The sequence below is a fragment of the Sphingomonas tagetis genome, from assembly GCF_024211275.1.
Classification (GTDB): Bacteria; Pseudomonadota; Alphaproteobacteria; order Sphingomonadales; family Sphingomonadaceae; genus Sphingomonas; species Sphingomonas tagetis.
Window position 1 is genome coordinate 224,140 of the sequence record NZ_JAMLDX010000004.1, and the last position, 104,647, is coordinate 328,786.

96 protein-coding genes and 1 pseudogene are annotated in these 104,647 nt (G+C 63.6%); 48 read left to right on the forward strand and 49 right to left on the reverse strand.

What is annotated here, in order from left to right:
• The first annotated feature begins 215 nt into the window (after positions 1 to 215).
• Complete coding sequence (locus M9978_RS07525) at positions 216 to 1,910, forward strand: FAD-dependent oxidoreductase (RefSeq protein WP_254292387.1); 1,695 nt, start codon at positions 216 to 218, stop codon at positions 1,908 to 1,910.
• A gap of 214 nt (positions 1,911 to 2,124) precedes the next feature.
• On the opposite strand, the gene M9978_RS07530 is transcribed toward M9978_RS07525, so the two are convergent.
• Positions 2,125 to 2,889, reverse strand: a complete 765-nt coding sequence (locus tag M9978_RS07530; RefSeq protein ID WP_254292388.1) for an SDR family NAD(P)-dependent oxidoreductase — start codon at positions 2,887 to 2,889, stop codon at positions 2,125 to 2,127.
• A gap of 90 nt (positions 2,890 to 2,979) precedes the next feature.
• The gene (locus M9978_RS07535; protein ID WP_254292389.1) at positions 2,980 to 3,570 is read right to left on the reverse strand and encodes a VOC family protein; all 591 of its coding nucleotides are present in this window, start codon (positions 3,568 to 3,570) and stop codon (positions 2,980 to 2,982) included.
• Between the two features lie 273 nt (positions 3,571 to 3,843).
• Here M9978_RS07535 and M9978_RS07540 point away from each other — a divergent pair, with 273 nt between their 5' ends.
• A complete protein-coding gene (locus tag M9978_RS07540) occupies positions 3,844 to 4,704 on the forward strand; it encodes an NmrA family NAD(P)-binding protein (protein ID WP_254292390.1) in 861 nt (286 codons plus the stop codon).
• A 60-nt stretch (positions 4,705 to 4,764) separates the two neighbouring features.
• Here the strand turns inward: M9978_RS07540 and M9978_RS07545 are convergent, their stop codons facing one another.
• Positions 4,765 to 5,439 (reverse strand): TetR/AcrR family transcriptional regulator, encoded by a 675-nt coding sequence (locus M9978_RS07545; protein ID WP_254292391.1) that lies wholly within the window; start codon positions 5,437 to 5,439, stop codon positions 4,765 to 4,767.
• 247 nt (positions 5,440 to 5,686) lie between these two features.
• On the opposite strand from M9978_RS07545, the gene M9978_RS07550 reads away from it, so the two are divergent.
• The gene (locus M9978_RS07550; protein WP_254292392.1) at positions 5,687 to 6,211 is read left to right on the forward strand and encodes a VOC family protein; all 525 of its coding nucleotides are present in this window, start codon (positions 5,687 to 5,689) and stop codon (positions 6,209 to 6,211) included.
• 234 nt (positions 6,212 to 6,445) lie between these two features.
• Here the strand turns inward: M9978_RS07550 and M9978_RS07555 are convergent, their stop codons facing one another.
• The 3 genes from M9978_RS07555 to M9978_RS07565 form a co-directional block, all read right to left on the reverse strand.
• Positions 6,446 to 8,833, reverse strand: a complete 2,388-nt coding sequence (locus tag M9978_RS07555; protein ID WP_254292393.1) for a TonB-dependent receptor — start codon at positions 8,831 to 8,833, stop codon at positions 6,446 to 6,448.
• Positions 8,834 to 9,048: 215 nt separating this feature from the next.
• A complete protein-coding gene (locus M9978_RS07560) occupies positions 9,049 to 9,993 on the reverse strand; it encodes an alpha/beta fold hydrolase (RefSeq protein ID WP_254292394.1) in 945 nt (314 codons plus the stop codon).
• A 457-nt stretch (positions 9,994 to 10,450) separates the two neighbouring features.
• Positions 10,451 to 11,053 carry a TetR/AcrR family transcriptional regulator gene (locus M9978_RS07565; RefSeq protein WP_254292395.1) on the reverse strand — a complete coding sequence of 201 codons (603 nt, stop codon included), beginning with the start codon at positions 11,051 to 11,053 and terminating at the stop codon, positions 10,451 to 10,453.
• 180 nt (positions 11,054 to 11,233) lie between these two features.
• On the opposite strand from M9978_RS07565, the gene M9978_RS07570 reads away from it, so the two are divergent.
• From M9978_RS07570 to lpdA, 8 genes are all read left to right on the forward strand, one after another.
• Complete coding sequence (locus M9978_RS07570; protein WP_254292397.1) at positions 11,234 to 12,436, forward strand: acetyl-CoA C-acetyltransferase; 1,203 nt, start codon at positions 11,234 to 11,236, stop codon at positions 12,434 to 12,436.
• Between the two features lie 4 nt (positions 12,437 to 12,440).
• The gene (locus M9978_RS07575) at positions 12,441 to 14,573 is read left to right on the forward strand and encodes a 3-hydroxyacyl-CoA dehydrogenase NAD-binding domain-containing protein (RefSeq protein WP_254292399.1); all 2,133 of its coding nucleotides are present in this window, start codon (positions 12,441 to 12,443) and stop codon (positions 14,571 to 14,573) included.
• Between the two features lie 28 nt (positions 14,574 to 14,601).
• On the forward strand, positions 14,602 to 15,432 hold the full coding sequence (locus M9978_RS07580; RefSeq protein ID WP_254292401.1) for an SDR family NAD(P)-dependent oxidoreductase: 831 nt from the start codon (positions 14,602 to 14,604) through the stop codon (positions 15,430 to 15,432).
• A gap of 28 nt (positions 15,433 to 15,460) precedes the next feature.
• Positions 15,461 to 16,237 (forward strand): SDR family oxidoreductase, encoded by a 777-nt coding sequence (locus M9978_RS07585; protein WP_254292402.1) that lies wholly within the window; start codon positions 15,461 to 15,463, stop codon positions 16,235 to 16,237.
• A gap of 250 nt (positions 16,238 to 16,487) precedes the next feature.
• On the forward strand, positions 16,488 to 17,648 hold the full coding sequence (locus M9978_RS07590) for a thiamine pyrophosphate-dependent dehydrogenase E1 component subunit alpha (RefSeq protein ID WP_254292403.1): 1,161 nt from the start codon (positions 16,488 to 16,490) through the stop codon (positions 17,646 to 17,648).
• Positions 17,641 to 18,618, forward strand: a complete 978-nt coding sequence (locus tag M9978_RS07595; protein ID WP_254292404.1) for an alpha-ketoacid dehydrogenase subunit beta — start codon at positions 17,641 to 17,643, stop codon at positions 18,616 to 18,618. Before M9978_RS07590 ends, M9978_RS07595 begins: the two co-directional genes overlap by 8 nt.
• A 33-nt stretch (positions 18,619 to 18,651) precedes the next feature.
• Complete coding sequence (locus M9978_RS07600) at positions 18,652 to 19,905, forward strand: dihydrolipoamide acetyltransferase family protein (protein WP_254292405.1); 1,254 nt, start codon at positions 18,652 to 18,654, stop codon at positions 19,903 to 19,905.
• A 28-nt stretch (positions 19,906 to 19,933) separates the two neighbouring features.
• A complete protein-coding gene (lpdA, locus tag M9978_RS07605; protein WP_254292406.1) occupies positions 19,934 to 21,409 on the forward strand; it encodes a dihydrolipoyl dehydrogenase in 1,476 nt (491 codons plus the stop codon).
• Between the two features lie 798 nt (positions 21,410 to 22,207).
• Here the strand turns inward: lpdA and M9978_RS07610 are convergent.
• Positions 22,208 to 23,377 carry an alpha/beta hydrolase gene (locus tag M9978_RS07610; RefSeq protein ID WP_254292408.1) on the reverse strand — a complete coding sequence of 390 codons (1,170 nt, stop codon included), beginning with the start codon at positions 23,375 to 23,377 and terminating at the stop codon, positions 22,208 to 22,210.
• The gene (locus M9978_RS07615) at positions 23,367 to 23,510 is read right to left on the reverse strand and encodes a hypothetical protein (protein ID WP_254292409.1); all 144 of its coding nucleotides are present in this window, start codon (positions 23,508 to 23,510) and stop codon (positions 23,367 to 23,369) included. The genes M9978_RS07610 and M9978_RS07615 overlap by 11 nt, the downstream gene beginning before the upstream one ends.
• 149 nt (positions 23,511 to 23,659) lie before the next feature.
• On the opposite strand from M9978_RS07615, the gene M9978_RS07620 reads away from it, so the two are divergent.
• A complete protein-coding gene (locus M9978_RS07620; protein ID WP_254292410.1) occupies positions 23,660 to 24,277 on the forward strand; it encodes a VOC family protein in 618 nt (205 codons plus the stop codon).
• 42 nt (positions 24,278 to 24,319) lie between these two features.
• On the opposite strand, the gene M9978_RS07625 is transcribed toward M9978_RS07620, so the two are convergent.
• From M9978_RS07625 to M9978_RS07720, 20 genes are all read right to left on the reverse strand, one after another.
• A complete protein-coding gene (locus M9978_RS07625) occupies positions 24,320 to 25,126 on the reverse strand; it encodes a helix-turn-helix transcriptional regulator (protein WP_254292411.1) in 807 nt (268 codons plus the stop codon).
• Positions 25,127 to 25,253: 127 nt separating this feature from the next.
• A complete protein-coding gene (locus M9978_RS07630) occupies positions 25,254 to 25,895 on the reverse strand; it encodes a TetR/AcrR family transcriptional regulator (RefSeq protein ID WP_254292412.1) in 642 nt (213 codons plus the stop codon).
• A gap of 109 nt (positions 25,896 to 26,004) precedes the next feature.
• Positions 26,005 to 26,637, reverse strand: a complete 633-nt coding sequence (gene maiA, locus M9978_RS07635) for a maleylacetoacetate isomerase (protein WP_254292413.1) — start codon at positions 26,635 to 26,637, stop codon at positions 26,005 to 26,007.
• Positions 26,638 to 26,655: 18 nt separating this feature from the next.
• Positions 26,656 to 27,639: a fumarylacetoacetate hydrolase family protein gene (locus M9978_RS07640; protein ID WP_254292414.1), complete on the reverse strand. Its 984-nt coding sequence runs from the start codon at positions 27,637 to 27,639 to the stop codon at positions 26,656 to 26,658.
• Between the two features lie 62 nt (positions 27,640 to 27,701).
• Complete coding sequence (locus M9978_RS07645) at positions 27,702 to 28,934, reverse strand: MFS transporter (protein ID WP_254292415.1); 1,233 nt, start codon at positions 28,932 to 28,934, stop codon at positions 27,702 to 27,704.
• A 1-nt stretch (position 28,935) separates the two neighbouring features.
• The gene (locus tag M9978_RS07650) at positions 28,936 to 29,931 is read right to left on the reverse strand and encodes an alpha/beta hydrolase (RefSeq protein WP_254292416.1); all 996 of its coding nucleotides are present in this window, start codon (positions 29,929 to 29,931) and stop codon (positions 28,936 to 28,938) included.
• A gap of 48 nt (positions 29,932 to 29,979) precedes the next feature.
• Entirely contained in the window at positions 29,980 to 31,740 is a 1,761-nt protein-coding gene (locus M9978_RS07655) for a flavin-containing monooxygenase (protein WP_254292418.1), read from the reverse strand.
• Between the two features lie 72 nt (positions 31,741 to 31,812).
• Positions 31,813 to 33,339 (reverse strand): acyl-CoA synthetase, encoded by a 1,527-nt coding sequence (locus M9978_RS07660; RefSeq protein ID WP_254292419.1) that lies wholly within the window; start codon positions 33,337 to 33,339, stop codon positions 31,813 to 31,815.
• Between the two features lie 62 nt (positions 33,340 to 33,401).
• Positions 33,402 to 34,544, reverse strand: a complete 1,143-nt coding sequence (locus M9978_RS07665) for a thiolase C-terminal domain-containing protein (protein ID WP_254292420.1) — start codon at positions 34,542 to 34,544, stop codon at positions 33,402 to 33,404.
• Positions 34,541 to 34,975 (reverse strand): Zn-ribbon domain-containing OB-fold protein, encoded by a 435-nt coding sequence (locus M9978_RS07670; RefSeq protein WP_254292422.1) that lies wholly within the window; start codon positions 34,973 to 34,975, stop codon positions 34,541 to 34,543. Before M9978_RS07670 ends, M9978_RS07665 begins: the two co-directional genes overlap by 4 nt.
• A 50-nt stretch (positions 34,976 to 35,025) precedes the next feature.
• A complete protein-coding gene (locus M9978_RS07675) occupies positions 35,026 to 36,189 on the reverse strand; it encodes an NADH:flavin oxidoreductase/NADH oxidase (protein ID WP_302053849.1) in 1,164 nt (387 codons plus the stop codon).
• Between the two features lie 169 nt (positions 36,190 to 36,358).
• Positions 36,359 to 38,608, reverse strand: a complete 2,250-nt coding sequence (locus tag M9978_RS07680; RefSeq protein WP_254292423.1) for a TonB-dependent receptor — start codon at positions 38,606 to 38,608, stop codon at positions 36,359 to 36,361.
• A gap of 80 nt (positions 38,609 to 38,688) precedes the next feature.
• Positions 38,689 to 39,627: a MaoC/PaaZ C-terminal domain-containing protein gene (locus tag M9978_RS07685; protein ID WP_254292424.1), complete on the reverse strand. Its 939-nt coding sequence runs from the start codon at positions 39,625 to 39,627 to the stop codon at positions 38,689 to 38,691.
• Between the two features lie 200 nt (positions 39,628 to 39,827).
• A complete protein-coding gene (locus M9978_RS07690) occupies positions 39,828 to 41,006 on the reverse strand; it encodes an MFS transporter (RefSeq protein ID WP_254292425.1) in 1,179 nt (392 codons plus the stop codon).
• Positions 41,007 to 41,091: 85 nt separating this feature from the next.
• Positions 41,092 to 41,961, reverse strand: a complete 870-nt coding sequence (locus tag M9978_RS07695) for a MaoC/PaaZ C-terminal domain-containing protein (protein WP_254292426.1) — start codon at positions 41,959 to 41,961, stop codon at positions 41,092 to 41,094.
• A 124-nt stretch (positions 41,962 to 42,085) separates the two neighbouring features.
• Positions 42,086 to 43,318: an acyl-CoA dehydrogenase family protein gene (locus M9978_RS07700; RefSeq protein WP_254292427.1), complete on the reverse strand. Its 1,233-nt coding sequence runs from the start codon at positions 43,316 to 43,318 to the stop codon at positions 42,086 to 42,088.
• Positions 43,308 to 44,441, reverse strand: coding sequence for an acyl-CoA dehydrogenase family protein (locus tag M9978_RS23295; RefSeq protein WP_254292428.1), 1,134 nt, complete (start codon positions 44,439 to 44,441; stop codon positions 43,308 to 43,310). The genes M9978_RS07700 and M9978_RS23295 overlap by 11 nt, the downstream gene beginning before the upstream one ends.
• A 19-nt stretch (positions 44,442 to 44,460) precedes the next feature.
• Positions 44,461 to 45,609, reverse strand: coding sequence for a CaiB/BaiF CoA transferase family protein (locus M9978_RS07710; RefSeq protein ID WP_254292429.1), 1,149 nt, complete (start codon positions 45,607 to 45,609; stop codon positions 44,461 to 44,463).
• 88 nt (positions 45,610 to 45,697) lie between these two features.
• Positions 45,698 to 47,923, reverse strand: a complete 2,226-nt coding sequence (locus tag M9978_RS07715; protein ID WP_254292430.1) for a TonB-dependent receptor — start codon at positions 47,921 to 47,923, stop codon at positions 45,698 to 45,700.
• Between the two features lie 131 nt (positions 47,924 to 48,054).
• Complete coding sequence (locus tag M9978_RS07720; protein WP_254292431.1) at positions 48,055 to 48,915, reverse strand: SDR family NAD(P)-dependent oxidoreductase; 861 nt, start codon at positions 48,913 to 48,915, stop codon at positions 48,055 to 48,057.
• A gap of 203 nt (positions 48,916 to 49,118) precedes the next feature.
• Here M9978_RS07720 and M9978_RS07725 point away from each other — a divergent pair, with 203 nt between their 5' ends.
• Both M9978_RS07725 and M9978_RS07730 read left to right on the forward strand, forming a co-directional pair.
• The gene (locus tag M9978_RS07725; RefSeq protein ID WP_254292432.1) at positions 49,119 to 49,919 is read left to right on the forward strand and encodes an enoyl-CoA hydratase-related protein; all 801 of its coding nucleotides are present in this window, start codon (positions 49,119 to 49,121) and stop codon (positions 49,917 to 49,919) included.
• Position 49,920: 1 nt separating this feature from the next.
• The gene (locus tag M9978_RS07730) at positions 49,921 to 50,631 is read left to right on the forward strand and encodes a nitroreductase (protein ID WP_254292433.1); all 711 of its coding nucleotides are present in this window, start codon (positions 49,921 to 49,923) and stop codon (positions 50,629 to 50,631) included.
• Positions 50,632 to 50,662: 31 nt separating this feature from the next.
• Here M9978_RS07730 and M9978_RS07735 read toward each other — a convergent pair whose 3' ends face one another.
• Positions 50,663 to 51,346 (reverse strand): SDR family NAD(P)-dependent oxidoreductase, encoded by a 684-nt coding sequence (locus M9978_RS07735; protein ID WP_254292434.1) that lies wholly within the window; start codon positions 51,344 to 51,346, stop codon positions 50,663 to 50,665.
• A 117-nt stretch (positions 51,347 to 51,463) separates the two neighbouring features.
• Positions 51,464 to 52,810: an aldehyde dehydrogenase family protein gene (locus M9978_RS07740; protein WP_254292435.1), complete on the reverse strand. Its 1,347-nt coding sequence runs from the start codon at positions 52,808 to 52,810 to the stop codon at positions 51,464 to 51,466.
• 313 nt (positions 52,811 to 53,123) lie between these two features.
• Between M9978_RS07740 and M9978_RS07745 the strand changes: the two genes are divergently transcribed.
• Both M9978_RS07745 and M9978_RS07750 read left to right on the forward strand, forming a co-directional pair.
• Complete coding sequence (locus tag M9978_RS07745) at positions 53,124 to 53,762, forward strand: NAD(P)H-dependent oxidoreductase (protein ID WP_254292436.1); 639 nt, start codon at positions 53,124 to 53,126, stop codon at positions 53,760 to 53,762.
• A 116-nt stretch (positions 53,763 to 53,878) separates the two neighbouring features.
• Positions 53,879 to 54,286, forward strand: coding sequence for a winged helix-turn-helix transcriptional regulator (locus tag M9978_RS07750; protein ID WP_254292437.1), 408 nt, complete (start codon positions 53,879 to 53,881; stop codon positions 54,284 to 54,286).
• 95 nt (positions 54,287 to 54,381) lie between these two features.
• Here the strand turns inward: M9978_RS07750 and M9978_RS07755 are convergent, their stop codons facing one another.
• Positions 54,382 to 54,837: a MarR family winged helix-turn-helix transcriptional regulator gene (locus tag M9978_RS07755; protein ID WP_254292438.1), complete on the reverse strand. Its 456-nt coding sequence runs from the start codon at positions 54,835 to 54,837 to the stop codon at positions 54,382 to 54,384.
• Positions 54,838 to 54,923: 86 nt separating this feature from the next.
• On the opposite strand from M9978_RS07755, the gene hmgA reads away from it, so the two are divergent.
• The 4 genes from hmgA to M9978_RS07775 all read left to right on the forward strand — a co-directional run bounded on the left by hmgA (position 54,924) and on the right by M9978_RS07775 (position 60,974).
• Positions 54,924 to 56,246: a homogentisate 1,2-dioxygenase gene (gene hmgA, locus M9978_RS07760; RefSeq protein WP_254292439.1), complete on the forward strand. Its 1,323-nt coding sequence runs from the start codon at positions 54,924 to 54,926 to the stop codon at positions 56,244 to 56,246.
• A gap of 159 nt (positions 56,247 to 56,405) precedes the next feature.
• Positions 56,406 to 56,915, forward strand: a complete 510-nt coding sequence (locus M9978_RS07765) for an SRPBCC family protein (RefSeq protein WP_254292440.1) — start codon at positions 56,406 to 56,408, stop codon at positions 56,913 to 56,915.
• A gap of 1,204 nt (positions 56,916 to 58,119) precedes the next feature.
• A complete protein-coding gene (locus M9978_RS07770) occupies positions 58,120 to 58,455 on the forward strand; it encodes a hypothetical protein (protein WP_254292441.1) in 336 nt (111 codons plus the stop codon).
• 320 nt (positions 58,456 to 58,775) lie between these two features.
• Positions 58,776 to 60,974 (forward strand): TonB-dependent receptor, encoded by a 2,199-nt coding sequence (locus M9978_RS07775; RefSeq protein ID WP_254292442.1) that lies wholly within the window; start codon positions 58,776 to 58,778, stop codon positions 60,972 to 60,974.
• Between the two features lie 170 nt (positions 60,975 to 61,144).
• On the opposite strand, the gene M9978_RS07780 is transcribed toward M9978_RS07775, so the two are convergent.
• On the reverse strand, positions 61,145 to 61,477 hold the full coding sequence (locus M9978_RS07780; protein ID WP_254292443.1) for a hypothetical protein: 333 nt from the start codon (positions 61,475 to 61,477) through the stop codon (positions 61,145 to 61,147).
• Positions 61,478 to 61,706: 229 nt separating this feature from the next.
• On the opposite strand from M9978_RS07780, the gene M9978_RS07785 reads away from it, so the two are divergent.
• Positions 61,707 to 63,365: an MFS transporter gene (locus M9978_RS07785; RefSeq protein WP_254292444.1), complete on the forward strand. Its 1,659-nt coding sequence runs from the start codon at positions 61,707 to 61,709 to the stop codon at positions 63,363 to 63,365.
• A gap of 480 nt (positions 63,366 to 63,845) precedes the next feature.
• Here the strand turns inward: M9978_RS07785 and M9978_RS07790 are convergent, their stop codons facing one another.
• Complete coding sequence (locus M9978_RS07790) at positions 63,846 to 65,111, reverse strand: aromatic ring-hydroxylating oxygenase subunit alpha (RefSeq protein ID WP_254292445.1); 1,266 nt, start codon at positions 65,109 to 65,111, stop codon at positions 63,846 to 63,848.
• A 184-nt stretch (positions 65,112 to 65,295) separates the two neighbouring features.
• On the opposite strand from M9978_RS07790, the gene M9978_RS07795 reads away from it, so the two are divergent.
• The 5 genes from M9978_RS07795 to M9978_RS07815 all read left to right on the forward strand — a co-directional run bounded on the left by M9978_RS07795 (position 65,296) and on the right by M9978_RS07815 (position 70,692).
• Positions 65,296 to 66,525, forward strand: a complete 1,230-nt coding sequence (locus tag M9978_RS07795) for a CaiB/BaiF CoA transferase family protein (RefSeq protein WP_254292446.1) — start codon at positions 65,296 to 65,298, stop codon at positions 66,523 to 66,525.
• Positions 66,522 to 67,442: a hydroxymethylglutaryl-CoA lyase gene (locus M9978_RS07800; RefSeq protein ID WP_254292447.1), complete on the forward strand. Its 921-nt coding sequence runs from the start codon at positions 66,522 to 66,524 to the stop codon at positions 67,440 to 67,442. The genes M9978_RS07795 and M9978_RS07800 overlap by 4 nt, the downstream gene beginning before the upstream one ends.
• Positions 67,439 to 68,851, forward strand: coding sequence for a 3-isopropylmalate dehydratase large subunit (leuC, locus tag M9978_RS07805; protein ID WP_254292448.1), 1,413 nt, complete (start codon positions 67,439 to 67,441; stop codon positions 68,849 to 68,851). The genes M9978_RS07800 and leuC overlap by 4 nt, the downstream gene beginning before the upstream one ends.
• On the forward strand, positions 68,851 to 69,480 hold the full coding sequence (leuD, locus tag M9978_RS07810; protein WP_254292449.1) for a 3-isopropylmalate dehydratase small subunit: 630 nt from the start codon (positions 68,851 to 68,853) through the stop codon (positions 69,478 to 69,480). The genes leuC and leuD overlap by 1 nt, the downstream gene beginning before the upstream one ends.
• 84 nt (positions 69,481 to 69,564) lie before the next feature.
• On the forward strand, positions 69,565 to 70,692 hold the full coding sequence (locus M9978_RS07815; RefSeq protein ID WP_254292450.1) for a Gfo/Idh/MocA family protein: 1,128 nt from the start codon (positions 69,565 to 69,567) through the stop codon (positions 70,690 to 70,692).
• A 33-nt stretch (positions 70,693 to 70,725) separates the two neighbouring features.
• On the opposite strand, the gene M9978_RS07820 is transcribed toward M9978_RS07815, so the two are convergent.
• Positions 70,726 to 71,565: an SDR family NAD(P)-dependent oxidoreductase gene (locus tag M9978_RS07820; protein WP_254292451.1), complete on the reverse strand. Its 840-nt coding sequence runs from the start codon at positions 71,563 to 71,565 to the stop codon at positions 70,726 to 70,728.
• Between the two features lie 165 nt (positions 71,566 to 71,730).
• Here M9978_RS07820 and M9978_RS07825 point away from each other — a divergent pair, with 165 nt between their 5' ends.
• Together M9978_RS07825 and M9978_RS07830 are read left to right on the forward strand one after the other, a co-directional pair.
• Entirely contained in the window at positions 71,731 to 72,387 is a 657-nt protein-coding gene (locus M9978_RS07825; RefSeq protein ID WP_254292452.1) for a VOC family protein, read from the forward strand.
• A 49-nt stretch (positions 72,388 to 72,436) separates the two neighbouring features.
• Positions 72,437 to 73,141: an NIPSNAP family protein gene (locus M9978_RS07830; protein WP_254292453.1), complete on the forward strand. Its 705-nt coding sequence runs from the start codon at positions 72,437 to 72,439 to the stop codon at positions 73,139 to 73,141.
• 10 nt (positions 73,142 to 73,151) lie between these two features.
• On the opposite strand, the gene M9978_RS07835 is transcribed toward M9978_RS07830, so the two are convergent.
• A complete protein-coding gene (locus M9978_RS07835) occupies positions 73,152 to 74,039 on the reverse strand; it encodes a helix-turn-helix transcriptional regulator (protein ID WP_254292454.1) in 888 nt (295 codons plus the stop codon).
• A gap of 152 nt (positions 74,040 to 74,191) precedes the next feature.
• Between M9978_RS07835 and M9978_RS07840 the strand changes: the two genes are divergently transcribed.
• Both M9978_RS07840 and M9978_RS07845 read left to right on the forward strand, forming a co-directional pair.
• Positions 74,192 to 75,370: an alpha/beta hydrolase gene (locus M9978_RS07840; protein WP_254292455.1), complete on the forward strand. Its 1,179-nt coding sequence runs from the start codon at positions 74,192 to 74,194 to the stop codon at positions 75,368 to 75,370.
• On the forward strand, positions 75,367 to 76,884 hold the full coding sequence (locus M9978_RS07845; RefSeq protein WP_254292456.1) for an AMP-binding protein: 1,518 nt from the start codon (positions 75,367 to 75,369) through the stop codon (positions 76,882 to 76,884). The genes M9978_RS07840 and M9978_RS07845 overlap by 4 nt, the downstream gene beginning before the upstream one ends.
• Before the next feature lie 60 nt (positions 76,885 to 76,944).
• Here the strand turns inward: M9978_RS07845 and M9978_RS07850 are convergent, their stop codons facing one another.
• The 4 genes from M9978_RS07850 to M9978_RS07865 all read right to left on the reverse strand — a co-directional run bounded on the left by M9978_RS07850 (position 76,945) and on the right by M9978_RS07865 (position 78,544).
• Complete coding sequence (locus M9978_RS07850) at positions 76,945 to 77,196, reverse strand: CoA transferase (protein ID WP_302053876.1); 252 nt, start codon at positions 77,194 to 77,196, stop codon at positions 76,945 to 76,947.
• 85 nt (positions 77,197 to 77,281) lie between these two features.
• Positions 77,282 to 77,458: a CoA transferase gene (locus M9978_RS07855; protein ID WP_254292458.1), complete on the reverse strand. Its 177-nt coding sequence runs from the start codon at positions 77,456 to 77,458 to the stop codon at positions 77,282 to 77,284.
• Positions 77,459 to 77,478: 20 nt separating this feature from the next.
• The gene (locus M9978_RS07860) at positions 77,479 to 78,150 is read right to left on the reverse strand and encodes a CoA transferase (protein ID WP_254292459.1); all 672 of its coding nucleotides are present in this window, start codon (positions 78,148 to 78,150) and stop codon (positions 77,479 to 77,481) included.
• Positions 78,050 to 78,544, reverse strand: a complete 495-nt coding sequence (locus M9978_RS07865; RefSeq protein ID WP_254292460.1) for a CoA transferase — start codon at positions 78,542 to 78,544, stop codon at positions 78,050 to 78,052. The genes M9978_RS07860 and M9978_RS07865 overlap by 101 nt, the downstream gene beginning before the upstream one ends.
• A 154-nt stretch (positions 78,545 to 78,698) precedes the next feature.
• Between M9978_RS07865 and M9978_RS07870 the strand changes: the two genes are divergently transcribed.
• Together M9978_RS07870 and M9978_RS07875 are read left to right on the forward strand one after the other, a co-directional pair.
• The gene (locus M9978_RS07870; RefSeq protein WP_254292461.1) at positions 78,699 to 79,325 is read left to right on the forward strand and encodes an SOS response-associated peptidase family protein; all 627 of its coding nucleotides are present in this window, start codon (positions 78,699 to 78,701) and stop codon (positions 79,323 to 79,325) included.
• Positions 79,325 to 79,765: a DUF1810 domain-containing protein gene (locus M9978_RS07875; protein WP_254292462.1), complete on the forward strand. Its 441-nt coding sequence runs from the start codon at positions 79,325 to 79,327 to the stop codon at positions 79,763 to 79,765. The genes M9978_RS07870 and M9978_RS07875 overlap by 1 nt, the downstream gene beginning before the upstream one ends.
• Here M9978_RS07875 and M9978_RS07880 read toward each other — a convergent pair.
• Positions 79,762 to 80,400, reverse strand: coding sequence for a YbhB/YbcL family Raf kinase inhibitor-like protein (locus M9978_RS07880; RefSeq protein ID WP_254292463.1), 639 nt, complete (start codon positions 80,398 to 80,400; stop codon positions 79,762 to 79,764). The genes M9978_RS07875 and M9978_RS07880 overlap by 4 nt on opposite strands.
• 153 nt (positions 80,401 to 80,553) lie before the next feature.
• Between M9978_RS07880 and M9978_RS07885 the strand changes: the two genes are divergently transcribed.
• The 3 genes from M9978_RS07885 (at position 80,554) to M9978_RS07895 (ending at position 86,327) form a co-directional block, all read left to right on the forward strand.
• A complete protein-coding gene (locus M9978_RS07885) occupies positions 80,554 to 81,336 on the forward strand; it encodes an ImuA family protein (RefSeq protein ID WP_254292464.1) in 783 nt (260 codons plus the stop codon).
• Positions 81,337 to 81,507: 171 nt separating this feature from the next.
• Positions 81,508 to 83,058, forward strand: a complete 1,551-nt coding sequence (locus M9978_RS07890; protein WP_254292503.1) for a DUF6504 family protein — start codon at positions 81,508 to 81,510, stop codon at positions 83,056 to 83,058.
• Entirely contained in the window at positions 83,058 to 86,327 is a 3,270-nt protein-coding gene (locus M9978_RS07895; RefSeq protein ID WP_254292465.1) for an error-prone DNA polymerase, read from the forward strand. Before M9978_RS07890 ends, M9978_RS07895 begins: the two co-directional genes overlap by 1 nt.
• A gap of 36 nt (positions 86,328 to 86,363) precedes the next feature.
• Here the strand turns inward: M9978_RS07895 and trxC are convergent, their stop codons facing one another.
• Positions 86,364 to 86,804 (reverse strand): thioredoxin TrxC, encoded by a 441-nt coding sequence (gene trxC / locus M9978_RS07900; protein WP_254292466.1) that lies wholly within the window; start codon positions 86,802 to 86,804, stop codon positions 86,364 to 86,366.
• A 218-nt stretch (positions 86,805 to 87,022) separates the two neighbouring features.
• Here trxC and M9978_RS07905 point away from each other — a divergent pair, with 218 nt between their 5' ends.
• The 4 genes from M9978_RS07905 to M9978_RS07920 all read left to right on the forward strand — a co-directional run bounded on the left by M9978_RS07905 (position 87,023) and on the right by M9978_RS07920 (position 91,383).
• Positions 87,023 to 87,211 carry a hypothetical protein gene (locus tag M9978_RS07905; RefSeq protein ID WP_254292467.1) on the forward strand — a complete coding sequence of 63 codons (189 nt, stop codon included), beginning with the start codon at positions 87,023 to 87,025 and terminating at the stop codon, positions 87,209 to 87,211.
• 171 nt (positions 87,212 to 87,382) lie between these two features.
• On the forward strand, positions 87,383 to 87,769 hold the full coding sequence (locus tag M9978_RS07910) for a DUF4440 domain-containing protein (protein WP_254292468.1): 387 nt from the start codon (positions 87,383 to 87,385) through the stop codon (positions 87,767 to 87,769).
• Positions 87,770 to 87,876: 107 nt separating this feature from the next.
• Entirely contained in the window at positions 87,877 to 88,077 is a 201-nt protein-coding gene (locus tag M9978_RS07915; protein ID WP_254292469.1) for a hypothetical protein, read from the forward strand.
• A gap of 315 nt (positions 88,078 to 88,392) precedes the next feature.
• Positions 88,393 to 91,383, forward strand: coding sequence for a response regulator (locus M9978_RS07920; protein WP_254292470.1), 2,991 nt, complete (start codon positions 88,393 to 88,395; stop codon positions 91,381 to 91,383).
• A 60-nt stretch (positions 91,384 to 91,443) separates the two neighbouring features.
• On the opposite strand, the gene M9978_RS07925 is transcribed toward M9978_RS07920, so the two are convergent.
• The 6 genes from M9978_RS07925 to M9978_RS07950 all read right to left on the reverse strand — a co-directional run bounded on the left by M9978_RS07925 (position 91,444) and on the right by M9978_RS07950 (position 98,437).
• A complete protein-coding gene (locus M9978_RS07925; protein WP_254292471.1) occupies positions 91,444 to 91,620 on the reverse strand; it encodes a DUF3606 domain-containing protein in 177 nt (58 codons plus the stop codon).
• Positions 91,621 to 91,853: 233 nt separating this feature from the next.
• Positions 91,854 to 92,156 (reverse strand): hypothetical protein, encoded by a 303-nt coding sequence (locus M9978_RS07930; protein WP_254292472.1) that lies wholly within the window; start codon positions 92,154 to 92,156, stop codon positions 91,854 to 91,856.
• A 19-nt stretch (positions 92,157 to 92,175) separates the two neighbouring features.
• A complete protein-coding gene (locus tag M9978_RS07935) occupies positions 92,176 to 92,433 on the reverse strand; it encodes a CsbD family protein (protein WP_254292473.1) in 258 nt (85 codons plus the stop codon).
• Positions 92,434 to 92,965: 532 nt separating this feature from the next.
• Positions 92,966 to 94,201, reverse strand: coding sequence for an META domain-containing protein (locus M9978_RS07940; RefSeq protein WP_254292474.1), 1,236 nt, complete (start codon positions 94,199 to 94,201; stop codon positions 92,966 to 92,968).
• Positions 94,202 to 94,730: 529 nt separating this feature from the next.
• Positions 94,731 to 95,822, reverse strand: coding sequence for a pyridoxal phosphate-dependent aminotransferase (locus tag M9978_RS07945; protein ID WP_254292475.1), 1,092 nt, complete (start codon positions 95,820 to 95,822; stop codon positions 94,731 to 94,733).
• Complete coding sequence (locus tag M9978_RS07950; RefSeq protein WP_254292476.1) at positions 95,822 to 98,437, reverse strand: TonB-dependent receptor plug domain-containing protein; 2,616 nt, start codon at positions 98,435 to 98,437, stop codon at positions 95,822 to 95,824. Before M9978_RS07950 ends, M9978_RS07945 begins: the two co-directional genes overlap by 1 nt.
• A 377-nt stretch (positions 98,438 to 98,814) precedes the next feature.
• On the opposite strand from M9978_RS07950, the gene M9978_RS07955 reads away from it, so the two are divergent.
• The 6 genes from M9978_RS07955 to M9978_RS07980 all read left to right on the forward strand — a co-directional run bounded on the left by M9978_RS07955 (position 98,815) and on the right by M9978_RS07980 (position 102,056).
• A complete protein-coding gene (locus M9978_RS07955; protein ID WP_254292477.1) occupies positions 98,815 to 99,297 on the forward strand; it encodes a hypothetical protein in 483 nt (160 codons plus the stop codon).
• A gap of 441 nt (positions 99,298 to 99,738) precedes the next feature.
• Entirely contained in the window at positions 99,739 to 100,299 is a 561-nt protein-coding gene (locus M9978_RS07960; protein WP_254292478.1) for a LuxR C-terminal-related transcriptional regulator, read from the forward strand.
• Between the two features lie 57 nt (positions 100,300 to 100,356).
• Complete coding sequence (locus M9978_RS07965) at positions 100,357 to 100,713, forward strand: hypothetical protein (protein WP_254292479.1); 357 nt, start codon at positions 100,357 to 100,359, stop codon at positions 100,711 to 100,713.
• 41 nt (positions 100,714 to 100,754) lie between these two features.
• Complete coding sequence (locus M9978_RS07970; RefSeq protein ID WP_254292480.1) at positions 100,755 to 101,219, forward strand: hypothetical protein; 465 nt, start codon at positions 100,755 to 100,757, stop codon at positions 101,217 to 101,219.
• Positions 101,174 to 101,773 (forward strand): JAB domain-containing protein, encoded by a 600-nt coding sequence (locus M9978_RS07975; RefSeq protein WP_254292481.1) that lies wholly within the window; start codon positions 101,174 to 101,176, stop codon positions 101,771 to 101,773. The genes M9978_RS07970 and M9978_RS07975 overlap by 46 nt, the downstream gene beginning before the upstream one ends.
• 34 nt (positions 101,774 to 101,807) lie before the next feature.
• On the forward strand, positions 101,808 to 102,056 hold the full coding sequence (locus tag M9978_RS07980) for a hypothetical protein (RefSeq protein ID WP_254292482.1): 249 nt from the start codon (positions 101,808 to 101,810) through the stop codon (positions 102,054 to 102,056).
• 7 nt (positions 102,057 to 102,063) lie between these two features.
• On the opposite strand, the gene M9978_RS07985 is transcribed toward M9978_RS07980, so the two are convergent.
• Entirely contained in the window at positions 102,064 to 102,915 is an 852-nt protein-coding gene (locus M9978_RS07985; RefSeq protein WP_254292483.1) for a hypothetical protein, read from the reverse strand.
• A 185-nt stretch (positions 102,916 to 103,100) separates the two neighbouring features.
• Between M9978_RS07985 and M9978_RS23060 the strand changes: the two genes are divergently transcribed.
• The 3 genes from M9978_RS23060 (at position 103,101) to M9978_RS07995 (ending at position 104,563) form a co-directional block, all read left to right on the forward strand.
• The gene (locus M9978_RS23060) at positions 103,101 to 103,229 is read left to right on the forward strand and encodes a hypothetical protein (protein WP_302053853.1); all 129 of its coding nucleotides are present in this window, start codon (positions 103,101 to 103,103) and stop codon (positions 103,227 to 103,229) included.
• Positions 103,230 to 103,306: 77 nt separating this feature from the next.
• Positions 103,307 to 103,504, forward strand: coding sequence for a hypothetical protein (locus tag M9978_RS07990; RefSeq protein ID WP_254292484.1), 198 nt, complete (start codon positions 103,307 to 103,309; stop codon positions 103,502 to 103,504).
• Between the two features lie 33 nt (positions 103,505 to 103,537).
• Entirely contained in the window at positions 103,538 to 104,563 is a 1,026-nt protein-coding gene (locus tag M9978_RS07995) for a class I SAM-dependent methyltransferase (RefSeq protein WP_254292485.1), read from the forward strand.
• On the opposite strand, the pseudogene M9978_RS08000 reads toward M9978_RS07995, so the two are convergent.
• Positions 104,560 to 104,647: pseudogene (locus M9978_RS08000) on the reverse strand (integrase catalytic subunit); the annotation flags it as partial. The gene M9978_RS07995 and the pseudogene M9978_RS08000 overlap by 4 nt on opposite strands.

A 104,647-nucleotide genomic window follows, 5' to 3' on the forward strand; every position in this document is an offset into this window, starting at 1 on the left:
TCGGCATTTCGTGCCGAGCGGCGAGGCGTGTCCGATGGACGCCCATCATTGCCGCCAATCGATCACCTTCTTGCTTGCGTTCCGAAATGGTATAATCCAATATAAGATTCAGTACGTCCCCTGACGCGACCGCGAATAACTACGGCGGTCAGGTGGCGCGGCGAATGGCGAGTATTACATCGCGCGAGAGCCAAAAGGCCGCTGGGAGAGGAATGATGGAATACGACGTGGTAGTTGTAGGCTCGGGTGCTGGCGGGCTAACGACGGCGTTCACCGCTGCCAAGAGTGGCCTGAGCGTTTTGGTGCTCGAGGCGTCGGACCTTTACGGCGGAACATCGGCTTATTCTGGCGGCGGCGTGTGGATTCCGGGCAGCAAGCATCAGAAGGCACTCGGCATCTCCGACAGCAAGGAAAAAGCGCGCAAGTATATTCAGGCTTTGCTGGGCAACTATTACCAGAGCGAGCGAATCGAAGCCTATCTCGATAACGTCAATCCGATGCTGGAGTTTGTGGAAGGCGAAGGCTGGGTTCGCCTGGTCGGCGTGCCCATGCCCGATTATGAACCCGAACTGGAGGGGGCTGGGATCGGACGGACGCACATGACGGCCGATTTCGACGGCAATCTGCTCGGCGCGGATTTCGACAGCATCCGTCCACCTATCCAGGAGGCGGGTCTGTTCCACAGCATGCAGATCGCGCCTTACGACGCGGTGCGTATGGGCGCATGGAGCCGCTCGCTTGCCAATGCGATGTTCGCCATCGGCCGTGTATCCGAATATGCCTGGGATCGACTTCGCGGCCGCCGGGGCCGGCGGATGGTGAACGGCAATGCGCTGGTCGGTCAGTTGTTCAAATCGGCGCGCGATGCCGGTGCCGAATTCTGGAACCGGTCTCGGGCAAAGGAGCTCGTGCGTGAGAACGGCCGCATCGCCCAGGTGCTGGTCGAGCGTAACGGCAAGATCGTCCCGGTTCGCGCGCGCGTCGGCGTCATGCTCGCGTCGGGCGGATACAGCGCGAACGACGATATGCGGCGCAATTTGTTACCACAGGCATCGCAAGGGTGGTCGCTGCAGCCGGAAACCAATGTCGGCGACGGTATCGCGATGGGCGTTCAGGCGGGCGGCAAGCATCAGACCGACAATGCAAGCAATGGGATCTGGGTGCCGTCCTCATCGTTCCCGCGCAACGACGGCACGATTGCCAGATTCCCGTCGCTGTTTTTCGACCGGCACTGTCCCGGGTCGCTCATGGTGGACGCTCGCAGCGGCAAGCGGTTCGTCGACGAGGCGATCAACTATCAGTCATTTGGCGAGATAGCGCACAGCAAGGGCGTCGGAAAGGTCTGGATGATTTCCGAAGCGCCGGCGGTCGCAAAGTATGGGATCGGCATGGTTAAGCCGAAGCCCTTCTCGCCCCGGCCCTGGGTCAAGCGGGGCTATATCTTCGAGGCACCTACGATCACCGCGCTGGCGGAGAAGATCGGATTGGATCCAGCCGTGCTGACTCGCACCGTCGAGGACTTCAATGAACATGCCGCCCGGGGCGAGTGCCCTGAGTTCAAGCGCGGCTACAGTTCGATCTCGGCCTTCATGGGCGATCCCGCACACGGGCCCAATCCGACGCTGGGGCCGGTCCGGACCGGCCCGTTCTACGCGCTGGAGGTGCGGGTCAGCACACTGAGTTCGCTGAGCGGGCTGGAGGTCAACGCGTCTGCACAGGTGCTCGACGAAGACTGTGCGCCGATCCCCGGCCTCTATGCCACGGGGGTCGACAGCAACCACGTATTCCGCGGCCGTTATCCCGGTGGCGGCGTCAGCCTGGGCCCGGCGATGACGTTCGGGTATATCGCGGCAAGAGAAATGGCGCGGCAGGCACAGACCCTGCCGGCGGCGCAAGCTGCGGTTGGCTGATCAGTTCCAGTGACCTGCCGACCGGGAGGGTGCCATCCGCGCTGCCTTCCTGCCGCAGGCCGGATCGCAACCCCGCAGGCCGGCACGCCTGCAACGTCGCCGGCGCGTCAAGCGGGAAGGCATGCAGCGTTACATGCCTTCCTGACTGGATCACGATCACATCGGCGTTCACCGCGACCGGCTTTCCATATCAGCCAGCCCCGCTGCAGCGCCGCTACCAGGCAGTCATCCCGCCATCGACCGGAAGATTGACACCGGTGATGTAAGAACTCTCGTCGGAGGCAAGAAAGAGCGCCGTTGCGATGATTTCTTCCGGCTGCGCCACGCGGCCAAGCATTATTTTTGCGAGAAGCGGTTCCGCCAGACGCTGCTCAGCCAGCAAAGGCACGGTCTGGTGCGTTTGCGTCAGGCCGGGCGAGATACTGTTTACGCGGATACCCTGGTGACGGCCCTCTGCCGCCATCTGCCGGGTCATGGCGATCACGCCGCCCTTGGCGGCGGCATGCGCCACTGAGGGTAATGTCGCATAGCCGAGCATGCCACAGGTCGACCCGACATTGACGATGCAGCCGCCCCGTTCACTCAGGTGCGGCCAAGCCGCCCGGGTGAGCAGGAACGCCAGATTCAACTCCTGATCGATAGTCTTCGACCAAGAGTCGATGCCGATCGACTCCATCGGCTCGAAATAGGCCATCGCCGCGTTGTTATAGAGCACGTCGATCCGCCCATAGGATGCGATGGCAAGTTCGACCAGCGCCGCGCAATCATCCTCCCGGGTCAGATCGCAGGGCGCGATTGACGTCATCTCGCCTCCCGCCGCCCTGACCAGCGCGGTTGTCTCCGCGTCCTGCTCCACATTGATGTCACAGCCGACGATCTTGCCGCCCTGCTTCGCGAACTGCAACGCGGCGACACGCCCCATGCTGCCCCCGGTCCCCGTAATGACGCAGACCTTCCCTGCCAATCGTTCCTCCGACATTTGAAGCTCCTTGCATGTGTTTCGGGGCGCGGCGCGCCCGCCGCGGCGACATTGTGCGGGCGCCGATCGGGATGTCGGCACCCGAACCGGTCAGCGCAGGTTGAGGTTAGAGACGCCGCGGTTTCCGATGTTGCCGCGGTCCGTCAGATCGACTTCACCCTTGCGCGCGCGCTCGAGCAACTCGTCTGGATCGAACTCGACGCCGATCGGATTGGCGGCGAATTCCTTGCTGGCGAAATAGGCATAGGACGACTCCAGGTCCGGGAAGTTCTCGACCTGCAATTCCACCCGGTTGTCGTCGGGATCGAGATAATACATCGATGTCGTTGGACCATGGTTGATGCACCACACCGGCTCGATCCCTTGCTTCTTGAGGCGGTCATAGTTCGACATCAAATCTGGCAACGCGTCGTAGGTAAACGAAATGTGGTGTATCCCACTAGCGGTGTCGGAGGACGGCGTCAGATCCGGGTTGCGCACGATCGCGATGCGATGATGCTCGTCATCATAGGTGAGGAAGCTGATCTCGCTGTTCTCGAATGCGGCCTTTGCGCCCAGCACGGTCTTGTACCACGAGACCGTTTCGCGAAACCGGGCCGTGCGCAACGCGACGTGCGCGAATTTGGCGGGGGGCGTGATTGCCTGTGAGCCGACACGCGCATCACTGTGTTCGTGAATCATTTGGTCCTCTCCTTGGATCGCGGTCGGCCATCTTCGTCAAAGCGATCATGGCTCCTGCGTTTCTTCCAAAAGATTATTACCAGTTCCAAGATTGTCAACCGAATTGCACGGGATTGGGGATGTAGTATCAGGCGCCTCAGCGCTACTCCTCGCGCTCTCGCCAAGGCCCACTGGCGCGGCGAACGCTGCAAATTGGCAATTGACGCAGCGTCGAATGGGACTAACGGATATTCAAATCCAATATAAGTTTTGGCAACCTGCAGGAGAGACGCCATGACGCGTAACGTAACCGTGTTTGGAGCAACGGGCACGACCGGCTCGGAAGCGACAAAGGCATTGCTCGCGTCAGGCTGGACGGTCAAAGGCGCGACTCGCGATGACGCTTCGCAAGGAGCGCAGGCACTCCGCGACGCCGGCGCGCAGACGGTGGTCATCGACATGAACGATCGAGCTAGCGTGCGCGCGGCGGCGGACGGTGCCGACGCGATCTACTTCGTCGGCAAGTCGCTGATGGACGCGTTCGATACGGGCCAAGCGATCCAGGGCATGATTGCCGCCGAAGTGGCCGCCGAACTGGGTACCAAGCTCTTCATCTACCAATCCGCGCTGGCCGGTAACGGCCACGGTGTGTTGAGCGTCGGATCGAAGCGTGCGATCGAGGAGCGGATCGCCGAACTGGGCATTCCGGCGGTGATCGCACGTCCCGCGTCGTTTATGGACAATGCCAAGACGTTCTTCCCGCTGAGCGAACAGGATGGCGTGCTGGTGTTGGCGATGCCTTTACCGGTCGATGTGCCGCAGGAACTTGTCTCTGCATTCGACATCGGACGTGCGGCGGCGGCGATTGCGGATCGTGGCACCGAATTGGCCGGCAGCGACGTCAATCTGATCGCCGAAACCTTGACCTTGTCGCAAATGGCCGACACGCTGACCGACGTGCTTGGACGGACCGTCGTGCCCTTTTCGATACCGCTTGAAGGGCTGGCGGCTAACTGGCCTCAGGGGGTGCCGCTGTACACCTGGCTGTCAAAGCCGGAAACCGCGTCCAACCAGAGTGGGCTGGCCGCGCTCGTACCTCAGCCACTCAGCTTCCGTGATTGGGCGATCAAGGACCTGGCGCCCGCATACGCCTGAACAGGCGCGGTCCGGCGGCTCGTCCCCCGGACCGCCGCCGGCCGCGGGAAGGCGGCGATGCTATTGGGCCGCCGCTTCGCTTCGCCGGGCGAGTGGCGGCAGCTGCGCGCGCGTTTCGCGGATTGACTTAAGCAATCGGTTCTGAACGCGCTTGTTCGCCAGAAAGACGAGCTGGATCGCTACGCTGTGGTGCACCTGCGCCTGGAACTGGGCATTGTCCAACTCGTTCTGGACCCACAGATCGAGCGCGCCGGCGAACAGGATGTGGCAGTTCAGCGCGATGTCCGCTGCCTCAACAGGTTCGGAGGTCTTTAGCGCCGTCGCCAGCTCCTCGACGGCATCCGCCCAGTAATTGAACGCCATCTGCATGAATTGCGGCCGATGAACCGGATCCGGCACGCCAAGCAGGAACATCATCATCGGCTTGTAGAAATTTGGATCGGCCGTGAAAAACCGCGCCGCGACGTCTGCTGCCATCAGAATGTGTTCGATTGGATCGTTGCCGCGATATGCCAAGCGGCTCTGCTCGAACAGCCGTGACAGCGACTGGTTCAGCAGCGTGTAGAGCACCGTCGCTTTGGAACCGATCAGATTATAGGTTGTGGCCGTGCTCAAGCCCGCCCTCTTGCCGAGATCGATCATCGAGAAGTCGACGCTGTGAGTCTCTCGGACCAGTGTCTCGGCTGAATGCAGGATAGCCCTTCTGCGCACTTCCTTCTGTTGTTCGCGCCGCATGGTGTGCTGCTTTCCCCCCAAACCTGTCACGTCAACTACTAAACGAAAGCTCGACAATAAGGCAGCGCCCTAGAGTAGGCCAGACATGCTGTATAGCTATCATTTGTTCTAAACTTCATTGCGCCTGTGGCGCAATATGCCTAGCGTCCCAGGGCCAGGACGTAGACGGGTTGGACATGATCCGGACCCCAGGCTGCGAGGCGGTTGGCCGCGCACAACGATAGTGACAGCTAGGCGAGGTGGTGAAGTGGTAAAAACTCCAGATCAGATCGCGTATTTCGTTCCAGATATTCGCGAGGCGGCGGCGCAGCATGCGGCGACCTTCGGATCGGGCCCGTTCTACGTTGCCGAACACATTCGATTTTCCAGCTGTCTTTACCGCGGGCAGCCGAGCGACTGGGATCACTCATCATCGTTCGGTCAATGGGGCGACGTGATGATTGAGTTCATGCAGCAGAACAAGCCTGGGCCGTCGTCACTGCACGATGTGTTCCCCGAAGGAAGCAATCGTTATGGCGTGCACCACATGGCGTATATCATCGATGACGCGCCCTCGCATGCCGCCGAACTCGCGGGCAAAGGGATCGAGACAATCCTGCACGGTGTTCTGACCAACGGCATCGAAGTCATCCATGTCGATACGCGGGCGCGGTACGGGCATCTGATCGAATTGTGTACGCGATCGAAGGCGCTGAGCGAGGTTTATGATTTCATCCGCGAGCAGTCGGTCGGATGGGGCGGCAGCGACCCGGTACGCACCATCGAGCTTTGAGGCCCTGACGAGACGTGCCGTCGCGCGCGCCGCCGCATTGTCGGACTCTATCGGCCCGGGAGCTCCGCTTCCGGGCCGCTTTGCATTCGGCGCTCGCCGCATTCTGCGACGTTGTGAAAGCGGCGCGTCGGGTTCAATCCAGCCGCCGTCCGCAACCCTGTGACGATGCATATGGCAAAAAAATGGCGCCGATGGAAACCAGCGCCAGGTAGAGAGAAGGATGTGGAGGATCGCTTACATCCTGAAGCGCAGTTCGACGCCATAGGTCGCGGGCTGGCCGGTGTAGCGGATGACCGAGTCCTGAGCAGCCGATACGTTGTTCCAATAGAACTCGTTCAAGACGTTCTTGCCGAACACAGAGATTTGCCACCGGCCATCATCCACCTTCACGCCGGCGCGCAAATCGACCAGCGCATAGTCGTCGATTTTGTAGATCGGTCCGCTGCCCGACTGCTCCAGGCCGGGAGGATTGACATCGCCGCCGATTACCGCCGACGTGTCGGAGCGGTAATTGATGCCGGCACCGAAGAAGCCTTCAAGCGACCCACCGAGCGGGACTGAGTAGTCCGCATTCACCCCGACTTGATATTTGGGCGTGAACGGGATCGGCGTACCGGAGAAATCACCCTGAAGCCCGGCGCCGTTGATGCCGATAAATTCGTCGATCGAGGAGTCGATATAAGTGAAAGCAGCGCTTACCGTGAGCTGCCGGCTCGGCCGCGCCGTCATTTCGAGTTCGAAACCCTTGATCGTCGATTTCGGGACGTTCTGTAGGATCTCCAGCCGGCCGAAGACGGGATCGATGATCCGCGCGCGAAGCTGCTTATCGCTATAATCATAGTAGAAGCCCGCTGCATTGAGCTGCAGCGTGCGGTCCAACAGGGTCGCCTTGATACCACCCTCATATGCCAGGACCGATTCCTGCCGGTAAGGCAAATATTGCGTGAAGGTGGAAGCCGAAACCGCCGGGTAGCCGCCGCCCTTATAGCCCCTGCCTACGTTCACGTAGAGGAGGACATCGGGCGTTACTTTGTAATCAAGGCCGACGCGCCACGATATGTTATCTTCCTTCAAGGTGCCGGTATATGCGCCCGGCGCGCCCGGCGCGACGCCGCCGACCGCAACTGGTTGATCGTTAATCGGATAGCACAGCCCGGGACGATAGGCGCCGAACGCTCCTCCAAGCAGGATGTCGAAGAAAAACGCCCCGGTACCGTTTGTCGGACTGTCCGTAGCCACACTGCAAGCGTCTACAGAGGTTTTTGCACTGGTGTAGCGACCACCAACCTTCAATGTCAGTTGTTCGGTGAAGTCATATTCGACGTTGGCGAAGCCGGCATAGTTACGCATCTTCTGATTACTATTGTAATCCAATTCTGTGATTGGGTACCCGAAAGCAACACCCAACGTGCGGCTAATCGATGAGTCCGGGTAATATAGCGTCAATAGTTGATCGACACTGCTGTGCTCCAGATTGCCACCAATTACCCAGCGGAACGGACCATCGGCACCGTTACTCAGCCGCAATTCCTGCGTGAAGCTCTTAATCTGCCCAATATCTGACGGAATGTCGTACGCCGCGAGAGGAAGACCTTCGCCCTCGTTCCCCTGTCGCTGCTTGTAATCAACGTAGCCCGTCAGCGAGGTCAGCGTTATGTCGCTGGACAGGTCGATGTCTGCCCGCAGCACCGCCTGCAACATCCTGTTGTCGCTGAACGGTGTTCCCGGAGTCCAGTCAGCGATGCGCGCATTGTCGGGCGAGAATCGAGCGTTCAGAAATTCCGGTGCAAGCACAGGATTCTGCGGCGAACGCCCGATAAATTGGGGTGCTTGGGTATCGCTCTCGTCCTTCCATCCATTGACGTTCAGATTGAAGCGAATGGCGTCGGAAGGCTCGAAATCGACGATCACCCGGGCCATGTAGTTCTGCGTCTTGCCGTTGCGGTCATTCGGGCGTGAATTGCTGATTTGCCAGTCATCAGCGCGCTCGATCCGTCCAACGATGCGCGCCTTCAACGTATCGCTCAGTGGCCCGCTGACGTAGGCTTCGCCAATGACCTGATTAAAGCGGCCATAGCTGATGCTGCCCCCGGCGGTGAGCGTGTCGGTCGGTTGCGCGGCGACGTAGTTGATCGCGCCGCCGGTCGAGTTCTGACCGAAAAGGGTTCCTTGCGGGCCTTTGAGAACTTCGACGCGCTCGAGATCGTAGGCTGAGTGACGCGTAAGCACACCAAAGACCAACGGAGCCTGGTCGAGATACACGCTGACGGTTGGATAGGAAGCGAGCGAGGATTCGTTGAAGCCGACGCCACGGAGCGTATAAACTGGCGTACCATTCGCCGTGTTGGTGTATGTCAGGCCCGGAACCGACTGCGCCAGATCCTGAAGATTGACGATCTGGCGATCCTTGAGATCGTCACCCGATACCACGGCGACAGTGATGCCCACATCGTTGAGGCGCTGCTCGCGCTTGTTCGCGGTAACGATGATCTCACCCGTGTCGCCTGCCGCGCCGGACGTGCCGGCGGTCTCGGTCTGTGCTGCCGGCGCTGCGGTGTCATCTGCCGCTGTATGGGCGTGTGCGGTCCCCGCCGCAAGGCTGCCGAGCGCGACTCCGATCAAGAACTTACTTCTAGTCATTGCTGAATCCTCCCTAATTATCGATCTTCCAATGTTGCGTTGACCCATCGGCGAAGGCGCGCAGTGCCATCACCTTGGACACGTTCGAAGACTGTTCTTGCGCTGCGATTGAATTGACGCTGCAGCGCTTGCGCCTCTGGCGATCCTAGATTTCACTCATTGGCATTTGAAACGAAGCGAGATTCGATACTTGAAGGTCATTGCGGCAATAGATCGCGGCAAAAGCTGCGTACCGCGCTGTTGAGGACATCGGCGGCTTCCCACTGAAGGAAATGGCCGCAGCGCACGAGGAACGGCCCAACAATGTCGGTGCAGCCCACCTCCATCCATGACGGGTAGAGTTCGCCAACGATCTCGTCCTCCATGCCCCACAGCACCAGCGTTTCGACATCGATCGGACGATCGATCAGGAACTCGCCGGCATCGGGCGCGGGCTTCATCACGCCTTCGTAGAAATTGAGCGCAGCGCGGAACGAGGTCTCGCTCTTAATCTGTTCGGCAAGGAACTCGGCCTCGGAATCATCGATGCGGTTGGGTCCGGCGAGGTGGCGCATCGGGCCGCCTTCCTTCCAGACATGACCCTGGAAGTAGCGTTTGACATAGGCAAGCCGCGCCTCGTCGCTGTCGAACCCGGCGGCCAGCTTGTCAGCTTCGAGCGCGTGCAGTGCGAAGTGATCGGAGATTTCCGCCATCACTTCGAACTGGCTGCTCGGAAGGCCGGCGGCGGCATAAGCCTCCGGGATCATCGGGACGAATCCATTGTACGTGACGAAGCGCTTGACCAGCCCGGGATGGCTTTGCAGCAACTGGATCGACACGCCCGACCCCATGTCGCCGCCGACAAGCACGCAGCTGTCGTGTCCCAGCGACTCGAGCAGCGCGCGAATATCGCGCGCGCTCTCCTGGACCGACAGCGGCCCGCCCGGCACCGGCGGCGTTTCGCCAAAACCGCGCTGATCCGGCACGATGACCTCGAAGCCAGCCGCGACGAGCGGGCCGATGTTGCGCCAGAACAGTCGCTTGCCGCCAGGCCAGCCATGCAGCATGACCAGCGGGACGCCGCCGCCGCCTTCATGATTATAGGCAAGGCGGACATTGTCGCGGATGGTGATGAAGTGCGTTTCGAAATGGGGAAACGACATTTGGACTCCGCTCCTAGTTCATCCCGCTGCGATCGGTGGGCCATTATGGGTGCTGGTTGAATTTCCCTGCCGGCCGGTTGGCGGCATGCCGGTGGCTCAGGCCGGGCGTGAGGCGTTCTCGCGGGCGATCGAGCGCTGTCGACGAGTCCCGCTGCCGACAGCGCCGATGCGGTCGCTGCGCGAACTCGATGGATGCGAAAGCTCAATTTGCCTCATCGGTCCTCTCCATCGGACGATTGCGCGCGGCCGTTGGATGGGCGGGCGCGCATCGTTTGTTGCCGGGCGGTTCGCGATCGACCGCCTCGTTGTTCAGCGAATGTTTAGCATGCATGCGAAAAAGTCAACATGCGTTTATGGGCAGAATTGCGCCTAAATGCAGCTTGGAGCGCACCGGTGGTGCCGGTTTATGGAATCCGCGCGTGGAAAATGCGCAGTTATTTTATAACTGATTTGGTAGTCAGCGGGTCTTCTTGTGCGCCTGCGCGGACGATTTGCGCGATCGGGCGCCAGGTCCGCTAGCCACCGCCACCGCCATCTCGCCGAATGCGGTGCCGACGGTCTCCGGCGTATCGGGACCGCCTGGGTTGAACCAGACATTGGCTGCGGCGACCGCGCCATTGATGAAGTTCGCCATCAGCCGCACATTGCCGGGTGCGATCGAGCCGGACTTCACACAGGCGTCCAACGTATCACGCAGGAAGCGGCTGTAGCGCTGGCGCCGCTCGACCTGGCTCGCCAGCGCCGCGCCAGTCAACTCGCCCCAGTCGCGGAATGCGACCTTGGCGATCGTCGGGTGGCGCAAATACCAGGTGACGTGCGCCGCGACCACCGCCCCGATAAGCTGCAAGGGCGCAAGATCGCGACGTTTCTCTTCGTCAAGGATCGCGGTGATCTCGCGATCGGCATGGTCGAGGATGTCGGCGAGCATCGCCTCTTTTGACCGGTAGTAATAATAGATCGCCGCCTTGGTGAAACCGACTGCGTCGGCCACCTCCTGCACCGACGCGCCGTGATAGCCGCGATCGGCAAAGATCCGCGCCGCCGCGTCGCGCACCAGCATGCGTCGGTCGGTTGCCGGCGGTTTCAAGTCGCTTGTCGTCACCATTCGATCGATCAGTCCTGCTCGTGGCTTCCGGCTGTAGGTCGCTTGCCCAGCCCGTCTTGACAGCAGCCGACTCGAAGATCAATAAGAACTGACTAACCGGTCAGTCAGTGTGACCTGGATCAGGAGAGTGATGGAATGGCCGAAGCCTTCATCTACGATCATGTGCGCACGCCGCGGGGCCGCGGGCGCGCCGACGGATCGCTTCACGAAATCACCGCAGTGGAAATCGCTGCCACGCCGTTGCGCGCGCTGGCCGAGCGCAATGGCCTCGACACGGCGCTGGTCGACGATGTCGTCTATGGCTGCGCGCAGCCGGTCGGCGAGCAGGGCGGCAATATTGCCCGCGCTGCCGTGCTGACGGCCAGATGGGACGAGAGCGTCGCTGGTCAGCAGGTCCATCGGTTCTGCGCGTCGGCGCTGGAAGCCGTGAACAACGCTGCGGCGCAGGTCATGACCGGCGCCGCCGACGCGACGGTCGGGGGCGGCGTCGAGTGCATGTCACGCACCTATATCGGTGCCGACACGGGCGCGTGGGTCGCCGATCCGTGGTGCAGCTATCACAACCATTTCGCGCCGCAGGGTATCGGCGCGGACCTGATCGCGACGATCGACGGCTTCACGCGCGAGGATGTCGATGCCTATGCCGTCGAGAGCCAGCGCCGCGCCGCGCACGCGCAACAAGAGGGCTGGTTCGACAAGGCGCTTGCCCCGGTCAAGGACGCGATCGGCCAGGTCGTGCTCGACCGCGACGAGTATCTGCGCCCCAACACGACGATGGATTCGCTCGCCGGCTTGAAGCCTGCATTCACCGGCCTCGGGCAGGTCTTCGATCCGATCGCGCTGCAGCGCTATCCGCAGGTCGAAGCGATCGAGCATGTGCATACCGGGGGCAATTCCTCCGGCATCGTCGACGGCGCGGCCGCAATCCTGATTGGCAGCAAGAAATTCGGCGAGTCGGCTTCGTTGAAGCCCCGCGCGAAAATCCGCGCCTTCACCAATATCGGTTCCGAGCCGACGATCATGCTTACCGCGCCGGCCGATGTCAGCCGCAAGCTGCTCGATCGCGCCGGCATGACCACCGCCGATATCGACCTGTTCGAGATAAACGAGGCTTTCGCGAGCGTGGTCCTGCGCTTCATCAAATATCTCGAGCTCGATCCGGCGAAGGTCAACGTCGCCGGCGGGGCGATCGCCCTCGGCCATCCGCTTGGCGCGACCGGGGCAATGATCCTGGGCACCGTGTTGGACGAACTGGAGCGGCGCGATCTCAACGTCGCGCTCATCACGCTGTGCGCAGGCAATGGCCTGGGAACCGCCACCATCATCGAACGGGTCTGATCCGATGGCACATTATCTCAAGTCCGAACGCGATGGCGGCATCGTCACGCTGACGCTCGACAATCCCGACGCCGCCGTGAACACCGTCTCACCCGCCTGGGTGGACGAGATGATCGCCTTCTTCGAGGACGTGAAAGGCGACGAAGGCGTGACCGGCGTGATCGTCACGTCGGCCAAATCCGGGTTCATGGCCGGCGCCGATCTCAAGTTCATCCTCGACACGCCGATGACCGCAGCGGACGCATTCGCGTTCAGCCAGCGGGCGACGCGCATGCACCGGCTGATCGAGACGTGCGGCAAGCCGGTGGTCGCCGCGATCGGAGGCTTCGCGCTGGGCGGCGGCTATGAGCTGGCGCTCGCTTGCACCTATCGCGTCGTCGCGGACGACCCCAAGGCAGTGGTCGGCCTGCCCGAGGTGAATGTGGGATTGCTGCCCGGCTCGGGCGGGACGCAGCGGCTGGCGCGGATGATCGGCGTCGAAAAGGCGAGCGAAGTGCTGCTAGGCGGCGGCAGCTATGCGCCGCTCAAGGCGCTGGAGATCGGCCTGGTCGATTTGGTCGAACCAGCAAGCAGTGTGATCGATGCCGCCCGCGCATGGCTGGCAACGAATCCCGATCCGGTGCGGCCCTGGGATCGCAAGGGCTTTTCGCTGCCCGAATCCGACGGACTGCTTAAGCAGACCACGGCCGGCTGGTTCACCATGGCGAGCGCTCGCCTGCGCGCGAAATATGGCGACAATTACCCAGCGCCGATCAGCATCCTCACCTGTCTGTTCGAAGGCGTGCAGGTGCCGCTCGACAAGGGGCTGCTGGTCGAGAGCCGCCACTTCGCGCGCCTGATCGCCGATCCGGTCAGCCGCAACATCATCCGCACCACCTTCGTCAACAAGGGGCTGGCTGAAAAAGGCGCGCGCCGTCCGGCCGATGTGCCGCCGTCGAAGGTCGCTCGGGTGGGTATCCTGGGCGCGGGGATGATGGGCGCGGGCATTGCCTACTCTGCGGCGAAGGTCGGGATCGAGGTTGTCCTGCTCGACACCACGATGGAGGCGGCTGAGCGCGGCAAGGCTTATCCCGCCAAGCTGCTTGCCAAGCAGGTGGAGCGCGGCCAGTCGAGCCAGGACGAGGCCGACGCGCTGCTCGCGCGGATCAGGGCAACCACCGACTATGCCGACCTTGCCGGGGTCGATCTGATCGTCGAGGCCGTGTTCGAGGATACCGCGATCAAGGCGGATGTAACGCGCAAGGCCGAAGCGGTGACCGGGGCGCATGCGCTGTTCGCGTCCAACACCTCGACCCTGCCGATCAGCCAGCTCGCCGAAGCGTTCAGCCGGCCGGAGGACTTTATCGGCCTGCACTTCTTCTCGCCCGTCGATAAGATGGCGCTGGTCGAGGTGATCATGGGCAAGCGGACGAGCCCGGCGGCGCTGGCGCGCGCGCTGGATTTCGTGGCGCAGATCAGCAAGACGCCGATCGTCGTCAATGACAGCCGCGGCTTCTATACCAGCCGCGTGTTCCAGACCTTCATCCACGAAGGCATGGAGCTGCTGCGCGAAGGCGTTTCGCCGGCACTGATCGAGAATGGCGCGCGCCAGGCCGGCATGCCGATCGGTCCGCTCGCCCTGCTTGACGAAGTGACGCTGACGCTGCCGATGATAATCGTGCGCCAGACCGAACGCGAGGATCCAAGCTTCCGAAGGCCGACGTCGATGGTCGTCGCGGAAAAGATGGTTGATGAGCTCAGTCGGCCGGGCCGTTCGGGCGGCGGCGGCTTCTACGAATATCCAGAAGGCGGCAGTAAGCGGCTCTGGCCGGAGCTTGCAACGTACTTCCCGGTGGCGGCGGAGCAACCTGACGTCGAGGAAGTAAAACAACGCATCCTGTATATCCAGGCGATCGAGACCGCGCGTTGTCTGGAGGAGAATGTGCTGTTGCATCCGGCCGACGGCGACATCGGCAGCGTGCTCGGCTGGGGCTTTCCGACCTGGACCGGCGGTACGCTCTCGCTGATCGACACGGTCGGCCTGCCGACGTTCGTCGCCGAGTGCGACCGGCTTGCCCAGCAGCACGGTGCGCGTTTCGCCCCGCCGCAGTCGCTGCGCGATAGAGCGGCAAGCGGTGGCTCTTACCTGATTGGATGAGGCGCAGGCTCCACCGAGGAGAAAACGCATGAGCGGAATGCTCGCAAACAAGGTCGCGCTGGTCTCCGGGTCCGGGCGTGGCATCGGCCGTGCGGTGGTCGAGAAGTTCGCGTCGGCCGGCGCGCGGGTCGTCGTCAACGACCTCGACGCCGACGTCGCGGCGGAGACGGTGGCGGTGATCACGGCCAGCGGCGGCGAGGCAGTCGCCTTTGCCGGCGACGCCACCGCGCCCGATTTCGGCGACCGCTTCGTCCAAGCGGCGGTGAATGCCTTTGGCGGGATCGACATCATCGTCAACAATGCGGGCTTTGGGTGGGATTCAATCCTGCAGAAAACGAGCGACCAGCAATGGGAAGCGATGCTCGCCGTCCATCTTTCGGGGCCGTTCCGCGTCCTGCGCGCGGCCCAGCCGGTCATCGCCGCCGCGGCAAAGGCCGAGATCGCGGCGGACGGCCAGGCCAGGCGCCGGTCGGTGGTAAACATCTCATCGATCGCCGGGCTGGGCGGTAATGTCGGCCAGGCCGGCTATTCGGCCGGCAAGGCCGGCGTCGTCGGGCTGACCAAGACGGTGGCCAAGGAATGGGGTCGCTATGGCGTCACCGTGAACGCGGTCGCGTTCGGCATCATCGGCACGCGCATGACCTTGCCGCGCGCGGGCGAGGAAATGATCCAGGTCGGCGATCGCCAGGTGAAGGTGGGAATGGGCGCGGAGCTTCAGGCCGCCCTCGCCACCGCGATCCCGCTCGGCCGGCCAGGCACGCCGCAGGAGGCCGCCGGCGCGGTGTACCTGCTGTGCCTCCATGAAGCGTCGTACATCACGGGCGAAGTGATCGTGTGCGGCGGCGGCTACACGCTCTGAACAAGAAGAACACCAGCGGGAGGATCGAATGAACGACCTTTTTAGCCTTGCAGGAAAGCGAGCACTCGTGACGGGCGGTGCGCAGGGCCTAGGCCGGATGATCGCCCAAGGACTTCTCGGCGCAGGTGCCGAGGTGGCCATCACCTCGCGCGATCCGGAGACATGTTCGGCGGCAGCACGGGAAATGGCCTCCCTCGGCACCTGTCACGCGCTGCCGGCCGACCTGTCGACGCCGGAAGCGGCCGTTGATCTGGCGCATCGTGCGAATGAAACGCTCGGCGGGTGCGACATCCTGATCAACAATGCCGGGCGCACCTGGGGCGGGCCGATCGAAAGCTTTCCCGACAAGGCGTGGGGGAGCGTGCTGGGGGTTAACGTGCAAATTCCGTTCACGCTGGTGCGTGAGTTGCTGCCCGCGCTCGAATCGGCCGGCAGCGCGGATGACCCCTCTCGCGTGATCAACATTGGGTCGATCGCCGGGCTGAAACCCGAAGGCCTGCAAGCCTATAGCTATGGCGCTTCAAAGGCGGCTATCCACATGTTGACGCGGGACCTTGCCAGCGATCTGGCGAATCGCAACATAACGGTCAACGCGCTGGTGCCGGGCTACTTCCCGACCAAGATGACGAAGCATCTGCGCGATGGCGATACGGTCGATCCGGCGCTGCTGGCCAAGATCCCACTCAATCGGCTGGGAAATCCGGACGACGTCGCTGCTGCAACGATCTTCCTGTGCGCCCGCGGAGGCGCGTACGTCACCGGCGTGCTGTTGCCGGTTGATGGGGGCATTGCCGGCAGCGGCTGAACCTGCCGTGGGATGAGCCCGCGATTGACAAGGGGACCCGCGATGCGCAAACCAAAATCTAGAATTGATTATACAATTCCATGCGTCAGTGAGAGGATCGCCGAATAGCGACGTTGATACATCTCGATCGGGCGGCCGTGCTGTAGCGGCGCCTTCCTCGAGAACCCGTCGCGGCGACCGGTCGAAGACAGCGTGGAGCAGGATCCGAGCCTTGCGGCGAGCGACGCGTCGGCAATCGAGAGGGCAGAGAATGGGCAATACGAAATGGCCTGAGCGCCGACCCACCGACGATTTCGAACGCTTGTTGCAGCCCGATGGCACGGTCGCGGGTGAGCTGCCAAATGTCCGCGACGAGGAATTGCTGCGCTGGCACGAAGCGATGCGCAAGACGCGCCTGCTGGAAGAAATGACGGTCAAGCTCCAGCGGCGCGGCGTGTTCAGCGTGTCGGGTGGCGGCCCTGGCGAGGAGGCGACGGCTCTGGCGGCAGCTGCGCTGTCGGCCGAAGACTGGGTGCACCCCTCCTATCGCCAGAACGCCTCGCTCATCTATTGGGGCGTGCCGATCGACCGCATGCTCGGCGCCGCGCTGGGCCATGCGCCTGAACATGTGCGCGCGCACCTGCCGGTGGCGCCGGAGGACTTGCCAAAGGTCAAGACGACGCCGTACGCCGTGTTCTTAGGCGCCCATATCCCGGTCGCGGTCGGCACCGCTCTGGCCGACAAACTGAACAAACGCGACCATGTCTCGCTCGCCTTCATCGGCGAGGGCGCGACCAGCGAGGGCGACTTCCATGACGGGCTCGGTCTTGCCGGCGTGCTCAAGACGCCGCTGGTGGTCGTCATCGTCAACAATGGCTGGAGCATCTCGATCCCCGCGAGCCGCCAGACCGCGGCCGAGACCTTCGCGCAGAAAGCCGTGGCGCACGGCATCCCGCACCGGCGGGTGGACGGCAACGACGTGTTCGCGGTCTATGCCGCGGCCAAAATTGCGGTGGACGCGGCGCGCGCGGGGGAGGGCCCGTTCGTGATCGAGGCGGTGACCTATCGCATGACCGACCATAATACTGCCGACCAGGCCAGTCTGTATCGCGACGATGTGGAGTTGCAGCATTGGGCGACGCTTGATCCCCTCGATCGGTTCGAAGCCTTTCTGACCGGGCGCGGACTGATTGACGCAGACTATAAGACTGCGCAGACCGCGCGCATCGATGCCGAACTGCGCGCAGCGGTCGACCGGGCGCTCAATATTCCGCCCACGCCGGCCGACACGATGTTCCTCAATCATTTGAACGGCGAGCCCGGATGGCATTTCCGCCACCAGCAGGACGAACTCGCGGTCGAGCTGGCGGGCGGCAACCCCTTTCTCGATTTCGACGGCAGCGGCTTGCATAAGGAGGCGGGCGATGCATGAGGAAATGAACCTCATCGCGGCGATCAATCACACGCTGCGAAGCGAGCTGATCGCCAATGAACGGCTGCGGATCGTCGGCTATGACATCGGCCCGGTCGGCGGTATGTTCCGCGCAACCGACAACCTCTTCGACGAATTTGGCGAGGACCGGGTCGTCGACACGCCGCTGACAGAAAACGGGATCATGGGCATGGCCGTCGGCATGGCGATCGCCGGCGACCGGCCGGTGCTCGAAATGCAATTTCTTGGCTTCATGTACAACGCCTGGGGCCAGTTGATCTACCACTTGTCGAACCTGCACCAGAAGACCGGCGGCGCGATGAAGGTCCCGGTGACGATCCGCGCGGTATTCGGTGGCGGCATCAAACCGTTGCCGTTCCATTCGGAGTCGACCGAAGCATGGTTGATGCACACGCCCGGCATTCGCGTGATTTGCCCCAGCACCCCATATCAGGCCAAGGGCCTGCTGCTCTCGTCGCTGCGCTGTGACGATCCGGTCGTTTTCCTCGAGCACTCGAAACTCTATCGCGCGTTCCGTGAGCCGGTGCCGACCGGCGACTATCTGCTGCCACTCGATAAATGCCGGATCGTCCAGCCGGGCGAGGATCTGACGGTGCTGACCTGGGGCAACATGGTGCACGTCTCGACCGAAGCCGCACGGCAGCTCGGTGCGAGCATCGAGCTCATCGATCTTGTCAGCCTGTCGCCGATCGATGTCGAGCCGATCCTCGCTTCGGTCAAAAAGACCGGCCGCTGCGTGGTCGTCCACGAAGCGCGGCGCACGTCCGGCCCGGGTGCCGAGCTGATCGCCCTGATCAATGAATATGCGCTCGAATGGCTGAAGGCGCCCGTCAAGCGGGTCACCGGCTTCGACGTGGCCTTCCCGGACACGTCGACCGAGGACTTCTACCTACCCGGCGTCGGCCGCGCGAAGGCGGCTTTCGAAGCCATCTTGAACTTTGAATTCTGAACAAGGGTGACGGGGATGCGATACGAGTTTCATTTGCCCGACATCGGCGAAGGCCTGACCGAAGCGGTAATCGCTGGCTGGTCGGTGAAGGCCGGCGACGCCGTCAAGGAAGACGATCCGTTGTGCGAGATCGAAACCGACAAAGCGGTGGTCGAGATCACCGCACCCTGCACCGGCACCGTTATCAGCGTCCGGGGCGAAATCGGCGAAACGCTGAAGGTCGGCACTGTCATCACGGTGTTCGAGACTGAAAAGCTGCCGGTCGGCGCAGGACGGGGCGGTCATGGGCAAGCGGTCGAGGAAGCCGAGCCGCCGCTCGCGCAGCCCGCGGCGCCTCCAGCCGAAATTCCAGCCTCAGGCGGTGCGTCACCTGTCGCGTTCGATCGCGCCATCCGCGCTACCCCTGCGACGCGCAGGCTGGCGCGCGAGCAGGGCGTGGACCTCGCGACGGTTGCCGGGACGGGCCCGGGTGGTCGAGTGCTGCAAAACGACGTGATGCGGTTTGCAGATGGCGGGCAGATAGGGCAGGCGACAGGGGCGACCGGATCGTCCGGAGGCCGCTTCACCATCGCGCCGATCCCGCGCGAACCGGGTCAGACGCGGCAACCGCTGACCGGGCTGCGTAGGGTCGTGGCGGATCAGATGGTCCGCTCGGTCACGCTAGTCCCGCATGCTTCATCGTCTTTCCGCTGTGAGGCGGGGCGGTTCCAGACGTTGCGCAAGCTATTGCAGGAACGGCTGGGCACGCGAATCTCGTTCACCGCAATGGTGATGAAAGCGATGGTGTCGGCGATCCAGCGATACCCTACTTTCAACCAGAGCATCGACGAGACGACGAATGAGGTCGTGACGCCGCCCTTCGTCAACATCGGCTTTGCGACTCATACCGATGACGGCCTGATTGTGCCGGTAATTAAGGACTGCGGCGCGCGCACGCTGACAGAAATCTCCGGCGAGATCGATCGGCTGGCCGCACTGGCGCGCAGCCGCAAGATCGCGCCGGGAGATTTGCGCGGCGGCACGATCACGCTCAGCAATGTGGGCAGCCACGGTCGCGCCGAAGCCATTGGCGGGCGGCTGATCGTCAATCATCCGCAGGCAGCAATCATCGGCATGACGCGCATCCGTCCGCTGCCGATCGTACGTGACGGCCAAGTCGTCGCGGCACCGTGCCTCGATTTCCATACCTCGTACGATCACCGGATCATCGACGGCATTTATGCCGGTCTTTTCATGGAGCACCTTATCGACGTGATCGAAGAGCCGGGCATGATGCTTGCGAACTGATCCAGCAGGAAACGGAAGAAACGCAGTGATGCAGATGAAATGTGATCTCGTCGTACTAGGCGGCGGGCCGGGCGGCTATTCGGCGGCGTTCCGCGCCGCCGATCTGGGACTGGACGTCGCCATTGTCGAAGCGCGCGACACCCTGGGCGGCGTGTGTTTGAATGTCGGGTGCATCCCGTCCAAAACGTACCTGCACCAGGCCGCCGTCATCCGGGAACTCGAACATTCGCGATCGGTTGGGGTCAACTTCGGGGCGGTCGAGATCGATCTGACCGCCCTGCGCGCGCACAAGGATGCGATCGTCGGGCGACTTGTCGGCGGGCTGGGTACGATGGCCAGTGCGCGAAAGGTGCGCATTGTGCGGGGACGCGGCGAGTTCACCGGCGCCAACAGCGTTCGGGTCGCCCACGGTGACGGCGCTGATGCACTGACAATAGATTTTGCTTATGCAATTGTTGCGGTGGGCAGTGAGCCGGCGCGGTTGAACGAACTACCGGACGATTCGCGTATTCTCGACTCGACCAGCGCGCTCGACCTGCCGGCTTCCTCCGGCACGATGTTGATCGTGGGTGGCGGCATCATCGGACTCGAGATGGCGACGATCTATGCGGCGCTCGGCATGACGATCGATATCGTCGAACTTGGCGACGGGCTGATGCCGGGCGCGGATCGCGATCTCGTGACGACGTGGCGCAAGGCAAATGCGCGATATGTGCGCGACATCATGCTTGAGACGAGATTGAGCGGGGTCGAAGTGGATAACGCGGGTCTGTCCGTCAGTTTCGAAGGCAAGGCGGCGCCGGACCAGCCCAAACGCTATGACTATATGCTGATGGCGATCGGCCGCATACCGAACGGGCGCGGGATCGCAGGCGACGCCGCTGGACTCACCGTCACGCCGCATGGCTTCGTACCGGTCGACGTCCAGATGCGAAGCAATGTCCGCAACATCTTCGCCATTGGCGATGTTGTCGGGGGACCCATGCTGGCGCACAAGGCCGTCCATGAGGGGCATGTCGCGGCCGAAGTCATCGCGGGCGAGCATAGCAAGGACGCGCATCTGTCCACGGCGGCATTCGACGCACGCGTCATTCCATCGGTCGCCTATACCGTGCCGGAAGTCGCATGGGCGGGCCTGACCGAGACCGAGGCAAAGCTGAACGGCCAGGCGGTGGATGTCGTCAAATTCCCTTGGGTGGCCAGCGGCCGTGCGCTCGCCAACGGCTGCGAGAACGGCTTCACCAAATTGCTGTTTAACAAAGATACGCGCGTCCTGCTCGGCGGCGCACTGATCGGGCCGAGCGCTGGCGACATGATCGGCGAGATCGCTCACGCCATCGAGATGGGCTCCGAAGCCGCTGACTTGGCGCTCACGATTCATCCGCACCCGACGCTCGGTGAAACGATCGGATTAGGAGCCGAGGTCGCGGAGGGGACCTGCACGGATCTGCCCGCGGCGACGGGTACTCATCGTGCTGGCCGTGCTCCAACTCGCGCGGCATAGCGGAAACGGTGGCGGCAATGGCACCTTGTGCGAGCGGGGCGTGAGAGGCGTGGCAGGTTATTGCGACGGCGCCGCTGTGCGGCGTGTTGCGCCGGTCCTAAGCTGATCGTGAACGACTCGGTAGACCTTCACTGCAACCCGACCTTTAGTTTATTGATGAAGGCCGGGATGCCAGGATCCCCGCCGTCTTTCATCCACGTACTGTGTTGACATCGCAGGCTTCGGCAGTGCAATCTTCGCCGCGCCCAGGATAAAGATCGCTCAATCCCCGTGTTAGCGGTCTCTCCGTTGCCCCATATCGGCATTGGAAAAGTTTTTGTGCGGCGAAGAGGCGATGAACCGATGTTCCGCTCCGGATGTCCCGGCAGTTCGCGGCGGTCTGTTGCTCAGCAGCGCAGGCGTATGGGGTCAATTCGGCGCGCGCATCAGTTGGTGTGCACTTCTAGGCGGTTGAACTTCAAGGCAGCTGCCAAATCCGCTCTGATTGGAACCCGGAACTGGGTTTAAAGCTCTGTTCGCTCAGTTTGAATTAGTGATGGCGCGGCGCCATCCTCGCGCCAGATCGAGTTGGTGTAAAGGCGGTGTCAGTAGACTGATCACCAGCGACGACGTGATTTGTGATTACCGATTTTCTTCCCGGGGCAATGGCTGGGCGGTGTGGCCAAGTGAGGTAGCAGGGCTGACTAAACGGCGCCGCTGAAGTGAAGAGCGCAGGTCCTACCGACCTTGGTGGTTTATCCGGAGTAGAACTCTAGACACGGTTCCGTGTCTCCTACGGCCGCTGGTGGGCACTCTGCTTCAGCAGGATAGCTGTCGGTCGCGCAGCCACGTCTGCACCAGTTGTGTGGCCTGTCGCAATTGCTGCGGCTGACCTGCATAGTAATGATTGGCATCCACGGCGCGCTCGAACTGTTTGTCGTGGCTGAACGCCGCCTCGAAGATCATGCGAGGATGAGGCTGCGGGACGCCATCGTCGGCGGTGTTCTCGATCACCAGCATGGGTGCCGTGATCGACGCTGCGCAATATAGTCCGTCGGCCTGACTGTCGTCGATCGACCATTGCGAAAGCCAAGCCCGCAAGGTCGAGAAGCGCGCCAGGCCGACCGGGCCCGAATTGGCGGTTTCGGGATTGCCAAGATAGCACCATCCTGGCTTGCGCTCGTTGGGGTCCAGCGTGGGATCGAGAAAGCGGGGATCCGCCAAGGTGCGGTGCGTGACGAAACCGCGCTCGACCTCGGCGCCGCCTTTGTCCTTCAGCATTGCCATCGTCTCCTTGACGGTGGCGGTGATCCGTCGCACCCGCGCAAGCTGCGCCGCGCGATAGCGCTCGACGAAGGCCGCGCCGTAGGGCGGGCGGTTCGGGTTTGCGATATCGTAAATGTCGAGGTGGCGGTCGCGAATGTCGGGCTTGCTTTCGTCGAGCACCGAGGGGTCGATCATATCGACCAGCAGACGCGCGCGCGAGATGTGCGCGGCCTGAAAGACGAGCGCGTCGGCGGGGATGAGGCCGGCACCTGCGATATCGACCGGATCGCCGGCCGGCGTGTGCGTGATGGTCGGGCGCTCGGCCTGCGACTGGTAGAACAGGGCGAGCGATCCACCGCCCGACCAGCCGACGATCACCACCTTCTCATAGCCCCAGACCGCCTTGGCGTGCCGGATATAGGCGCCCAGGTCGAGCACCACCTTTTCCAGAATGGCGGCGGTGTCGTTGCGAGCGTAGCGCGTTCCGGCGCAGAGCACATGGGCACCCATCCGTGCAGCCTCCTGCGGTACCGGCAGCAGCTGCAAAGTGGAGGAGGGGTGCATGAAGACGAGCAGCGTTCGGGATGCGCGATCGACCGGCCGGATCAGCACGCCTTCAAGGTTGACCAGCCCCTGACTTCCGGAAAACCCATAGGTTTCGGTGAATTGCGACGTCTCGTCGTAGGAGACGTGCACCCATTCGAATTCGATCTCACAAGCCATTGGTTTCTCGACCTTCAACATCGCGCGCACCGTGGTCCTTGGCCGGATGAGTCGATCCCTGCATCATCGACCTCGCAAAAGGATCTTTGGCGACGGATGCGATCATCAGCGCGCGAAGCGGCGCGGCAGCCATGGCAATAGTCCACGATGCGCTGCCGGCCGGCTATCCCCCCTTTCGGGGACCGCGGCGATCGACAGGTCCCCATTGCGAGGGACTGCGCGCGGCCATCGATGAAGCTATGATTCGGCTCGGAATTTTGCGCCGTGATGGAGCCACAAGCAATGAACAACGCGGACCAGGCGGAGCGGCCGACCGTCAGCAAAGGCCTGGTGCCGCTCATGCTCAACCATGCCGCGTGGGTCACACACGACGTGGAGGCAACGGCGGATTTCTACATCAACGTCATGGGCATGGAACTGGCCAGCACGGTCTATGACGACAGCGTGCCGTCAACCGGCGATCCGTTTCCATACTTTCACATCTTCTTCCGCATGCAGGACGGCCCGACCATCGCCTTTTTCGAGGTGCCGGGCCTGCCCGCCCGACCAGCGGTCGCGCACCCCGCATACGATATTTTCGACCACATCGCACTTGAGGTCGCGGATCGCGAGGAAGTGGACCGTTGGGCGGTATGGCTTGCGCAGAACGACGTGGATGTCGTCGGTCCGACCGATCACAAGGGCTTGATCTACAGCATCTATTTTCATGATCCCAATGGCATGCGCCTCGAGATTACGGCGCCGCTGGACCCGCTGTGGAACCAGCATACGGAGCAGGGCTATGCGGATCTGAAGATGTGGTGCGATGCCAAGAAGCGGGCGGCTGCCGAAAGGCTCGAGGCCGGGCCGGTGCTGCGCGACCTGATTCGAAAGACCCGGGAACGCTATCAACCGGATTGAACCGCGCGGTTTCCCGCCGCCCCCACGGTCGTCCGAGCCGGCTCAGTGGCGCGTATGCCACAGATCGAGATACCAGATCAGAAGTTCGTGGCGCGAGGCGATGCCAAGGCGGCTATAGGCGCGCTTGCGATAGGTGGTGACCGTTTCCTCGCCGATTTCCAGATCCGCTGCGATGCCGGCGGCGGAAACGCCGTAGAGCAACCGCGCGCAGACTTCCGCTTCGCGACGCTTGAGCGGTGACCTTGCCGACGCGATGCATTGTTCGATGTGCGGAAGGGACGTCAGGGGATTGGCGCTGCCAAGGCGGCGAGCCATGATCGCCCCGTGCTTCTCGACCAGCGCGAGCAGCAGAGGCACGTTGCGCTTGATCGACGCGAACGCATTCGCCGTAAATTGACCGACCTCGTGCGATCGCAAGAGGCTGAGCCCGAACACTCCGCTCTCGTTCCGGCTGCAAAGCAGCACGCGATCGCAGATGCGGGTCGGCTCGTAGACTTGCTCGACGAAGCTGGCGTCGCGAACATCGGAAATGTGGCAGCGCACGACACCGGTCGATTGTCGATCAAGCTGCGCCGTGGCCGCGCGCATCATCGGGTCGCGCCGCCACCATCCATTCGTGTAACTCGCGAACTGCCGCTGCCCTCGACCGATCGGTCTGACGCTCGCAAATGCAAGCCCTGCCATTTCATCGAAACTGACATGGAGAACGGCGCAGTGTTCCGCGCCGCACAAATCGTTCAGACAATGCAACAGTCGCGCGCCGAACGTTTCGTCCCCAATGGCTTCGATCAATGCAGCCAAGAACTGGGGCGCGATCTCCCGACCTGCTACCTGGCCCGCAGCGAGCATCTTGAACTCTCCTGAACACCTGCGTTGGGCAGATCCTGATCAGACAATAGCATAGCCGCATTGGCGGTGACAAAGATCCATCGCGCAGCGCAACGCGCATGGCGATGCGATGTCGGTCGTGCCAACGTCAGGTCTCCGTGCGCCCCGGCGCGAGCTGCAACGCGCTCTGCAAGAGCGTCACCAGCGTCTCGATTGCTTGATCGTCGGGGACATCGGCATCCGGATAATCGAGCCGGCAGATTTCCCAGTTAAAGAACCCGAATTCGAACAGGCCGAGGAGCGCTGACCCTGCAAGGTCAGGATCCATGCCTTGGCATAGGCCCACGGCCTGCTGCTTCCGAATCCGATATGCGAACGATCGTATGCCGGCTTTGCGAAGCTTTTGCCACTCGGCGCGAATTTCGTCGTCAGTCAGGGCCGTTTCAAACAGGCCCTTTACGTCGCCTCTATGCTCTTTGTAGCGATGCCACAGGCCTTGGACCGTGGCACGCACCAGCGCGGCCGGGTCGTCGGTGTAATCACCCGGGTCAGGCGCGGTGTCTGACAGATTGTCGCCAAATTCTTCGACGAGCGAGGCAAACAACTCTCGCTTGTTCTTGAAGTAGGAATAGAACAGGCCCGAGGATCTGCCGGCATGCTGCACGATATCAACGATGCGTGTGTTGACGAGCCCATCGCGCGAGATCACTTCGCGAGCGGCAAGCAGCAGATCCGCTCTCGTCCGTTCGGATTTCGAGATTTGGCGAGGGTTGGTCTCGGGAGCGTTCATCGACTTGTTCTGACCCTGTCCGCACGTGTTCCTAAGCGCTTAGCTCGGCAGGCCATAGGGGTCGAGGGGTAACAGCGGCGATGTCGCCCGGCTCGACGGCTTATGTGCACTAGAGCCACGCATCCGGGTGCGCCTTTGCCAAGGCAGGGTGCGCCTTGGCGACCGCGTCGAGCCGATTCAACTCGGTCAGATCGTCGGTGGCGACGCCGAACCGCGCCGCATTGCGCAGTTGCGGCACGATGAAGATGTCGGCGATGCCCGGCGTTTCGCCGAACGTGAACGTTCCGGCGTGGTCGCTGGCCGCCAGAAATGCGTTTGCATGTTCCAGCCCGCGGCGGATCCAGGTGGTGATCCAGCGCTGGTCCGCGGCTTCATCGAACCCGAACGATTCCGCCAGGATGCGCCGTACGAGGCGGGTCTGGAGTGGAGCGGTCTCGCTGCCGATGAACAGGGCGAGCGCAAGCGCCTGGGAGCGCAGCACCGGGTCGGCCGGATAGACGCTCGGCTCTGGCACAAGCCCTTCCAGATAGTCGATGATGGCGAGCGACTGGGGTATCACCCGACCATCGTCGAGCTCCAGGCAGGGGACCATCCGCTGCGGATTGAGCGCGGCAAAAGGCAGCCGGGTCTGCTCCTGCGCCGGCATGTCGACGGTCACATAGGAAATTTCGATCTGCTTCAGCGCCAGCACCATGCGAACGCGGTAGCTCGCGCTGGAATGGGCGAAATGATGCAGCTTCATGTCAGCCTGCCGATCGCATCAGGCAACGACCTGGTCGATCGCGCCCATCACGGACTGCCCGGTGCGATCGAACAACTCGATCCGCACACGATCGCCGGACTTCATGAATTCGAGTTTCGACGTGCCGGTCTTGATGAACTCGAGCGCGCGATATTCGACGATGCAGCCGCAGCCCACACTCGGATCGGTATCGGCCGCCTCGTTCGACACGGTGCCGAGGCCCAGGATGCTGCCCGCGACGAAAGCACGCGTCTGGGCGACATGCGCGATCGCATGGCCATAGTCGAACGGGCTGTCGATCCCCGCCTCGAGATCGCCGATCAGTTCGCCGCGCAGATGGACCTTCAACTTGCCCGAGACCATTTTTCCGTCCCACAGCTCGCCTAGCTCGTCCGGGGTGACGGCGATGGGGCCAAGAAAGGATTCGGGCTTAGACGTCAGGAACCCGAACGTCCGCTTGAGCTCGGGCGCGACCAGGCGGCGCAGGGACGTGTCCTGCAACAGACAGAACAGCCGGATGTACCCGGTCGCCTCATCCGCCGAAACGCCGCGCGGCACGTCGCCGGTAATCGCGGCGATCTCCGCCTCGAAATCGATGAGGTCCGCTTCCTTCTGTCCCCGGATCGGATCGTTCCAGGCGCCATAGCCATGGCTGATGCCCTGATAGATCAGCGGCGCATCCAGGATGTCGTCGGGCAGTTTGTCGCCGCGAGCGATGCGGTTTCGGCGAATGTGACTGATATAGCATGCGCCATCGACATATTGATAGGTGCGCGGCAGCGGGGCGGCGAGTGCGTCCATGTCGAGTGCGAATGCCGTCGCGCATTCGCCGGCATTCAGCTGCGCGCTGATGATTTCGAGTTTCGGCGCGAGCGTGTCCCAATCGTCGAGCAGTGCCTGCATGGTCGGGGCCACGGAATCGACGCGTGTGGCCGTCTTCAGGTCAGCCGATACGACGATGAGCGCGCCGTCGCGCCCGGATTTTAACGATGCCAATTTCATGCGTTACTGGATCCCTGGAGTGTCGGTTAGTTCAACTAGGCGAGATGTCGCATCTGAGCTGGTCAGTGATGCGAAGTAGCTGGGATAGAGGCAGCGACCTTGTCGATTGCCGATCTATCGAGCACGACGAGCGTGGCGAACAGCGCGGCGATGGCGAGCGGCACCATGAGCAGATAGACCGTTCCATAGGTCGAGCCTGCCGCCAGGATGAAGCCGGCCGACATGGGGCCGACGATCGCGCCGAGCCGTCCGGCCGCGATCGCCGCGCCAGCCCCGCGGCCGCGAAGGGCGAGCGGATAGATGGTCGGGCTCAGTCCCAGCAGCAGGCATTGCGCGCCGGACGAGAAGGTGGCCGTGAGCAACGCGGCGGCCGCGATGCTGGCGAAATCCGGCCCCGCGAAGTGAAGCGCGATGGCGCCCGCACCGGTGCCGACAAAACCGGCGATCGCCAGCTTCTTGGTCCGGCCAGGCGTTTGCAGGACGATGCCGAACACGATCGCCGATATTGCGCCGGTATAGGTGAACAACAGCATCATCAGGCCGACCTGCCCCTTGCCGAGCCCCATCTGGCCGAGAAAGGTCGGCAGCCAGTTGATCAGCGCGTAGAACAGGCTCATCGTCAGGAATGACGCCAGCCACAGCATCGGCGTCAGAAAGCGGCGTTCGGCTTCGAACAAGTTGCCAAGCGGAAGCTTTTCCACGCGCGCTCGCACGTCGGCGCGGGCCTTAGGAAGCATGAGCGCCAGCGGGAGCGTCAATGCCAGAGGCAGGATGCCGCCCAGGAGGACGATGGCGCGCCACGACAGGTCGCTTGGAAATGCGAAGATCAGCAGTCCGGCGACGCCGCCGCCAATGGGCACGGCCGATCCCATGATGGTGCCGACGCCGGCGCGCCGTTCGGGTGCGACCAGCGTCGCGACATAGGACAGCACATTGGGGAGGGCCGCGCCGATGCCGATGCCGGTCAGGACCCGCGTTGCAATCAACACGGGCGCGTTCGTCGCGAGCGCCGACAGCAGCGACGCGGTGCCGAACACCAGGAGCGCTTGCAGCAGACCCGCCTTCGGACCGAAACGGTCGCCGAGCATCCCCCCACTGATCGCGCCGATCAACATGCCGAACGAGGTCAAACCGAACAGCAGGCCGAGGTCGGCGGGCCCCATCCCGAATTCGGGCGCAACGCGCGGTGCGATTAGGCCGTTGGTGACGAGATCGAACCCGTCCACCATCAACGTCAGATAGCATAGCGCCAGGATGGTGCGGGTTCCGATCGATTTTTTCGGCATCACCGACATGTCAAACTCCCTCGACCGAAACCGGCACTAGCGCCTGAGCCTCGAAATTCAGGCCGATTCGCGCCGCCGCCGCTGCGCTGACGAGGGTCGCCTTCGCTTCACGCAGCACGCCACCCATCCCCAGAAACGCGTGAAGATGGTGCGAATAGTGAAGATGGGTGACCTCGACCTCTGCCTCGATCAGGCGTCGGGCGAAATCCGCACCCTCTTCGGCCAGCGGATCGTGCTCGGCCGTAACGACGAAGCACGGCGGCGTACCGGCAAGGCTGGAGGCCAGCAGCGGTGAGGCACGCCAGTCCAGCGCGTCGGCCGGGTCGGACAGATACGCCTTCCAGAACCAGCGCAGCGTCCTGCCGCTGATCGGAACGCCATCGGCGACGCGGCGATAACCTGCGCTTTCGCTCGAAAGATCGGTCACTGGGTAGAAGAGCATCTGATAGGCGAACCGCGGCAAATCGCCGCGCGCGCCCGCAATCCCCAATACCGCAGCAAGATTGCCGCCGGCGCTGTCGCCGCCGACCGCAATTCGCGCGGGATCGATTCCAAGCTGCGCCGCCGTGTTGAACACCCACCGGGCGGCGGCGAAGGCGTCTTCGATTGCGGCGGGAAAGGGGTGTTCCGGCGCAAGGCGATAATCGACCGCGATGACGGGAAAGCCGAGCTCCCGGCAAAGGTATCGACAGATGCCGTCATGGGAATCGAGCCCACCGGTCATCCACCCACCGCCGTGAAAAAACAGCAGTGCCGGGGCCGACCCGTCGCTCGACTGGGCCGATCGATAGCATCGGAGCGCCAACTTGCCACCCGGCCCCTCGATTTCGATGTCACGGATGTCGCCGATGTCCACCGGTGCGATGGCGGTCAGCGGACCCGCGCTTGCGATCGCCGCGCGCAACTGCTCGGGCGTCAGTTGGTCGGCATCCGGCACACCGGCGTCGCTCCGTGCCTGGAGCATGTCCCGCACTTTCTGCGCGAGCGGCGTGCGGCGAGTCTGCATCGTCGTCGTTCCTGATCGTTGTTGTGCAGCCGCCTCGTCCATACGACGTCAGGCGCGCTTGCCGGCGGCGCGGAGCAGGTCGCTCTTGATCAGCAATGCCGTGACGTTGGAATAGAAGCGCGACATGGTGAAGGTGCTGCCGCCGACGAAAAAGCCCGGCTGACCGGTACGGCCCCAAATGCCCTGCTGCTCGCCATCGGCCCCCAATCCCCAGATCGGACCGACCTTCTCGGCCACTTCAGGGCTGAACAGCGTGGCGACGGCATCCTTCAACGGACGGTAGCCGGTCCCGAGGACGATGACGTCGGCCTGCAACTGGGTACCGTCGGTGAACTCTACGAAATCCGCGCCCAGGCGCGCGACCCCGACGCCCGTCTTCAGACCGATTTCGCCATCGATGATGAGATTCGAGGCCCCGACGTTGAGGTAATAGCCGCTGAGCGTGCGGACGAGCTTCATGTACCAGCCGGTATCGTCCTCGCCATTGTCCAGCAGGAAGCCTACATCGCGCAGCCCTTGCAGCAGTTCGGCGTCCTGCTCGGCCATCACCTTGCTCATCTTCGCGTGGATGCGGCGCGTGACATCGAACGGGCCGGCGATGATGAGGTCTAGCTGTTCGGCGGGGAAGCGTCCCTCCAGGCTGGTGATGGGACCCGCTGCGTTCGTCCCTGCCTCGATGCTGGCGACGGTCACCGACGTGCGCTGCACCATCGTCGCCTTGCCCCCGCGCAGATGCACGTCCTGCGCAACATCGTGCGCGCTGGTGCCGGCGCCCACCACGACGACCGCCTTGCCCTTGACATCGACCTGGCTGCCATAGGCGCTGGAGTGGATGATTTGCCCCTTGAAATCATGCTGCCCCGGAAAAGTCGGGATGCTGGGAATGCCGCTGACGCCGATCGCCATGACCACGTGCGAGGGATGCATCGTCCGGATCGTGCCATCGCCGCGCCGCACGCGCACGGTCCAGCGGCCGGCCGATTCGTCATAGTCGCCGGACAGGAAGGTCGTGCTGGTCCAGACGTTCAACTCCATCGCCTCGGCATAATATTCGAGGAAGCCGGCGAGCTTGTCCTTGGGCAGGAATACTGGCCAGGAATCCGGAAACGGCATATAGGGCAGGTGGTTCAGCCCAATATGATTGTGCAGCGTCAGGGAATGGTAGCGTTTGCGCCAGACATCGCCCACGCGTTCGTTCTGATCGACGACCAGCACGTCGACATCGAGATGCTTGAGCCGTGCCGCGACCGTCAGCCCGCCATGTCCGCCGCCGATGACCAGCACGTCGGGATCGCGATCCTCATAGGCGAGCGACTGGTTGCGTTTGTCGAGCCAGTTGGTCAGCGATTCGGTGCCGGTGCGGTAGGCGCGCGTGTCGCGATTGGTGAGCGACAAAGGCGGGTGCGCCTTCAGTTCCCGGGTAACCGTCAGCAGTGCGAAGGCACGGTCGAGATCGGCGGCGTGAAGTCGCAGAAACCCTTCGCCGACTAGCGTCTCGGTCTCGAAGCGAACGAACTTGCCGATCATCGGCCCGATGTTCGGCAGCTCCTGAGGCAGGGCGTCGCCGTCGGTCCGGATACGCAGCAGCTTATCGCCGCGACTGCGATTTTCGAACATGCTGCGGATGGCGTTGGGACCCTTGGCGGTCTGGATGCGTTCGTCGAGCGTCAGGATGTCCCGCCAGTAGCTGTCGGCGGCGAACAGGCTGGCCAAACCCTCGCTGTCGTTCGCAGCGACGGCGGCGTTGAACGTCGAGCACCACCGCTCGAACGCGGCGTCGGTCCCCTCAGGCAGCTGGGCAACGGTCATGGGTAAGTCCTTCGTTGGCCCGCTCACTTCATCGCGTGGATGGTGGGGGCCGATCGTTGTCGTGTGAGGCGGTCATTTCGCCCGGTATTTGTCGATCAGCCCCTGCTTGTAGAGCTTGCCGGTCGGAAGCCGCGGCAACGCATCGACGAAATCGACCGACCTCGGCGCCATGTATGCCGCGATCTTGCTGCGCGTGTAGGCGATGATGGCCGCTTCGGTTTCCGGCGAGGCTGCCACGCCGGGCATCAGCTCGACCACGGCCTTGACCTCTTCGCCCATCAGCGCGTTCGGCACGCCGATCACGGCGACGTCGCGGACCATTTCGCAGTTGATGATCGCATCCTCGACGGCCTGCGGATAGATGTTCACGCCTCCCGAGATGATGGTGAAACCGCGCCGGCCGGACAGATACAGATAGCCGTCCTTGACATAGCCGATGTCGCCCACCGTCCACAGATTATAGTATTTCGGGTTATGCGCGGACGCCGTCTTCACCGGATCGTTCAGATAGGCGATGTCGCAGTTCCATTCGGCATAGATGAAGCCTTCCTCGCCATCCGGCACCGGTTCGCCGCTATCGTCGCAGATCTTCATGCCCGGCGCGGGCTTGCCGACGGAGCCGGGATGACGCAGCCACTCTTCGCTGCTGATCTGGGTGTCCACGCAGCCATCGGTGGCACCATAATATTCGTAGATAATCGGGCCCCACCACTCGATCATCTCGCGCTTGATATCGACCGGGCACGGCGCGGCGGCATGGACGGCGAAGCGCAGGCTGGAGACGTCGAAGGCCTCGCGCACTTCGCGCGGCAGGCGCAACATGCGCACGAACATGGTCGGAACCCATTGGCTGTGGGTCACGCGATAGCGCTCGATCAGCTCGAGCGCGCGGCGCTCGTCGAACTTCTCCATGACGATCAGTGTCCCGCCGACCGAATGGATCGCGCGCGCGAACCGGATCGGCGCGCCATGATAGAGCGGGGCAGGCGACAGATAGACCATGTCGGGGCCGAACCCGTATTCCTGTTCGAACAGCGTGGTCGTCGCCCATTGCTCCGAGATCAGCTGCCCTTGCGGCGGCTTGCGGTAGACGCCTTTCGGCCGGCCGGTGGTTCCGGACGTGTAGGGCATGATCGAGCCTGCCCACGCTTCGCCGAGCGGGGCGACCGGCTGCGCCGCGATCGCCGCTTCATAGGCGTCGAACCCGTCGACTGTTCCGTCGCACATCAATAAGACATGGCATTGCGGGGTCGCAGGCGGGACGTCGCGCGCCACGTCCGCGCGGGCCGACGAGGTGACGAAGGCCTTGGCGCCGGAATCGTTGACGATGTAGCTGACCTCGTCGAGCAGCGCGAAACGGTTGACCGGCACGATTTCCAGCCCCGAGCGCAGCGCCGCCCAGACGACCTCCATGAAGCGCGGATTGTTCTCCATGAACAGCGCGACTCGATCGCCGACGCGCAGCCCGCGCGCATGGAACAGCTGCGCAAGCTGCATCGAGCGGTCGTCGAGTTCACGGTAGGTGACGACCTGGCCGTTGCTGGCGAAGATCATCGCAGGTTTGTTCGGCGTCTTATCCGCCCAGTTACCCAGAAACATCCATCCTCCCCGATATCGTTGCGATGCGTCGCGCTACATCCCGGCCGATCCGGCCATCGGCGTCAGGGCGCTTCGTTGCTGAAAATGATCGTGCTGCTGCCCGAAAACCAGCCGGCAACCCCATGCGCGACCGAAATCTTCGCGCCTTTAACCTGTGCTGGCGCGATACCGCGCATCTGGCGGATCGATTCCTGCAGGACATACATCCCGTACATGCCGGAATGCATGTAGCTGAGGCCACCGCCATTGGTATTGACCGGCAGGCTGCCGCCCGGCGCGGTATGCCCGTCGCCGATGAACCCAGCGGCTTCGCCCGGCTGGCAGAATCCGAGATCTTCCAGGCCATATAGCGGCAGGTGCGCGAAGGCGTCGTAGATCATCAGATGATCGACATCGCTCTGGGTAATGCCAGCCTCCGAAAATGCCTTGGCGCCGGAGACGCGGAACGCGGCCGAACTCGTGAAGTCCTGCATCTGGCTGATCATCGTCGACTCGGCCGACTCGCCGGTGCCCAGCACCCATACCGGGCGAGCGAAATCCCTGGCACGCTCGGCCGAGGTCAGGACCAGCGCACCGCCGCCGTCGGTCACCAGGCAGCACATGTGCCGGGTGAACGGATATGCGATCATCTTCGAGTTGAGCACGTCTTCGACGGTGAGCGGCGCCTTTTCCATCGCTCGCGGGTTGAGCGCCGCCCATTGCCGCTGGATGACCGGGATCTGCGCGACCTGCTCCAGCGTGACACCGTAGGTCTTCATGTAGCGGAGCAGCGGAATGGTGAACATCGTCGGTGCCCAGCCCACGCCGAACGGCTTTTCGAACTGCCCCTCGAGCGAGCCGGGATGATAGGAGGGCGGGGCGCTCGGCGCGATCTGCGACCGGCCGCTTTCGCCATGGGCCACCAGCACGGTCGTGCACAGGCCCTCGTTGATCGCCGCGGCGGCATGGCGCAGATGCATCAGGAACGAGCAGCCACCAACGCCGGTGCCATCAATCCAGGTCGGCGTAATGCCGAGATAACTGGCGAGCGCGATCGGCGATTCCCCGGCGGTGGCGACGCCATCGATGTCGCTGGGCTTCAACCCGGCATCGGCGATCGCGTTGAGCGCGGCATCTGCGTTAAGGCCGATCTGCGACAGGTTAGGGATGACGCCAAGATCGGTCGTCTCGGCCGCGCCGACGACGGCGATGGATTTCCGCTTCAACGGACTTGCTCCCCGGCTGGCTGGAACAGGGGCAGGGTGATCGTGTCGTCCTTCGGTTCGAAGACGACGGTGAGCGGCATGTCGAGCTGGAGTGCCTCGGGCGTCTGCGGACAGCCGACGACATTGGTCATCATGCGCGGTCCTTCCTCAAGCTCCACCACGCAGATGCCATAGGGCGGCGTAAATCCCGGAACGGGGCGCTGGGCGATGACGTAGCTGTACAGCGTGGCGCGGCCGCTCGCCTTGACCATCTTGACCGACCGGCTGCCGCATTTGGGACAGAAGAAACGCGGTGGAAAATAGGTCTTTTCGCAACCCATGCAGGTCTGAAGCCGAAGCTCGCCCGCACGCGTCCCTTCCCAGAAATGCGCTGTCTCGGGCGTCGGCTTGGGGAGCGGTCGTTGCGCTCCCGCTGGGCGAGGGTCGGTCATTGCTTCAAGGCTCCGATAGAATTGCGTTCGGATATTTGGTGCGATCCCGGTCAGTCGGGGATGGTGCGATGGACCCGGTCGCGCGCGGGGACGATCGACCGGCCATGCTCATCACGCGGATAGCGCGCCAGCCAGTGCGCGTAAGGCGCAGGCAAGACCCATGACGGCGATTCGACGCCAAGTTGCTGGGCGGCGAAATACGGCCAGTGCGGGTTGGCGAGCAGCGGTTTGCCGAGCATGACGAGATCCGCCTTTTCTTCGCGGACGATCGCGTCTGCCTGGTCCGGCGTAAAGATGCTCCAGCTGGTCGCGATCGGAATCTCAGCCTGGCGCCCGATGTCCGCCGCGATATCGACCAGGAAGCCGGGCTTTTCGAACGGGACGCGTGCCTTGGGCGTGTTGAACCCCAGCGACACGTCGAGCATGTCCAGACCGCCGGCTTTCATGGCCCTGGTCAGTGCGATCGAATCGGCGATCTTTTCGGCATCGAGCTGGGGGTCGTCGAACTCGATTACGCCCAGCCGCGCGATGAGAGGGAGCCGTTCGGGCCAGACTTTTCTGACCGCCGCGAGCACTTCCAGCGGAAAGCGGCGGCGGTTCTCCGCTGAGCCGCCATAGGCATCCGTGCGCTTGTTGGCGTGCGGTGAAAAGAAGCTTTGCGCAAGAAACCCGTGGGCGAAGTGCAATTCGAGCCATTCAAAGCCCGCATCCAGTGCACGGACCGCCGTCGCCGCGAAATCGGCGATGACGCGCTGGATGTCGGCGATCGTCATTTCGCGCGGGACGCGGGGCAGGAGTTCGCCATAGGATATCGGTGACGGACCGATGGTTTCCCAGGCGCGCGAGTCGCCCGCTGGGATATGGGCGTCACCATCCCAGGGTCGGTTGGCATTCGCCTTGCGGCCGGCATGCGCGATCTGGATGCCGGGCACCGATCCGTTCTGCTTGATGAGCCGCGCTGCCTTGGCCAGTGCTTCGGCCTGTTCGTCGTTCCACAGCCCGGCCTGAAAGGGCGTAATCCGCCCCTCCGGGGCAACGGCAACTTCCTCGGTGAAGACGAGGCCGGAGCCGCCGCGTGCCATCGTCGTCAGATGGCCGAATTGCCAGTCGTTGATGACGCCGTTTTCAGCCATGTACTGCGACATCGGCGACACGACGATGCGATTCTTGAGCACCGAGTCCTTTAGCGTATAGCGCTCAAACAACGAGGGCATGATACTCTCCAATCGCTTGTCACCTCGGCAGGGCAACCGTGATTATGAATTTGACGCCAGTTTCATTTTTGTCAAACGGATTCGACGCTTCGGATTAGAATAGCGCCGGAAAAGCCGCTTGGATGGGGCATTCACGGCTGCTCGCGGCCGCCGTGAATGCCCCTTGGATTCAGAATTTGAAGCCAACGGTGGCGCCATAGGTGCGGGGTGCGGCCCAGACCGTGCGCCGCAGGCCGGTGGTGCCCAGCGACTGAACGCCATCGACCGCGGGGACGGCGACATTCGTCAGATTATTGCCCCATAGCTGCACGAACAGGCCATTCTCCACGTTCCATTGGATCGAACCGCTCAACTGGTCATAAGCGGGCGTGCGAATGACGTTGTCGGGTTCGTGGAAATAGCCGCTATTGTGATAGTAGGTGCCACTGAACTCAAGCGAACCGCCGCCGACAGGAACGGTGTAGGTTCCGGTCGCGCTCAGCGTGGATTTGGGGCTTAGCACGGTAGTGTTGCCCGAGACGTCGCCCGTGGTGATGGCATAGCCGCCGGCGGCGCGCGGAACGGCGACCTGTGCGCCTGGGAAGCTGGTATACTCGCCATGATTGTACTGATAGCCGACGCGTAGATCCAACTCGTTGGTGATCCGCGCGACGGCCTCGACGTCCACGCCGTAAATCTCTGCCTTGGCGCTGTTGTAAATGCCAGTTCCGATCGGGAGCGCTCGAATGAGCTGCACGTCCTTATAGTCGTAATAATAGCCGGACGCGTTGAAGCGCAGCTTGCGATCGAACAGCGTCGATTTGAAGCCAACTTCATAGGCGTCGAGCACTTCAGGGCGGAAAGAGCCGGCCGTCAGCGTCTGGGGATTGAAGCCGCCGCTCTTGAAGCCACGGTTGTAGGAGGCGTAAGCCATAAGGTCGTTGGTGAACTGATAGTCCACTGCAAGCCGCCAGGTCAGTTTGTTGAAGCGCCGCGACTCGGTGTAAAGCGGCACAAGGGTCACCGTGCTGCCGTCCGTGCGTGTCAGGAACTGCGTTGCGTCCGCCAACGTGCGCTTTTCGCTCGTATAGCGCAGCCCCGCGGTCAGCTTCAGGCCGTCGGTCACCGCCAGCGTGGCTTGACCGAACCCAGAAATGGAGTCGGTCTTCTGCTCTGCCCGCGTGGTTTGCTGGATCGTCGGCGGATTGGTGGGAATGACCGCCGGGCCGGCAAAGCGTGCGATGGCGAACGGGTATCTAGCGCTCGCCTTGAAATAATACGCTCCTGCCACCCAGGTCAGACTGCCGCCGGACGGCGAGAGCAGCTGGAGCTCCTGACTGAATTGACTGTCGCGAACCTTGAATTCGGCATATCGTCCGCGCGTGGCGGTATAGTCGAAGTCGAAAGACGAGTAGACGGTCGACTTGCGATAGGCAGTGATGCTGGCGATCTGGATATCGCCAAGGTCTTGATCGATCCGCAGGCTAACGCCGCCCTGCTCGTTCTTGACGAGGGGGGGCTCATCGACTGCGATGTCCCAGGTGCGGCCTGTGAAGGCCGGGCCATAGGGGGCCGGCGCGGTGGCGCCGGGACCGATCTTGGCTGCGTTCATGCTGTTGCGCGCACTGCTATAATCCCCGATCAGCTTGAAGCTGGTCGCATCGCTTGGACGAAACAGCAGCTTCGAACGGACGCCGAAATCATGGTCGATCTTGTAGACTTCGGCACCGTTCACCAGGTTGCGGCCATAGCCTTTCCCCATGGTGGTGCTGGAAAAAGCGATGTCGCCGGCCAGATCTTTCGTCAGACCGCCAGACACATAGGCATCGACGCGCGCTTTCTGGTAATTGCCATAGGTGAACGCGACGCGACCGGTGGCCGTGGACGTCGGTTCGAGCGTGCGGACCTGAATCAGGCCGCCCGTCGCGTTGCGGCCGAATAGCGTGCCCTGCGGGCCCTTCAGCACTTCGACCTGAGCGATATTGTTGAAGGACAGTAACGTCGATGTCGCCGCGGCGATGTAGACGTCGTCGACATAGATCGCGACCGGCGTCTCGATCCCGGCACCGATCGCCTTGGAGCCGACGCCGCGGACGATCGGCAGCGCGGAGCCGTTCAGACTTTGCACTTCGACGCCCGGTGCAACCAGCTTCAGGTTCTGAACGTCCGAAATGCCTGCGCGCTGCAGTTCATCCTGCGTCGAAACGGCCACGACCACGGGGACGCGCTGCAGGTTCTCCGAGCGGCGTTGCGCCGTGACAACGATTTCGGCCACGCCACCGCCCGACTGCTGCGCCGCCGATGAAGATGCAGGGTCACCTGCATCCGCTTCGGCGGGCGCCGCAGAGGCGTCCGGTTTCGGCGCCGTCTGGGCATGACTGGTGAGCGGCGCGACCAGCGCCGACGATGCGAGCAGCGCGCACGAAATGACCTTCATCATGGCATCCTCTCCTTAATAAGTCTTTATGTTTTAAGCTTTTTACGCGGGAACGCATCGACGCATTGCGCCAATCGGTCGGTTCAATCTGCTTCGAAGCGCCCCTCGGTGAGCAAGGGCTGGCCGTGCTGGTTGCGGACCTCGTAGGCGAGTGCGCGCCCGTCCTTCCACGCGGTGACGTCAAGATCGTCGCCGGGGAAAGCCGGCGCAGCGAACCGAGCCGAAATGAATTTGAACCTGGCCGGATCGCCATCGGCGTAGCGCCGCAGAAATTCGCGGCCAACGCTGCCAAGCACGCAAACGCCATGAAGGATGGGACCCGCGAAACCCGCTCGACGCGCATAGGCCGGGTCGGAATGGACGGGGCTGAGGCCCCCGGACAGGCGATAGAGCAGTGCCTGGTCCGGACGCGTGGCAATCGTGAATCGAACGTCCGCTTCGCCGGTCATTGTGGCGGTTTGGGGCCGGCCCGGTCCGCGTGGCCCGCCCCAACCGCCATGGCCGCGGAAGAAGAGGGTTTGATCACAGGTGGCGTACAGCGCGCCGGTTCGCGCATCGCGGACCCAGGCGCGCGTCTTCACCGCCGCGCCGCTCCCCTTATCCCAGACTTCGACAAATCGACATTCGGTCTCGACCGCGCCCGATGCGGGCAATTCGCGATGTTGGGTCAGCGATTGTTCGCCATGCACCATCGATGCGTGATCGACATCGTGTAGGTGTTCGAGCGCAGCATCGATGCCGCTGTCGCACGCCGCCTTCAGGACGAATGTCGGCAATACCCGAAGCGGCTTGCCTTCGGTATTTTCGGTCGTGAACTCCAGCTCCTGCGCTGGATCCGCCATGCCGGCACCGACGCCCAGCGCATAGATCAGGCAATCGCGCGCGGTCCAACTGCTGGAAACCGTCCGGACGTGTGTATCCAGCAGCTGCGATCCGATCGGCATGGTGTTACTCGCCGTGATCTTGGAGGCCCGGGACGGGTGTGGCGGCGAACTGGTCGGGCCATGGGCCGAGGGCCGCAAGACGGGCACGATTGGCGCTTGCCGATGTCATTTCCGCTTCCCCTCCACGGCGCCTCTATCGAGGCTGCCAGCCCATTAATGAATATGGCGTCAGTTTCATAAATCGTGTCGAGGCGGGAATCAAATGTTTTCCGTTCGTGCTTCCGATTGCTTTCCCAGCAGGTCGGTTCGCCGGCGTGCGCAAAGCGCCGAGTGGCGGTTCAGCTGAGGTCTACGAGGCGTGCGCGGCGGCGGAGCAGGGCAAGGGTCGCAAGCAGCGAGACGCCGCCGATCGGCAATGTCGCGAACAGGAGGCCCGCCGGCGACAAGCCGAGCGCGAGCAATTGCCCTGCGGCCAACGGGCCGACGATCGCGCCGACCCGTCCCGCGCCGACTGCCGCGCCCGATCCCGTTCCACGCAGGCCAGCCGGATAGAGCGTAGGACTTAGCCCATAGAGGAAGCACTGAACCCCGGTCTGACAGAAGCTGAGCATCGCCGCCGCTGCGGCAATAGCGACCACGTGACCCTTGATCGAGGCGACGAGCACGATGCCCAGCGCCGCACCCGCATAGCCGAACGCCATGACGCGCTTCATGCGTCCCTCCCGCATCACATAAGCGAAGAACAGCACGCCGAACGAGGATGCGAAGGTGAACCAGAGGATGATGACGCCGATATCCTGCTTGGCATAAGTCATGTCCGCCAGCAGCGTCGGCAGCCAGTTGATCAGGATGTACCCGACCATGATCATGCAGAAGAGCGCGAGCCACAGGATCAGCGTGTTGGCCGCTCTGCCGTGGCGGAGCAGCGACACGAGCGAGGGGCGTTCGTCGCTTTTGCCGAACGGAATGTGCGGCATCAGGAATGCGATCAGCGGGACCAGCGCGAGCGGCGCCAGGCCACCGGCGAGAAACAGCGTCCGCCAACCAATCTCGGGCTGGAGGATGACGGTGAATGCTGCAAAGGCGCTGCCCATCGTCACGGCGGAGACCATCGCCGTGGCCCGTCGAGCGGCGGAAGCGGGTGGAGAAACCGCGACCACGATGGCCAGCAATGCCGGAAACAGGGCGCCGATGCCGACCCCGGTCAGCATTCGCGTGATCATCAGCGCCGGGACGCTGTCGGCGCGCGACGAAAAATAAGAGAGGGATCCGAACAGAAGCAGCGATCCGATCAGCGTCCGCTTCGGCCCGAACCGGTCCGCGCACCAGCCGCCGCCGAGCGATCCGAGGAGGAGACCCAGCGAGGACAGCGCGAACAGCCGCCCCATCTGGTCCGGGCTGATGCCGAAATCGACGGCCAGCTGGGGCGCTGCCAGACCGTTCATGATGATGTCATAGCCATCGACGAGCCCGGCGAAATAGCAGAGCGGCAGGACGGTCCAGTTGGCGCTTTTCATGGGCGATGCCTTTCCGGCGACTCGCTCGGCAATCCCGGCTGCGAGCCGCCTCGACTTGTGATAGCGGCCGCGCCGGAGCGCAGGTTCACGCGTCGCGCAACTGAGCGACGCCATGGTTGAGCACGACGATATCGCGCTCGACGACGCGGCAGCGGAACACGAACTGACCCTCGCCCATATTCCAGACCTCGGTCAGCAGGGCTTCGCCTGGATAGGTCGGTGCGGTAAACCGGACGTCGATGCGTCCCAGCCGGTGCGGGTCGTCACCGCAAACGAGGTGGATCAGCGCGCGACACGCCACGCCATAGGTGCACGAACCGTGCAGGATCGGCCGATCGAAACCGACCTTCCTGGCCAGTTCGGGATCGGCATGAAGCGGGTTGTCGTCGCCGGTCAGCCGATACAACAGCGCCGATTGCGGCAGCGTGGCGATCGGCAGGCTGAAATCGGCGGCGCGATCCGGTATCGCGGCGGGTGGCGACGCCGAGCGATTGGCACCGCCAAAGCCGCCATTACCGCGCAGGAAAAAGGTGCTGGTGATCGTGGCGAGGTGCTGGCCGGTCGCCGCATCGCTCAGCTCGCGCGCAAAGTAGAGCAGGGCGCCGCGGCCTTCCCCCTTGTCGATGATCTCGGGGATCTTCAGCTTGCTCGAGACCCGGCCGGAAGCGGGGAGCGGGTTATGGACGGTCAGCCCGCTTTCGGCGTGCAACATCTTGGCGAGATCGATGCCGCTTGCAGGATCGGTGATCCAGCTGGCGTCCATCGCCAGGGTGTGTGCCATGGTCGGCACCGCGACCAGATCGCGCTCGAAGACATATCGCAGCTGGCGCTCGTCCAGCGGGTCCGAGCCATAGCCCAGGCTAAGCCCATAGAGCATGGTGTCCGTTTCGGTATAGGCTTCGATCGTCGGTGCTTCATCGAAGTTGAGGAGCCGGTCGGCATTGAGAAGGGGCATCGGGATCCTCGCGATTAAAGCTGGCGGAACGGGGGGACGGGGGGTGGTTCATCGATCCGGCGGCTGCCAGTCGCCGACGCACCCATGTGATCGCAGCCGGAACGAAAGCGCGGTGAAAGCCCGGTCATGGGCGCCCACCGGCGGCCGCCTGCGTCCCGATCGTTCTGAACGGGATGCCCTTGTCGGCCCGCATGTCGCCCGGCAATTTCAGCACGCGTTCGGCCAGGACGTTCAGCATGATCTCTTCGGTGCCGCCGGCAATCCGCTCGCCGGTCGCGCGCAGGAACAAGTCCTGGAAATAGCCGTCCGACCGCTCGTCGACATCGCTGATCGCGCCGGCCGGCCCCATGAAATCCAGCATGGTGGCAGCGGTATCGATCAGTTGCCTCGCGCCGACCAGCTTGAGGACCGATGCTTCCGGGCCCGGCTGCCGTCCTTTCGAAAGCGCCGTCACGACGCGTGACATCGTGTGTTGCTGGCCGGCGGAAAGGACATAGGAGCGCGCGAGCCAGTCGCGCACCGTCGGATGCGCCAGCGCTGGCCGGCCGTCGCGTTCGACATCACGCAATCCTGCGACCAGCATCGCGAAGTCGGGGCCGTCCACCCGCCCGACCGCAACCCGCTCGTTCATCAGGGTGAAGAGCGCGACCTTCCATCCATCGCCCACCGCGCCCAGGCGCTGCGTGTCGGGGATGACCACATCGGTCAGGAAGACTTCGTTGAAGTGCGAACTGCCGTCGATCTGCTTGATCGGCCGCACCTCGATGCCCGGCGACTTCATGTCGACGAAAAACGCGGTCAGGCCACCATGTTTGGGCGCATCGAAATCGGTTCGAGCAAGGAGCAGGCCGTAATCGGAATGATGCGCGTAGGAGGTCCAGATCTTCTGTCCGTTGACGATCCACTCGTCGCCCTGCCGCTCGGCGCGCGTCCGTAATGCGGCAAGATCGGACCCGCCGGCGGGTTCCGAAAACAGCTGACACCAGACCTCGTCGCCCTGGATCGCTGCACGGGCATGCCGTTTGCCGTCCTCCGGGCGAGCGAACTCGATCATGGTGGGAATGCACATGCCGAACGTGATCATGAACAAACGACCGGGCGGCGTGCGGAATTGCGCTTCCTCCTGATCGTAGATCACCTGCTCGATCGGCAGCCCGCCCCGGCCACCGAATTCGGTCGGGATCAGAATGCCGGCCAGGCCCGCCTGCGCCTTCCTGGCTTGCCATGCGCGCGACGCTTGCACGTCCAGCTGTTCGGATTCGGCTTGGCCCGCCTGACGGCGCGTTGCGTTGGCCTCGAGGAAGTGGCGGACTTCAGCGCGAAACGCCGCTTCCGTCGCGGTATCTTCAAAATCCATGGTTTGCCTCGCGGTCGGATGCAGGGATGACCAGGTCCGCCAGGACGCGCGACCAGTATCCGGTACTTCCCAGGTTCACGGCCAACAGCTTCGCGCGGCGATGGAACAGGTGGCAGTCCGACTCCCAGGTGTAGCCGATGCCACCATGCGTCTGGATGTTCTCGGTCGCCGATTGCTCGAACGCCTCGCTCGCGGAAATGCGCGCGCACGCCGCGGCTTCCAGCAATTGCCCACGATCCGACTGCGTCGCCGCCCACGCCCCGTAGCTGGCATTCGAACGCGCGAGTTCGATCGCGATGAACAGGCGCGCCAGCTTGTGCTTGATCGCCTGGAACGAGCCGATGGCACGCCCGAAGGCCATGCGCTTCACCGCATAATCGCAGGCCATGTCGAGGCACGCCTGCGCGCCGCCGATCTGCTCGAACGCGGTCAGGACAGCCGCCTTGGCAAGCAAGGCCTCGACGCCGTTCCAGCCATCGACGCCGCCCGTCAGGCGCGCGCAAGGCGTGGCGGAAAATCGCAGCTCGGCCTGGGGCCGCATCCCGTCGATATTGGCCATGCTCCTGCGCGACACCGAGGGATGGTCGAGCGCCACGACGAACAGCCCGATCTCGTCGTCCGCCTGCTTTGCCGCGACGATCGCCAGGTCGGCCGCCGTGCCGTCGGGCACCGCAATCTTCACGCCGTCCAGCCGGCTGTCGATCACGCGCGCCGAGATCGCGTCCGGCGCGGGGTCGCCCGACCGTTCGAAGATGGCCAGCGTTCCGATGCTGGATCCATCGGCGAGCGTCGCAAGCCACCTGTCCTGCTCGTCCGGCGCGCCAGCCATCAGGATCGCCTGCATCGCCATGCTGGACGACAGGAACGGGATCGGCGCGAGCGTTCGGCCCACTTCTTCGCATAACAGGCAGAGCGCCTCGAAGCCGATGTCGCTGCCGCCATATTGCTCGGGCACGGCAACGCCGGTCCAGCCGAGCGCGGCAATCTCGGCCCACAGCTCGGACGGAAGCGCCGCGGTACCCGACAGCATGTGGCGTGCCGCCGACAACGCACCGCGCTGCCGCAGCAATCTGCCGGCATCGGCCTGCAATGCTCGTTGGTCTTCGGAAAAGTCGAAATTCACGCCAATGGCCTTTCAGTCATCATGCGACAGCGCCGCGTTCGCGAAGCGCACTTGCCTCCGCCGCCGTGTATCCAAGCGTTTGGAGGATGGTGTCGGTATCGCTGCCCAGACGGGGAGGGGGCTTGAGCGCACCATGGCCCGACCGGCTGAAGCGCGGCGCCGGACGCGGTTGCACGACGCCGTCCAGTCGAACGAACATGTCCCGATCGACACAATGGGGGTGCGCTGCCGCTTCGGCCATCGTCAGCACCGGCGCAAAGCAGGTATCGGTGCCTTCGAGCAGTCGGCACCATTGGTCGCGTGTCCGCGTCCTGAACACGGCGGTGAGGCGTTCGCGAATGGCGGGCCAGTTTGTGCGATCAGCGCGTGGCGGGAGCGCCTTCTCACCCGTCAGCTCGAGCAATTCCATCAGGCGCGCATAGAATTTGGGTTCCAGCGCGCCGATCGTGACATGACGACCGTCCGCGGTCTCGTACACGCCATACCATGGCGTGCCGCCGTCGATCATGTTGTCGCCGCGCCGATCGCTCCACTGGCCGGCGGCCTGCAAGCCATGAAACAGCGCCATGAGCGCGCCGATGCCGTCAATCATCGCGGCATCGATGACCTGGCCCTTGCCCGACGTCATGCGCTCGACCAGAGCGCACACTACGCCATAGGCGAGCAGCATGCCCCCGCCACCCAGATCGCCCACCAGGTTGAGCGGCGGGACCGGCGGCTCGCCGGGCGGACCGATCGCGTCCAGCGCGCCGGACAGCGCAATATAGTTGATGTCGTGTCCAGCAGCCGTTGCCAGTGGCCCGCTCTGTCCCCAGCCGGTAATGCGACCGTATACAAGCCGGGGGTTCATCGCGAGACAGTCGTCGGGACCCAGGCCCAGTCGCTCCATCACGCCGGGCCGGAACCCTTCGACGACGGCGTCCGCATCGCGGATCATGCGGGTGACGACCTCGACACCCTCCGGCGTCCGCAGGTCCAACCGGATGGATTTTCGGCCTCGGCTCCAGACGTTGAACGCCTGATCCATATCGCCGTCGATCCGGAAATCATCGACCACCTTGTCGATCCGCACGATCTCCGCGCCCATGTCGCCCAGCAGCATGCAGCCGAAAGGGCCCGGGCCGACGCCGCCGATCTCGACAATCTTGATGCCTTTGAGGGGACCCATCACATTTCCGATTTCGGTCGATGGTGCGGCGGTGCCATGTCCCCAACGGGCTATGGCACCGCGCGACGGCGTGAAGTCGCGATCTGCGTCAGAACTTGAACCCGACTTCCACACCATATTGCCGCGGCTCGCCGCTGACGCTGCCGGACAGGCCGAACGGCGCACCGTAGAACGGCGTCCCGGACACGAAATACTGCTCGTTGGTCAGGTTTGTTCCGAATACGGCGAGGCGAATGTTCGATCCGGCGATGTTGTCGTAGGAAAGGCGCGCGCCCAGCAATCCATAGCCGGGCGAAACATAGCCCGGAAGGATGGCCGTGACGTCGGTGTTCAGGAACTTGGTGGTCTTGTAATAGTCGACGGCCAGCGAGAGGTCGCCTTCCGGCTCGAACGACGGCAGATTGACCTTGGCACCGACACGGTATGTCCAGCGGGGCGTCAGCGCGAACGGCAGGCTGGTGATGTCCGCCCCCGTCAGCGGGTCGCGATAATCGGTATATTTGGCGTCCGTATAGGCAACCGATCCGGACAATTCGAGGAAGCGGAAGGGGATCAGCGTCCCTTCGAACTCGACGCCCTGAATGCGTGCCTTGCCGGCGTTGAGCAGCACGCGCGTGGGCGCGGGCGGTGTCCCGATCGACTGGACCAGGCTGCGCTGCATATTCCGATAGTCGGAATAATAGGCCGCAAGCGAGACGCGATAGCGAACGTCGCCGATGCTGCCTTGCGACTTCGCGCCGATTTCGGCGTCGGTCAGCGTTTCGGGCTCCACGACGGTAAGGCTCACCGCGTTGGTCGCGCCGCCATTGAAACCGCCGCTGCGATAACCGCGACGCGTCGCAGCATAGATGAGCGAATCCGCGTCCGGCTTGTAAGCGAGCGAAAACGTCCAGCTCGGCTTCGAAAAGCGGACTTCCCGGGCGGCGTTGAACGTCGGCGTGGTCGGGCCGGTTACCGCCTGCTCGATCTCGCGCTTGTCCCATGTGTAGCGCGCGCCCGCCGTCGCGGTGAGCTTGTCGGTCAGATGATAATCGAATTGCGCGAACACCGACTGGCTGGAGTTGGTCGCCTTGCTGTTGGTGAAACGCGGCACGCCGAACGATGTCGAATTCTGAAAGAGCGTGCCGGTTTCGCGCAGATAATAAGCGCCCACCTGATATTCGAGCGCGCCGCCGAACAGGTTGCCCGACAATTGCAGCTCGTCGGTCACCTGGCGCGCTTCGCCGCTCGAAATGAGGAAGAGGAGATCCTGTGCGATACCGTCTTCGCCGCGATCATAGGAAGACACGCGGCGGAAGTTGAAGATATTCTTCAGCGTCGCGCCGCCTAGATCGAACGTCGTGGTGTTCGTCACACCGGTGTTACGCGCCCGGTTGGGCGAGTCGGCAGTTTCTTCCACCTGATAGATGCTGCGCGCACGCTGACGGGCAAGCGCGGCTTGCCGCACGGCCAGCGGATTGACGGGCGTGTTGACCGCCGGATTGACTTCGGTCGGAACGATGGCGCCACCAAAGCCGCGCGACTTGTAGTGATCGACGATCAGCAAGTTGGATACGTTGTCGGTCGGCTCGATCAGCAGCGAGGCGCGGAAGGAGTCGCTGTCCTCCTGCCGCAGCTTCGTGCCGGTGACGAGGTTCGTCACAAAGCCGTCGCGGCGAGCGACGTTGCCGGCAATGCGCAGCGCGATCTTGTCGCCGATCGGAACGTTGAGCGCGCCCTGGAATTCGGCGCGGTCGTAATTGCCATAGAGCGCCTGGCCATATCCCTCTGTCCGCCCGAGCACGGGGGCCACCGGCTGGATCAGGATCGCGCCGCCGGTCAGGTTGCGGCCGAACAGAGTCCCTTGCGGACCCTTGAGCACCTGTACCGATGCGATGTCGTAGAAGGACCGACCGGCACCCTGGGCACGAAGCTGGATCGCGTCAGCGAAATAGATCGCGACTGTCGGATCGGTCGTGAACAGGCCGCCGGTATCAACCATGCCGCGGATCGATACCGAGAGGACGCCAACGCGCCCTGCAACCGGCGCGATCCTGATGCCCGCGGCGATGCGATCGACTTGTGACAGCGTGGTCACGCTCGACGATTGCAGCTGGTCGGCGGACAAGGCGGTCACCGACAGCGGAACCGAAATAACGGATTCCTCGCGGCGGCGGGCCGTGACGATGATGTCCTGAAGCGCCATGCCGTCGTTGTCCGCCGTCGCCTCGGGCGCGGCCGGCGGCGTCTGGGGCTCGGTCGATTGCGCTTGCGCCTGCGGGGCAAATGCGGCGCCGGTCAACGCTAAGGCGCACGCGCTCATGATGACGTTCATAAACCCTCTCCCGAAATTGGTTATTCTGTATTATTGCTTGTGCTATCGCCGCTTATCGATGCGGCTGAATTGACGTTTTTCATGTTTGCTGCATCGAAACATCGTGACGATGCTCGTTTGATGACTTGCTGTTACTTGCCGTGATCTTCGAGGCCGGGGATTGGTGTGGGGACGAACTGGCTTGGCCATGGGGCGAGGGCCTGCTCGACGGAGTCGATGGTCCAGTCGGCGCTGGCGTGGGCGGCTTCCTGGGCGGTCCAGGTCTGGTAGCGGTGGATTTCGCGGTTGTGGACGGCATAGACCTGGGCGGTGACGGTGCAATCGGACGCCAGCAGCCAGCCGACGAGCGGCGAGATGTGATGGGGTGCCAGGTCGTTGGCGCCGGCTTGGTCGGGCTCGCCGAAGGCCTTTTCGGTCAGGCGCGTGCGGGCGAGCGGCGAGATCGAGTTGACACGCACATCGTAGCGGGCAAGTTCGCGTGCGGCGTTGAGGGTCATGACGGCGATGGCGGCCTTGGCGGCGCTGTAGTTGACCTGGCCGATATTGCCGTGAAGCCCGGCAGCGGCGGTGGTGGTCACGACGCTGGCATCGACCGGGCGGCCGGCCTTGTGCTCGTTGCGCCAATATTCGGCGGCGTGGCGCAGCGGCAGGAAGGTGCCGTACTGGTGGACCTTGACGATATCGTCCCATTCCGCCTCGGACATGTTGACGAGCATGCGGTCGCGCAGGAAGCCGGCATTGCACACCAGGCCGTCGAGGCGACCGAAACTGGATACGGCGGTCTGGATGAGGGCGGCGGCGCTGTCCCAGCCTGTGACCGAGTTGTGATCGGCGATCGCCGATCCGCCGGTCGCCACAATCTCGTCGACCACGGCCTGCGCGGGGTCTTCGTCGCCGCGCAGGTCGTTGACCACGACATGCGCGCCCTGTCCCGCCAGGAAGAGCGCATGCGCCCGGCCCAGCCCGCGGCCACCGCCCGTAACGATGATCACGCGATCCGCAAGGCGGGCGCTATTGGTGCTTGCCGATGTCATTTTCGCTTCCCCTCCACGGCGCTCGCGATCACACGCTCGTCGCCAATATGAATATGGCGTCAGTTTCATAAACCTGCTATTTCGCGTGTCAAATGGAATCTGACGCGCCCATCTCGCGCTGTCCGATCGCTTGAACGGGGGAGGGGCCGCGGCCGATGGCAGTGCAACAAGATGACGAGTTCATCGTTGAGATCGCCGAAGGGCTCGCACGGGTCATATTCAATCGGCCAACGAGGTTGAACGCGCTGACGGCGCGCAACATCGAACAGCTTAAAGCGACGTTTCGCGCACTGGCGAGGGACAGGTCGGTCCGGGCCGTGATGCTGACCGGCGTCGGACGTGCATTTTGCGTCGGCGCGGATTTGACCGACCCGTCATTTCAGGTCGAGCCTGGCGCCAGCGATGCGGCAGGCGATCACGCGCACGGTCATCTCAACCTGATGATTCGCGCGATCAAGGAGCATCCGAAGCCGGTCGTGGCCGCAGTCAACGGCCTGGCGGTCGGCGGTGGGATGAGCATCGCGCTCGCCGCCGATATCGTCGTCGCCGCGCGTTCCGCGACGTTCTCGCAGGTGTTTACCCCCAAGGTCGCGATCGTGCCCGATGCCGGCAGCACCTGGACGCTGCCACGGGCCATCGGCGCGGCGCGGGCCGCCGGCATGATGTTCCTGGGCGAACCGGTGACTGCCGAGCGCGCCTGCGATTGGGGCATGATCTGGAATTGCGTCGCTGACGACGCGCTGGCGACCGAGGCGGAGCGCATCGCGCAGGTATTGGCGAGGGGACCGACGGCGTCCTTCGGCTTGCTGAAGCGGGCGTTGCAGGAATCGAGCGTCAACACCCTGCCGGCGCAACTCGACCTCGAGGCCGAACTCAACCGCATCGCCTTTGCGAGCCACGATGCAGCCGAAGCGGTTCGCGCCTTCACCGCAAAGCGGGCGCCTCAATTCAAGGGAGAATGACGTGATCGACGAAACGACCAGCAAGCATTCGTTGAGCGTCAGCGATGCCGTGGATCGACGCCAATCCACGCGCGGATACCTGGATCGCGAGGTGCCGATCGACGTGCTGCGCGACATCCTCGCGCGCGCCCTGCGCAGCCCCTCGGGCGGAAACCTTCAGCCCTGGCACGTCTATGCGCTGGCGGGCCAGCCTTTGGCGGATCTCGTCGACGACGTGATGGCGAAGCTGCCCACGGCCGGCTTTGGCGGCGATGGTGATTTCGAATATGCCGTCTATCCGGCCAGCCTCGGCGATCCCTATCTCAATCGCCGCTTCCGCGCCGGTGAAGACTTGTACAAGGCACTGTCGATCCCGCGCGAGGACAAGGCGCGTCGCAGGCAGCAGTTCGTGGAGAACTTCCGCTTCTTCGGCGCGCGCGTCGGGCTGTTCTTCTATATCGATCGGAACATGGGAGCGCCTCAATGGTCCGATCTCGGGATGCTGATGCAGACCGTGATGCTGCTTGCGACGGAACGGGGCCTTGCCACTTGTGCGCAGGAAGCCTGGTCGATCTGGCACAAGACGGTCCGCGCTCATGTCGGGGCACCGCCGCAGCTGATGCTGTTCAGCGGCATGGCATTGGGTTACCCCGACCCCGAGCATCCCACGGCATCGGTCAGGACCGATCGTGCCGCTTTGGACGAAATGGTGTCGTTCCGGGGCTGGGCGTGACAGGCAAGGCGCTCGGTATCGCAAGCCTGCTTCAGCGGTGGGCAGAAGCACCGTTATAGACGATCTCCGTGTCGGTGACGCTGCCGTCGTGGAGCTTCACGAACTCGGCTGCGATGATGTCGGGATCGAAGTCGGTGCCCCGGCCCGTCGGACCGTTGACCGTGAGCAGGCCGACCTTGACGCCGGTTCCCGCGAGGTCCTCCGCCAGCGTCAGTGCGATCGATCGCATGGCGGATTTGCCTGCGCTAAGCGTGCCGAAGACCTGACCCATTGGCGTCAGCGCCATGCCGTTGCCGGTAAAGAGCAGCGACCCGGTGCCAGCGGCGATGAGAGCGGGCGCCATGCGGTAGACCAGATGCTGCGCCGCGGCGGCATTCACCAGGAGGTTCGGGGTAAATCCAGCGGGATCGACCTGGTGGGTCGGGCCGACCGGCTGGGAGGTGAAGGCGTTGAACAACACCACGCTCGGATCGCCGCCCGCCCACGCGCGGATATCGGCGACCGCGGCGTCGATCGACGCGCCGTCGGCACCATCGGCCAGGAACCCCTTCGCCGTCGCGCCGCTTGCTTCGAGATCGGCGACGAGACGCGCGAGCTTCGATCCGGTCCGCGCGACCAGCGCGAGCTTATACCTGAGCGCCGCGAATTCGCGGGCCGCCGCGATGCCGATGCCGGGACCGGCACCGAAGATGACGGCCGTCTTGCTGAGCGCCATGATTATTCCCCATGATAGTGAGACGTGCCGCCCTGCAAATGATGCGATGGGCGGCGAAACGCATCCCCTGCCGGCGATTGCCGCCGGCAGGGGATGAAGTTCATACTTGGCCCGGCGTCAGGACGCGGCTTTCTTGGCGAATGCGACCGCGCGCGCGTGCGACAATTCGCGGAAGCCGAAGATGCCGTGATAGGCGCCCATGCCGCTGTCGCCGACACCGCCGAACGGCAGCGACTGTTCCAGGAAATGGTCGGCCCAGCCGTTCACCGTCGTGCCGCCCGCCGTGGTATTCTCGACAATGCGGGTCACGAACGCGTCGTCGTCCGAGTAGATGTAGAGCGAAAGCGGCTTCGTCCGCGCCCGGATGAACGCGATTGCTTCGTCCGGATCGTCATAGCCGACGACCGGCAGGACCGGGCCGAAGATCTCATTCTCCAGAACTGCCGAACCGGCGGGCACATTCACCAGGACCGTGGGTTCGATCAGCAGCTTCTCGCGATCCGTGCCGCCGCCGAACGCGATCCTGGCACCTCGCTCTACCGCATCCTTGATATACCCTTCGATCCGGTCGAATCCGCGAGCGTTCACGATATGCGTATTGCGCTCAGGCAGGTATTTTCCATCTGGGTAGAACATGCCCTGGATCGCCGCCTTGAACTTCTCGACGAAGGCGTCGATGCGATCGTTCGGCACGAGCAGATAATCCGGGCTGATGCAGACCTGCCCATCGTTGAAATATTTGCCGTACAGCAGCGACGGCATCGCTGCGTCGAGGTCATAGGCATCGTCGATGATCAGCGGCGATTTGCCGCCCAGCTCGAGCGTGACGGACGCCAGATGCTTTGCGACGGCGGTCATCACGGTGCGGCCGACGGCAGGGCTTCCGGTGAAGAAGATGTGATCCACCGGCAGTTCGAGCAGCGCGTTCGACACGGTCGGATCGCCTTCGAACACCGCCACCTCGCGCTCTTCGAAGGTTTCGCGAAGGATCTTGGCGGTCAGCGCGGACACCGCCGGGGTGACCTCGTTCGGTTTGACGATCGCGGTGTTGCCGGCCGAGATGATCGCCACCAGCGGCTCGAACAGCAAAGTGACCGGAAAATTCCAGGCGCCGAACAGCAGGACGACGCCACGCGATTCATAGCGGATATAGGCCGACCCGGCGACGGACAGGTCCTCGACCGTGGTCGGTGCCATCCATGCTTCGAGATTGGCGATCGTATGATCGATGTAAAGGAGCACGCCCTCGGTTTCGACATACCCACCGGTCGCCACCGGGCGCCCCAGATCCTGGTTCAGTGCCTGCGCCAGGTCTTCGCGATGTGCGACAAGCGATGCGCGCAGCCGCTGGAGCCGCACGATCCGCTCCGCAGCGCTCGACTTGCGCAAGTCCCAGCTATGCGCCTTCTGGGCGGCAAATGCGCGATTGAAGCCTGCGACATCAATCCGTTCCGATTGTTCCATTTCAAATTCCCGTCTCTCATTTGGCGTTGATGAGTCTGCCCGCTGGATCCGGCTGAACCGGAACCGCAGCGGACCGCGGCGGGAGTTAGGTATAGATCGGAAACCTGGCGTCAATCAGGCACCAAAAATCCATCTGGTAGGGTTCAGTATACTTGCGCCATTCTGAAGTGTTCTCCCTCATCCGTCAGAGTATTCCGACACAGAATATCTCTCAAAAAGTTCTCCATCCGATAATTCAGGTATATCGAAGTATACCTGAGCGATTTGCGGTGCCTGATTTACTTATTCCACGTCCGGCATATCTCTGCGCCCATTGCGCGGTCTAGCAAAGGCCATTCAATTGCAAGCGGCACGACATCCGGAGTATCGAATGAGCAAGATTCTTATCATCAATGGTCACTCGCAGCGTTCCGGATCGCCCGGCAGGCTGAGCGCGACCTTTGTGGCGCGGGCGGACGCGTTCTTCGAGGGCAAGGGCTTCGAGATCAACAGGACGCATATCGACGATGACTACAGCGTCGAAGACGAGGTCGAAAAACTGAAATGGGCCGATACGGTATTTCTTCAGTTTCCGATCAACTGGCTTGCCACGCCATGGGCGCTCAAGAAATATATCGACGAAGTCTGGATGCTGGGCCTCCAAGGGCATCTGTCCAACGGCGACGGCCGTGTTCCGGAGGCGCCTACAAGGAATTACGGTCTGGGCGGCAAGCTCGACAGCACCTATATGCTGTCGATCACCGGGAATGCGCCGCGAGAGGCGTTCAGCAATCCTGAAGAGAAGTTTTTCGACGGGTTGAGCGAGGACGACCTGTTTCGCTGGCTGCACCTGAACTTCAAATGGAACGGCCAGACGCAGCTGCCAACGTTCGTTGCCTATGACGTGATGAAGAACCCGCAGATCGAGCGCGACTTTGCGCGTTTCGATGCGCACCTGCACGAGAACTTCTGACATATTGGCACCCGCACAGGCGCGCCGAATTGCGTCTGCGCGCGTCGTGGTATATGTTGGCAACCAGGTAGCGATCCGGGTGGCGCCGTCGCCCTGGGATGTCGGAGGATAGCGCTGTGGTCGAAATCGAACCCCAATGTTTCTCGTCGAAATGCCCTAGCCGGGCGCTGTTCGACCAGATCGCCGATAAGTGGTCGATGATGGTGATCACCGTGCTGGACGATGGTCCGCTTCGCTTCAACGCGATCCGCCGTCGCCTGGAGGGGGTGACGCAGAAGGCGCTGACGCAGTGCCTGCGCCGACTCGAGCGAAACGGACTCGTCTCTCGGGAAATCATCTCGTTATCGCCGGTGGCGGTGCAATATCAGATCACGCCGCTTGGCCGCACGCTGCAGCAACCGCTTCGTCAGTTGCACGAGTGGACGATCAGCGCATTGCCCGAGGTCGATGCCGCCCGGCAGGATTTCGATCGCCACAAGGACGGGGGCGCCCTCGATACCGCCCTGCTGCGGCAGGCTGCGTAGCGGCCTCCGCGGGATCTGGACCGTGAGTTGCCAGCCCCCGCAGCGCAGCGCGTCGCACCGAAACGATCGTAGAACCTACGCTCGAATGATCAACGTTACTTGTCCGGCAATTTCGGCAAAGCATCGACGGCGAGTTGCCTGAGCGTCTGCTCCAGCCTGGCTGCGATGTCCGTGCCCAGCGCGGTCCGGAGTTCCTGATCGAAGCGGTCCGCCTCCGCGGAAAGCGACACGAACAGTGACCGGCCGGCATCGGTGAGCTGCAGCAGTTCTGTTCGGCGATCGACCGTCGATGGGACGCGGAGCACCAGGCCTTCCGCTTCAAGCGCCGCGACCGCGCGGCTGACCTTGGTCTTTTCGGTATGCGACGATCGCGAAATCGCAGCGGCCGTCATGTCGCCCAACGTGCCGAGGTGTGAGATGACCCGCCACCTGGTCCGCGTCAGGCCGTAGGTATCCCGATACACCTGCTCGAATTTGCTGCCCGTCCGCTCCGCTGCCTGGTTCAGCAGATAGGGCAGGAAATGGTCGAGCCGAAACGCGCGTTGGGTCATGCGGGTGCATATTGCACATCGATGCATATGCATCTATTCGAGAATTGAAATGTTGCATATGCAACGGATAACCGATGGAGCAGGGCGTGACCGATCAGGCGGATCAGCTGAAATACATGTCGGGCTTCGGCAACGACTTCGAGACCGAGGCGCTGCCCGGCGCGCTGCCGCAGGGTCAGAATTCGCCGCAGCGCTGCCCCTATGGCCTCTATGCCGAGCAGCTGTCCGGCACCGCCTTCACCGCGCCGCGCGGGCGCAACGAGCGCAGCTGGTGCTACCGCATCCGGCCGAGCGTGCGCCATGTCGGGCGGTTCGAGCCGATCGACGTGCCGCATTGGAAGTCGGCGCCGCACGTCATCCCGGGCGTCACGAGCCTTGGTCAATATCGCTGGAACCCCGTGCCGCATGGGGAGGGGGAGACCGACTGGATCAGCGGCATGCGCACCGTCACCACGGCGGGCGATGTCAACACGCAAAACGGCATGGCGAGCCACATCTATCTCGTCACGCAATCGATGGTGGACAGCTATTTCTACTCGGCCGACGGCGAACTGCTGGTCGTGCCGCAGGAAGGCGCCTTGCGCTTCTGCACCGAACTCGGCGTGCTCGAGGTCGGCCCGGGTGAGATCGCCATGCTACCGCGTGGCCTGGTCTACCGCGTCGAGGTGGTCGACGGGCCGTGCCGCGGTTTCGTCTGCGAGAATTACGGGCAGCAGTTCGATTTGCCCGATCGCGGTCCGATCGGCGCCAATTGCCTGGCCAATCCGCGTGATTTCAAGACGCCGGTCGCCGCGTTCGAGGATCACGATGCTTTGTCCACCGTCACGCTCAAATGGTGCGGACAGTTCCACCGCAGCAGCATCCCGCACAGCCCGCTCGACGTGGTCGCGTGGCACGGCAATTACGCGCCTTACAAATACGACCTTTCGACGTTCAGTCCGGTCGGTGCTATCCTGTTCGACCATCCCGACCCATCGATCTTCACGGTACTGACGGCGCGGTCGGAAGTCGCAGGGACGGCGAACATCGACCTTGTGCTGTTTCGCGAACGCTGGCTCGTCGCCGAGCACAGCTTTCGTCCGCCCTGGTATCACAAGAACGTCATGTCCGAGCTGATGGGCAACATCTATGGCGAATACGACGCCAAGCCCGATGGCTTCGCGCCAGGCGCGATGAGCCTGCACAATTGCATGCTGCCGCATGGACCAGACCAGGGCGCGTTCGAAAAGGCGACCACCGGAGAACTGAAGCCGCACAAGCTCGCCAACACGATGAGTTTCATGTTCGAAACGCGCTTTCCTCAACATCTGACGGAATGGGCCGCGGACGAAGCACCGATGCAGGCAGACTATGCGGATTGCTGGAACGGCCTCGATAAGAAATTCGACGGCACGATCAGGCCCGCCTGACCCTTCAGCTCAGAAATCACGAGATGGCATCGGCGCTGGTGAAGCGGGCGCCAATTTCTGTAAAGATCGCGATGGTTCTCGATCTTGCGGAGCCTCGGCCAAACTGCGTCGCTCAGCCCGGTCCCCCATCTTACCGCGCTTTGCTAGGGAGGCAAAATCATGTCGAGCAGACATTCAGTCGAGATTGGCGACTTTCAGCGTACCGTTTGCGCTGCGCCTCACGCGGTTTACGCGATGTTCTCCCGTGCCGAATATCTCGAGCAGTGGTTCATTCCGCCATCGACACAGCTGATCAAGTCGGTTCTCGATTTCAAGGTAGGTGGAACGTATCAATATGGAATGGCGTCAGTCGGGCGACCCGAGGTTTGGGGGAGGCTCGATTTTGTTGCCATTGCGGAGCCAAATTCGGTTATTTTTGTGCAAAGCGTAACGGATTGCAGCGGGCGTATCATCCCCCCTTTGGCAGGATCGGAGTGGCTCCTCAGGATGAAGAGCGACTTTTCAATACGGAGCTGCAGTGCAGGAGCTGTATTAACCCAAGAAGTATCGGTCGTCGAGTCGCGCGGTCAGGAGCAGGATTTTGTCAAGTTTATGTGGAAGGAATTGTCTGTCGAGTATGAGGCGGCCTTAGGCAGATTGGCGCATATCTTCGTAGACCGCCGAAGCTGACTTCGCTTTCGCTTTGTCGTTCTCACAAGCCAATTCGCGATAGGTGATTAAATCCCCGGTTGGTCGGCTGGCAGATGCCCATCTGCCAGAGGCTATCTGTGTAGCGCGCCTCGACTGCGACGTAGCGGCCGCAAGGGCGGATGATCGTGGCCCTCCGGACCCGTCGATACGTCTGGCGCAAGTAGAACGAAGAAGAGATCCCGGCGCAGCCCACGTCGCTCCAAAATGCGCACGTCCCTTTGAAGCGTTGTGCTCGAACCATTCTTTCGCGCCGATTCCGGCCTCCTGGGCATTCAACGCTTCAGTGTCCGTTCGGACCCCACGCGACGGAAGCTTCCGTAGCTCCAACAGTCCGTGGCGGTTCGCAATGCGTCGGAAGCGATGCAGCGCCTGGATGCGACAGTCCGAAGCGACGGGTTCCCCCGGCAGCCGCCGTGCTTCGAACGGAGCTTGAATTGCAAGCAACCACGATGCTGTTCCGACGTACGGCGATAACACGCCAAGTCATCGAGTGTGTCGTGCACGCACGGCGGCCGCCCCCGCACGAAGTGACGAGCGCTGTCTATCGAATGCGGTAAGGCATTAAGGATCGCGGTCACGTACCCGACTTGGCGTTTTGAAGCGATAGGCCCCCGATTACGGAAGCGGCGTATGTTACAATGGTGGAGAAGCTCGAAGTCTTTTGCGTAGCTGAGGGCGATTTTGCACCCCTTTGCGGTCGTTCTGTATGGAACTACGAGTTCCTAGCAGCTGCCATTCTTCATTACCTTACGAATCATCACAAATGCGCAGACCTCTAACGCGAGTGCATTGCGGTTCGCTCGAGGTAAATCGATTCTATTGGCAAGAGGGATACTTGGTCGTCACGCGGGCCGTTCAATCACTGTCGAGATGATTTTCAGCAAACTAAATGCTTCTGAGTAGCGATCGCTTGACGCTGCCGTTTACGACAGCCGAAGATAGCTGCGGTCGCTGCGGGTGAAGCAGGAGCAGATCTTAAAACACTGCCACGCGCACTTCGCCACCGACGATCCGACGCATGCCATCAATGATGGCGAAAGATTGAGGGAGACCCCAGAAGCCATCTGCCGATCGTCAAATCAAACTGCGGATACTCGACTTGACGACCTTGCCATAGCCAGACTTGGGAAGACTATCCCAGAAGAGAATTTGCCGAGGCAGTTTGTACACGACGCCCGGCGTGATGGACATCGGTCTCAGCAACAAGCCGGTGTCGCCAGATCAGCCCTGGCTGCCGATATTCAAAGTGACCTGCCGCAAGGACGCCGAGCCGCATCCCTATATCGGGCGCGTCATTTACACGCACGACCCCGGCCGCGCGCTGATCACCGGCAAGTGCGAGGACGTCGGCTCGCTGGTGATGCAACAGTTGCGCGGCGTGGCGGGCCGGGCGCCTTATTTCGCGAACGGCGCTGCCAGGGATTTACGCGAGCTCGTCGATTTCTATGACGTGCGGTTCAGCATGAAGCTGACCGAACGCGACAAGATCGACCTCATCAATTTCCTCAAGGTGATTTGACGATGCGGCAAACGCGATCGGGAGGCTGGAGCTGAATACATTGTCGGCATAGCGGTTGAAAAAAAACCGCCACGGCTGGCTGCGGTGCTAAGGCTCGTTTCGAACGATCCCGTGGCTTGAGGCTGACTACGGCAAAGGCGCGCTGGTCCGGCGCGCTTGTCATAGCGCAACGATCGGACTGCTGGTTGTGAAGCCGCCTTAAAGGTTGTCCCCTCGGGCGGGGGCTGCCCGCTTCAGCGCTTTGGTCGAGAAGATCACCTGCCGACAGATAAGATGGGCCGCAAATCTTGGACGAGCACATCGCTTTCACGGAGGGGATCATGACGGGCAAACTTTGCTACAAGCACCTGCTATCCGCCAGCTTGACTGCCATCTTGCTTGCGCAGTCCGCGAATGCGCAGGAACGGCAGGACGAGCCCTCGCAAAGCGCCTCCGAGGCGCTGGTGGGTGAGATCGTGGTCACCGCGACAAAGAAGGCTGACGGCGAGTCGCTGCAAGAGGTTCCCGCCGCCGTCACCGCCTATGGCTCCGCCCAGCTCGAGGCCGTGCAGTTTCGCAGCCTCGAAAGCCTCGCTTACTCGATGCCGAGCGTTCAGCTCGACCCGGTCGGCACGCAAAAGGGCGTGGCCAACTTCACCATCCGCGGTCTCGGCGTGAACAGCTCGGTACCCTCGATCGAGCCAACCGTTGGCACGTTTGTCGACGGCGTCTATCTGGGGACGAACTACGGTGTCGTATTCGACACGTTCGACATCGACTCGGTCGAAGTGCTGCGCGGGCCGCAGGGCGTGCTGTTCGGTCGCAACGTGACGGGCGGCGCCGTTTCCTTGCGGACCAGTCGCCCGGATGGCAAGTTTCGGGTCAAGCTGCGCGCCAGCGCCGAGGCGAGCCTGACCGGCACCGGGGTCAACCAGACCTATGCAGCATCGGTTGAAGGCACCTTGGCGGACACATTGTTCGCCAAAGTCACGGGCTATTTTAGCGACGATGGCGGATATTTCCGTAACATCACGCTGAATCGCAACGATGGCAAGCTGCGCACCTGGTTCGTGCGCCCAACGCTCGTCTGGAATCCGGGCAATGGCTTCGACATGACCCTGATCGGCGAGCATGGTAATTCGGACGGGGACGGCGGCGTACAGAGCAATCCGCGCTATGCCGGCAAGTTCGAGGTCGCGTCCAACGATCCTGGCTTCACCGACTCGCACTATAATGCGCTGACCCATGAGACCAATATCGATGTCGGCGTCGGCGATGGCCAAATCACCAACATCATAGGCTATCGCGAATTCCATATCGCGTCCCGCTATGATGCCGACGGTTCGCCGACGACGGTCTACCACATCGCTTATTCCACTCGGCAGAACCAGTTCAGCAACGAACTGCGCTATGCAGGCCGTTTTTTCGACCGGGTCGATCTGGTTGCGGGCCTGTATTACTTTACCCAGAACATAACGTATCTCTCACGCGACGATCTGCGCTATGCCAATCTGCAGGGCGACTTCGGTGGCAGGCAATATAGTAATGCCCTAGGTGCGTTCGCCAATGCCGATATCGATCTGTTCCAGAATCTGACCCTCGGCATCGGCACCCGAATTTCGCGTGATTACAAGCGTGTCGCGATTGCCACCCGGCGGTTTGCCAACCCGCAGCCGTGCGATATCATCGCGGAGACCTGCACCACTTACGACTTCCGCAGCAACCGGACATTCAACAGCTTTACGCCGCGGGTCAGCTTGAAATACGAGCCTGCCCAAGGCATCCAGCTCTATGGCTCCTATTCGAAGGGTGCACGTAGCGGCGGATACAATCTTCGATCCGTAACCACCGCGGCCCCGCCTGGACCATTTAACGATGAGAAGCTGGACTCGTTCGAAGTAGGTTTCAAAGGCGATTTATTCGACCGTCGTCTCCGACTGAACATCAGCGCTTATGACACCAAGGTCAATCGGATGCAGCGCGAGCAGACCCAGGTCAATGCCGCCGGCACTCAGACGGTCATCGCGAACACGGCCGATGCGCGCCTGCGCGGGTTCGAAGCCGAGGCAACGGTAAGCGTCGCCAAGGGCCTCGTGTTCAAAGGCTCGGTCGGCTATGTCGATGGTAAATATACTCGCATCATCGCCGACATCAGCGGCGACGGCATCATCAACGCCACCGACTTGGCGCTGAAGATTCCGCGCCTTGCGCCCTGGACCTACAGCGCATCGCTCTTCTACGATACCGAGATCGGCTCGGCTGGCTCCGCGTCCTTCCAGCTGTCGTTCGATCATCGCGATGGCGCTGCGTTCAACGATCGCAACGTGGGCTTCCTGCCGGCGATCGACAATCTTTATACGAATCTCGCTTTTGAGCCAGAGGCCGTGCCGGGTCTGAAATTGTCAATCTATGGCAAGAACCTGCTGAACGAGCGCAACTACGGCACTGACACGCCGCTCGGATCAATCCCCAGTGGCGGGTCGCATCAGACGGTCGATAAGGGCAGGGTCTTCGGTATCGAAGTGAACTATAAGTTCTGACTTGTTCCGGAAGCGCCGCCTCGGTCGGCGCTTCCTTGCCACCGGCCTCGATCGGATACAGTTAAAATAATAGCCCGCCGCGCCGGCATTCCGGTGCGGCGGGCTTAATGCATCCGGTGATGTCGAGCGTACGAAGCGCTCAACCTAATCGGGTCGAATGGTTATTCGCGTCACAGGATTTCGAGCGCCTTGCGATAGTCCAGATCGTGTCCGTCCGGCGGCACCAGATAGGGCGCGCCGATCAGTTCCACCGCGGCGGACGCCTCGCACAAGCCGCACAGGATCCTGTACAGCCGCCGTTCCGGCTCCGGTAGCGCGTAGATGTCGAAAGGGTCGAGGTGGGCCAGCATTGCTTCCATTCGAGCCTGGACCGCCTCATAGAAGCGAGTCAGTTCCGCCTGAGTGGATGCTTTGCGGCGCTCATACCGCTCTCCGACTGAAGCGACGTTCCAGTCATCCGAAAAGGGCTCGAGATCCTCGAACCCTGGTGGCAGCGTGCCCATGCGTTTTCCTCTCCTTTCCCTGCCACCTGGTCCAACCCAATGAATATCTTCCAGAGGCGACTGTTGCGACCTGCAATCTAGCGAGCTGAAAGTGTGTCGTCCTGTCCCCTTCTGCCGGGGCAGGCTGCCGCATCGGTCAGCGTCCCTCAGCACGGGGACATACGACGCATTGTAAAAAGCGTCCATTGACATGCTGGAAGGCGTCGCAAGGATTGCCCAGGGAGGATGTATGACGACGCTATCCGCTGATGCTGGCGCGACGCGCGCCAAAGGGAATGCGGATCAGAGCGGCCACGGCGACGCCACTGCCGTCGGCCTGTATCGCTGGTACGTTTTGACCGTGATGATGTTGATCTATGCCTTCAACTTCATCGATCGACAGATCCTGACCATCCTTGCGCCTTATCTTAAAGCCGATCTCGGGTTCACCGATGCGCAGCTTGGCCTGTTGTTCGGCACGACTTTTGCGCTTTTCTACGGCGTTCTCGGCATCCCGCTCGCGAAGCTCGCCGACGGTTGGAGCCGGGTCAAGACACTCGCGATCGGGCTGTCCTTCTGGTCATTGATGACGACCCTGTCCGGGATGGGCACGAACTTTGCGCACCTTGGTTTGGCGCGCGTAGGCGTGGGGGTGGGGGAGGCCAGTGCATCGCCGGCGGCCGTTTCGCTGCTCGGCGACTATTTTCCCAAGCGGATGCGCGCGACGATCCTCGCGCTGTTTTCGAGCGGCATCTATGTAGGCGCTGGCGTCTCGCTCATGATTGGGGGGGTGATCGTCGCCAACTGGGACGGTGCTTTCGGCCTTAAGGGATGGCAGGCGGCGTTCGTAATCGTTGGCTTGCCCGGCCTGCTGCTTGCGGCGCTCGTCGCCCTGACTATTCGCGAGCCGGTGCGCGGAGGCATGGATGGCGAAGTGCCGCCGCCACCGATCGCCCGGCCGTTCAAGGCCGTAGCCGTTGAAGTGGCTTCGATGTTCCCGCCGTGGAGCATCAGCTCGCTGCGACGGGCAGGTGCCAGCCGTACAACAGTGTTGACCAACGTCTTCCTGCTTCTGGGTGCGCTGATCGGCGCGATCGTCATCACGTTGCTTACCGACCAGCTGCTTTCGCCATCGCGGCGCGCGCCGCTTTTCACGCTGTTCGGCGTTACCGTTACCACCAATTTGGTGCAGTGGCTCGCACTGGCGCTTGCTTTCTATGCGTCGGCCAGTTGGGTGCAGGGGATTCGGCTGCGCGATCCGGTCGCGCATCGCCTGATCGTGGCAACGCCGGCCTTTATGTCGATGTGCGCGGCTTGCGGGCTGCTTGGCGTATACATGTTCGCCACCAACGGGTTCGTCTTCGTATACGCGACTCGATATCTCGGCTTCGGGCCTGACATGGGCCTGACCCTGGGTGGCATCTCAATCGTCGCCGGCGTCGGCGGCATGGCTGTCGGTGGGGTCATCGCCGACTTCATCAAGCGCCGCCATCCCGGCGGGCGCATGTACATGCTCATGGTGATGACGACGCTGTTCACCGCATCGACGCTCGTGCAATTCACGACCGAGAATTCGCAAATTTTTCTGCTCACTTATTTTACCTCGCTGCTCGTGTTAACCGGATGGACCCCGATCATGGTCGCCACGAGCCAAGATTTGTCCACCTCGAGGCTGCGTGGAACCGCGATGGCAGTCACAGCGCTGATGACGAATGTAATCGGCTTGGGTGTAGGTCCGTATGTCGTGGGGTTCGTGAGTGACGCGACGGGCGATCTGCGCACGGGCATCCTTTCTGTGCTCCTGACAGTTCCGGCGACGCTCGGCTTGCTCTTCTACACCGCCCGACACCTGCCTGAAGCCGAGCGTACGATTTTGATTCGTGCCGGCACTGCCGGCGGGGACGTCTAGAGCCGGATTAAGCCGAGGCGCGACATCGTGACTGCTCTGTCGTCGGTCCGGCAAAGACGCTGGCCGCAGCGCGTAGCGCCGTTACGACGCACGGGCCGCTACGCTGCCAGCTGGCACCACCGAACAATTGCACGGCAACAGGCAGCATTTGGCGCCAGGCAGCGTCGCTCGTCAATCAAGGTGCGTCCACATTGCTCCACCCGTGGCTTCTCGCCCGGCGCTCGATCCGTTCCATTACGGTCCCGCCACCGGGCCCAGGAAGGCGAGGCACCTAGCCGCTAGTGTAGACGTGCAAGCGGCCGGTCTGGGGTCGACCGAGCATATGGGATAGCGGGGTAAGGTCAGCCTGTTTCCGCGACACTGCTTGGACGCGACTAGTCGGACAAGGTTGATCGCGTCAGCGAGTGGTTCAGCCGCTCCATTCTTCCAGACACGTCCCGCGCGCTGCGGTGGCTCAAGGCTTCGCGCGTGTGGTCCGGTTCAGAGCATGTCCGCGACGCTGTCCGCAGCGATGAAGCGGTGGACCGTCTGGTCGAGCAGGCGCAGCATCACCTCATTGTCGCTGTACTGCATGAACTCCAGCGGTGTCGTCGCTAGCGCATCCTGCTGCCAGGCAAGATTGATCATGTCTTCCATGACGACCTCTCGCTGGCGGCCGACGGCGAACTCCTGCGCCATGCGCTGGCGGATGTTGGTCGCCTTGGCGAAGTAAAGCGTCGCTTCCCAGATCATCTTGTCGTGCGCAAGCGGCCACCAGCGGACCACGGTCGAGCCGTAAGACCGGGAATAGAGAAACGTATTGGGGAAAACGAGGTAGATGTCCTGCGCCCACGCTTCGCTCCGCGTCACATTGATTGCGGGATGATCTAGGCCGGCCGCGACCATTTCCGCGCGGGAGCGCGGACCGTGATAGCCACGCGCGGAGAATTGCGCCTCGACCGGCGAGGTGGCCGGATTGGGTGTGAAGTTCGAATTGCCATACAGGTTGATCGCGGTGTGCATGCCCCAATGGCCAATTCCCTCGGGATGACCGAACGGGTTTTTCGACGAGGCGTACTGATTGCCGATCGTCTTGGGATGGAGGGTCCGGATGTGATAAGCCTCAAGGAAGGCACCGATCGCGAGCTTCCAGTTGCATTTCCAAACCGCCTGGACCTTGACCGACTGTGTGTCAGGGTGAAGCGGAAAGCCTGGTAGTTCCTGCAGGCCGGCGTAATGCTGTCCGAAGCTGCCAAGGAACTCTGCGAGCGTGACATCCGGCGTCTTCTGGAAGTTGAGGAAGATGAACCCTTCCCATATTTCGCAATTTACCGGTAGCAAGTTCAGCGTTTCCTTCTCGGGTGAGAAGAACATCGCTTCGTCGGGAATATACACTAGCCGACCATCGAGGTCGAAGTTCCAGCTGTGATAGCGACACTTGAGCGATCGCACGCATCCAGAATCGGCTCCCGGCGGCGAAATCTTGCTACCGCGATGAGGACAGACATCGTAAAAGGCGCGGATGACACCATCCTTCCCGCGCACGATGATAACTTTCGCGTCGGCTGCGGCGATGTCCTTGACGATATATTCGCCGGGCTTGGCCACATCGTTGGCATGCGCGATATTCAACCAGGCGCGCTTGAAGATGCGCTCCTTCTCCAGCTTGAAGAAATCGGGTGAACGATAGGGCTCGACCGGCACCGGGGCCGTCGGCAGGTCGAACTGGCGGTGATAGATCACATCCTTCTCGCTGACGACGATCATGCTACTCTCCAAATTCGGTTGCCGACCGGCGTACAAGGCCGCTCGCACGCATCATCACTCTATAATCGAATGTGGATCGCTTCCAGTCAGTCCCCGAGGCGGGGGACGGCGCGCGTTCGAAATGGCACGTACTAGATGGTCAGGAGGCACGGATCGGCGCGTGCCGTTTCGCAGGAGAGAGATAGTGACCGATCAACCCACGCAACGGCCAGCCCTGGCGGGGTTGCGGGTGTTGGAGATCGGTCATTTCGTCGCTGCGCCGTTCTGCACCCGACTCCTCGGCGATCTGGGAGCGGACATCATTAAGGTCGAGCCGCTCGGTGGCGATCCAGTGCGAAAATGGGGCGAGCAGGTGAACGGACGATCGCTGTGGTGGTCGGTCCACGGGCGAAACAAGCGCAGCATCGCGCTCGACCTCAAGGCCCAAGAGTCGCGCGAAATCATCCTGAAGCTGGTCGCCGCCTGCGATGTTGTGGTCGAGAACTTCCGGCCAGGTCAGCTTGAGCGGATGGGGTTCGGCGATGCGGCGCTGCGTGCGGTAAGGCCCGACCTGATCATCACTCACATCTCGGGCTACGGGCAAACCGGACCCTACCGCGATCGAGCCGCGTTCGGTGTCATCGGGGAGGCCGTCGGTGGGCTTCGTCATCTGACCAACCATCCGCCTGGCACCTATGGCCTGCCGCCCGTGCGGGTAGGAGTCAGCATCGGGGATTCGATTGCAGGCCTTTATGCAGCCTTCGGCACGCTGGCGGCATTGTGGCAGCGCGACCGGGCCGGTGGGGACGGGGCAGGGCGCAGCCTGGACGTTGCGCTGACCGAGAGCGTGCTGAGCATGATGGAGGCGATGCTCCCCGAATTTGGCAAGCTGGGCAAGATCAAACAGCCGACCGGCGGCGGGATCGCGACTGCGGCACCCTCTAACGCCTATCCGACGCAGGATGGCGGTTTCGTGCTGATCGCAGCCAACTCCGAGCCGCTGTTCGCGCGACTTGCAGTCTTGCTTGGGCAGCCCGGGCTGACGCAAAACGTGCGCTTTGCGGACAATCCTGCGCGGGTGGCGCATGCGATCGAGCTCGATGCAATCATCGCTGAATGGACCCGAACGCTGACCTCAGCCGAGCTTGAGATGCGGCTGAACGCCGCCGACATTCCGAACTCCAAGGCTTATACTGCCGCAGATGTGGCGCAGGACCCGCAGTTTCGCTTCAGGGACATGGTGCGCGACGTCGAGGATCCCCTGATTGGAAAGGTCCTTCACGCCGGCATCGTTCCGCATATCCCGGACGCACCCGGTACGATCCGCTGGACGGGCCCCGACATCGGAGAGCATGGCGACGAGATCCTGTCCGAACTCGCCGGCTACGAACCCGGCCGGATCGCCGGGCTGCGCGAAGCGGGGGTGCTGGCATGACGTCGCGTGTGCTCACGTTGGTGGAGGTTGGTCCGCGCGATGGCTTCCAGTCGATCGATGCGCTTATTCCGACAGCGCAGAAGCTGAAGATGATCGATGAACTCTATGATGCCGGCGTTCGGCGCATGGAGGCGACCGCCTTCGTCAGCGACGCGGCGGTTCCGCAGCTGGCCGATGCCGGCGAGGTGATGTCCCATGCTCAGTCGCTCGACGGCCTCGATGTCCAGGTACTCGTGCCCAACCTGCGTCATGCGGAACGTGCGCTGGCGGCGGGCGCGCGGCACCTTGCATTCGTGCTGTCGGTGTCTGAGCGGCATAATCGCGGGAACGTCCGTCGCGCACCGCTAGAATCAGCCGCTGAATACGCGCGCATTGTGGCGGCTTTGCCCGACGGCGTGGCCATGCGCCTCAACGTGGCAACCGCTTTCGATTGTCCACATGACGGGTTGGTGGCGGCTGGCGCTACGCTGGCGCTGCTCGAGCACTTGGTCGATGTCATGCCGGAAGCTGAAATCTGCCCGTGCGATACGACCGGGCGCGTGACGCCGGACCGTGTGACCGGCCTGTTCGCGGCGGCGCGCGAGCGTTTCCCGCAGGCGCGGCATTGGGCCTATCACGGCCACGACACCTATGGGCTGGGCATGGCCAACGTGCTCGCCGCCTGGGCTGCGGGCATCGACGTCATCGACGCATCGTTCGGGGGACTGGGCGGTTGTCCGTTTGCCCCCGGCGCCACTGGAAATGTGGCGAGCGAGGATGTCATCTGGACGTTCGAGCAGATGGGGGTGGAAACCGGCATTGACCTGGACGCACTGATCGCAGTCGCTCGCTCTGGGGCTTCGCTGCCCGGGGCGTTGAGCGGCGGGCGAGTTCGGGAAGTGATCAACGCCATGCTCTGCCTGGAGCCGACCGCATGACGCACACCGATTATCCGCGCACGCTGTTCCAGAAAATCTGGGACCGGCACGTTGTTGCGCCAGCGGATGGCGACAACGTCGTTCTGTATATCGATCGCCACCTGGTTAACGAGGTAACGAGTCCGCAAGCCTTTGAGGGCCTGCGGATCGCGGGACGTACGGTGCGTCGCCCTGGAGCCACGATTGCGGTGGCCGACCACAACGTCCCGACCACCGACCGGGACCGACCCATCGCCGATTCTGACAGTCGAGCGCAAGTCGCCACGCTAGAGCGCAACGTTGCGGAATTTGGCGTGCCATATGTGCCGCTGCTAAGCCGGGCGCAGGGCATCGTTCACGTGATCGGGCCTGATCTCGGGCTTACACTTCCCGGCCTCACGATCGTCTGTGGCGACAGTCATACTTCTACTCATGGCGCGTTCGGCGCCCTGGCCTTCGGCATTGGCACCTCAGAAGTTGAGCACGTGCTGGCAACCCAGACGCTGATCCAGAGGCCGGCAAAGAACATGCTGGTGAAGGTGGCCGGCAAGTTGCCGAATGGTGTTACCGCGAAGGACCTGATCCTGGCGATCGTCGGGCGGATCGGTACGGCTGGCGCCAACGGGCACGTCATTGAATATGCCGGCGAGGCGATCGACGCGCTGGACATGGCCGGGCGCATGACAGTGTGCAACATGTCGATCGAAGCCGGCGCGCGCGCGGGCATGATCGCGCCGGACGAGGTCACGTTCGCTTACCTCAACGGACGTCCGATGGTACCGCACGGCGCTGCGTTCGAGCGAGCGAAGGCAGAGTGGCTTGCGCTGCGATCTGACGAGGGTGCCAGCTACGATCACCAAATCGATATCGACGCGGCCGATGTCGAACCGATGGTCACCTGGGGAACGAGCCCCGAGGCGGTCACATCGGTACGGGGCCGCGTGCCCGATCCCACGGCGCTTGGCCCCGATGCCAGGCGACAGGTCGAGCGCGCGCTCGACTATATGGGACTGCTGCCGGGATCCTCGCTAAAAGGATTGCCGATCGACGTCGTGTTCATCGGCAGCTGCACGAACAGTCGCATCGAGGATCTGCGATCGGCCGCTCAGATTGTCCGCGGACGACAGGTCGCCGGCGCGGTGCGTGCGCTCGTCGTCCCCGGGTCGGGCCAGGTCAAGGCTCAGGCGGAGGCAGAGGGATTGGACCGTATCTTCAAGGCGGCAGGCTTTGAATGGCGCGAGCCGGGCTGCTCGATGTGCCTCGGCATGAACCCTGACCGCTTGCGCCCGGGCGAGCGGTGCGCCTCGACCTCGAACCGGAACTTCGAGGGTCGGCAGGGGCCAGGGGGCCGAACTCACCTGATGTCCCCGGCGATGGCTGCCGCGGCAGCCCTTTTCGGCCACATCGTCGATGTCAGGGAGCTGCCCTGATGCAAATATTTACCACCCTGACGGCGGTAGCCGCAGCCTTGCCGGTCGCCAACATCGACACCGACAAGATCCTGTCCGGCGAGCATCTCAAGACCATCGGCCGGCACGGGCTCGGAACGAAACTGTTCTCCATGCTTCGCTATGACGAGCGGGGGGACGAGCGACCCGACTTCGTCCTCAACCGCGATCCATGGCGATCGGCGGGAATCCTGATTTCGCTAGAAAATTTCGGCTGCGGATCGAGCCGCGAGCATGCGCCATGGGCGCTGGCCGATTTCGGCCTGCGCTGCATAATCGCGCCGTCGTTTGCGGATATCTTCTATGCCAATTGCTTCAAGAACGGGATCCTACCTGTCGTGCTGGCGCGACGGGTGGTCGACGCGTTGATGCTGGATGCATCGGACGGTCGCCGCGCACGGATGCACATCGACTTGCCAGCCCAGACGATCACTCGATGGAATGGCGAGCAGATCGAGTTCGACATCGCACCGGATCGCAAGCAAGCGCTGTTGTTCGGGCGCGACGAGATCGCCGAAACGCTCGAAAAGGCTGCTGCGATCAGCTGCTGGGAGCAGGTTGCCTCGCTGATCGCAGTCGATATCCCGGTGGACATCGGCGCGTACCCCTGACCCAAGAAGCCGCGACGGCCCCCGCGGCCAAGGACAGACGGCGAAGGGGCAATCCGCAAAGACGTGCGAGAGAGGATGAATGTTATGGCTGATCGGATCAGGGTTGGGCTTGTCGGTGCGAACCCCGACCCCGTTAAAAGCTGGGGCACGCGAGCGCATATTCCTGCCCTGAAGCATCTGCCCGACTACGAGCTGGTCGCGCTGTGCACATCCAACCCGGCGTCCGCGCGTGCGGCTGCAGAGCATTTCGCCGTGCCCCTGGCGTTCAGCGACCCGCGCGAGATGGCGGCGCACGGTTCGGTGGATCTGGTGGCGATCTCGGTGCGGACTCCGCTGCATCGATCGCTGGTTCAAGCGACCCTTGCGGAAGGCAAGCACGTCTATTGCGAATGGCCTCTCGGCGTCACGACCGAGGAGGCTTTGGCAACGCTGGCAGAGACCGAAGCCGCCGGTGTTCAGAGCGTCATCGGCCTGCAGGGTCGGTTCAACGAGACGCTTAATTATGCCGCCGACCTGATCGCCGGAGGCTTTGTCGGGAAGCTGACTGCGGTAACGATGGAGGTGGAGCAAGAGAATTTCGGTCCGGTCGAAACCAGCGCGAACGCCTATACGGCTGATGTCGCCAATGGGGCCAATCTGTTGCGCATCGCAACGGCGCAAGCGCTGTCCGGCATGTGTCATGCCGTGGGCAACTTCGGCGAACTCTCGGCAACTGTTTCATGTCAGCATCAGCAGGCGCGGATCATCGAAACTGGAGAGATCATCCCGAAATCGTCGCCGGATCAGATCATCATCAACGGAACGTTGGAGAACGGGGCCGTCGCGTCAGTGCATATCAAGGGGGGGGCCACACGCACCGCTGGCGTCCGGCTCGAGATCAATGGCCGCGAGGGCGATCTCCTGCTGACTTCAGAAGGTGGTGCCAATGTGCACCGCGCGATCCTCCGCATGGCGGGGGGGCGCGACGGGCAGCTCGACCCAATGGCATTGCCGGTTCGATATGCGCTCGAGCCCGCAGGACTGGGACCCGGCCCCGCGCTTGGCATTGCGCATCTGTATCGCGACTTCGCGACACATCTGCGCAGCGGTCAGCCATCGCCCTTGAACTTTCGCCATGCTGTCCGCTGGCAGCAACTGATCGACGCGATCCAGCTGGCGTCCGATACGGGGCAGCGTCAGAATCTCGGCGTGCCTGCCGCCGTCTCCGCCTGATCGATCGCCGGGTGGACATTCACCCGGCGGTCTTCATGCCTGATAAGCACCCGCTTCCAGCAACCTGTTCGAAGACAGGTCGGCACCATTGTGGGCCGTGACGAAGCCTGCCGACAGGCCTCCGTCAACCGGCAGGATGGTGCCCGTCACGAATGTCATCGCATCGGTGAGGAAGACGATCGCCACGCTGGCGATCTCTTCCGCCCGAGCCATGCGCCCCATCGGCGTACGGTCGGCAACGACCCCGTCCACAAACGCCGCTGGAACATTGCGACGTAGCATTGGCGTATCGACAAAGGTCGGCGCGATGCAATTCACCCGAACGCCATGACGGCCCCATTCGAGCGCCAGATTCTTGGTCATGCCGGTGACCGCGAATTTCGATGTGACATAATGAGTCCGGCCTGGCTGTCCGCCAAGCCCGTCGATCGAGCCGATCGCAACGATCGAGCCTTGCCCGCGTGCGATCATGCGGGCGCCAAACTCGCGACAGCATAGAAACATGCCGATCACGTTCACGGACATGACGTTGACAAACTCGTCTTCCGGCAGATGCTCTGACTTGCCAGCGCCGGAAATGCCAGCCGAGGCGATGATGCCGAAGACCGGCCCCAATTTGCTTTCAATTTCGTCGGCCGCCTTCTTCAGCGCTCCGGCATCGCGGATATCGACGGCGATGCCCAGAAGCCGCGAGGCTCTCTGGGCATCCTCATCGGCAAGATCGCTCAGGGCCCGGTCGATCTGTTCCCGCTGCAGGTCGAGGATGGCCACTTTCGCGCCATCCGCGAGCAGCGCCTTCACTGCGGCCAGGCCGATGCCGGACGCGCCGCCAGTCACGCAGACGACCTTGCTGCCAAGTCCATAGTCCTGCATTCGTCAGTTCCTCTCAGTCGCGCCGGTCATCGGGGCACACATACGGTCTTCGACCTTTCAGGATCGTGGCTCTGCTTAGCCGTGCTTACCAACGCCGACCCGTCCCTTCTGAAAGGGACAGGCACCTTTCCCCACCCAATGTAAAGTGCAGGGAGCGGTAAAGCCATGACCATTCAGGAGAAGATGATGGAGCGCGAAGCTGGACAGGGACCTGCGCCCGGGGGGCTCGCCAAGCCGGAGAACCCCGGCCTAACTCCCGTCATGCTTAATCATGCGGCATGGGTGACGCACGACGTCGAGGCGACCGCCGACTTCTATACGCGCGTCATGGGGATGGAACTCGCCAGCACCGTCTATGACGATTCGGTACCATCGACGGGCGATGCTTTTCCCTATTTCCACATCTTCTTCAGGATGCAGGACGGATCGACCATCGCCTTCTTCGAAGCGCCCGACCTGCCGCGCCGCCCAGAGGTCACGCATCCCGCATACGACATCTTCGATCATATCGCTTTGGAAGCCACCAATCGCGAAGAAGTCGATCGCTGGCATGACTGGCTGGTGAAGAACGAGATCGACGTCGTAGGACCGACCGATCACAAGGGTTTGATCTACAGCATCTACTTTCACGACCCCAACGGCATGCGCCTGGAGATCACCACGCCGATCGATTCGGACTGGAACAAGCATACCGAACAAGGGCGCAAGGACCTCAAGCTGTGGTGCGATGCCAAGAATCAGGCCGCCGCGGAGAACCGGAATGTGGCAACCGCACTGGTCGAGTTGATCCGCGATCAACGCAAGCGGTATGAAGCGACCTGAGCACGTCGGACCCAATGGGAAACGGACGCCTGACGGAAGGACGCTGACGATGCTGTACGAACTTCGCCTCTACACCGTGGTCGCCGGCCGCATGGAGGACAACCACGATCGGTTCCAGGATCATATGCCAGGCCTGATGGCGCGGCACGGCATCTCGAATGTGGGCCGCTGGACCGCCACGGCTGGCCCGAATGCGCCGATGTTCGTCTATATGATGGTCTATCCGGACATGACCGCGCGGGAAGCGCAGTGGACTTCATTCTATGGTGACGATGAATGGTGGGCAGTGCGCGCCGCGACCAACGCCGGTTCGCAGATGGTCGAGCGTTTCGACCTGTTCTTCCTCAAGTCAAACCCGTGCTGGACCGCGCCGGCCTATCCTGCGGGCACACGAAGTGGCGGCGTTCATGAACTCATCTTCACCGAGGTGGCGTTGGGCCATGGCGCGGATGCCAACGCCTTCCTCACCGACACGCTACTACCGCTCTACGAGCGGGAAGGCGCCACGCCGCTGATGGTTGCGGACTTCATGTCAGGGCCAGCGATGCCGCGCATCGCAATGATCGTCGCCTGGCCTGACGAGAATCGGCGGCATGCTGGCCGCCGTGCAATCGATTCCGATCCGGGCCTTCGTGCCGCTCAGCGCGACGAGCGCGAACGGCTGAACCGTACGGCTTTGGGCCGCACCGACGTCTATGTGCTCGAACCGACCGCGTTCGACCTGCCATTGGCGTCGCTAAGTTTCGAGGGCTGAACCGCCCCGGTCAATGCGCCGAGGAATTGCCTGGCGGGGCGGGAAAGCTCTCCAGCCGCGCTTCCCAGTGCGCCCGATTTGCCCGGCTGGCGCTCCATTCGGCGACGTACCACAATAACAGCTCACGCTGGCTGCCGATCGACAGGCGCTGATACGCCCGCTTGCGATAAGTCATCACCGTTTCCTCGCCGACGCCGATGTCGAGGGCGATGCCAGCCGTTGAGATACCGTAGAGGATGCGCGCGCAGACTTCGGCTTCGCGCCGCGGCAGCTTAACCGATGCGTTTTCGAGCGTCGTCTGGATTTCGGGGAGTGAGGTGAGAGCCACCGAAAGATCGGGGCGCGCCTCGACCATTCCGGCATGTTTGCTCAATATGGCGACGAGCGTCGCTGACAGCGCCTCAAGCTCGGCAATTTCCTTTGCCGTCGCGACGCCCCGTTCCTCCGGGCGCAGGATACTGAGGCCGATAGCGCTGTTGTTCGTCGCCCCGCATAGCAGGAAACGCTCGCGAATGCGCGTGCGGCCGTAGATTTGGTTGCGGAAGTCGCTATCGGGCATCGCGCTGACGTCGCCGCGATGCAGGCTGACGCCGTTGCTGCCGACGTCCCGTATCGCCTGGTTCATCATGGTGTCCCAGCGCCAGAACGCACCGGCCACGTATCGGGAGAATTGCCGATGTGCGGTATCCGTGCCATCCCGGCTCACGGCAACGACCTCGCATGGGCTCTGGTTGCTGAACCGGAACAGCGTGCAATGTTCGGCGCCGCATGTGGCGTTGAGGAAGTTAAGCAATTCCTGCCCGAAGCTATCGTTGCCCAACGAGCAAATGACGCCGGGCAGCTGACGCAGGACGACGCTGGAGGCATCTCTTTCCCTTGGGGGATTTTGGGCACGCATCGGACAACTCTCCTGCAATCGGCCGCAATCTCCGGCGTCCCGTCGGACGGGGACACAGGGTGCAACCTGCTCTCTCTACAAGATAGCGCCAGGTCGGGGTGATGCTCAAGGAGAATCGCGGTCGACCTTGGACGCGGGGACGAGGATATACGATGCAGTCCACACACGAACTGACGTTTGAATGGGTGCATCTTTCCTACAAGGAGAATGCCGCGTTCGTGGAAACCTATGGCTTTTCCGGTAACCAGAGCGCGGTCAACCTGGAGGGCGTTCTGATCCGTCCATCAGGCAAGCCGTCCAGAACGCTGCTGGTCTTCATGCACCCAGCCTCGACGCTTCAGCTCCTGCCGATCCCGCGCGCCGCGGCGCGAGCTGGCGCGCATGTGTTGTGCGCGGGCAGCCGTTATGCGCGCAACGACACGGCAGCCATCCTCGAAAAGGTCTTGCTCGATCTGGGCGCCTATATCCGCCACGCCAAACACGTATGGGGCTATGAACGGATCGTGCTGGTCGGCTGGTCAGGCGGCGGTTCGCTCGCGATGTTCTATCAAGCGCAGGCCGAACGACCGACGATCACCCACACCCCGGCTGGCGATCCGGTCGACATCGTCGGCAGCGGCCTCATTCCCGCCGATGCCGTCATCTTCCAAGCGGCGCATATCTCGCGAGCACGATTGTTGCTGGATATCATCGACCCGTCGGTGCGCGATGAGCTGCGCCCGGACGATCGCGATGCCGACCTGGACATCTATGGCCCCGCCAATCCGCATCGGCCGCCTTACTCGGGAGCCTATATTGGATGCTATCGCGCGGCGCAGTTGGCCCGGATGAGGCGTATCACTGCGAACGTGAAATCTACGTTGACCACGCTGCGCGACCAGGGCACCGCCGAAGTGGAGCGCGGCTTCGTCACACACCGCACGCTAGCCGACCCGCGCTTCCTCGACGGTGCGCTCGATCCTAATGATCGGCAGATCGGGTGGTGCTATCTGGGCAATCCGGAGACCGTCAATGCCGGTCCGGTCGGACTGGCGCGCTTCTCGACGCTCCGGGCTTGGCTCTCGCAATGGTCGATCGACGATAGCAACGCCGATGGCGAGGCCTGTGCCGCGCGGATCGGCGCGCCGCTGCTGGCGATCGAGAACAGTGCGGACGACGCGGTGCCTACCTATCATACGCAGACGGTCTTCAAGGCTGCTGCCAGCCGAGACAAGACATACGAGATCATGCCCGGCGCGACCCATTATTATGCGGGTCAGCCCGAGCTGCTCGATCGCGTCACCGCACTTACACTCACATGGCTGCAGGAACGGGACCTGATCGAAGCATGACGCTGTTCGCCGCTTTGGAACAGAGCGCCGCCCGGTTTCCCGAGCGAGGCGCGGTGTACAAGGGCTCCGCCCAACTGCTGAGCTACGGCGAACTACATGCGGCCGCGCTGCGGCTTGCCGGCGGACTGCTCGCATCGGGCGCGGTGGGCGATCGGATAGCCATTGCATCGAAGAATTGCCCCGAGATGATCTTGCTGATGTATGGTGCCTGGGCGGCGGGTATGATCGTCGCGCCGGTGAATGCGAAGCTTCATCCGCGCGAAATGGCGCAGATCGTGGAAGATGCCGCGCCGCGCTGGATATTTGCCAGCGACGACCTTGCATCGCCGTTGCGAGAGCTTGTCGCAGACCCTCCCAGCGTAATCGCGATTGGTTCGGCGGCATTCGGCGCGCTGACCGGTGGCATGCAGGCCGAGCCACAGCGAGTCGCCGCAGAAGCCCCAGCGTGGCTATTCTATACGAGCGGTACGACCGGCCGATCGAAGGGTGCGGTGCTCAGCCACCGCAATCTGAGCGCCATGACGGTATCGCATCTAGCCGATTTTGAGGATCTGAGCGAGGTGGACAGCCTGATCCATGCCGCGCCGATGTCGCACGGCAGCGGGTTGTATATCCTGCCCTATGTCGCGCGAGGCGCGCGCAACGTCATACCCGAATCCGGCGCCTTCGATGCCGACGAGTTCCTCTACCTGACCGACCGGCATCCCGGCGCCGGCGCGTTTCTGGCTCCCACGATGGTTCAGCGTTTGCGAGCCGCGTTTGAACGATCGGGTCGCAGCTTCCACGCAATTCGGTCGATTATCTACGGCGGCGGGCCGATGTACCTTGACGAGATCAAGCGGTCGCTCGCGTGCTTCGGGCCGATCTTTCGCCAGCTGTACGGCCAAGGCGAAAGCCCGATGACGATCACCGGCCTGCGTCAACGTGATTTCAGCGATGCGCCCGATGACGTCCTCAGATCCGTGGGCTGGCCGCGCGCCGGGCTGGAGGTCGCGATCTTCGATGATCAGGACCGTCCGTTGCCTTTGGGAACGCCGGGCGAGATCGTCTGTCGCGGTGATGTCGTGATGCATGGCTATTGGCGCAATGCGGAGGCGAGCGCGGCGACCTTGCGCAGCGGCTGGCTCCACACCGGGGACATTGGTATCATCGATGTCAGCGGCCGTCTTACCCTGCTCGATCGATCGAAGGACGTGATCATCTCGGGCGGCACCAACATCTATCCCCGGGAGGTCGAGGACGCGCTGCTCAGCCATACCGATGTCTGCGAAGTTGCGGTGATCGGCCGGGAAGATCATGAATGGGGTGAAATCGTCATCGCGTTCGTCGTCGTCGAGCCGGGCCGCACCGTGAGCGAAACGGAACTCGATTCCCACTGTCTCGCCACCATCGCGCGGTTCAAGCGGCCGAAGCATTATGTTTTTGTCGAAGCGTTGCCCAAGAGCAGCTATGGCAAGATCCTGAAGCGCGAGCTTGCGGGACTGGCGCCGGATTCGGGTATCCTGCCAGAATGACCGGGCAATGCGGGGCAACGCGCGCAGGCTGAGCGGGCGACCGCTCAGCCTGCGCAATGGCTAGGTGACGGCGCCCGAAGCGGCGAGGGCATTGATCTGGTTGTCGCCATAGCTCAGAATACCGCCGAGAACCTCTTTGTTGTCACGGCCATAGGTCGGGGCGGCGCCCTGATACTTCGCCGGCGTCGTCGACATCGCGAAGGGCGATGCTTCGAAAACCGTTGTTCCTAAAAGCGCGTGAGCTAGGCTGACGAGATTGTGAGGCGCCTGGACCTGCGGATCGCTGGCGAATTCCTCGATCGTCATCAGCAGATGGCCGAACTCCGATGCTTTGGAGCAAGTGTTTCAGCTCGCCGAACTCCTTGCCCTCAGTCCATTGCTCGATACATGTCTCAAGCTAGTCCTCGTCGCTCTTGCGGCCCGCGAAGGTGGCCCAATCAGGTCGATCGATGCCAATGAGCGCGGCCAAGCGCTGCCACTGCGCGTCGGACTGCACCGCGATAGCAACCCAGCAATCATCGCCCTGCGTGCGGAAGACGGCGTGTGGCGCCATGCCGAGGTCGCGTTTGCCCATGGGTTCCTAGATGCGGCCGGTCACGGAAATCTCGGCAATCTGCGCCGCGAGGAACTGGACGCCCGCTTCGGCTTGCGAGACGTCAAGCCAATAACCCCGCCCAGTGCGGCGCCTATGGTCAAGCGCCGCCAGCGTGGCCGGTATGCCGAAGCGCGGCGCGACAAAACGGTATAGGGGCCATAAGGACCGACCGGCGTGGCTCCGCTGGCGCCGACCAGATTCTGGAAGCCAGCAATCGCCGCGCCATGGTTGCCATAGCCCGAATATCGCGCGAACGGACCAGATTGGCCGGTCAGGGACGTGCTGACCATGATCAGTCCGGGATTGATCTTCGACAGCTCTTCGTAGGAGAGGCCCCAGCGCGCCATCTGCCCCGGCGTGAAGGACTCGACCAGCACGTCCGCCCAACCGACGAGTGCGCGAACGATCTCGCGCGCGTCCTCGCGCGAAAGGTCGAGCGAGAGGTCGAGCGAGAGGCCGAGCGAGAGGCCGAGCGAGAGGCCGAGCTTCCCGGCATTGCAGGTCTCGTACAAGGCGCATCGCTGAACATTGTACACGCCGTCGGGAAAGGGGCCCATCAGACGCGCCGTCTCAACGCGCTTCGACGATTCCACACAAATGACCGTCGCCCCATAATCGGCGAGGTTGCGCCCGATCAGCGGTCCCGCCACCACCCAAGCCAGGTCGAGCACCTTGACATGCCGGAGTGGCTGGCCGTCGGGTGGCGTCCGCTTGCGGGGTAATCGGTGCCGCGTTCCACTGCGCCAACACCTCATCGCGATGTTCGCCCAGTGCCGGCGCGGGCGCCGGCGCGGTGAACGCTTCCGGGCAGCCGCTCGCAAACGCCCAGGGCAGGGTGTAGCTCCCCTGTGGCGCGGTGACGGTTGCGAAGAAATCGCGCGCGGCGAACTGTTCGCTGCTCAACAGGTCGGCGATATTCTGGATCGGCGCGATGCGAATGCCGCGGTCGAGTGCGATCTGCATCAGTTCCGACTTGCGGAACTGCCCTAGAAAAGCCGTAACATGCTCGCGCGCGTCTTCGAGCAGATCCCAGGTGATCTCGCCCCGCCGGGAGCAAGCCCCCACGCTGCCTCAACCATTTCGATGTCCTGCTCGTTATGGGGACTGCGCCGAACGAACGGACGAAGGCTTCCGATGGGCGCATCGGGCGCGAAAGGACTCGCTTGCATGGAGGGGAACATACTGCGAACAATGTCGCGAGGCAATTCGGAGTCGGGACATGTGCAATGACTATCGATTGATGGTCGATGTCGCGTCGATCATGGAGGATTTCGAGGACCTCAAGATCCGGATCGAGACGCCGGAAGGAACGCCGAACGTCGCCGCGCGCGAAGATGTGAAGATCACCGACGTCGCCCCGATCGTGCGCGGCGTCGAAGGTCGGCGCGGTGTTGGTGAGCTGGTCAACCGGCGCTGGTCTTGGCCGAGCCCGACCGGCAAACCAGTCTATAATTATCGATCCGAAGGTCGCGAATTTCGTTCGCACCGCTGCCTGATCCTCGCCGATGGCTTCTACGAGTTCACCGATCCCGCCGATCCCAGGCAGAAGCGGCTCGACAAATGGCTGTTTACGATGAAGGACCATGACTGGTTCGCCATCGCCGGCATCTGGCGCGCGCATGACAAGGTCGGCGAAGCCTTCACGATGCTGACCGCTGATGCCGGGCCGGATGTCGCGCCCTATCATCGTCGTCAGATCATCCCGCTCGCGCGCGATCGATGGGCCGATTGGCTGGACGGCGATGTGCCGGCCGCTGACGTGCTCCAGATTATGTCGCAGGTGTCGCTGATCCCGACTCAAGTCGATGGCGCGGCGCCCAGCGATCGTCAGCCGGCGCTGCTGTGATGGACGAATTCAATCTCTCGCGGTTCATCGAGGCGCAGGCCGACAGCTATGCGGCGGCGCTGGCCGAGATCCAGCGAGGGGCCAAGCGGTCGCACTGGATGTGGTTTATCTTCCCACAACTGGCCGCGCTCGGGCGCAGCACGACGGCCAAGTTCTTCGGGCTTGGCGGACTTGCCGAGGCACGCGCCTATCTCGCGCATCCGATCCTCGGCGCTCGCTATCTCGAGTGCGTGTCGGCGTTGCAGGATCTGGCGACCAGCGATCCGGTCGCCGTGTTCGGCGAGGTCGATGCGATGAAGCTGCGCTCTTCACTCACCTTGTTCGAAGCCGCGCGGCCGATGCTGCTGCTAGGCGCCGCGCTCGACCGTTGGTTCGCCGGCGTCGAGGATCCTGAGACGCTGGCATTGCTGCAACGCGCCCGACCCAGCGCCGCCGCCTAGGCCGGCGCTGCGCCGGCGATGCCGGCGCCAAGCGTCTGCTCGGTGTCGGACGTGGAAGGTTCGCCGCGCGAATAGGTGCCGATGAGGATCGCGGCGCCGAGCACATGGCCCGCGATCGCCTTCACGAACGCGCCTCGTCCGGGGCTGTCGGCCAGCTCGACGCGGCGTGACAGCGCGAAAAGCTGGAAGACATAATCATGCTCGCCATGGCCGGTCGGCGGATCGGGCGGGAGCCAGCCCTCGCGCAGATAGCTGTTGGTGCCGACATCGCCGCCCGGCCCGCCGGCGCCATCGGGAAGAATTGCGCCCTCGGCGAGCCGACGCTCGTCGCTGGGGATGTCCCACAGGATCGCATGGACCAGCGGCTTGCCGGCCGGCGCATCCGGGTCCTCGACGATCAGCGCGAGGCTGACCGTGCCGTCGGGTACGTCGGTCCAGACCAAGGGCGGAGAGACACCTTCACCGTCGGCGGTGAACCGGATCGGCAGTCGCGCGCCATGGGCGAAGGCGGGGCTGGCAAGCTCGAACGTGTCCGCGCCGAGGCGGATCTCGGCGTCGGCGGCGACCAGCTGGTCATGGCCGGCGCGGCGATCCTGCAGCAAGCGCCCAAGCCAGGCGGGGACATGTTCAAGCATGATGACCTCGAATTGTGATGGTGCTCAAGCGCGGCACGTCAGCGTTCGTTTCATTGGACACACGAAATCGAACGGCCCCACCGTCTCGACCCGGCTTGACGAATCTCACCGATCAGCGGAACATTAAGAGAACATTTGAGTCGATGCCGTGTGATGTCCGCCTTGTCCAACCTTCTGTCGCCCGATCGCGCTCGCGTTCTTGCCGAGTTGCGCGCGCAGGTCGCCGGCGTCGAAGGGGAAGGGCGTCCCCCTAATGTTCTGCCGTTCGGGATCGAAGCGCTGGACGGTAGGTTGGCAGGCGGCGGACTCGATCGGCCGGCGATGCACGAGGTCGCGGCGGCGTCGCCGACGCTTGGCGATGACGCGGCGGCGACGCTGTTCATCGCCGGGCTGGGCGCTCGCTTCGCGGGTCGCCCCGGGGCGAGCGCGGTCTGGATCCTGACCCAGTTCGATCTCTATGCGCCGGGTCTTGAGCAGTCCGGGCTCGGCCCGGATCGCCTGCTCTACGTCCAGGCGCGGGACGATGTCATGGCGCTCGCGCTCGCAGAAGATGCACTACGCGATGGCAGCTTCGCGGCGGTGATCACCGAGGTAAAGGTCGCCGATCAGACTGCGACGCGGCGCCTACAGCTTGCCGCGGCTGATCGGAGCACGCCGCTCCTGCTATTGCGCCGCTGGCGGCGCGCGGCGCGCGACCCGCTTGATATGCCATCGCTCGCCGCGACGCGCTGGCGGATCGGTTGCGCGCCCTCGGTGCCGCTGTCGCATCCCGGCGTCGGCCGCGCCTGCTGGTCGGTCGATCTCGTCCGCCAGCGCGGCGGTAAACCCTTCTCCTTGTTGCTCGAGGCCTGCGATGACCAGGGTCGCCTCGCTCTACCTCCCCCAGCTCGCCTGCGAGCGGCTGCGGCGGGTGGAGCGGCCGCGCGCGCGGCCTGAGCGCGCCGCGCCGGTACGGGCGCTCGCACAGCCGGTTGACGACCCGGCGCCTGCTCGGTGCCGCGCGGCGGTGGCTGGCGCCCGGGTGCGCGCTGGGCGCAGGATGCGGCGCTGACCAAGGCGCAGGTCGCGCAGCAGATCGCCACGCTGCCGGCGCATCAGCGTCCGCCGATGCGAATGCTCGGTCGCCGGTCCGAGGCGGTCGAACATCCGTTTCGCGCAATGCGCCCCGACGAAGGTGGCGGCGCCGCCAGTCCGACGCATGTCGGCTTCGTAGCGCAAGTCGCGCGACCATTGGTGCTGATCGAGCGGGTCGGCCAACGCGATACGATCTTCGCCGCGTGCCCGGTGGCGCTCGGCCTCGGTCTGGTGCCGGGCATGGCGGCAGCGCATGCGCGCGCGCTGGTTGGCGATCTCGACGTGCGCGATGCCGAACCGGAAGCAGATCTCGCCTGGCTCGATCGATTGGCGCTTCACGCGGTCGCGCATTGGACGCCGACGGCGTGCCGTGCCGGCAATGACGGCTTGCTGCTCGACGTCACGGGTGCCACGCATTTGTTCGGCGGCGAGGTGCGCTTTTGCCGGCGCGTGCTGGCGTTTCTGGCGCGCCTCGGCTTCACGGCGCGGATCGCGATCGCGCGCACGCCGGGCGCGGCGCATGCACTGGCGCGCTATAGTGGGCAGCCGATCGTGCGGCTTCAGCCAGCCGAGGAAGCGCAGGCACTTGCCTCGCTCCCGGTTGCAGCGCTTCGACTGGAGAGCGAGGCGCTGAATGCGGCGGCGCGCTTCGGGCTCGATCGCATCGGCGACCTCTATTCCATGCCACGCGCTCCCCTCGCGCGGCGGTTGGGGATGAAGACGATGACGCGGCTCGATCAGGCGCTTGGCCGCGTGGCCGAGCCGATCGTGCCGGTCGTTCCGGTCGAAGCGCCCGAAGCGATCCGGCGACTGCTTGAGCCGATCGGTACCGCAGAGAGCATCGCGCAGGTGATCACCGACCTGGTTGATGATCTGGTGGCGGTGCTGGTCGAGCGCGGGCTTGGCGTGCGCACCGCCTTGCTGATCGCCAGTCGCGTCGATGGCGCTGATCAGCGGATCGCGATCGGGGCGTCGCGCGCGACGCGCGATCCCAAGCGTCTCGTCCGGATGTTCGCGCTCAAGATCGAACGCATCGATCCTGGCCTTGGCATCGAGGCCATGCGGCTGGTCGTGCCGCGCAGCGAGCCGCTCGGCGCGATCAACACGGGGACGCTGCTCGCTGTCAAAGACGAAGCGGCTGACCTCGCGCCCGCGATCGATCAGCTGGCCGGGCGAGCGGGGGAGGAGGCGGTGTTCCGGCTCGGGCTCGAGCAGAGCGATGTACCCGAGCGCGCGGTCAGACGGGTCGGCCCGCTCGAGGTGCCCGCCGGCTGGCCGCGCTGGACGCGGCCGGCGCGGCTGCTGCGACGGCCTGAAATGCTCACCCAGGTCATGGCGCTGCTCCCCGACCATCCGCCCCGCCGGTTCACGTGGCGCGGCAAGCCGTACCGCGTTGTCGCCGGCGATGGGCCCGAGCGCATCCATGGCGAATGGTGGCGGCGCTCGAACGAGCTTTGGGCAGTGCGCGATTATTTTCGGGTCGAGGTCGAGGACGGCCAGCGTTTCTGGCTGTTCCGGCGCGGTGACGGGGTCGAACCCGAGACCGGCGATCTGAGCTGGTATCTTCATGGGGTGTTCGGCTGATGGCCGCCGCCCCGGCGACCTATGTCGAGCTGCAGGTCACCAGCCATTTCTCGTTCCTGCGCGGCGCGAGCTCGCCGGAGGAACTGTTCGCCGCGGCCAGGCTTCTCGGCCATCATTCGCTTGGTCTTGCCGACTGGAACAGCGTCGCCGGGGTGGTGCGCGGCTGGGATGGCGAGAAGGCGGCCGGCGTGCGGATGATCCCCGGCGCGCGGGTCGAAACGATCGATGGGCGAGCATTGCTGCTCTATCCAACGGATCGGCCGGCCTGGTCGAGGCTCACGCGCCTGCTGTCGGTCGGCAAGGCGCGCGGCGGCAAAGGACATTGTCTGCTCGACTGGCGCAACATCGTAGATCACGCCGATGGGCTGATCGCGATCCTGCTGCCCGATGTCGCCGATACCGAGACGACGGCTCAGCTGGCGGACCTCGCAACCTGCTTCGGCGCGCACGCCTATTGTGCGCTGTCGTTGCGTCGGCGGCCCGATGATCAGGCGCGGCTGCATGCGCTCGACGCGCTGGCGCGGGCGGCGGGGGTTCGTTCGGTCGCGACGGGCGACGTGCTCTATCATTCGTCCGAGGCGCGGCCGCTGCAGGACGTCGTCACCGCGATCCGCGAGCGGACCACCGTCGATGCGCTCGGTTTCAAGCGCGAGCGGTTCATGGATCGCCATCTCAAGAGCCCAGCCGAGATGGAGCGGCGGTTCGCCGCTTTCCCGGACGCGATCCGGGCGAGCGCGGACATCGCGTCGCAATGCCGGTTCGGCCTTGGCCAGATCCAATACCAATATCCCTATGAGCAGGTGATGGCGGGCAATACCGCGCAGCAGGCGCTGTCCGAACTCACTTACCAGGCGGCCGAGGCGAAATGGCCCGACGGCATGCCGGATGCCTATACCGACCAGATCGCGCATGAGCTCAAGCTCATCGGCGAGCTTGGCTATGCGCCGTACTTCCTTACGGTTCGCTCGATCGTCGCCGAAAGCCGGCGACGCGGCATCTTGTGCCAGGGGCGTGGTTCGGCTGCGAACAGCTGCGTCTGCTTCCTGCTCGGCATAACCTCGATCGATCCGGTCCAGCACGAGCTATTGTTCGAGCGTTTCGTGTCGGGCGAGCGCAAGGAGCCGCCCGACATCGACGTCGATTTCGAGCATGAGCGGCGCGAGGAGATCATCCAGTGGATCTATGAGACCTATGGCCGGACGCACTCAGCACTGACCGCCGTCGTGACGCGCTACCGCACGCGCGGCGCGGTCGCCGAGGTCGGCAAGGCGCTGGGGCTGCCCCGCGACCTTACCAAGATGCTGACCGGGCTTGTCTGGGGCTGGTCGATGGACGGCATCTCGGACGAGGCGGTCGAGAGCCTGAACCTCAACGCGCAAGACCACCGCCTGCAGCTGACGCTGCGGCTGGCGCGCCAGCTGATCGGAACGCCGCGACACCTTTCGCAGCATCCCGGCGGGTTCGTGCTGACGCAGGACCGGCTCGACGATCTCGTTCCGATCGAGCCCGCGCGCATGGAAGACAGGCAGATCATCGAATGGGACAAGGACGATATCGATCGCCTGAACTTCATGAAGGTCGATGTGCTCGGACTCGGGATGCTCGGGTGTATGAACCGTGCCTTCAACCTGCTCGAGGAGGCCAAGGGCATTCGGGTCGGCATGGCCGATCTGCAGGACGATGATCCTGAGGTCTACAAGATGATTCAGAAGGCGGACACGCTCGGCGTTTTCCAGATCGAGAGCCGCGCGCAGATGTCGATGTTGCCGCGCATGAAGCCCACGCGCTTCTACGATCTCGTGATCGAGGTCGCGATCGTGCGCCCCGGACCGATCCAGGGCGACATGGTGCATCCCTATCTTCGCCGCCGTGAAGGCAAGGAGCAGCCGGTCTATCCCAAACCCGAGCTGCGCGCGGTGCTGGAGAAGACGCTCGGCGTGCCGCTCTTCCAGGAACAGGCGATGAAGGTGGCGATCGTCGGCGCTGGGTTCACGCCGGCCGAGGCCGACCAGTTGCGCCGCGCGATGGCCACCTTCAAGCTCACCGGCGGCGTCAGCCACTTCTACGACAAGCTGGTCGAAGGCATGGTCAGCCGCGGTTATCCGCGTGACTTCGCCGAGCGAACCTTCAAACAGATCGAGGGGTTCGGCAGTTACGGCTTTCCCGAGAGCCATGCCGCTTCGTTCGCCAAGATCGCCTACGCCTCGTGCTGGATGAAGCATCATCATCCGGACGTGTTCTGCGCGGCGTTGCTCAATGCCCAGCCGATGGGCTTCTACGCGCCTGCGCAGATCGTGCGGGATGCCCGCGACCACGGCGTCGAAGTGCGGCCGGTGTCGATCAATCACAGCCATTGGGATTGTGCGCTCGAGCCAGGCAGCGGGCGGTATCTCGCCGTGCGGCTGGGTTTCCGGCAGGTGCGGGGCCTTGCCAATATTCATGGCGCCGCCATTGCGGCTGTTCGCGGCGACAGCCCGTTCGAGAGCGTCGAGGAGGTTTGGCGGCGCGCCGGCGTGCCGCGCGCCGCGATCGAGCGGCTGGCCGAGGCCGACGCCTTCCATTGCATCGCGCATGATCGTCGGCAGGGCCTGTGGAAAGTGAAGGGGCTGGGTGAAGCGCCGCTGCCCTTGTTCGCCGCGGCCGACGCGCGCGAAGGCGGATTCTCGCCCGAGGGCGCCGAGCCACTGGTGACGTTGCAGCCGCTGTCGGATGGGCGCGAGGTCGTCGAGGACTATCGCTCGCTCCAGCTGTCGTTGCGCGCGCACCCGCTTCAGTTCCTGCGCCAGTCGCTGGCGCGGGAAGGCGTGGTGCGCTGCGCTGATCTCGCGGGCATCCGCGATGGTCGCCATGTCGAGGTCGCTGGCGTGATCCTCGTGCGCCAGCGGCCTGGTTCGGCGCGCGGCGTGTTGTTCATCACGATCGAGGACGAGAGCGGCGTGGCGAACGGCATCCTGTGGCCCGATCGGTTTGAGGCGCAGCGTCGGACGGTGATGTCCGCCTCGATGGTCTCGCTGCGCGGGCGCGTGCAGAAGGAGGGGCAGGTCATCCATGTGATCATCGACCGCGTGGTCGATCGCGACGAGATGCTGTGTTCGGTCGGGCGGATGGACTTGCCGATCGCATTCGGGCGAGGCGATGGCGCGACACATCCCGGCGCGCCCGACCGTGGTGAATCGGGCTGGCGACCGCGCGATCTCTATTATCCGATATCGGCCGAGGAGAAGGGCGAGGGGGAGATGATCAAGGTCCGTAGCCACGATTTCCACTAGCTTGGCGGCGGTCGATGCCGGGACTGATGATCTCGATTAGGCCCCTCCGACAACCCGGCGCGCCCATTGCACAAGCGCACTTTGCGGCATCGCTCCCATCTGTCGGCCAATCTCGCGGCCTTTCGAGAGCACGATGACCGTCGGGATCGACTGAACCTGGTAGCGTGCGGCGATAGCCGACTGCGCTTCGGTATCGAGCTTGCCAAGTCGGAGCCTTGGCTCGAGCTCCTTCGCTGCCGCGGCGAACCACGGCGCCATTTGCCGACAGGGGCCGCACCAGCCCGCCCAGAAATCGATGAGCAGCGGGATGTCGGACTTGGTGGCATGGGCCTCGAAACTGCTGCCATCGAGTTCTACCGGTGCGCCGGTGAACAAGGCACTCTTGCACCGGCCGCAAGTACCTTCGCCGAGACGTTCGTCCGGCACGCGGTTGGCCGTGGCGCAGTTCGGACATGCGATGATCATCGTTTCAGCCATAGCGGTTCAACGCACTCGGGTCTTGAGGGATGCGACATGCCGAGAGACGCGCGGCCGCCGTCATGGCAGGCACGCGGGCATCGAGGTCGAAATGAGGAAGCTGATTGCAGGAAGTGCCCCGAGGTGAACTGCTCGATGTGGCTTGAGGTGCATCATGGCTCGCGCCTATTGGCGAGGTGATTGCAAGCAAGCTTGAGGACCTGCTGGTCAGTCAGTTGATGAAACGAGCTGGGGGCACGCAGCGCCGCTGGCGCGCGGTCGTGGGGCCGATAAAGCTGTACGGCTCGTCCACGCACGTTCACTGCAACTGGTCGATCGCGCCGTCCGGTACTTCGCGGGAGGTGGCTGAGGTCGAGCGGTTGCTCGACGAGGTGAGGCTGGCGCGTCCGATCGTGGCACAGGGATGACAGGGGCGTGGTCCTTGCGGGGAAAGGCGCCGGGGTGAGGGGAATGAGCGTTTAGCCTGAGGGGATGTGGCACCGCCGCTCTACGCGAACGCCGAAGCGTGGTCCGGCGCGAACACAGTTACGCAGCTTAGGGGCCTCGGCAGCTGGGCCGAGCTGATGTAACGGCCCAGCATGGATACGCCGCCTGAACTTGCCATCCGCATGCAACGTGCCCGGTTCAACCAGGCGCTGGCCGACGCCGACCTGCCGGCGATCGGTGACGTCCTTACGCCGGGCACGGTGCTGGTGGCCGGAACCGACAGCGCGCTGCTCGCGGGACGAAAGGCGCAGCTGACTGCCTGGAAGAACGAATTTGCTGCACGCGTGCGCACGACCTACGTCCGCAGCACGGAGGCGGTCACGCTGTCGACGGTGGAGCCGATCGCATTCGAACAAGGGGCGTGGCGTGGTACCGACCCCGATGGGATTGTCCTGTCGAGTGGGATCTACACTGCGAAATGGCGGCGGGTCGGCGCCGATCGGCTGATCGAGGCGGAGCTGTATCTGACACTGGCCTGATCTGCCTGCGGGCGCCGGCTGGCGGGTTCGAAGCCGTCATACGGTCGTCCACAGCAATCTCCGTCGCGGCGGTAGACAGGCTGGCGGGACGATGGAAGAGGCGCCGCATGCCGATCATCGCCACCATCATGAACTCGACCACCGGTCAGCCGATCCAGAAGATGTCGTTCGGGCGCATGCCCAAGCCCTGGGCATCGTTCAATCTCGAGACCGGCGAACTGGTCAAGGCCGACCGGGTGGACATCGGCAAGCCAGCGCCGGGGAAAGTGGTCGTGCCGGTATCGGTTTGGGTCACACCGAAAGGGTGACGCCAGCAGACGCCTCAGCCGCGTCGAAGCAGGGATTGCCAAGATCGTGATGCTTGGAAGGTCGGCGTGCCCGGGCGTTGCGTGCCCATGAGCAGCCGGAAGAGGGCGAAGGTCCGTGGAAGCCACCAACGCGGTCGGGCCTGAGTGTCGGAACATCCGATCGGGTTGACGTTTCGCACATGTCGTGGACCCGCATCAGCCCGCGCCCGATCCGCCGCGGCTGCCTCGCACGCTTCGGCTGACTACCGCTCGGTGCCGAAACAATTTGATCCGGAGACCGTTCAGGGCAGCCTGAACGCGTAGGATGGGGGGAATGTGAGCGAAGAGAGCTCATCGGTCGGGATCAGTGCTTCCCAATGGCAGCAGATCGTCGACAGTGCCGTGGATACGGCGATCATCACAACGGATCCCGAAGGGCGGATCACGAGCTGGAGCGAGGGCGCGCGGCGTATCCTGGGCTGGAGCCAGGCCGAGATGCTCGGACAGACGCTTGCGCCGATCTTTGCCGAGGGCGCAGACGCGATTGCAGCCGAGATGCGCGATGCTCGGACGATCGGCCGCGGCGGCGGCGAGGAAGGCTGGCGGCTGCGCAAGGATGGCAGCCGCGTCTGGGCATCGGGTGAGCTGACCGCCATCCGGAACGCCGCCGGCGATGTCGCCGGCTACACCAAGGTGTTGCGGGACCGATCGACCCAGCGCGCCGCCGAGGACCGCATTCGCGAGGAGCGTCGCGGTCTCGAAATCCTCAATCGCGCCGGCTCGGCACTGGCCGTCGAGAACGATCTCCAGCAGCTCGTGCAGATCGTGACCGATGCCGGCGTGGAATTGACCGGCGCGCAGTTCGGCGCGTTCTTCTACAATGTGCTGAACCCCGCCGGCGAGAGCTATATGCTCTACACCCTGTCGGGCGTGCCTCTCGAGGCGTTTTCGAAGTTTCCGATGCCGCGGAACACCGACGTCTTCGGCCCGACCTTCGCCGGCGCGGGAATCGTGCGTTCGGACGATATCACCAGGGATTCGCGATACGGCAAGATGGCACCGCATCACGGCATGCCGGAAGGCCATCTCCCGGTCCGCAGCTATCTGGCGGTGCCGGTAATTTCACGTACCGGAGACGTGATCGGGGGATTGTTCTTCGGTCATGCCGAGGTCGGCGTGTTCGACGAACGATCCGAGCGCGGCCTCGAAGGGCTGGCTGGCGAGGCGGCGGTCGCGATCGACAATGCGCGGCTGTACCAGGCCGTGGCGCATGAGCTCGAGCAGCGCCGTGCGGCCGAAGGCGAGCTCGCGAGTAGCGAGGACCGGCTGAGGCTCGCGAACGAGGCGGCCGATATCGGAACCTGGGATTTTCACCCGGATACCGGGGAGCTGCGCTGGGACGTACGCTGCAAGGCGCTGTTCGGGCTACCGGCCGAGGCGGACGTCACTTATGAAGGCAGTTTCCTCGCCGGCATCCATCCCGACGATCGTGATCGCGCCCATGCGGCCGTCCAGGCTGCGCTCGATCCCTCGGCGCCCGGCTCCTACGATATCGAATATCGCACGGTTGGTCTGGCCGATGGCGTGGAGCGGTGGGTCGGCGCGAAGGGCAAGGCCGTCTTCGAGAACGGCCATGCGGTGCGCTTCATCGGCACCGTCATCAATCTCACCAGCAGCAAGGCGGCGGAGGCTGAACTTCGCGCGCTGAACGATCGGCTCGAGGAACGCGTCGCCGAGGAGGTCGCCCGCCGCGGCGAGGCCGAGGAGGCGCTGCGCCAGGCGCAGAAGATGGAAGCAGTCGGCCAGTTGACCGGGGGCATCGCGCACGATTTCAACAATCTGCTCACCGTGGTGACCGGCAACATCGACATGGCCCGCCGTGCCCTCGAGGCAGCAGGCGTGCAGGACGCGCGGACGCTTCGCTCGCTCGACAATGCGCTGAAAGGCGCGGAGCGCGCTGCCGCGCTTACCCAGCGTCTGCTGGCATTCTCGCGCAGGCAGCCACTCGCGCCCAAGCCGGTCGATGCCGACAAGCTCGTCAACGGCATGGCCGATTTGCTGCAGCGTGCCCTCGGCGAGGATATCCGCCTCGAGATCATCGCGGCGCCTGGCCTGTGGCGGCTCGAAGCCGATCCCAATCAGCTGGAGAGCGCCATCCTCAATCTCGCGGTCAACGCGCGGGATGCGATGAGCGATGGTGGGCGCCTGACCATCGAGACGGCCAATGTCCGGCTCGACGAGGGCTATGCCGCCAGCCAGGCCGAGGTGCCGCCCGGCCATTATGTCATGATCGCGGTCACCGACACCGGGGCCGGGATGTCGCGCGAAGTCATCGAGCGCGCCTTCGAGCCCTTCTTCACCACCAAGGAAGTCGGCAAGGGAAGCGGGCTCGGGCTGTCGATGATCTACGGGTTCGTCAAGCAATCCGGCGGCCATGTGAAGATCTATTCCGAGCCGGGCGAGGGGACGACGATCAAGATCTACCTGCCTCGCCTGCTGCGCGAGCCGTCGATGGACGAGGAGCCGGCCGTCATCACCCAGGGCCTGGAGGGGAGTCGCCGCGAAGAGACCATTCTCGTCGTCGAGGACGACGACGATGTGCGAGCCTATACCGTCGAATGTCTTCGCGAGCTCGGCTATCGTGTGCTCGAGGCGCATGACGGTGCTTCGGCCTTGCGCCTGCTCGAGCGGCAGGAAGGGCCGATCGATCTCCTGTTCACCGATGTCGTGATGCCGGGCATGACCGGACGCGAGCTCGCCGAAGCGGCACGACTGCAGCAGTCGGATCTGCGAGTGCTCTACACCTCCGGCTATACCCGCAATGCGATCGTTCATGCCGGGCGGCTCGATCCCGGCGTCGAGATCATCAACAAGCCCTTCACCTACGAGGCGCTGGCGCGGAAGATCCGCGACATGCTCGACGGTGGAAGCACCGAATGCGTATTGATCGCGGAAGCGGATTCGACCGTGCGCATGCTGGCAGCCGAGGCGCTGGGCGGGATCGGGTTCAGGGTCGAGCAAGCTGGAACGGGCGCCGAAGCCTTGAGCAAGGTGCGCGCAGCGCAAGGTCGATATGATGCCGTGGTGGTCGACGACAGCCTTGCTGATTACCGAGGCGACGCGCTTGCGCGCGAGTTACGCGCGCTACATCAGCAGCTTGGATTGGTCATCGTGTCGGAAGATCGCGCTGGACAACTCCGGAGCCAGTTTTCCGGCGATCGTTGCACCAGGATCCTCACGCGCCCCTATTCGAGCAGTCAGCTTCAGGAGGCCCTGCAGCAATTGGGGATCGATTGCGGCACGGCGGGAGACGAGGCGCCAAGCTGAAGGTGATGGCGAGCACCCGGCCGCCGGCGGGGCCGGACGCTCGCTATCACAGGCGTTTCATCACCGATTTAGATACTCGCGCACCTTGTCTGCCGAATTTCCGACCGCTTGCACGGCTTCGCGAAGCCGTTCCTCGCTGACGCCGAGGCTTTGGGTCCAGTCACGCACTTCATAGTCCTCGGACAGGCTGATGCGATCCCGGTCAGGGCTGCCGTTATTCAGCTTGTCGTCCGCCATCATGGGTCTCCCTCAGCCCTTTGGAATCCCTGAGCGCGGCACCGGTTCCACCGTCACTTCGCAATGGTGGCGTGTTCGTTCGCGCGGCCATCGCCGCGTCGACGGCTGCAGATCCATCCGCATGGGCGGCGTTGCCGGGTGCGCAACATGCGCAGGTGCGGCGCTTTCGCCCCTCGGTACGCGCGACCAGCGCCCGCCGCTCTTTCCGGTTCATTCGCCAACCTCCTTGTCAGTCACGCTGCGCTGTCAGGCGGGGGTTCCGCCGCATGGGAGGGGAGAAGTGCAACCAACTCTGCGATCGCGTCGCCTTCCAGCGATGCGTGCGTGGTCCCGTTCAGAACCAATGGGCGCTCGGGCGTAAGGACCGCGACTTCCTGATGGGCAGCGTCCAGCCGCCCCCATTCGGCGACCGCCGATGCGAGGCTGGTCACTTCAGCGACCTCGCTTTTGCCCCGAGGGACATTTTCGAGGGCCGCGCTCATCCGCCAGTCGATATGATTGGTCTGCGTATCCCCGCCCCAACTTGCTTCGCTCATAATGGTGTCTCCACCTGGATCAGCGCCGACCGCGCAGCGTGTTCAGCAGGGCGAGCGCAGCGACACCAACCAGCGCGGCGCTGGTCCAGGGACGCGCCTTGGCGAAGTTCCGCGCCTTGTCCGTGATCGGCGCATCGCCAGCGAAATGCTCTCGAAAGGCGTCGGTCAGCGCTGTCTTGCCGTTGCTCGGCACTGCGGCGTCGGCGGAGACATCGGCAGGCGCGTTGCCGGCATCGTTTGCAGATGGAGTCTCTGGCGCAATCGGCGTTCTGGGCATGTGGGTCTCCGGTTTTCAGTGAGTGATTGAACGCCCGAAATTGAAAAATGGCCCTGCGGTCAGCTTCACGACATCGGCGGAGTGCGACAGCAACCAACCTTGTTATGGACTGCCCGCAATCCCTTGCGCACCGCGGCTGTCGTTCAAGGAGCCGAGCTGCGCGACGGAAGCGATATGGAGCCCTTCATGGTTAGATACATTGCGTTCTTGCTGATCGCCTTCTTGCTGACATTGGCGTCAGTGGCGATCCAACCGTCAACGGACGAGCGCGCGATGTACGGCTCCGAAGGACCTTGGGAACTTAACTGGAAACCGCGCGCGGTCGCGGGGTGGCCGGCGCCCTTCCTGGCCGATAATCCAAGCACGTCGGTTCCGTTTCAAATTGGGGTGGAGGACGAATTTCGGCCGGGACCGTTCGTCGCGACCTGGAGCTTCTGGATCCTCGTGACGCTCGCGATATCAGGTGCATTCAGGCGTCGGCGGAGGAAGTGTCGGCGCGGCGAGATCGTGACGGTCGCTCAAAGGGCGACGATCAGCTGCCGAACGGTCGTGGGGCGCCCTTCCGGCACATGCCCAGCAGGCCGCGGCTCGTACGCAGGATCAGGCGGCCTTGTTCGTCGAACGCGAAGCCATCGGGCCGCGCGACGGCCAAAGTCGAGATTCCGCCGCCGATGCCGACGGGCTCGCCGGGTCGATAGGCGGCGGCGAGGCTCGAACACGCCTTTGTCTCCGCAAGTCGCAGGGTCAGCGACGGCCCCTCAGCCGCGTACCGCGCCGTACACCCTGCATTGTCGCGCATCGCGGCCTGGTCGATCGTCAGGGTGACCGGCCCTTCGTGATAGGCACCGAGCAGCGTATTGCCGCACGCTTCATATTCACCCTCGAGCCGGCGGTCGGCTGGCGCGGGACGACGCAGGGTCATGCCTGGCCCGCCGGTGAAAACCACGCGCTCGTTCTGCATGCGATAGCCGGTCAGCGACGTGATGGCTTTTGCGATGGATGCATCTTCGGCTGCGTCCTCGGGCGGGCAGCCCATCGCGGTCGAGACGACCGGGCCCTTGATCGTGATCCGGCCGGGGGCGGGGCGTTCGAAGCTCGTGCCCATGCCGTTGCAGTCGGCCGACGCGCCGATTGATCCTCGCGTGATCGTCAGGGTCGCAGGCCGGCGCTCCGTGACAAGCCGCTTGCCCCCGATGGCTTCGATCAACCATCGGCCGGCAAGCTCCGGGTGCGGCTCGACCGGCCGCTTGAGAAGTGCGACCGTGCCGTCGGGGTCGGTCAGGATCAGCATATGCTCGTCGGGTTGCCGCCATGCCACGGTGCGATCGAGGAAGCTGGCGAGGCGCCGTTCGCTCGCCGCGGCGGACTGACGGACCGCAGCCTCCGCGCCAGTGCATTTGCCGATACGGATCAGCTCCAGCCGGTTTAGCGCAAAGCGCTCGCCGCTAAGCTGATAGAAGGCCGGGAAGCCGCCCCCGCACCCCGCTGAGTGATTGAGGAAGCCGCCTGCGCTGAAGTCGATCCACGCCTTGAACGGCGTGAAGTCATCATTGCCGATACGGATGACCCGCCACTGGCCGCCGAGCGGATCAATCTGACGCAGATAGCTCCCATCGTCAGTCGCGCTTCCGTTGGGCTGCGGCGTCGCAGACGCGTCGAGTGTCGGGCTGGTCGGCGCTGAACAGGCTGCCACGAACGTCGCCGCAACGAGAAATGCCAGGCGGCGCGGCGCCGCTGCCGTGCCTGGAGCACCAGGACCGGCACCCATCGGATGCGCCTTGATGGCGAGACGGCGTCTGAGGGCCGGGCGCAGAGGCCGAGCCTGCAACCCCCATGTCCGCGTCCGGCTGCTGATCACTTGGCACTCCCAATGCAATGGGTGACGATGATGGCATGTGCGGGTGCCGCGAAGCAATTCCCGTCAAGCCACGAACCGATGATCGGCGAGTTGGAACGCGGGTGTCGGGCGGATGGCGCGGTCGTCGCACTCCGTGCACAGTCGTCGCACATTTCTGGCAGGTGGCGGTCTTCCTGCCGGTGGAAGGCGGGGGCGCAGCCGGCAAGTTTCTCGTGGCATTTGCTGGCCCGGATTGTTGCCTTCGCAGGATCGGCGCGTGGGTGGATAGGTGGGGCATGAAGGCGAGAAGGGCGCGGCTGATTTGGGCCGCATGCATGCTGTGCCGCAACTTGAGTGGTCTGCCGAACCACTGCCCTCCGCAGTCAAGCTATTGAGCTTCGAGCAAGTAGCGCCGAGCAAAGCGCGCAGCGGCGCAAATAGGGCCCATCAAAGAGGGTGCTCACCGCCACCGGCGCAGTATTGCGAGGACACGGGCATTTTCCTGCGGTCGACCGATCGTGATCCGCAGCCAGTCCGTCAGTGGCGGAAACGGTCGCGCGATATCGATCCCGTCGGCACGCAGGCGGTCACGCAGTTGCGCTGCCTGCGGCGGCTTGAAGAAAACGAAGTTCGCCCGGCTATCGGTCCGGGGCCAGCCGCGCTGATCGATCAGACGGTTCAGCTTATCGCGCTCGGCCAGCGTCGCCCGACGCACGGTGCGGACATGCGCCTGGTCCGCCAGCGCTTTACTTGCGGCGGCGAGTGCGAGCCGGCTGAGGCTGTGCGGCGATCCGATCCCGGCCGCGCGCAATCCTTCCGCCAACGCGCGCGGCGCGACGGCATAACCGATCGACAGGCCCGCCAGGCCGTAGATCTTGGCGAGCGTGCGGAACACCAGCACGTTGCGGCCAGCGCGGACATGGGGGATGGCTGTTTTCTCGGCGAAGGCGTCATATTCAAGATACGCTTCATCGACCACCACCAGCGTGCGTTGGGCGGCGGCCTCGATGAACCGGTGCAGCGCCTGGGTCTCGTTTGCGGTTCCCGACGGGTTGTGCGGGTTGACCAGTGACACCGCCAGCGTGCGGTCGGTGATCGCGCGGGTCAGCGCCGGCAGGTCATTCTCCAGGTTGGCATCCAAGGGCACTGGCACGCCCCGCCCGCCGAGCGGCGCGGCGGAATCGATCAGCGCCGTGTAGCCGGGCGCTGAATAGACGATCTCGCCGCCGCCGGGGCGCTGCCGGGCGAGGAACAGACCGAGCGGCTCGAGCACCTCGCCAAGCACGACCTGCGCAGGATCGACCCGTTCAATCGCCGCGATCTGGCGGGTGAGCGCATCGACCTCGCTCTGATCGACATAGCGCTCGATCCCGCTCGCCGCTCGCGCAATCGCCGGTGCGACACGCGCAGACGGGCCCCATGCATTCTCATTAAGCGAGAGGCGCGCGCGTGCCGCCGCCGTCTGACCGACCGCGCCCGGCGCGGTAGCCAGCGCAGTGGTCGCCGCACTGAGCGCCAGCCATTCGCGTCGGGACAGGATCGGCTGGGTCATCAGAAGCGCACCCCCGCGCGGACGTAATAGAATGCGCCGCTGAAGCCGGCGGGCGAGAACTCGCTATACGGGAAGGCGCCGAATGTGTCCGCCCCAGTTAGCGCAGGCGTCGATCGGATGTTCTGCGTCGGGTAGACGTTGAAGATGTTGTTGGCGCCGAACGTCACATCGAGGTGCCGGTTGACATGACCGGTAAAGCTGAAGTCGGTCACCCATTGCGGGCGTAGCTGCTGAATCACATCGACATTGCCAGCCGCGCCCGATTCGGTCGGCTGCGTGCGGAACGGCGTGTTGCCCTGCGCGATCAGCGCGACGTTGGCGGCCGACTGGTTCGTCAGCGCCACCTGCTCGACTTTGCCATAGCGCGTCGTGCGTGCGTCGAGCGTGAAGGGGCCGACGTTCCAGTTTGCGCCTAGCGCGATCTTGTCGCGCGGCTGGCCATATTCGAAGCGCGTCCGCTCGTTGACGTCGAACAGCGGCGTGGTGATGCCGAGCGCGGTGATCTGCGACGGCGTGGCCGACACGCGGCGCAGGCGGGTCTCGTTGTAGTTGTAGGCCGCGCTCAACCTCAGTTCGCCCAGTCCGCCGATCGATCCGCGCCAGGCAGCGGTGATGTCGAGCCCCTGGGTGCGCGAGTCCACCGCGTTGGTGAAATAACGCACGCTGGTCACGCCGGGGATGCCGAGGCCGGTGAGATAGTCGCGCAGGCGGCGGCTGCCCGCGGCATCGACATAGTTGGACGAGAGCGTGATGCGATCGTCGATATCGATGTGATAATAATCGGCCGACGCGGTGAACCCGCCGCTCGCGAAAGTGACGCCGCCGCCGTAGTTGACCGATGTTTCAGGCTTGAGCGGTTGTGCGCCAAGCGCCTGGGCCAGCGCTGAGCCGACTGGCGCGGTCCGCACCAGCACGAATTCGGGAAAGCCGGTCGTGTTGTTGACGATCGTGCGGCTGCTGGTCGAGCTGAAATATTGCTGGGCAAGCGCCGGGGCGTGGAAGCCGGTGCCGATCGATCCGCGCAAAGCGAAGCCTGCGGGCAGTTCGACACGGGTCGAGGCCTGGCCGTTCCAGGTGTCGCCGAAGTCGCTGTAATCCTCATAGCGTCCGGCAAGGTTCACCTGCCAGCCGGCGATGGGTTCGGCGGCGAGTTCGACGAACGCGCCGATCGCGCGGCGGCTGACATCGACTTCGTCGGCCGGCTGGATGCCGGCAAAGCCCTGGCTGCCGATCGTCGGGATCGCGCCGGTGCCGGGGCCGTCGAGCACGCGCGCCGGACCATATTGATAGCTTGCCGGCTCACCGCGCGTGATCCGATAGCCGTCACGGCGATATTCGGCGCCGAACGCGATCTCGACCGGGCGCGCGAACCCGACATCGAACGCGTTCGAAACGGTGAGGTTCGTGGTCCACTGCGAATTGGCATATTCGCCATTGTAGAAGGCGGTCGGGCTGGCCGCGCCCAGCGTGGCGTTCAGCGTATTCTCGGTCCGATACTCGATCGCGTTGCCACCATAGATGCTGGAAAGGTCCCATTTCCAGCTGCCGATCTCGCCGCGCAGCCCGATGGCGGCGCTGTAATCGGTGCTCTCCGTGTTGATGAACGGCAGGAAGCCGTTCGGATAGATGGCGCGGACATTCTCGTCCTGTCCCGCTCGGCGGAACGAGGCGTTGGAATGCGCTTTGCTCACGCGATAGGCGCCGAAGCTGTAGAGCGTCACATTGCCCAGCGGCTTTTCGAGATTGCCGACGAGCGACCAATCCTCGACATCGCCCTGGTCGGCGAAGCGCCAGACGTTGCGGTCGACGCTCGCGTCACGCGGGTCGAGCCGGGTGCCGGCGACGCCGCCCGGCGGGTTGAGGCCGGTGCCCGCGCCATAGCGCGCGGACAGCGGCTGCAGCGAACCATTGGGCGCGATGCCGAAGTAGAATTGCCGCGTATCCGGCTCGGCGCGGTTCGCCGCCTTGTGATCGCGATAATAGCCGGTCAGGTTGACGAAGCCGTCCTCGCCCAGCTTCACGCCGCCGCCGAGCGAGAATTCATAGGTGTCGCCGCCGCCGTCATAGGTCGTGCCGGCGCTCGCGGTCCCATGAAACTCGGTATCGGTGCGAAGCAGGATGTTGATCACGCCGGCGATCGCGTCCGAGCCATAGGTGGCAGACGCGCCGTCGCGCAGGATTTCGATCCGCCCGACCCCCGCCGCAGGGATTTGATTGAGGTCGGTCGGGGTCGACCCCTTGCCGATCGTGCCGCCGGTATTGACCCAGGCGGCCGTATGCAGCCGCTTGCCGTTGAGCAGCACCAGGGTCTCGTCCGGCGACAAACCGCGAAGCGAAGCGGAGTGGATGTGCGTGTTGCCATCCGGCGTGGTCGGGGTCGCAAAGGCGAAGGACGGCGCGAGCTGTCGCAGGATCTCAGTGGTCTCCTGATAGCCGGACTCGCGGATTTCCTCGCCGCGCAGGCTGTCGATCGGGACGGGCGAGGTGGTGACGGTGCGCTCGCCGACGCGTGAGCCGGTGACCACGATGTCAGTGCCGGCCGGGGAAGACACTTCCTGCGCGATGGCTGGCGTGGAAAGAACGAGCGCGGTTCCGGCAAAGAGAAGGTGCTTCATGATGACCCCTTGGACAGCCGATGCGAATGCCGGCATTTGAGAGTGCTACATATTCCTAGTCGGCTGATGGGAAATGATAGTTTTGTTGGGGCGACACCTAGCTGCCGTTTGGGTCGAGGTTCATCGCGCGGCGAGGGAACTAGTCCAGTGCAGCAGCTTTGAGCCGCCTATCAGCAAGTCCCGAACCGCTTCTCGGCACCATTGCGGGCGCCCCGATTTGATCGCGCATGATGTTGCAGCGGAGCCTGCCTGCCGGCCCGAGGAGCCTAAAATTCCATGCCTTACAAAAGGTTACGGCCTTTTGATTTGCTCGACGCTCGAAGACGCAATAGCTTTCAGTCCGTAAGGTCGCCTGACTGTGGTGCATGGAGGATGAGTTGAACAAGAAGTCGCGAGAGGAGAGGGACTTCCGGCCGGCGATGGATGCGCTTGCTTTCCAATCTGGCGTGTTTCCCGCCGATCAGGCGGGAGCCGTCGCAGGAGACGATGCTGCTCGGCTCCGTGTGGCTCAGGCCTGGCAGCGCGCGAACCAGTTGCTGAGCGACGTGTTTGACCCAGCGCTCTTCGCCAGTCCGGCATGGAGCATCATGCTCGAGCTGTTCATCGCGCAAGCCGCCTCGCGGGCGGATGCGGACAGGCCACAGGCGAGCGATGCTGATTTCTCGAGTGCGACGCGAGCGCGTTACCTCACGGCCCTGGCCGAGCGCGGCTGGGTCGAGACCGCTGGCCAGGCTGGTTGCCGAACGGAAACGGAGGCGCGACTGACGCAGCTAGGGCTGGAGTTCGTCGTGCACGCGCTCGACGGTGTCATGATCAGCAACCAGCGGCATGGCATCGGCCATTTGCGCGTCGTCCAGTAGGTCAATCGCGAACTGAAGATGGCAGAGCGCACCATTGATCCGGCGCCGGCGGTCGGCGTCGTCGGCAGCAAGCGCGTCTAGCGTAGCCATGGCTTCGCGCAGTTGCGCGATCGGCGCGACCAGTTCGAGATCCCTACGTCCCTGCATTGCTGCCCCGCTGCATCGACATCTCCAATAAACCTCATTTCATCGGCGACGCGATAACGCAGGTTATCTGCCGCTCCGATGAACGGGTGGCGTCGGTGAGTTTTCACGATCAATAGGCTGCCGCAGCACGCGTCGAGGCTCTGACGTCCAACGCTGCTGCGCTGCCTGCGATGAGCAAATCGAGGCGCATCGACTTCAAAATTGCTCAGGAACGCTCATCAGCGCGGCGCGAGCCTGCAGCGGCCAGGTACCCTCGCACGGCAAGCCGTTGCGATTGTTCAGCTTGTATTTACCATGACCGAGATGCGCTGGGAACGAACCGCCCTTCTCTCCGAGCAGCAAATTGCGCTGCTTCGTCTCGCGCAGACGCACGGCACGGAGAGCAAGCGGATCGCCTCGCAGTCCGACTACAGCCCGACGACGATCGACACTTACATGTCCGAGATCCGCCGAACACTTGGCGGTCCGTCGCGGCCCGAGGCTGTTCGCCTCCTGGACACGTGGCAGACTCATTCTAGAGATTCTAGATCGAGATTGCGGGACCTTGCCCGGACCGCCCGGTCGCCCGATGAATTTGAGCAAGCGATCGACGCCGACGTTACGGAAAGCGTGGATCGCGAAGCCGGGGGGCGACCAGTGCTGCGGGAAGAGCGTGCTCTTTTCGACATGCGGGCTCCCTCCAAGCCCTGGTGGCACCCGTCCCAATGGGGGGAGGATGTCGCCTTCACCGCCCGGGAGGTCCTGTACGGGATATTGGCACTGGCCGTGATCGCGATCGTCGCTGCGTTCGTGTTGCTCGCATCCGCCCAGTCGCTTCAGCACACCCTCCTGTCCCTGATCAACGGGCGAAACTGAACACAAGCCTTTCAACTCAAGTCAACCGCGAGCTCCAGCTTCGCGGAGGGAGATCCTATGCACGATGTAATCAAGGCAGCGACGAAGCTGTCCGAAGCGTTCATGCCGGCCGAGCGCTCGCAAAACGAGGCCGCGCTGCAGGCCGCTCGCAGTCTGACGCTTGCGCTCGAGCTGCGCGACAAGCCGCCCTTCAAGGGCCAGCCCCGCGCCGCTGCTGCTGCGACCGCGCTTGCCCGCGGCGCCGCGCTGTCGGTCGAAGCGAGCTTCGTGCTCGAAGCGGCGCATCGCGATTTCGCCCGCATGCTGCCCAGCACCGGCCTGCCTGAGCTCGGCTGGGGCTGCTCGGGTGATTGCCCCGACATCAAGAAGCCGACTGGCGAAGTCGTCGACTTCCCCGCCGCGGTCGCTGCATAACTATCGTTGACGAAGGCGCTCCACCGTGTTCCGAAAAGCGGATGCCGATGCCCAACCCCTTGCTCGTTTTCTTCGTGGCATATTTCCTGTTGGTCAGCGGCTTCGCATTCTGGAAGGGTGGGGCGCCAGAGCGGTTCGTCGCCGGTTCCTTTCTGACAGCCTGGGTGCTCAGCATCGCGCTCTCGCCGGCGAAGGACGTCCGGTTTCAGACGGTCGAGGTCGGCATCCTGGCGATCGATCTGACGCTGCTGGTCGTGCTGACGGGCGTCGCGCTTCGCGCCAATCGGCGCTGGACGATCGTGACGGCCGGGCTTCAGCTGGTGATTGTTATGGCGCATCTGGCCAAGGCGGCCGACCCGAGGCTGATCCAGGCGGCCTATGCCTACATCACCGAGAGCTGGCCGATCCTGCAGATCACGGTGCTTGCGGTGGGCACGGAGCTCTACCGGTGCCGACGGAGGTGCGAAGGGAGCGTGCGCTCCTGGTCGAGATCCTCGCGCCGGTAACCGATCGGCCTGAAGTTGCAGCCGACGCGTTGCTCGCTTCGAACCGGGATCTTGGCTGGATCGTCACCGCCGACAGCCGGGTCTTGGCCATGTTATGCCGCGACCGCGCCGTGGTCGCGCATCTCGAGCGCATCCGAGCATTGCTTGCCCTCTCGCTGCGGCATCAGGTGTTCGACCGGCCGCTGATCGATAACATCCCCAAGGTCGTCGACTATCTCAACTTCGAGATCGGGCGGCGGGCTGACGAGCGGCTTGTCGTGCTGTTCCCCGACGCCAAGGGCAAGGTCGCCGACGAGCTGTATCTCGACGGCGGCGCGGATACCGTGGTCGTCTGCACGCGCAGCATCCTGCTGCGCGCGCTGCTGACCGGCGCGGTCGGCGTCGTTCTGGCCCACAACCACCCATCCGGCGATCACACGCCGAGCAAGGCCGACATCGCCGTGACCCGCGAGCTCGCCCGGGCGCTGCGCGCCGTCGACGTGCGGCTGCACGACCACCTGATCGTCGGCAACGGCACGGGCTACACCAGCATGCGCGAGCGAAACTTGCTGTGACGCTGCTCACTCATCTTCTTCAGGAGCGAAGCTCGTGACCTATCCATCATTCGTCGATCACATGCGCCAAAGCCATGGCCCCAATTGGACGGTCGGACGCCGCGCGCCGCCTGGCGCCGTCGCATTGAGCCAGACTGCGTTCGACGAGGCGATGCGAGGCTGGGCGATCGATCATCCGGCCTATCGGCTCGTACTGACGCTGCCCGATTGCGAGGAACGCGCATTCATCTGCGATGCCGTGCTGCGGCAGCTGGGTGTCCGGTCTGGTTCACACCCGAAGTAGATCGCGGCTAGCTGCTCCTGCGTTCGGCGAGCAGGCCGAAATAGGCCGCCATCGCCGCCTCGGCGTCCCTGCTGAGGTGCAGGAAATGACGCCTCTTGTCGTTGGGGTCGGGATGACGCTCGAACAGGCCTTGGTCGGTCATCGTGCCGATCCAGCGCAGCGCAGTCGTCGGCGGCGTTGCCGCTGCGATGCACAGGCTCGAGACGCAGGTCGAGCGGTTCTCGAGGCGGCTGAGGAACAGGTCGAGCAGCATGTCCCAGGCGGGATCGGCGAAGAGCTCGCTGTCGAAGAAGCGGTCGCGGGCGCGCCGCTCCCAGATCGCCTGCTTGACTGCTTCGATCGTTACCGCGTCCGATCGTGGCGTCGCGCTCTGATCTTCCGTCAGTTCGCGCAGCGCAGCCGCGAGACGGTCGACCTCGCCGCGGACCTGCAGCAGCCGCGAGGCGTGCGACGTGCCGCTGTCGTGAAGGGTGCGCGCCGGCGCTCGCGCGATGCGAAGCAGGGCTTCGGCCCACTCCGCCTCGTCGAGATTGCACAGGATCTCGCAGGGTATGTCGAGCAGGCCCTCTGCGACCATGTCGAGCTCGTCCAGGGTGACCGAAGCGACAGCTCGTACCGGATCGACCTTCGCATGTTCGGTCAGGCGATGCAGGAAGTGCCAAAGCTGGTCCGGGTCTGCGCCTATTGCCTCGATGAGCAGCAGGTCGAACGGCATTTCAGATAGAACGAGTTCGACATCGAGAAAGGTCGCGACTGCGCGGCAGCGGATTTCGGCGCGCGCGAGCGCCTCGACGCCGGGCCGCGCCCTTTCGTCATCCTGAGCGACGACGACGGCTGTCAGCTTGTCCCATTCGCCCATTCGACCCTCCTGTCCGGCAAGAGCCTAAAACATGAACGAGCGCAGTGGAGGCGTTTATCTCCGTTTCGGAGCAAAAAGCTGGGTATCGACCGGGGGCGACGGGCCTCGCGTGGCAACGCGCCGGGCGGTTCAAGCCCTCGCTGAAAGGACTTTCCTACAAGCGCCGGCTTTGCTTGATGGTTCGAATGGGCGACGGACCGCGATGGCGCGAGAGGGCGGAAGCGATCGAATATGCGATCGTCACCGTGTTGCTGCTCGGATCGTTCGTTGCGGGCGCGCTGGGCTTCGTCAGATGGCTGGTCGGGGAAGGGTGATCGTCCGCAGGCACCCGGAGCCGGCCAATCTTGCCGGCTGGCTGGGCAAGGGCAACCCGAGCGGATAGCATCGGTGCATGATCGAGGATCGTGAGGTCTGGGCCTGCGCCAATATGCTGATCAAGCAGCATGGCGGAGACGCGTGGCTCGTCGTGTCGCAGCGCGCCGACGAACTGCTCGAGCAGGGCGAGATAGAGGGGCATCGCACCTTCCTGCGCATCCTCAGGCGGATCGAGGATCTTGAACGGACCGGGCCAGTTGGCTCGCTGCATTGACGGTTTGACGGCGCACGATCGGATCGCTGATGCTTGGTCGCGACATTCTGTCATGACGGGAGGCGGTGGCTGAGCGGCTACGAGCAGATCATCGCGGGCTATGACGGCGCCGCTGGCCAGTTGGCGGCGGCCTATGATGCGGTGTCCGCCGATCGCCTGTTTGCGGCGGTCATCGATCTCTTGCCGACATCGGGCCTGGCGCTCGACGTCGGCGCGGGATCCGGGCGCGATGCGCGTTGGTTGAAGCATCGTGGCCTCGATGTCGTCGCGGTCGAGCCGGCCGGCGGGCTACGCGACCATGGCGCTGCGCTCGGCCTGGACATTCGCTGGGTCGATGACCGCCTGCCGGCGCTCGATCAGGTGCATCGGCTCGCGCTCTCCTATGATCTGATCACGCTCTCGGCGGTGTGGCAGCATGTCGCGCCGGCGGATCGAGGGCGGGCCTTCCGCAAGCTGGTCACGCTGCTCCGGCCAGGTGGTCTGCTGGTGATGACGCTGCGATCAGGTCCGGCGCCTGCCGATCGCGCGATGTATCCGACCTCCAGTGGCGAGGTGGAAGGGTTGGCTCGCGCTTATGGTCTTGAGGTGCTCAAGGTTGTGGCCAGCGACGACCTTCGGGGGCGGCATGAGGTAAGCTGGACCACGATCGTGCTCCGTATGCCTGACGATGGCACCGGCGCCTTGCCCTTGGTGCGCGGCATCGTGCTCGGCGATGACAAATCCTCGACCTACAAGCTGGCGCTGCTGCGCGCGGTCGCCCGCATCGCCGAGCAGACGCCGGCCGCCGCGATGCCAGCGGCGGGGCAGGAGGATGCCGTCGAGGTGCCGCTCGGGCTGGTCGCGCTGATGTGGATCCGCATGTATCTGCCGCTGGTCCGGCAGGGACTGCCGCAAGCGCCGCGTAATAGCGGACCGGACGGATTGGGCTTTGCGAAAGCCGGGTTCCGGCGGCTGCTGGCCGACCAAGTCGATCCGTCCGAGCTGCGGGTCGGGGCCGTGTTCGAGGCGGACCGCGCTGCAGTGACCAGCCCCCACCGAGTGGTCCGAGCGGATTGTTAGTGCATTGACGCTTCCATCTCCAGTGTTGGCCGTAGGTGGAGCGAAGCGGAACCGGAGGGCGACACTGGAGATGGGACGGCCTCC

What these genes read in the sequence shown, in the direction of transcription:
- M9978_RS07525 (WP_254292387.1), top strand. Translation starts at nt 216, where the DNA reads ATGGAATACGACGTGGTAGTTGTAGGCTCGGGTGCTGGCGGGCTAACG.
- M9978_RS07530 (WP_254292388.1), bottom strand. Translation starts at nt 2,889, where the DNA reads ATGTCGGAGGAACGATTGGCAGGGAAGGTCTGCGTCATTACGGGGACC.
- M9978_RS07535 (WP_254292389.1), bottom strand. Translation starts at nt 3,570, where the DNA reads ATGATTCACGAACACAGTGATGCGCGTGTCGGCTCACAGGCAATCACG.
- M9978_RS07540 (WP_254292390.1), top strand. Translation starts at nt 3,844, where the DNA reads ATGACGCGTAACGTAACCGTGTTTGGAGCAACGGGCACGACCGGCTCG.
- M9978_RS07545 (WP_254292391.1), bottom strand. Translation starts at nt 5,439, where the DNA reads ATGCGGCGCGAACAACAGAAGGAAGTGCGCAGAAGGGCTATCCTGCAT.
- M9978_RS07560 (WP_254292394.1), bottom strand. Translation starts at nt 9,993, where the DNA reads ATGTCGTTTCCCCATTTCGAAACGCACTTCATCACCATCCGCGACAAT.
- M9978_RS07565 (WP_254292395.1), bottom strand. Translation starts at nt 11,053, where the DNA reads ATGCTGGTGCGCGACGCGGCGGCGCGGATCTTTGCCGATCGCGGCTAT.
- M9978_RS07570 (WP_254292397.1), top strand. Translation starts at nt 11,234, where the DNA reads ATGGCCGAAGCCTTCATCTACGATCATGTGCGCACGCCGCGGGGCCGC.
- M9978_RS07575 (WP_254292399.1), top strand. Translation starts at nt 12,441, where the DNA reads ATGGCACATTATCTCAAGTCCGAACGCGATGGCGGCATCGTCACGCTG.
- M9978_RS07580 (WP_254292401.1), top strand. Translation starts at nt 14,602, where the DNA reads ATGAGCGGAATGCTCGCAAACAAGGTCGCGCTGGTCTCCGGGTCCGGG.
- M9978_RS07585 (WP_254292402.1), top strand. Translation starts at nt 15,461, where the DNA reads ATGAACGACCTTTTTAGCCTTGCAGGAAAGCGAGCACTCGTGACGGGC.
- M9978_RS07590 (WP_254292403.1), top strand. Translation starts at nt 16,488, where the DNA reads ATGGGCAATACGAAATGGCCTGAGCGCCGACCCACCGACGATTTCGAA.
- M9978_RS07595 (WP_254292404.1), top strand. Translation starts at nt 17,641, where the DNA reads ATGCATGAGGAAATGAACCTCATCGCGGCGATCAATCACACGCTGCGA.
- lpdA (WP_254292406.1), top strand. Translation starts at nt 19,934, where the DNA reads ATGCAGATGAAATGTGATCTCGTCGTACTAGGCGGCGGGCCGGGCGGC.
- M9978_RS07610 (WP_254292408.1), bottom strand. Translation starts at nt 23,377, where the DNA reads ATGGCTTGTGAGATCGAATTCGAATGGGTGCACGTCTCCTACGACGAG.
- M9978_RS07615 (WP_254292409.1), bottom strand. Translation starts at nt 23,510, where the DNA reads ATGGCTGCCGCGCCGCTTCGCGCGCTGATGATCGCATCCGTCGCCAAA.
- M9978_RS07620 (WP_254292410.1), top strand. Translation starts at nt 23,660, where the DNA reads ATGAACAACGCGGACCAGGCGGAGCGGCCGACCGTCAGCAAAGGCCTG.
- M9978_RS07625 (WP_254292411.1), bottom strand. Translation starts at nt 25,126, where the DNA reads ATGCTCGCTGCGGGCCAGGTAGCAGGTCGGGAGATCGCGCCCCAGTTC.
- M9978_RS07630 (WP_254292412.1), bottom strand. Translation starts at nt 25,895, where the DNA reads ATGAACGCTCCCGAGACCAACCCTCGCCAAATCTCGAAATCCGAACGG.
- maiA (WP_254292413.1), bottom strand. Translation starts at nt 26,637, where the DNA reads ATGAAGCTGCATCATTTCGCCCATTCCAGCGCGAGCTACCGCGTTCGC.
- M9978_RS07640 (WP_254292414.1), bottom strand. Translation starts at nt 27,639, where the DNA reads ATGAAATTGGCATCGTTAAAATCCGGGCGCGACGGCGCGCTCATCGTC.
- M9978_RS07645 (WP_254292415.1), bottom strand. Translation starts at nt 28,934, where the DNA reads ATGTCGGTGATGCCGAAAAAATCGATCGGAACCCGCACCATCCTGGCG.
- M9978_RS07650 (WP_254292416.1), bottom strand. Translation starts at nt 29,931, where the DNA reads ATGCAGACTCGCCGCACGCCGCTCGCGCAGAAAGTGCGGGACATGCTC.
- M9978_RS07655 (WP_254292418.1), bottom strand. Translation starts at nt 31,740, where the DNA reads ATGACCGTTGCCCAGCTGCCTGAGGGGACCGACGCCGCGTTCGAGCGG.
- M9978_RS07660 (WP_254292419.1), bottom strand. Translation starts at nt 33,339, where the DNA reads ATGTTTCTGGGTAACTGGGCGGATAAGACGCCGAACAAACCTGCGATG.
- M9978_RS07670 (WP_254292422.1), bottom strand. Translation starts at nt 34,975, where the DNA reads ATGACCGACCCTCGCCCAGCGGGAGCGCAACGACCGCTCCCCAAGCCG.
- M9978_RS07675 (WP_302053849.1), bottom strand. Translation starts at nt 36,189, where the DNA reads ATGCCCTCGTTGTTTGAGCGCTATACGCTAAAGGACTCGGTGCTCAAG.
- M9978_RS07680 (WP_254292423.1), bottom strand. Translation starts at nt 38,608, where the DNA reads ATGATGAAGGTCATTTCGTGCGCGCTGCTCGCATCGTCGGCGCTGGTC.
- M9978_RS07690 (WP_254292425.1), bottom strand. Translation starts at nt 41,006, where the DNA reads ATGAAAAGCGCCAACTGGACCGTCCTGCCGCTCTGCTATTTCGCCGGG.
- M9978_RS07695 (WP_254292426.1), bottom strand. Translation starts at nt 41,961, where the DNA reads ATGCCCCTTCTCAATGCCGACCGGCTCCTCAACTTCGATGAAGCACCG.
- M9978_RS07700 (WP_254292427.1), bottom strand. Translation starts at nt 43,318, where the DNA reads ATGGATTTTGAAGATACCGCGACGGAAGCGGCGTTTCGCGCTGAAGTC.
- M9978_RS07710 (WP_254292429.1), bottom strand. Translation starts at nt 45,609, where the DNA reads ATGGGTCCCCTCAAAGGCATCAAGATTGTCGAGATCGGCGGCGTCGGC.
- M9978_RS07715 (WP_254292430.1), bottom strand. Translation starts at nt 47,923, where the DNA reads ATGAACGTCATCATGAGCGCGTGCGCCTTAGCGTTGACCGGCGCCGCA.
- M9978_RS07735 (WP_254292434.1), bottom strand. Translation starts at nt 51,346, where the DNA reads ATGGCGCTCAGCAAGACGGCCGTCATCTTCGGTGCCGGTCCCGGCATC.
- M9978_RS07740 (WP_254292435.1), bottom strand. Translation starts at nt 52,810, where the DNA reads ATGGAACAATCGGAACGGATTGATGTCGCAGGCTTCAATCGCGCATTT.
- M9978_RS07755 (WP_254292438.1), bottom strand. Translation starts at nt 54,837, where the DNA reads ATGACCCAACGCGCGTTTCGGCTCGACCATTTCCTGCCCTATCTGCTG.
- M9978_RS07765 (WP_254292440.1), top strand. Translation starts at nt 56,406, where the DNA reads ATGTCGAGCAGACATTCAGTCGAGATTGGCGACTTTCAGCGTACCGTT.
- M9978_RS07770 (WP_254292441.1), top strand. Translation starts at nt 58,120, where the DNA reads ATGGACATCGGTCTCAGCAACAAGCCGGTGTCGCCAGATCAGCCCTGG.
- M9978_RS07775 (WP_254292442.1), top strand. Translation starts at nt 58,776, where the DNA reads ATGACGGGCAAACTTTGCTACAAGCACCTGCTATCCGCCAGCTTGACT.
- M9978_RS07780 (WP_254292443.1), bottom strand. Translation starts at nt 61,477, where the DNA reads ATGGGCACGCTGCCACCAGGGTTCGAGGATCTCGAGCCCTTTTCGGAT.
- M9978_RS07785 (WP_254292444.1), top strand. Translation starts at nt 61,707, where the DNA reads ATGACGACGCTATCCGCTGATGCTGGCGCGACGCGCGCCAAAGGGAAT.
- M9978_RS07790 (WP_254292445.1), bottom strand. Translation starts at nt 65,111, where the DNA reads ATGATCGTCGTCAGCGAGAAGGATGTGATCTATCACCGCCAGTTCGAC.
- M9978_RS07800 (WP_254292447.1), top strand. Translation starts at nt 66,522, where the DNA reads ATGACGTCGCGTGTGCTCACGTTGGTGGAGGTTGGTCCGCGCGATGGC.
- leuC (WP_254292448.1), top strand. Translation starts at nt 67,439, where the DNA reads ATGACGCACACCGATTATCCGCGCACGCTGTTCCAGAAAATCTGGGAC.
- leuD (WP_254292449.1), top strand. Translation starts at nt 68,851, where the DNA reads ATGCAAATATTTACCACCCTGACGGCGGTAGCCGCAGCCTTGCCGGTC.
- M9978_RS07815 (WP_254292450.1), top strand. Translation starts at nt 69,565, where the DNA reads ATGGCTGATCGGATCAGGGTTGGGCTTGTCGGTGCGAACCCCGACCCC.
- M9978_RS07820 (WP_254292451.1), bottom strand. Translation starts at nt 71,565, where the DNA reads ATGCAGGACTATGGACTTGGCAGCAAGGTCGTCTGCGTGACTGGCGGC.
- M9978_RS07825 (WP_254292452.1), top strand. Translation starts at nt 71,731, where the DNA reads ATGACCATTCAGGAGAAGATGATGGAGCGCGAAGCTGGACAGGGACCT.
- M9978_RS07830 (WP_254292453.1), top strand. Translation starts at nt 72,437, where the DNA reads ATGCTGTACGAACTTCGCCTCTACACCGTGGTCGCCGGCCGCATGGAG.
- M9978_RS07835 (WP_254292454.1), bottom strand. Translation starts at nt 74,039, where the DNA reads ATGCGTGCCCAAAATCCCCCAAGGGAAAGAGATGCCTCCAGCGTCGTC.
- M9978_RS07840 (WP_254292455.1), top strand. Translation starts at nt 74,192, where the DNA reads ATGCAGTCCACACACGAACTGACGTTTGAATGGGTGCATCTTTCCTAC.
- M9978_RS07845 (WP_254292456.1), top strand. Translation starts at nt 75,367, where the DNA reads ATGACGCTGTTCGCCGCTTTGGAACAGAGCGCCGCCCGGTTTCCCGAG.
- M9978_RS07855 (WP_254292458.1), bottom strand. Translation starts at nt 77,458, where the DNA reads ATGGGCAAACGCGACCTCGGCATGGCGCCACACGCCGTCTTCCGCACG.
- M9978_RS07870 (WP_254292461.1), top strand. Translation starts at nt 78,699, where the DNA reads ATGTGCAATGACTATCGATTGATGGTCGATGTCGCGTCGATCATGGAG.
- M9978_RS07875 (WP_254292462.1), top strand. Translation starts at nt 79,325, where the DNA reads ATGGACGAATTCAATCTCTCGCGGTTCATCGAGGCGCAGGCCGACAGC.
- M9978_RS07880 (WP_254292463.1), bottom strand. Translation starts at nt 80,400, where the DNA reads ATGCTTGAACATGTCCCCGCCTGGCTTGGGCGCTTGCTGCAGGATCGC.
- M9978_RS07885 (WP_254292464.1), top strand. Translation starts at nt 80,554, where the DNA reads ATGTCCGCCTTGTCCAACCTTCTGTCGCCCGATCGCGCTCGCGTTCTT.
- M9978_RS07890 (WP_254292503.1), top strand. Translation starts at nt 81,508, where the DNA reads ATGCGAATGCTCGGTCGCCGGTCCGAGGCGGTCGAACATCCGTTTCGC.
- M9978_RS07895 (WP_254292465.1), top strand. Translation starts at nt 83,058, where the DNA reads ATGGCCGCCGCCCCGGCGACCTATGTCGAGCTGCAGGTCACCAGCCAT.
- trxC (WP_254292466.1), bottom strand. Translation starts at nt 86,804, where the DNA reads ATGGCTGAAACGATGATCATCGCATGTCCGAACTGCGCCACGGCCAAC.
- M9978_RS07905 (WP_254292467.1), top strand. Translation starts at nt 87,023, where the DNA reads ATGAAACGAGCTGGGGGCACGCAGCGCCGCTGGCGCGCGGTCGTGGGG.
- M9978_RS07910 (WP_254292468.1), top strand. Translation starts at nt 87,383, where the DNA reads ATGGATACGCCGCCTGAACTTGCCATCCGCATGCAACGTGCCCGGTTC.
- M9978_RS07915 (WP_254292469.1), top strand. Translation starts at nt 87,877, where the DNA reads ATGCCGATCATCGCCACCATCATGAACTCGACCACCGGTCAGCCGATC.
- M9978_RS07925 (WP_254292471.1), bottom strand. Translation starts at nt 91,620, where the DNA reads ATGGCGGACGACAAGCTGAATAACGGCAGCCCTGACCGGGATCGCATC.
- M9978_RS07930 (WP_254292472.1), bottom strand. Translation starts at nt 92,156, where the DNA reads ATGAGCGAAGCAAGTTGGGGCGGGGATACGCAGACCAATCATATCGAC.
- M9978_RS07935 (WP_254292473.1), bottom strand. Translation starts at nt 92,433, where the DNA reads ATGCCCAGAACGCCGATTGCGCCAGAGACTCCATCTGCAAACGATGCC.
- M9978_RS07940 (WP_254292474.1), bottom strand. Translation starts at nt 94,201, where the DNA reads ATGGGTGCCGGTCCTGGTGCTCCAGGCACGGCAGCGGCGCCGCGCCGC.
- M9978_RS07945 (WP_254292475.1), bottom strand. Translation starts at nt 95,822, where the DNA reads ATGACCCAGCCGATCCTGTCCCGACGCGAATGGCTGGCGCTCAGTGCG.
- M9978_RS07950 (WP_254292476.1), bottom strand. Translation starts at nt 98,437, where the DNA reads ATGAAGCACCTTCTCTTTGCCGGAACCGCGCTCGTTCTTTCCACGCCA.
- M9978_RS07960 (WP_254292478.1), top strand. Translation starts at nt 99,739, where the DNA reads ATGACCGAGATGCGCTGGGAACGAACCGCCCTTCTCTCCGAGCAGCAA.
- M9978_RS07965 (WP_254292479.1), top strand. Translation starts at nt 100,357, where the DNA reads ATGCACGATGTAATCAAGGCAGCGACGAAGCTGTCCGAAGCGTTCATG.
- M9978_RS07970 (WP_254292480.1), top strand. Translation starts at nt 100,755, where the DNA reads ATGCCGATGCCCAACCCCTTGCTCGTTTTCTTCGTGGCATATTTCCTG.
- M9978_RS07985 (WP_254292483.1), bottom strand. Translation starts at nt 102,915, where the DNA reads ATGGGCGAATGGGACAAGCTGACAGCCGTCGTCGTCGCTCAGGATGAC.
- M9978_RS23060 (WP_302053853.1), top strand. Translation starts at nt 103,101, where the DNA reads ATGGGCGACGGACCGCGATGGCGCGAGAGGGCGGAAGCGATCGAATAT.
- M9978_RS07990 (WP_254292484.1), top strand. Translation starts at nt 103,307, where the DNA reads ATGATCGAGGATCGTGAGGTCTGGGCCTGCGCCAATATGCTGATCAAG.